The sequence below is a fragment of the Rhodococcus sp. 05-2256-B1 genome, assembly GCF_002258465.1.
Lineage (GTDB): Bacteria > Actinomycetota > Actinomycetes > Mycobacteriales > Mycobacteriaceae > Rhodococcoides > Rhodococcoides fascians.
Genome location: NZ_NOZA01000027.1, coordinates 1 through 115,343, shown reverse-complemented (window position 1 = coordinate 115,343; position 115,343 = coordinate 1). Strand labels below are relative to the sequence as shown.

Annotated in this window: 109 protein-coding genes, 1 tRNA gene and 1 pseudogene; 75 read left to right on the top strand and 36 right to left on the bottom strand. The window is 65.2% G+C overall.

What is annotated here, in order from left to right; all coding sequences use genetic code 11:
- Positions 1-140 precede the first annotated feature (140 nt).
- Positions 141-1,067, top strand: coding sequence for a methylenetetrahydrofolate reductase [NAD(P)H] (metF, locus tag CH285_RS16005; RefSeq protein WP_032368108.1), 927 nt, complete (start codon positions 141-143; stop codon positions 1,065-1,067).
- 13 nt (positions 1,068-1,080) lie between these two features.
- On the opposite strand, the gene CH285_RS16000 is transcribed toward metF, so the two are convergent.
- Genes CH285_RS16000 through CH285_RS15980 form a run of 5 tightly spaced genes read right to left on the bottom strand, consistent with a single transcriptional unit; the run spans position 1,081 to position 6,083 of the window.
- Positions 1,081-2,229 carry a glycosyltransferase gene (locus CH285_RS16000; RefSeq protein WP_094644272.1) on the bottom strand — a complete coding sequence of 383 codons (1,149 nt, stop codon included), beginning with the start codon at positions 2,227-2,229 and terminating at the stop codon, positions 1,081-1,083.
- A gap of 37 nt (positions 2,230-2,266) precedes the next feature.
- Positions 2,267-3,001, bottom strand: coding sequence for an LppM family (lipo)protein (locus CH285_RS15995; protein WP_045841254.1), 735 nt, complete (start codon positions 2,999-3,001; stop codon positions 2,267-2,269).
- 31 nt (positions 3,002-3,032) lie between these two features.
- Positions 3,033-3,857, bottom strand: coding sequence for a carotenoid biosynthesis protein (locus CH285_RS15990; RefSeq protein ID WP_032368106.1), 825 nt, complete (start codon positions 3,855-3,857; stop codon positions 3,033-3,035).
- Entirely contained in the window at positions 3,854-5,461 is a 1,608-nt protein-coding gene (locus CH285_RS15985; protein ID WP_027497356.1) for a phytoene desaturase family protein, read from the bottom strand. The genes CH285_RS15990 and CH285_RS15985 overlap by 4 nt, the downstream gene beginning before the upstream one ends.
- A 4-nt stretch (positions 5,462-5,465) precedes the next feature.
- Positions 5,466-6,083, bottom strand: a complete 618-nt coding sequence (locus tag CH285_RS15980) for a GNAT family N-acetyltransferase (protein ID WP_094644271.1) — start codon at positions 6,081-6,083, stop codon at positions 5,466-5,468.
- 202 nt (positions 6,084-6,285) lie between these two features.
- Here CH285_RS15980 and CH285_RS15975 point away from each other — a divergent pair, with 202 nt between their 5' ends.
- The 25 genes from CH285_RS15975 (at position 6,286) to CH285_RS15860 (ending at position 34,713) form a co-directional block, all read left to right on the top strand.
- Complete coding sequence (locus CH285_RS15975) at positions 6,286-6,735, top strand: SAV_6107 family HEPN domain-containing protein (RefSeq protein WP_230074380.1); 450 nt, start codon at positions 6,286-6,288, stop codon at positions 6,733-6,735.
- Between the two features lie 238 nt (positions 6,736-6,973).
- The gene (locus CH285_RS15970; RefSeq protein ID WP_027497353.1) at positions 6,974-7,408 is read left to right on the top strand and encodes a DUF3040 domain-containing protein; all 435 of its coding nucleotides are present in this window, start codon (positions 6,974-6,976) and stop codon (positions 7,406-7,408) included.
- A gap of 555 nt (positions 7,409-7,963) precedes the next feature.
- On the top strand, positions 7,964-8,395 hold the full coding sequence (gene mraZ, locus CH285_RS15965) for a division/cell wall cluster transcriptional repressor MraZ (RefSeq protein ID WP_027497352.1): 432 nt from the start codon (positions 7,964-7,966) through the stop codon (positions 8,393-8,395).
- Positions 8,396-8,614: 219 nt separating this feature from the next.
- A complete protein-coding gene (rsmH, locus tag CH285_RS15960; RefSeq protein ID WP_027497351.1) occupies positions 8,615-9,655 on the top strand; it encodes a 16S rRNA (cytosine(1402)-N(4))-methyltransferase RsmH in 1,041 nt (346 codons plus the stop codon).
- The gene (locus CH285_RS15955) at positions 9,652-10,434 is read left to right on the top strand and encodes a hypothetical protein (RefSeq protein ID WP_230074472.1); all 783 of its coding nucleotides are present in this window, start codon (positions 9,652-9,654) and stop codon (positions 10,432-10,434) included. The genes rsmH and CH285_RS15955 overlap by 4 nt, the downstream gene beginning before the upstream one ends.
- A complete protein-coding gene (locus CH285_RS15950; protein WP_032368105.1) occupies positions 10,431-12,302 on the top strand; it encodes a peptidoglycan D,D-transpeptidase FtsI family protein in 1,872 nt (623 codons plus the stop codon). The genes CH285_RS15955 and CH285_RS15950 overlap by 4 nt, the downstream gene beginning before the upstream one ends.
- A gap of 157 nt (positions 12,303-12,459) precedes the next feature.
- A complete protein-coding gene (locus tag CH285_RS15945; protein ID WP_032382923.1) occupies positions 12,460-14,061 on the top strand; it encodes a UDP-N-acetylmuramoyl-L-alanyl-D-glutamate--2,6-diaminopimelate ligase in 1,602 nt (533 codons plus the stop codon).
- The gene (locus CH285_RS15940; protein WP_032382815.1) at positions 14,058-15,581 is read left to right on the top strand and encodes a UDP-N-acetylmuramoyl-tripeptide--D-alanyl-D-alanine ligase; all 1,524 of its coding nucleotides are present in this window, start codon (positions 14,058-14,060) and stop codon (positions 15,579-15,581) included. Before CH285_RS15945 ends, CH285_RS15940 begins: the two co-directional genes overlap by 4 nt.
- Positions 15,578-16,663, top strand: coding sequence for a phospho-N-acetylmuramoyl-pentapeptide-transferase (mraY, locus tag CH285_RS15935; protein ID WP_027497347.1), 1,086 nt, complete (start codon positions 15,578-15,580; stop codon positions 16,661-16,663). Before CH285_RS15940 ends, mraY begins: the two co-directional genes overlap by 4 nt.
- A 3-nt stretch (positions 16,664-16,666) precedes the next feature.
- A complete protein-coding gene (gene murD / locus CH285_RS15930; RefSeq protein WP_094644269.1) occupies positions 16,667-18,127 on the top strand; it encodes a UDP-N-acetylmuramoyl-L-alanine--D-glutamate ligase in 1,461 nt (486 codons plus the stop codon).
- Positions 18,124-19,704: a putative lipid II flippase FtsW gene (gene ftsW / locus CH285_RS15925; RefSeq protein ID WP_094644268.1), complete on the top strand. Its 1,581-nt coding sequence runs from the start codon at positions 18,124-18,126 to the stop codon at positions 19,702-19,704. The genes murD and ftsW overlap by 4 nt, the downstream gene beginning before the upstream one ends.
- A complete protein-coding gene (gene murG / locus CH285_RS15920; protein WP_027497344.1) occupies positions 19,701-20,843 on the top strand; it encodes an undecaprenyldiphospho-muramoylpentapeptide beta-N-acetylglucosaminyltransferase in 1,143 nt (380 codons plus the stop codon). Before ftsW ends, murG begins: the two co-directional genes overlap by 4 nt.
- A 65-nt stretch (positions 20,844-20,908) precedes the next feature.
- Positions 20,909-22,411 (top strand): UDP-N-acetylmuramate--L-alanine ligase, encoded by a 1,503-nt coding sequence (gene murC, locus CH285_RS15915; RefSeq protein WP_094644267.1) that lies wholly within the window; start codon positions 20,909-20,911, stop codon positions 22,409-22,411.
- A gap of 122 nt (positions 22,412-22,533) precedes the next feature.
- Positions 22,534-23,202: a cell division protein FtsQ/DivIB gene (locus CH285_RS15910; protein ID WP_230593424.1), complete on the top strand. Its 669-nt coding sequence runs from the start codon at positions 22,534-22,536 to the stop codon at positions 23,200-23,202.
- 175 nt (positions 23,203-23,377) lie between these two features.
- Positions 23,378-24,652, top strand: coding sequence for a cell division protein FtsZ (ftsZ, locus tag CH285_RS15905; RefSeq protein WP_027497341.1), 1,275 nt, complete (start codon positions 23,378-23,380; stop codon positions 24,650-24,652).
- A complete protein-coding gene (pgeF, locus tag CH285_RS15900; protein ID WP_094644266.1) occupies positions 24,649-25,410 on the top strand; it encodes a peptidoglycan editing factor PgeF in 762 nt (253 codons plus the stop codon). Before ftsZ ends, pgeF begins: the two co-directional genes overlap by 4 nt.
- Positions 25,407-26,144, top strand: a complete 738-nt coding sequence (locus tag CH285_RS15895; protein WP_094644265.1) for a YggS family pyridoxal phosphate-dependent enzyme — start codon at positions 25,407-25,409, stop codon at positions 26,142-26,144. The genes pgeF and CH285_RS15895 overlap by 4 nt, the downstream gene beginning before the upstream one ends.
- An 81-nt stretch (positions 26,145-26,225) precedes the next feature.
- Entirely contained in the window at positions 26,226-26,876 is a 651-nt protein-coding gene (locus CH285_RS15890; protein WP_032368101.1) for a cell division protein SepF, read from the top strand.
- 82 nt (positions 26,877-26,958) lie between these two features.
- On the top strand, positions 26,959-27,246 hold the full coding sequence (locus CH285_RS15885; RefSeq protein WP_027497338.1) for a YggT family protein: 288 nt from the start codon (positions 26,959-26,961) through the stop codon (positions 27,244-27,246).
- A gap of 160 nt (positions 27,247-27,406) precedes the next feature.
- Positions 27,407-28,261, top strand: coding sequence for a DivIVA-like cell division protein Wag31 (gene wag31 / locus CH285_RS15880; protein WP_027497337.1), 855 nt, complete (start codon positions 27,407-27,409; stop codon positions 28,259-28,261).
- Positions 28,262-28,338: 77 nt separating this feature from the next.
- The gene (locus CH285_RS27985; protein WP_027497336.1) at positions 28,339-28,515 is read left to right on the top strand and encodes a hypothetical protein; all 177 of its coding nucleotides are present in this window, start codon (positions 28,339-28,341) and stop codon (positions 28,513-28,515) included.
- 310 nt (positions 28,516-28,825) lie between these two features.
- Positions 28,826-31,963, top strand: coding sequence for an isoleucine--tRNA ligase (gene ileS, locus CH285_RS15875; RefSeq protein ID WP_094644385.1), 3,138 nt, complete (start codon positions 28,826-28,828; stop codon positions 31,961-31,963).
- 10 nt (positions 31,964-31,973) lie between these two features.
- The gene (locus CH285_RS15870; RefSeq protein WP_176458480.1) at positions 31,974-32,666 is read left to right on the top strand and encodes a peptide deformylase; all 693 of its coding nucleotides are present in this window, start codon (positions 31,974-31,976) and stop codon (positions 32,664-32,666) included.
- A 2-nt stretch (positions 32,667-32,668) separates the two neighbouring features.
- Positions 32,669-34,030 (top strand): DNA polymerase IV, encoded by a 1,362-nt coding sequence (locus CH285_RS15865; RefSeq protein ID WP_094644264.1) that lies wholly within the window; start codon positions 32,669-32,671, stop codon positions 34,028-34,030.
- 197 nt (positions 34,031-34,227) lie between these two features.
- Entirely contained in the window at positions 34,228-34,713 is a 486-nt protein-coding gene (locus CH285_RS15860; protein ID WP_176456734.1) for a hypothetical protein, read from the top strand.
- Between the two features lie 94 nt (positions 34,714-34,807).
- On the opposite strand, the gene CH285_RS15855 is transcribed toward CH285_RS15860, so the two are convergent.
- Positions 34,808-35,548: a hypothetical protein gene (locus tag CH285_RS15855; RefSeq protein WP_094644263.1), complete on the bottom strand. Its 741-nt coding sequence runs from the start codon at positions 35,546-35,548 to the stop codon at positions 34,808-34,810.
- Entirely contained in the window at positions 35,545-36,507 is a 963-nt protein-coding gene (locus CH285_RS15850) for a hypothetical protein (protein ID WP_230074477.1), read from the bottom strand. Before CH285_RS15850 ends, CH285_RS15855 begins: the two co-directional genes overlap by 4 nt.
- A gap of 92 nt (positions 36,508-36,599) precedes the next feature.
- Here CH285_RS15850 and lspA point away from each other — a divergent pair, with 92 nt between their 5' ends.
- The 4 genes from lspA to dnaE all read left to right on the top strand — a co-directional run bounded on the left by lspA (position 36,600) and on the right by dnaE (position 42,496).
- Positions 36,600-37,232 carry a signal peptidase II gene (gene lspA / locus CH285_RS15845; protein WP_032368097.1) on the top strand — a complete coding sequence of 211 codons (633 nt, stop codon included), beginning with the start codon at positions 36,600-36,602 and terminating at the stop codon, positions 37,230-37,232.
- Positions 37,229-38,155, top strand: a complete 927-nt coding sequence (locus CH285_RS15840) for an RluA family pseudouridine synthase (protein ID WP_027497328.1) — start codon at positions 37,229-37,231, stop codon at positions 38,153-38,155. Before lspA ends, CH285_RS15840 begins: the two co-directional genes overlap by 4 nt.
- Positions 38,155-38,814, top strand: coding sequence for a hypothetical protein (locus tag CH285_RS15835; protein ID WP_032374345.1), 660 nt, complete (start codon positions 38,155-38,157; stop codon positions 38,812-38,814). The genes CH285_RS15840 and CH285_RS15835 overlap by 1 nt, the downstream gene beginning before the upstream one ends.
- 145 nt (positions 38,815-38,959) lie before the next feature.
- The gene (gene dnaE / locus CH285_RS15830; RefSeq protein WP_027497326.1) at positions 38,960-42,496 is read left to right on the top strand and encodes a DNA polymerase III subunit alpha; all 3,537 of its coding nucleotides are present in this window, start codon (positions 38,960-38,962) and stop codon (positions 42,494-42,496) included.
- Here dnaE and CH285_RS15825 read toward each other — a convergent pair.
- Positions 42,467-42,736: a hypothetical protein gene (locus tag CH285_RS15825; RefSeq protein WP_048318680.1), complete on the bottom strand. Its 270-nt coding sequence runs from the start codon at positions 42,734-42,736 to the stop codon at positions 42,467-42,469. The genes dnaE and CH285_RS15825 overlap by 30 nt on opposite strands.
- A gap of 164 nt (positions 42,737-42,900) precedes the next feature.
- Here CH285_RS15825 and CH285_RS15820 point away from each other — a divergent pair, with 164 nt between their 5' ends.
- Both CH285_RS15820 and ilvA read left to right on the top strand, forming a co-directional pair.
- Positions 42,901-43,335, top strand: a complete 435-nt coding sequence (locus CH285_RS15820; protein ID WP_027497325.1) for a nitroreductase family deazaflavin-dependent oxidoreductase — start codon at positions 42,901-42,903, stop codon at positions 43,333-43,335.
- A 69-nt stretch (positions 43,336-43,404) separates the two neighbouring features.
- A complete protein-coding gene (gene ilvA / locus CH285_RS15815; protein ID WP_094644382.1) occupies positions 43,405-44,760 on the top strand; it encodes a threonine ammonia-lyase IlvA in 1,356 nt (451 codons plus the stop codon).
- Position 44,761: 1 nt separating this feature from the next.
- Here the strand turns inward: ilvA and CH285_RS15810 are convergent, their stop codons facing one another.
- On the bottom strand, positions 44,762-45,286 hold the full coding sequence (locus CH285_RS15810; protein ID WP_027497323.1) for a TetR/AcrR family transcriptional regulator: 525 nt from the start codon (positions 45,284-45,286) through the stop codon (positions 44,762-44,764).
- 111 nt (positions 45,287-45,397) lie between these two features.
- Here CH285_RS15810 and CH285_RS15805 point away from each other — a divergent pair, with 111 nt between their 5' ends.
- Positions 45,398-46,957, top strand: a complete 1,560-nt coding sequence (locus tag CH285_RS15805; protein WP_063216920.1) for an MFS transporter — start codon at positions 45,398-45,400, stop codon at positions 46,955-46,957.
- Here CH285_RS15805 and treZ read toward each other — a convergent pair.
- From treZ to CH285_RS15775, 6 genes are all read right to left on the bottom strand, one after another.
- Entirely contained in the window at positions 46,930-48,690 is a 1,761-nt protein-coding gene (gene treZ, locus CH285_RS15800; RefSeq protein ID WP_094644262.1) for a malto-oligosyltrehalose trehalohydrolase, read from the bottom strand. The genes CH285_RS15805 and treZ overlap by 28 nt on opposite strands.
- Positions 48,687-51,062 (bottom strand): malto-oligosyltrehalose synthase, encoded by a 2,376-nt coding sequence (treY, locus tag CH285_RS15795; RefSeq protein WP_094644261.1) that lies wholly within the window; start codon positions 51,060-51,062, stop codon positions 48,687-48,689. Before treY ends, treZ begins: the two co-directional genes overlap by 4 nt.
- Before the next feature lie 3 nt (positions 51,063-51,065).
- A complete protein-coding gene (glgX, locus tag CH285_RS15790) occupies positions 51,066-53,357 on the bottom strand; it encodes a glycogen debranching protein GlgX (protein ID WP_032387826.1) in 2,292 nt (763 codons plus the stop codon).
- A gap of 56 nt (positions 53,358-53,413) precedes the next feature.
- Positions 53,414-55,540, bottom strand: coding sequence for an acyltransferase family protein (locus CH285_RS15785; protein WP_094644260.1), 2,127 nt, complete (start codon positions 55,538-55,540; stop codon positions 53,414-53,416).
- Positions 55,541-55,777: 237 nt separating this feature from the next.
- Positions 55,778-56,377: a hypothetical protein gene (locus CH285_RS15780; protein WP_094644259.1), complete on the bottom strand. Its 600-nt coding sequence runs from the start codon at positions 56,375-56,377 to the stop codon at positions 55,778-55,780.
- Positions 56,374-57,174: a MerR family transcriptional regulator gene (locus tag CH285_RS15775; RefSeq protein WP_094644258.1), complete on the bottom strand. Its 801-nt coding sequence runs from the start codon at positions 57,172-57,174 to the stop codon at positions 56,374-56,376. Before CH285_RS15775 ends, CH285_RS15780 begins: the two co-directional genes overlap by 4 nt.
- Positions 57,175-57,275: 101 nt before the next feature.
- On the opposite strand from CH285_RS15775, the gene CH285_RS15770 reads away from it, so the two are divergent.
- Entirely contained in the window at positions 57,276-58,184 is a 909-nt protein-coding gene (locus CH285_RS15770; RefSeq protein ID WP_094644257.1) for a sensor domain-containing diguanylate cyclase, read from the top strand.
- A 6-nt stretch (positions 58,185-58,190) separates the two neighbouring features.
- On the opposite strand, the gene CH285_RS15765 is transcribed toward CH285_RS15770, so the two are convergent.
- Positions 58,191-58,787 (bottom strand): CHAP domain-containing protein, encoded by a 597-nt coding sequence (locus CH285_RS15765; protein WP_094644256.1) that lies wholly within the window; start codon positions 58,785-58,787, stop codon positions 58,191-58,193.
- 47 nt (positions 58,788-58,834) lie between these two features.
- On the opposite strand from CH285_RS15765, the gene CH285_RS15760 reads away from it, so the two are divergent.
- Positions 58,835-59,623, top strand: a complete 789-nt coding sequence (locus CH285_RS15760) for an SIR2 family NAD-dependent protein deacylase (RefSeq protein ID WP_094644255.1) — start codon at positions 58,835-58,837, stop codon at positions 59,621-59,623.
- Between the two features lie 57 nt (positions 59,624-59,680).
- Positions 59,681-59,965, top strand: coding sequence for a hypothetical protein (locus CH285_RS15755; protein ID WP_032399990.1), 285 nt, complete (start codon positions 59,681-59,683; stop codon positions 59,963-59,965).
- A gap of 16 nt (positions 59,966-59,981) precedes the next feature.
- Here CH285_RS15755 and CH285_RS15750 read toward each other — a convergent pair whose 3' ends face one another.
- Genes CH285_RS15750 through CH285_RS15740 form a run of 3 tightly spaced genes read right to left on the bottom strand, consistent with a single transcriptional unit; the run spans position 59,982 to position 62,304 of the window.
- Positions 59,982-61,049 carry an ABC transporter permease gene (locus tag CH285_RS15750; protein ID WP_094644254.1) on the bottom strand — a complete coding sequence of 356 codons (1,068 nt, stop codon included), beginning with the start codon at positions 61,047-61,049 and terminating at the stop codon, positions 59,982-59,984.
- Complete coding sequence (locus CH285_RS15745) at positions 61,049-61,906, bottom strand: ABC transporter ATP-binding protein (protein WP_094644253.1); 858 nt, start codon at positions 61,904-61,906, stop codon at positions 61,049-61,051. The genes CH285_RS15750 and CH285_RS15745 overlap by 1 nt, the downstream gene beginning before the upstream one ends.
- The gene (locus CH285_RS15740) at positions 61,903-62,304 is read right to left on the bottom strand and encodes a GntR family transcriptional regulator (protein WP_027497311.1); all 402 of its coding nucleotides are present in this window, start codon (positions 62,302-62,304) and stop codon (positions 61,903-61,905) included. Before CH285_RS15740 ends, CH285_RS15745 begins: the two co-directional genes overlap by 4 nt.
- Positions 62,305-62,617: 313 nt before the next feature.
- On the opposite strand from CH285_RS15740, the gene secA2 reads away from it, so the two are divergent.
- The gene (secA2, locus tag CH285_RS15735; protein ID WP_094644252.1) at positions 62,618-64,921 is read left to right on the top strand and encodes an accessory Sec system translocase SecA2; all 2,304 of its coding nucleotides are present in this window, start codon (positions 62,618-62,620) and stop codon (positions 64,919-64,921) included.
- The gene (locus tag CH285_RS15730; protein ID WP_176458478.1) at positions 64,914-65,321 is read left to right on the top strand and encodes an META domain-containing protein; all 408 of its coding nucleotides are present in this window, start codon (positions 64,914-64,916) and stop codon (positions 65,319-65,321) included. The genes secA2 and CH285_RS15730 overlap by 8 nt, the downstream gene beginning before the upstream one ends.
- On the opposite strand, the gene CH285_RS15725 is transcribed toward CH285_RS15730, so the two are convergent.
- Positions 65,308-65,904, bottom strand: coding sequence for a TetR/AcrR family transcriptional regulator C-terminal domain-containing protein (locus CH285_RS15725; RefSeq protein ID WP_027497309.1), 597 nt, complete (start codon positions 65,902-65,904; stop codon positions 65,308-65,310). The genes CH285_RS15730 and CH285_RS15725 overlap by 14 nt on opposite strands.
- A gap of 125 nt (positions 65,905-66,029) precedes the next feature.
- On the opposite strand from CH285_RS15725, the gene bioB reads away from it, so the two are divergent.
- From bioB to CH285_RS15710, 3 genes are read left to right on the top strand one after another with little or no spacing between them, the layout of a single operon-like run.
- Positions 66,030-67,022 carry a biotin synthase BioB gene (gene bioB / locus CH285_RS15720; RefSeq protein ID WP_094644250.1) on the top strand — a complete coding sequence of 331 codons (993 nt, stop codon included), beginning with the start codon at positions 66,030-66,032 and terminating at the stop codon, positions 67,020-67,022.
- A 22-nt stretch (positions 67,023-67,044) separates the two neighbouring features.
- Entirely contained in the window at positions 67,045-67,269 is a 225-nt protein-coding gene (bsaP, locus tag CH285_RS15715; RefSeq protein WP_032382834.1) for a biotin synthase auxiliary protein BsaP, read from the top strand.
- Complete coding sequence (locus CH285_RS15710) at positions 67,270-67,872, top strand: DUF2567 domain-containing protein (protein WP_094644249.1); 603 nt, start codon at positions 67,270-67,272, stop codon at positions 67,870-67,872.
- A 13-nt stretch (positions 67,873-67,885) separates the two neighbouring features.
- Here the strand turns inward: CH285_RS15710 and CH285_RS15705 are convergent, their stop codons facing one another.
- Positions 67,886-68,584, bottom strand: coding sequence for an NUDIX hydrolase (locus tag CH285_RS15705; RefSeq protein ID WP_032406822.1), 699 nt, complete (start codon positions 68,582-68,584; stop codon positions 67,886-67,888).
- 79 nt (positions 68,585-68,663) lie between these two features.
- On the opposite strand from CH285_RS15705, the gene nadA reads away from it, so the two are divergent.
- From nadA to CH285_RS15685, 4 genes are read left to right on the top strand one after another with little or no spacing between them, the layout of a single operon-like run.
- Positions 68,664-69,722, top strand: a complete 1,059-nt coding sequence (gene nadA / locus CH285_RS15700; RefSeq protein WP_048318691.1) for a quinolinate synthase NadA — start codon at positions 68,664-68,666, stop codon at positions 69,720-69,722.
- The gene (locus CH285_RS15695; protein WP_094644248.1) at positions 69,719-71,287 is read left to right on the top strand and encodes an L-aspartate oxidase; all 1,569 of its coding nucleotides are present in this window, start codon (positions 69,719-69,721) and stop codon (positions 71,285-71,287) included. Before nadA ends, CH285_RS15695 begins: the two co-directional genes overlap by 4 nt.
- 1 nt (position 71,288) lies before the next feature.
- Positions 71,289-72,164, top strand: a complete 876-nt coding sequence (nadC, locus tag CH285_RS15690; RefSeq protein WP_032368081.1) for a carboxylating nicotinate-nucleotide diphosphorylase — start codon at positions 71,289-71,291, stop codon at positions 72,162-72,164.
- A 33-nt stretch (positions 72,165-72,197) separates the two neighbouring features.
- Positions 72,198-72,572, top strand: coding sequence for an RNA-binding S4 domain-containing protein (locus tag CH285_RS15685; RefSeq protein WP_032368080.1), 375 nt, complete (start codon positions 72,198-72,200; stop codon positions 72,570-72,572).
- A gap of 57 nt (positions 72,573-72,629) precedes the next feature.
- Here the strand turns inward: CH285_RS15685 and CH285_RS15680 are convergent, their stop codons facing one another.
- On the bottom strand, positions 72,630-73,613 hold the full coding sequence (locus CH285_RS15680; RefSeq protein WP_032370322.1) for a LysR family transcriptional regulator: 984 nt from the start codon (positions 73,611-73,613) through the stop codon (positions 72,630-72,632).
- A gap of 78 nt (positions 73,614-73,691) precedes the next feature.
- Here CH285_RS15680 and CH285_RS15675 point away from each other — a divergent pair, with 78 nt between their 5' ends.
- Complete coding sequence (locus CH285_RS15675) at positions 73,692-74,108, top strand: DUF5997 family protein (RefSeq protein WP_027497299.1); 417 nt, start codon at positions 73,692-73,694, stop codon at positions 74,106-74,108.
- Here the strand turns inward: CH285_RS15675 and CH285_RS15670 are convergent.
- Genes CH285_RS15670 through rhtB form a run of 3 tightly spaced genes read right to left on the bottom strand, consistent with a single transcriptional unit; the run spans position 74,105 to position 75,272 of the window.
- Positions 74,105-74,488 (bottom strand): YchJ family protein, encoded by a 384-nt coding sequence (locus tag CH285_RS15670; protein ID WP_094644247.1) that lies wholly within the window; start codon positions 74,486-74,488, stop codon positions 74,105-74,107. The genes CH285_RS15675 and CH285_RS15670 overlap by 4 nt on opposite strands.
- Positions 74,485-74,649 (bottom strand): hypothetical protein, encoded by a 165-nt coding sequence (locus tag CH285_RS27980; RefSeq protein WP_176458477.1) that lies wholly within the window; start codon positions 74,647-74,649, stop codon positions 74,485-74,487. Before CH285_RS27980 ends, CH285_RS15670 begins: the two co-directional genes overlap by 4 nt.
- Positions 74,646-75,272 carry a homoserine/homoserine lactone efflux protein gene (gene rhtB, locus CH285_RS15665; protein WP_027497297.1) on the bottom strand — a complete coding sequence of 209 codons (627 nt, stop codon included), beginning with the start codon at positions 75,270-75,272 and terminating at the stop codon, positions 74,646-74,648. Before rhtB ends, CH285_RS27980 begins: the two co-directional genes overlap by 4 nt.
- 83 nt (positions 75,273-75,355) lie before the next feature.
- Here rhtB and CH285_RS15660 point away from each other — a divergent pair, with 83 nt between their 5' ends.
- From CH285_RS15660 to hisI, 12 genes are all read left to right on the top strand, one after another.
- Positions 75,356-75,823, top strand: a complete 468-nt coding sequence (locus CH285_RS15660; RefSeq protein WP_027497296.1) for an SRPBCC family protein — start codon at positions 75,356-75,358, stop codon at positions 75,821-75,823.
- Positions 75,824-75,872: 49 nt separating this feature from the next.
- The gene (locus CH285_RS15655) at positions 75,873-76,391 is read left to right on the top strand and encodes a DinB family protein (protein ID WP_094644381.1); all 519 of its coding nucleotides are present in this window, start codon (positions 75,873-75,875) and stop codon (positions 76,389-76,391) included.
- 89 nt (positions 76,392-76,480) lie between these two features.
- Positions 76,481-77,833: a histidinol dehydrogenase gene (gene hisD, locus CH285_RS15650; RefSeq protein ID WP_027497294.1), complete on the top strand. Its 1,353-nt coding sequence runs from the start codon at positions 76,481-76,483 to the stop codon at positions 77,831-77,833.
- A complete protein-coding gene (locus CH285_RS15645) occupies positions 77,830-78,960 on the top strand; it encodes a histidinol-phosphate transaminase (protein ID WP_027497293.1) in 1,131 nt (376 codons plus the stop codon). Before hisD ends, CH285_RS15645 begins: the two co-directional genes overlap by 4 nt.
- On the top strand, positions 78,957-79,580 hold the full coding sequence (gene hisB, locus CH285_RS15640; RefSeq protein ID WP_027497292.1) for an imidazoleglycerol-phosphate dehydratase HisB: 624 nt from the start codon (positions 78,957-78,959) through the stop codon (positions 79,578-79,580). The genes CH285_RS15645 and hisB overlap by 4 nt, the downstream gene beginning before the upstream one ends.
- A gap of 61 nt (positions 79,581-79,641) precedes the next feature.
- Positions 79,642-80,748 (top strand): MFS transporter, encoded by a 1,107-nt coding sequence (locus CH285_RS15635; protein WP_094644246.1) that lies wholly within the window; start codon positions 79,642-79,644, stop codon positions 80,746-80,748.
- Positions 80,749-80,757: 9 nt separating this feature from the next.
- Positions 80,758-81,387 (top strand): imidazole glycerol phosphate synthase subunit HisH, encoded by a 630-nt coding sequence (gene hisH, locus CH285_RS15630; protein WP_032386916.1) that lies wholly within the window; start codon positions 80,758-80,760, stop codon positions 81,385-81,387.
- The gene (locus CH285_RS15625; RefSeq protein WP_027497289.1) at positions 81,384-81,599 is read left to right on the top strand and encodes a hypothetical protein; all 216 of its coding nucleotides are present in this window, start codon (positions 81,384-81,386) and stop codon (positions 81,597-81,599) included. The genes hisH and CH285_RS15625 overlap by 4 nt, the downstream gene beginning before the upstream one ends.
- 83 nt (positions 81,600-81,682) lie before the next feature.
- On the top strand, positions 81,683-82,417 hold the full coding sequence (gene priA, locus CH285_RS15620; protein ID WP_027497288.1) for a bifunctional 1-(5-phosphoribosyl)-5-((5-phosphoribosylamino)methylideneamino)imidazole-4-carboxamide isomerase/phosphoribosylanthranilate isomerase PriA: 735 nt from the start codon (positions 81,683-81,685) through the stop codon (positions 82,415-82,417).
- Positions 82,418-82,423: 6 nt separating this feature from the next.
- Positions 82,424-83,254: an inositol monophosphatase family protein gene (locus CH285_RS15615; protein WP_027497287.1), complete on the top strand. Its 831-nt coding sequence runs from the start codon at positions 82,424-82,426 to the stop codon at positions 83,252-83,254.
- Positions 83,251-84,024 (top strand): imidazole glycerol phosphate synthase subunit HisF, encoded by a 774-nt coding sequence (hisF, locus tag CH285_RS15610; RefSeq protein ID WP_032368072.1) that lies wholly within the window; start codon positions 83,251-83,253, stop codon positions 84,022-84,024. Before CH285_RS15615 ends, hisF begins: the two co-directional genes overlap by 4 nt.
- Positions 84,025-84,038: 14 nt before the next feature.
- Complete coding sequence (gene hisI, locus CH285_RS15605) at positions 84,039-84,392, top strand: phosphoribosyl-AMP cyclohydrolase (protein ID WP_027497285.1); 354 nt, start codon at positions 84,039-84,041, stop codon at positions 84,390-84,392.
- On the opposite strand, the gene CH285_RS15600 is transcribed toward hisI, so the two are convergent.
- Positions 84,383-84,889 carry a MarR family winged helix-turn-helix transcriptional regulator gene (locus CH285_RS15600; protein WP_045841353.1) on the bottom strand — a complete coding sequence of 169 codons (507 nt, stop codon included), beginning with the start codon at positions 84,887-84,889 and terminating at the stop codon, positions 84,383-84,385. The genes hisI and CH285_RS15600 overlap by 10 nt on opposite strands.
- An 88-nt stretch (positions 84,890-84,977) precedes the next feature.
- Positions 84,978-85,439, bottom strand: coding sequence for a peroxiredoxin (locus CH285_RS15595; protein ID WP_027497283.1), 462 nt, complete (start codon positions 85,437-85,439; stop codon positions 84,978-84,980).
- A gap of 104 nt (positions 85,440-85,543) precedes the next feature.
- On the opposite strand from CH285_RS15595, the gene CH285_RS15590 reads away from it, so the two are divergent.
- From CH285_RS15590 to CH285_RS15535, 12 genes and pseudogenes are all read left to right on the top strand, one after another.
- Positions 85,544-87,100: an anthranilate synthase component I gene (locus tag CH285_RS15590; protein ID WP_228139413.1), complete on the top strand. Its 1,557-nt coding sequence runs from the start codon at positions 85,544-85,546 to the stop codon at positions 87,098-87,100.
- Positions 87,097-87,762, top strand: a complete 666-nt coding sequence (locus CH285_RS15585) for a TIGR02234 family membrane protein (protein WP_027497281.1) — start codon at positions 87,097-87,099, stop codon at positions 87,760-87,762. The genes CH285_RS15590 and CH285_RS15585 overlap by 4 nt, the downstream gene beginning before the upstream one ends.
- A 79-nt stretch (positions 87,763-87,841) precedes the next feature.
- The gene (gene trpC, locus CH285_RS15580) at positions 87,842-88,651 is read left to right on the top strand and encodes an indole-3-glycerol phosphate synthase TrpC (RefSeq protein ID WP_027497280.1); all 810 of its coding nucleotides are present in this window, start codon (positions 87,842-87,844) and stop codon (positions 88,649-88,651) included.
- Positions 88,652-88,771: 120 nt separating this feature from the next.
- The gene (gene trpB / locus CH285_RS15575) at positions 88,772-90,043 is read left to right on the top strand and encodes a tryptophan synthase subunit beta (protein WP_052053222.1); all 1,272 of its coding nucleotides are present in this window, start codon (positions 88,772-88,774) and stop codon (positions 90,041-90,043) included.
- A complete protein-coding gene (gene trpA / locus CH285_RS15570) occupies positions 90,040-90,843 on the top strand; it encodes a tryptophan synthase subunit alpha (RefSeq protein WP_027497278.1) in 804 nt (267 codons plus the stop codon). The genes trpB and trpA overlap by 4 nt, the downstream gene beginning before the upstream one ends.
- Positions 90,840-91,826 carry a prolipoprotein diacylglyceryl transferase gene (lgt, locus tag CH285_RS15565; protein WP_032391035.1) on the top strand — a complete coding sequence of 329 codons (987 nt, stop codon included), beginning with the start codon at positions 90,840-90,842 and terminating at the stop codon, positions 91,824-91,826. The genes trpA and lgt overlap by 4 nt, the downstream gene beginning before the upstream one ends.
- Entirely contained in the window at positions 91,819-92,733 is a 915-nt protein-coding gene (locus CH285_RS15560; protein WP_094644245.1) for a TM2 domain-containing protein, read from the top strand. Before lgt ends, CH285_RS15560 begins: the two co-directional genes overlap by 8 nt.
- Before the next feature lie 307 nt (positions 92,734-93,040).
- Positions 93,041-93,403, top strand: a pseudogene (locus tag CH285_RS28810) (NINE protein); the annotation flags it as partial.
- 263 nt (positions 93,404-93,666) lie between these two features.
- A complete protein-coding gene (gltB, locus tag CH285_RS15550) occupies positions 93,667-98,235 on the top strand; it encodes a glutamate synthase large subunit (protein ID WP_373454740.1) in 4,569 nt (1,522 codons plus the stop codon).
- On the top strand, positions 98,228-99,733 hold the full coding sequence (locus CH285_RS15545) for a glutamate synthase subunit beta (protein ID WP_027497275.1): 1,506 nt from the start codon (positions 98,228-98,230) through the stop codon (positions 99,731-99,733). The genes gltB and CH285_RS15545 overlap by 8 nt, the downstream gene beginning before the upstream one ends.
- 122 nt (positions 99,734-99,855) lie before the next feature.
- Entirely contained in the window at positions 99,856-101,274 is a 1,419-nt protein-coding gene (gene pyk / locus CH285_RS15540; protein ID WP_027497274.1) for a pyruvate kinase, read from the top strand.
- Positions 101,275-102,204, top strand: a complete 930-nt coding sequence (locus CH285_RS15535) for an acyl-CoA thioesterase (protein ID WP_032374325.1) — start codon at positions 101,275-101,277, stop codon at positions 102,202-102,204.
- Here CH285_RS15535 and CH285_RS15530 read toward each other — a convergent pair.
- Entirely contained in the window at positions 102,170-102,691 is a 522-nt protein-coding gene (locus CH285_RS15530; protein WP_048318703.1) for a DNA-deoxyinosine glycosylase, read from the bottom strand. The two genes, CH285_RS15535 and CH285_RS15530, sit on opposite strands and share 35 nt — an antisense overlap.
- Before the next feature lie 56 nt (positions 102,692-102,747).
- Between CH285_RS15530 and CH285_RS15525 the strand changes: the two genes are divergently transcribed.
- Positions 102,748-102,951, top strand: a complete 204-nt coding sequence (locus CH285_RS15525) for a hypothetical protein (protein WP_027497271.1) — start codon at positions 102,748-102,750, stop codon at positions 102,949-102,951.
- Here the strand turns inward: CH285_RS15525 and CH285_RS15520 are convergent.
- Entirely contained in the window at positions 102,927-103,418 is a 492-nt protein-coding gene (locus CH285_RS15520) for an anthrone oxygenase family protein (RefSeq protein ID WP_094644244.1), read from the bottom strand. The genes CH285_RS15525 and CH285_RS15520 overlap by 25 nt on opposite strands.
- Before the next feature lie 122 nt (positions 103,419-103,540).
- Here CH285_RS15520 and CH285_RS15515 point away from each other — a divergent pair, with 122 nt between their 5' ends.
- Positions 103,541-104,530 carry an AraC family transcriptional regulator gene (locus CH285_RS15515; protein WP_032406683.1) on the top strand — a complete coding sequence of 330 codons (990 nt, stop codon included), beginning with the start codon at positions 103,541-103,543 and terminating at the stop codon, positions 104,528-104,530.
- Here CH285_RS15515 and CH285_RS15510 read toward each other — a convergent pair.
- The 3 genes from CH285_RS15510 to CH285_RS15505 form a co-directional block, all read right to left on the bottom strand.
- Positions 104,515-105,246, bottom strand: coding sequence for an AAA family ATPase (locus CH285_RS15510; RefSeq protein ID WP_032400010.1), 732 nt, complete (start codon positions 105,244-105,246; stop codon positions 104,515-104,517). The two genes, CH285_RS15515 and CH285_RS15510, sit on opposite strands and share 16 nt — an antisense overlap.
- Positions 105,247-105,249: 3 nt before the next feature.
- Positions 105,250-105,426 (bottom strand): hypothetical protein, encoded by a 177-nt coding sequence (locus CH285_RS27975; RefSeq protein ID WP_165430221.1) that lies wholly within the window; start codon positions 105,424-105,426, stop codon positions 105,250-105,252.
- Between the two features lie 63 nt (positions 105,427-105,489).
- Positions 105,490-105,566: transfer RNA gene (locus CH285_RS15505), tRNA-Leu, on the bottom strand.
- Positions 105,567-105,686: 120 nt separating this feature from the next.
- Here CH285_RS15505 and CH285_RS15500 point away from each other — a divergent pair.
- Both CH285_RS15500 and CH285_RS15495 read left to right on the top strand, forming a co-directional pair.
- Positions 105,687-106,319, top strand: coding sequence for an ANTAR domain-containing response regulator (locus tag CH285_RS15500; RefSeq protein WP_027497267.1), 633 nt, complete (start codon positions 105,687-105,689; stop codon positions 106,317-106,319).
- Positions 106,320-106,493: 174 nt separating this feature from the next.
- Complete coding sequence (locus CH285_RS15495; protein ID WP_027497266.1) at positions 106,494-107,828, top strand: ABC transporter substrate-binding protein; 1,335 nt, start codon at positions 106,494-106,496, stop codon at positions 107,826-107,828.
- Between the two features lie 151 nt (positions 107,829-107,979).
- Here the strand turns inward: CH285_RS15495 and CH285_RS15490 are convergent, their stop codons facing one another.
- The 4 genes from CH285_RS15490 to CH285_RS15475 are packed head-to-tail and all read right to left on the bottom strand — an operon-like array spanning position 107,980 to position 112,207.
- A complete protein-coding gene (locus CH285_RS15490; RefSeq protein ID WP_027497265.1) occupies positions 107,980-108,783 on the bottom strand; it encodes an ABC transporter ATP-binding protein in 804 nt (267 codons plus the stop codon).
- On the bottom strand, positions 108,783-109,877 hold the full coding sequence (locus CH285_RS15485) for an ABC transporter ATP-binding protein (protein ID WP_027497264.1): 1,095 nt from the start codon (positions 109,875-109,877) through the stop codon (positions 108,783-108,785). Before CH285_RS15485 ends, CH285_RS15490 begins: the two co-directional genes overlap by 1 nt.
- Positions 109,870-110,859, bottom strand: a complete 990-nt coding sequence (locus CH285_RS15480) for a branched-chain amino acid ABC transporter permease (protein WP_027497263.1) — start codon at positions 110,857-110,859, stop codon at positions 109,870-109,872. Before CH285_RS15480 ends, CH285_RS15485 begins: the two co-directional genes overlap by 8 nt.
- Before the next feature lie 7 nt (positions 110,860-110,866).
- Positions 110,867-112,207: a branched-chain amino acid ABC transporter permease gene (locus CH285_RS15475; protein WP_051365155.1), complete on the bottom strand. Its 1,341-nt coding sequence runs from the start codon at positions 112,205-112,207 to the stop codon at positions 110,867-110,869.
- Positions 112,208-112,466: 259 nt separating this feature from the next.
- Here CH285_RS15475 and polA point away from each other — a divergent pair, with 259 nt between their 5' ends.
- On the top strand, positions 112,467-115,208 hold the full coding sequence (gene polA / locus CH285_RS15470; RefSeq protein WP_094644243.1) for a DNA polymerase I: 2,742 nt from the start codon (positions 112,467-112,469) through the stop codon (positions 115,206-115,208).
- Positions 115,209-115,343: the final 135 nt, after the last annotated feature.

The window sequence follows — 115,343 nt, the reverse complement described above, 5'->3', positions numbered from 1 at the left end:
CAGTAATAGGCACCCGAACCCGGCACCGACGAGCAGCGAACTACGCCGTCGGGGGATGCCCAGCGGGCCGGCGGCGCAGCGCAACCTATGATCTTCGGGTGAGCGAAGATTCCGTCAGGGGGCGGTCGAGCCGAGGATTCGTGACGAGGACGCCGTCGATCGTCGACCGATTGCGGACCGAACCCGAAGCGAGGATCCCGTTCTCGGTGGAGTTCTCGCCCCCGCGCGACGAGGCCGCCGAGGCCAGGTTGTGGCGAGCAGTGCGAGAGTTCGAGCAACTCCAGCCCGCGTTCGTGTCGATGACGTACGGCGCAGGTGGTTCCACCCGCGATCGAACGGTGCGCGTCACCGGTCAGATCGCGGAGGAGACGACTCTGCTGCCAGTGGCGCACCTCACTGCCGTGTCGCACAGTGTCGCCGAGTTGCGCTCGATGGTCGGGTCTTACGCCGACCGCGGCATCACCAACATCCTCGTTCTTCGCGGTGACCCCCCGGGAGATCCACTCGGCGAGTGGGAGAAGCATCCCGAGGGAGTCGAGTACGCGGAAGAGCTGGTGCGTATGGTCCGCGAACTGGGCGACTTTCACGTCGGAGTGGCGTCGTTCCCGGAAGGCCATCACCGCGCCGACGATCTCGAGCAGGACACCAGGTGCCTCGTCGGGAAGCTGCGTGCGGGAGCGGAGTATTCGATCACGCAGATGTTCTTCGACGTGGACGACTACCTGCGGCTGCGTGATCGCGTCAGCGCATACGACCCCGAGCAGGGTGCCAAGCCGATCATCCCCGAGATCATGCCCATCACCTCGCTGCGTTCGGTGCGCCGGATGCTCGAGCTCTCGGGCACGACATTGCCGTCACATCTGGACGAGAAGTTCACTCGCGCAGCAGGATCCGGAGCCGAGGAAGACAAGGCCGCGGTTCGAGAGGTGGGTATCGAGCTCGCCACGAACATCGGCGAGCGGCTCATCGCGGAAGGTGCGCCCGGGCTGCACTTCATCACGTTGAATTTCGCGCGCGCGACACGTGAGGTCCTGAGCAACCTGGGGCTGGCAGCCGCGCGCGTCTGACTTGCGATCGGCGTTACGACGTCGGCATCGGACGCGACTTCCAACTCAGCGCGCCGCGGCGTCGTCGCATGTGGGATTCCGCAACGAGCCCCACGAAGGCGAGAATCGACAGCGGGTGCACCGCGGCGTCGACGACATCGCGAGCGCCGAATCGGGGTCCCGACTCGCGCCGACGAGATGCCACGCGCGAGATGATCCCGGCGAGGTAACCGACGACACCCAGTCGCCGCGTCGAACCGGAACCGAAGACTGCCGCGACCGGCGGCAACAGGTAGACCGTACTCAGCGCAAGGGCAGCCGTGGCCGAACCGACGGGCCCACCGAACTCGTTCCACAGCCACCGGCTGTAACCCGCCCGAACATCGGCGGCCGAGCGGTACATCCGGCACCGTACGAACCCGGCACCGGAGGCAACCGACGTCGAGAACCCGCGTCGACGCAGGACACGCGCGATGTCCAGATCCTCGGTGGCACTCGACGCGACGCAGCTGTGGCCGCCGACGACGCGATACGCGGCGGCATCGAACGCCATGAACTGCCCACAGGCGACGGCCATCGACGGCAGCAGCGTCGCATTGCCGACCGGCACGGGCAGCGTCGACATCCACGACCACGCGAGCAGCGGTTGAACGAGGCGTTCGGCGAGACCACCCGCCACCTGCTCGGGCCAGGGGCACATCAGAGCGTCGCCGCGGCGGCGCAACCTCCTCGCCGCGGCGGCGAGGGCCTCGGGTTCGAGCCGGACATCCGCGTCGACGAACATGACGATCGTCGTATCCACGTCGACCGAGTCGGCCAGTTCGGCGCACGCGGCGGCTTTACCCGTCCATCCGGGCGGCGGCGACGCGTGGGAGGTCACGACGCGGAATCGCGGATCGCCGTTCGCCGCGGTGACGGCAGCGGCTGCCGTTCCGTCGGTCGAATCGTCGTCGAGGACGACGACCTGCAGGTCGGTGCAGAATCGTTGACGCGTGAGATCGCCGATCAACGCAGGCAGCGTGTCGACTTCGTTGCGCGCGGGGATGCACACTGCGACCCGTTCGGTGACGTCACGGCTCGGTCGACGCAAACCCGGCACGAACAGCGCATTGAACACCGCGACGGCAGCGGAGGTGGAGGCGAGAACGGCAGTCGCCCGAGTCGCCCGGGTCAGGACCGTCATTCGGCGAGATCTGTCGTGCGGGACGAGATGGGGGCGATCACACCGACGTTCGGTCGTTCGACTCGCCCGTCTCGGCAGCGCGCTTACGACGGTTGCCCAACGGTGGGTTCCGCGACACCCAGGCCATGGCACCGACGATAGCGGCCACTCCGACGGTCACGCCGCCCACGATGCCCGCCCAGCCGGCGAAGCTACGAGTGTTGGGGTCCGGGTAGTTGACCTCGGCACGCACCGAGGTGACTTCGCCTGCCGGCAGCTTCCACGAGATCGAGTTGTCGCTCTCGCGAGTGCCGTTGGTGGTCCCGATACGGGCGGGAAATGCAATAGTGAACTGCACGTCGGACCCCTGGACCGGTACCGACGACAGGTCGGCGTTACCGGCGAGCGTCACGGTGTCGCCCGAACGCTGCAGGGTCAGCTGAAACGATCCGGCCGCGTTCTGGAAGATCGAACCGAGTGTCTGAACATCACCGAACGAGAGGTCGTCGAAGATGGCCTGCGACCCGACGTACCCGTCCTGGTTGTACGGCTCGACGCGGACCTTGTCCTCGATCGAGGAGGGCACCACGAGTTCGGGGCCGGTGTCGGTGTCGGAGGTGGGGACCGTCGCCGCGACGATCTGACCCGCCACCCGGTCGTTGGCCGACACACCCATCGTGACCTGGACCCGCAAGCAGCCGGCCAGCATCGGCGCGACCAGCAGCGTCAGGGCGAGCACCGAGAGAACTCGGCGTCGGCGGGTACGAGCGGATGTTCGTGATGTCGACTGCACAGCGACATCGTGCCAGGGCGTCGCGTCGGTGTCAGTCGGCAGGGGTTGCCATCGGTGCGTGTCGGCTACGTAGAGATCCGCGACGACGTGCGATCCACAGCAACGGGATTCCGACACTACCCATGACGACGAATCCGTAGACGGCCGAGAATCGTAGTTCGGGGCCGTCGAGGAACACCGCGTGCGCGAGCGCCGAACCCAGCCACGTCCACAGGAACAGCCCGAGGGGAACGACGTCGTCGGACGCGCGCGGGGCCACCACGCGGTTCACCGCTTCCATGACTGCGGCCATCAATGTCGCCACCAACAGCCAACCCGCGTAGTTGGTCAACGGGATCGACGACACACCCGGCAGTCCGACGGCACCGGACGTCCAGGTCCACTGGCCGTCGGTGACCATCTGAGGATCGAGATACAGGTCCCAGCCCACCATCCCGACGGCGACTGCGGCGATTCGGAATGCAGACGCTCGGAGCCGTGTCGCACCGAGATGGCCGACGATGAACGTGACCGCGCACCAGATCGGATAGAACCCCGCCGTCCAGGCGAGTGGAACCACCACGGGGACCTCGAACAGGCTGGGGCCGAGTCGATTCTGCGCGTAGAAGTACTCGCCGAAGGGAAACCCGGTGGCCGTGCCGACGAGCTCGGACACGAATCCCGTTCCTGCAGTCAGGATCACGAGAGCCGCCGCCCACAGCTTTCCGCGGTACAGCACGGCGTGCGCGATCGACGCCAGCGCGAGTAGCGCGACCACCGCGATGGTCACCGCGTCCCGCGTCGAACCCGATACGAGCGGATAGCAGATCTGGGCGGCGACGGCACCGATCGCGAAGACCGTCGGGGCAATCTTCATGCTCGTCTCCTGCTGAAGAATGCGCGACGACGCCCCGCGCGTGCGTCCGCGAGTGCGATTCTCGCCGCCGAACGGCCGCTGGCCGCTGTGACGCCGCCTCCCGGGTGAGTCGACGCGCCGGTGAGATAGAGACCGTCTGCTCCGGGAACGCGGTGGCCGGCCAGTTGGGGATGAGGACGCCACATCATCATCTGGTCCAGTGACATGTCCAGGTGCATGATGTTGCCTCCGATCAGTCCGAGTTCCTGCTCGATGTCCGGCGGCGACTGTACGTACCGATCGAGGACCGACGCGGCGAATCCAGGGGCGTAGCGATCGAGCTCGGCGACGATTCGATCACCCTCGACCTCGGCCAAAGAACGTTGCCCCGGTACGTTCGAGCGCCACCGGCGGCCATCGGCGAGAGTGTGCGGATGCCACTGCGACCACAGGGAGATCTGATGCTGACCCGGCGGCGCGATCGTCGGATCGAGGGCGCTGAACGACATGCCGAGAACAGCGGGTTTCGGCGGCAGCTCCCCGGCGAGAGCGTGCCCGTGAGCCAACCGCAATTGCGCGCGGTCGCGGACGAGCAGCGCGAGACCGTGGGTACCGTCCTCGATGCAGTCGGCGCTCGGGTACTGCGGCAGCGCGTCGGTGGCCAACCGAACCGCGGTACCGATCCCCGGACCCACCCGAATGGTGGAGCGCCACCGGGCCAGCTGCGCCGCGTCGTGTCCGCCCTCCGCCAGCAGGTCGAGCGTGGTCAGGATGTGACACCCGGCCACGACGATCGTGCTGTCGATCTCCCGTCCCGACGCGGTCCTCGTCGTCCAGCCATGCGCGCGACGCGTCAGCGATACGGCGGCATCGCCGAGCGTCAGCGCTGCCCCGTCCCGGTGCAGCCGGGCGATCATCGCCTCGGTCAGTGCGCCGCTACCGCCGACGGCGCGGCCCGGTGGGAGCGTGTGCATCAGAGCCGCGAACCCGACCATCGGGGCGGTGCCGGGCTCGGACATCGGCGGGCCGGACTGCGCTCCGAACCATGCCAGCGCAGCCTTGAGTCGCTCGCTCGTGAACATTTCGTCCAGCAGGGAATCGCCGGTGGCAAGAAACTCGCGCGAGAGCGCGCTGCCGCCGTCGGGCGCACCGAGTCCCCAGAAGGATCGGAGCAGTTTGGACCCGGTGGGCGGCCCACCGAATGCGCGCATGGTGCGTTCGCTGCGCGGACCCCACACCGAGACGAAGGAACGGTAGGCGCGCGCATCGGCGGGCCCGCAGGCGGCAGCGATGGACTCGCACGTTCGATCGAGGCTGCGATGGAAGACGATGGCGCGTTCGGCGGTGTCGACGTCGCCCGGGGCGAATGCCCACGGATCGCAGTCGATGTAGCGCAGCCCGAACTCCTCGAGTCCGAGCTCTTCGACGATCCCGGTGTGCCTGATCATGATGTGCGCGGACGAGCCGCGGTCGACTCGATGGCCGGGGAAGCGCTCCACCGTCGACACCGCACCGCCCGCGACGGTGTCGCGTTCGACGATCTCCACCGACATTCCGGCATCGGTCAGGTAGCAGGCAGAAGTCAGGGCATTGTGGCCGGAGCCCACCACCACAGCATCGATCACACCTTCAGGCTACGGGCCCGTCGAGCGGCAACCGGCGGCCCAGCACCGCGAAGGGGCGCCGGTCGCCGGCGAACGTGAAGTGCCGCAGTACGTCCTCGAAGCCGAGCCGTCGATACAACCGCCAGGCGCGGTTGTCCTCCTGCGCGACCTCGGGTGTGGACAACATCACAGAGTGCGCTCGAACACCGTCGAGCAGCCTGCGACAGAGACGCCCGCCGAGTCCGTGTCCTTGCGCGCTCGGTAGTACGTGCAATTCGGTCAGTTCGAAGTAGTCGTCGAGGGTGGCGTCGACGTGCTGTGTCGAGTGTCCGGCGCGGCGCAATCCGTCGCGGACCTGCTGATGCCACCACTGATGGTGCGCGCCGTGATACCCGTACGCAACGGCGACCAGCGTGTCCGGCTGCGTCTTGTCGGGATTGGGCACCATGGCTCCCACCGCTCGCCAGCCCGGCCGGTGCAGATGCTCCGTCCACATCGGTGCGCGGCTGTGCTCGGTTCCGCGGGGATATCCCATGGCCTCGACGTAGATCGCCAGAGCTTCGAACAAGCGCCGACGGAATTCCTGGGGCGTCAGATCGACCACGTAGGGGGTTGTCTGCGCATCGGTGACGACGGTTCTCACCCTTTCTTCGGCAACTTGTCGGTGGGCACAGCTATATTGAATGTGTCGAACGGGTGTTCGATGATCGGGGCCGAGCGCGCCGGTGGATCACCTCGACGAACGAGGCGGATTCTCCCGGAGTTCGACTGTAAGGCTTCATCACGGTTCCAGGCGTGTCGGTAGCGCGCCCGGAGATTCGAACTGGAGGTGTTCGAGTATGACGATGACGAAGACATTCGATGTCGGCGTGCGGTCGCCGGTGTCGCGTCAGGCGCAGGTCCTGCTCGGTCGAGCCGATGCGTTGCTGTCCGAATCCATCGGTGAGCGCGATGCGGGGGACCGCTTCCTCGGAAGCTACATCGCCGCACTCAAGGGTGCTGCCGCAGTCCTGGCATCGCTGCCCAATTCGATCGGCTCGCGGCCACGTTCACGCAACGCCTGGGTTCTGATGGCGAAGGCTGCGCCGGATCTGGCGATCTGGTCCGAGTACTTCTCGTCCTTCTCCGCAACCCGCGCGGCAGTCGAGGCGGGTGCCTCGTCCGCTGTCGGAGACGTCGACGCCGACGACTTCTATCGACACGTCAGTCGTTTTCTGAACGCGGTCGAGGACCGGTTGGGCGGTCAGTCGAGGTTCCAGCCCGTCGATCCGATGGCGGCACCGCTGTCCGCATAGCCCGCCGCGTCGATTCCTCGAGTTCGAACGGACGTGAACGGCCACGTCACACGGTGTTCGACAAGTGTTTCCGAGACGTCCGTCTCGAAAACTTGGTCGTTTCTCAGGAACACATAGTGCGAGTAGGTGGTAAGCGGCCGATTCAGCTCGTATCATCGTCAGTAGGTAGCCGCCAAGGTCAGCTTCCCGTCGCTTCTGAACCGAAACGACTCTCATTATCTGTGCAGGGGGAGGTACCGTGCCACTCTCCGAGCACGAGCAGCGCATGCTCGATCAAATCGAGAGCGCTCTCTACGCCGAGGATCCCAAATTCGCGTCCCATGTGAGGGGCGGTCGCGTTCGCGCGGCGTCGAGCAAGAGGCGTTTTCAGGCTGCCGCGTTGTTCGTCGTGGGACTCGTGTTGCTCGTCGCCGGTGTAGCACTGTCGACGAACAGTCTGGGTTTTCTCGTCGTCAGCCTCATCGGCTTTCTCTTCATGTTCGGTGCCGGGGCACTGTTCTTGTTCGGCGGCTCCAAGAAGGGAGCTGCCGCGACCGGCGAAGAAGGTAGCGCAAGCGACCGAGCCGGCACGCAAGGTCGTAGTGCTCAGCCGAAATCGAGTGGTGGCCGCAAGGGCGGCAGCTTCACCTCTCGAATGGAAGACCGTTTTCGTAAGCGGTTCGATCAGGAGTGATATGACTCCGCCGTCCGGATCTCCCTGGGCCTGACGGTCACCCACCACAACTTCACCGATTCGACAGCAGCACCTCACCCTCGGGTGAGGTGCTGCTGTCGTTCCACGGCTCTTCGATACGGCGAGCATTCCGTAGCCCCTGTCGCGCGGCGTACTCGATCAAGTGCGCCCCAGCGACGACGCGGGGCGATCGTTCCCGTGCGGTGGTTCCGGGGTGGTGGTTCCCGGGTGGTGGTTCCGGGGCGAACTCCCCACTTCCCCCCACAGCCGCCATTGTCCCCACTTCACCCCACCCAGTCCCCACTTTCAGGGTCCAGCTGCGCTTGTCAGGCGGGTTGTCGCACAAAGTGCCTGCTCGCGACGCCGCGCGCCCCGGGGGATTGCGTCGGCCAGATCAGGGCCGACGTCGAACGCGGCAACCTGAACGGGCAATCTTCTTGCGTCTGAGCTGCGGATATGTGGTTGTCCACAAAGTTTTCGGGCTGTGAATGGTTCGAAGTGGGGGAGAGTGGGGTAAAGTGGTCCGCAGCGGAGAGTCGAGGCTGGAGGTGGCGAGTGTTTCTCGGTACCTACACGCCGAAGCTCGACGACAAGGGTCGACTCACGTTGCCGGCCAAGTTTCGGGACGCGCTTGCGGGAGGTGTCATGGTGAGCAAGGGGCAGGATTTCAGCCTTGCTGTCTACACCGCGGCAGACTTCGCAGAGCGTTCTCGAAAGTTGACGGCGGCCTCTCGTGCCAACCCCAAAGCCCGTGCCTATGTGCGCCAGTTCTTTTCGGGAACCGACGAACAGCGGCCGGACGGACAGGGCCGTATCACCATCAGTCCCGAGCACCGTCGGTATGCGGGACTCGAACGCAACTGCGTGGTGATCGGATCGATGGACTTCATCGAGATCTGGAACGACGAAGCCTGGGCCCGCTACTCCGCCGAGAACGAGCAGGATTTCTCCGACGCGTTCGACGAATCCCTCGGAGGGATCTTGTAGACCACCGAGGCCGGCTGCGAGTGCAGCGAGGCCTCTGCCCGATCAGAACCCTGACGTTCTTCCCCAACGCCAGGTTTCGCAGATCAGGACCCTGACGTTCTTCCCCAACGCCAGGTTCCCTATCGGACAGGGACCTCGAAGCATTCGCACCGGCCGCAATGGACGACCCGCAGGGCCCGGACCCGGGCGAGAAGTACGTATACGCAACCGGGAGGGACCATGACGGAGGGAGCCGGGCCGGACGAGAACGACGCGTCCGCCGACCGCACTCACCGTCGCTCCGGCGGCCCGATCCACGTCCCCGTTCGACTCGAGCGTGCCGACGAGCTTCTCGGGCCCGCAGTGGAATCGGCGGACGACCCCGACACGACTCGGGTCATGATCGACGCCACGCTCGGACTCGGCGGTCACGCCGAACACTTTCTACGGAAGTATCCCGGTCTGCACCTCATCGGACTCGATCGCGATCCTGACGCGCTCGACAAGGCGGGTGCCAGACTGGCCCCGTTCTCGGATCGAACGACTCTGGTGCACACCACATACGAGGGCATTGCCGCCGCCCTAGACGAGGCCGGACTTCCCGCGACCTATTCCGTTCACGCCATCCTGTTCGACCTCGGAGTGTCGTCGATGCAGCTGGACGAGTCGGACCGCGGCTTCGCGTATTCCGTCGATGCACCGCTGGACATGCGGATGAATCCGACGCAGGGCATCACGGCAGCCGACGTGCTCAATACGTACTCGCACGGCGATATCGCTCGCGTGCTCAGCACCTACGGAGAAGAGCGGTTCGCAGGCAAGATCGCGTCCGCAATTCTGCGGCGACGTGAGCACACGCCGTTCACGACGAGCGGCCCGTTGGTCGAATTGCTGTATGCCGCAATACCGGCCGCGACTCGCCGCACCGGTGGGCATCCGGCAAAGCGAACTTTCCAGGCGCTGCGTATCGAGGTCAACGGGGAGCTCGATTCGCTCAAAGCCGCGGTGCCGGCCGGACTCGACGCCTTGGCCGTCGGCGGCCGCGTCGTCTTCATGTCGTATCAGTCGCTCGAAGATCGAGTTGTCAAGCAGGAGTTGGCCCCTCGGATCAAGTCTCGAAGTCCCGAGGGGTTGCCGGTCGAACTTCCCGGGATGGGTCCGGAATTTCGGCTGTTGACCAGAGGTGCGGAACGCGCCTCGGACGAGGAAATCGAAGTCAACCCACGCTCGGCCCCGGTGAGGTTGCGCGCCGCCGAACGGATTGCAAGGAGAGCGGAATGACGGTTCCAGGCACAACTGTTGGAACACAACGCAATCGGGTTCCGGCTACTCGACCCGAGCGGGCCGGCCGCGGTGGTCGGTCCGGAGCCGCATTGCGCGCCTACGAGCGCAGGCAGCAGCGTGCCTCGATACATACGTCGGATTCTGCTCGCGGTTCAGCGGCCTCACTTCGTCCGACGCTCAACGGCAGTGCCATTGCGGCTCGAATCCCGTTCGTAGCCTTGGTCATCGGTCTGCTTGCCCTCGGGCTCGGCTTGACGTTGTTGTTGACGACGCGCTCGGCGGGCGACTCCTACGACCTCAGTGCCGCCAAGGCCGTCAACGCCGAGCTCGCACAACAGCGTGCCTCCTTGCAGCGTGACGTCGAGCTCGCGGAATCTGCGCCCGAGCTCGCGCGCAAAGCCGCCGCGATCGGAATGGTCCCCGCCAAGAACCCCGCCCGCCTCGTCGTAGCCCCCGAGGGCGGTGTGCAGGTCGTCGGCACGCCCGCTCCCGCCGACGGTGCGCCGGTTGCACCCCTCGATCCGCCTCCCGCCACCGGCTCGGGGGAGGGCTCGGTTCCGAGTGCGTCGACACAGAATCCCGCACGACAGTCGGCGCAGTCGCAGACTCCGAGGAGTGCGTCGCAGCCCACCAGGCCGACGGGCGCAGGTGACACCCGTGCCGCCACGCCGAGTGCGCCCAATGGTGCCGGAACTGCCGCGCTTGCTGAACAATTGGTTCCCATGAGCACCCCCTCGGCTCCCGCCCCCGGCGAATCCTCCGGTGACGAGCAGTGACCAGGCCGTCGCCTGCGTCACGTCCCCGGCCCGCAGATCGAGCGCGGCCGGGACGAAAGCGTTTGGACTCGTCCACATTTCGTTTTCGGCACGGTACGGGCCGCATCTTGATGTACGTGGCTTTGGCGGTCGTCGCGGCACAGTTGCTCTGGATTCAAGGATTCGATGCGCCGACACTGTCGGCCGAGTCCGCCTCGCAGCGCACCACCACCCTCGTCGATCCGGCGATGCGCGGCTCGATCCTCGATCGCAACGGAAACCCGATCGCTTTCACCATGGAAGCGAAAGCGCTGACGTTCCAGCCGGTCCGGGTTCGTAGAGAACTCGACGAGGCACGCGCGAAGGATCCGACGAAGCCGGAAACCGACAAGTACCTCGACGACATCGCCGAGCGGATCCACAGCGATCTCGGTGACGTCGTCAGCAAGAAGGATCTGCTCGCGAAACTGAAGAGCAACGACGAATTCACCTATCTGGCACGGGGTGTGGACGCCACCGTGGCGTCGAACATCAGCAAGGAATTCAAGCAGGTCGGGCTCGAACGTCAGGACATCCGCGAGTACCCGGGTGGCTCGCTCGCCGCGAACATCGTCGGGGCCACCGGGTGGGACGGACACGGCCTGCTCGGGCTCGAGGATTCGCTCGACGCCACGCTCGCCGGTACCGACGGATCGCAGACCTACGATCGCGGTTCCGACGGGGCCGTCATTCCCGGCAGCTGGCGCGACAAGCAGCCCGCGGTCAACGGCTCGAACGTGGAACTGACCATCGACGCGGACCTGCAGTACTACGTACAGCAGCAGGTGCAGCTGGCGAAAGATCTGTCCGGGGCCAAGAATGCGTCTGCCTACGTTCAGGATTCGCACACCGGCGAAGTGCTGGCCATGTCGAACGACAACACCTTCAACCCCGGAATCGGCGTCGGAAACAACGAACGGACCAAGGAGATGGGCAATCTGCCCGTCACGACGCCGTTCGAGCCCGGTTCGGTCAACAAGATCATCACTGCTGCAGCCGCTATCGAGTACGGGCTCACCACACCCGACGAGGTGCTGCAGGTACCGGGCAACATCTTCATGTCCGGTGTCTCGGTCCGGGACGCCTGGGAACACGGAGTTGCGCCGTACACCTCCACCGGAGTGTTCGGTAAGTCCTCCAACGTGGGGACTCTGATGCTGGCTCAACGTGTCGGCGAGGATCGGTATGCCGACATGCTGAACAAGTTCGGCCTGGGCCAGCGCAGCGACGTCGGCCTCCCCAACGAGAGCGCAGGCAGCGTGCCCAGCCGCGATCAGTGGTCGGGCGGTACCTTCGCCAACCTGCCGATCGGGCAGGGTCTGTCGATGACGCTCCTGCAGATGACCGGGATGTACCAGGCGATCGCCAACGACGGTGTGCGCATCCCGCCGCGGATCGTCGCGGCAACGGTGGACGCCAACGGCGAACGAACCGAGACGCCGCGACCCGACGGGGTGTACGTGGTCAGTCCCGATACGGCGAAGACGGTCCGCAACATGTTCCGGTCGGTCACCCAGGACGACACTGGAAATCAGCGCGGTACCGGAGTCGCCGCAGGTGTCGAGGGCTACCAGATCAGTGGTAAGACCGGCACGGCCCAGCAGGTCGATCCCGAGTGCAAGTGCTACTCGAACTCGAAGTACTGGATCACGTTCGCGGGTATCGCTCCGGCAGACGATCCTCGCTACGTGATCGGGATCATGCTGGACGCGCCGTCCCGCAGCGCCGACGGCTCGGGAGGGCAGTCGGCCGCACCGCTGTTCCACAACATCGCCAGCTGGCTGTTGCAGCGCGACAGTGTTCCGATGTCCGCAGACCCGGGCCCCAAGTTGGTTCTTCAGGCCGACTGAGGCCCGAATCTTCCAGTCTGGGAATCGGGGCGGCAGCATGCCGATCACGGTCGCCGGTAATCTGACACATCGGCTCGAGGCGTGTTCGTCGATCAGCCACCGCAGCGTGTTCGAGCTGACGCAGTGTGCGGTGGAAGTACAGAGGAAGGGAGCAGGAGTGACTGTGTCATCGGATTCACAACCCGCTCCGGGGTCTCGGCCGGCGAATCCGCCGCACACCGACGTATCCGACGTGGCGTCCGCTGTCGGTGCAACGATCGAGTGGGGACACCTCGACGGAGTGCAGGTCACCGGAATCGATCTGCGAGCGCAGTCCGTTCGTCCCGGCGATCTCTTCGCCGCGCTACCCGGATCCGCTCGGCACGGAGCCGAGTTCACCGCCGACGCGATCGAGCGGGGTGCAGCGGCGGTCTTCACCGACCCATCCGGTGCCGACATCGTCCGCGGCGTCCTCGCCACCGCCGATCGCCATGTTCCTGTCCTCGTGCACGACCGACCACGCCAGGTGCTCGGAACCGTGTCCGCCCTCGTGTACGGCAATCCGTCGTCGAAGATGACGGTCGTCGGAATCACCGGCACGTCGGGCAAGACGACGACCGCGTACCTCGTGGAGGCCGGCCTGACAACCGCCGGCCGCCGCTGCGGACTGATCGGCACGATCGAGACCCGCGTAGTGGGCCAGCACGTACCGAGCGCTCTCACCACCCCCGAGGCTCCGCAGTTGCATGCGCTCTTCGCCGTCATGGTCGAGGCCGGAGTCGACACCGTGGTGATGGAAGTGTCCTCCCATGCGTTGTCCCTCGGCCGAGTCGACGGCACCGACTTCGCGGTCGGCGCGTTCACCAACCTGTCCCAGGATCATCTCGACTTCCACGACTCGCTCGAGGACTACTTTCTGGCCAAGAGCCGGCTGTTCGGGGTCGATTCGCCGGTACGGGCAGACACAGCGGTCGTGTGCGTCGACGATGCCTGGGGAGTGCGGATGGCCGATATCGCCCGGTCGGCCGGATCCACGGTCGTCACGGTGTCCACCGGTGCCGACTCGCAGTGGACCGTCTCCGAGTGGGCCAAGCACGACGACGGAACGCAGTCGTTCACCGTTGCCGTTCCGAACGGAACGTCGTTGCCGGTGTCGGTGCGTCTGCCGGGTCGCTACAACGTCGCCAACGCCGTGCTCGCGCTCGCGACCTGCGAAGCGGCAGGCGTGGATGCCGCGACGGCGGCGCCCGGAATCGCGACCGTCGACGTGCCCGGTCGAGTGCAACGAATCGATCGTGGCCAGGACTTCCTCGCGGTGGTCGACTACGCCCACAAGCCCGCTGCGGTCGAAGCGGTGCTGGCGACTCTGCGAGAGTCGTCCCGTGGACGTATCGCCGTCGTGTTGGGTGCCGGCGGGGATCGAGACACCGCCAAGCGCCCTCTGATGGGTGCGGCCGGAGCGCGCGGTGCCGATCTGCTCGTGGTGACCGACGACAATCCGCGCAGTGAGGATCCGGCCGCGATACGGCATGCCGTCGAAGACGGTGCACTGTCGGTGCCCGACGACGCTCGTGGCGAAGTACGAAATGTCGAAGGCCGCGCAGCGGCGATAGAACAAGCCGTGGCGTGGGCACGTGAGGGGGACGTTGTGTTGATCGCAGGTAAAGGACACGAGACGGGCCAGGAGGTGGCGGGGGTGAAGTATCCGTTCGACGACCGAGTGGTACTCGCATCGGCCATCGACGCACGACTGGTCACCACGAGCGCAGGCGCACGGTGATACCGCTCTCGATCGCTCGCATCGCCGAGATCGTCGGCGGCGAACTGCACGACGTGGCGGACCCGACGGTGCTGGTCGCCGGGCCGGTGGAGTTCGACTCACGCAAGGTCACACCCGGCAGTGTCTTTCTCGCCCTGCCCGGTGCCAAGGTGGACGGCCACGAGCACGCGGCCGACGCCGTGGCCGCAGGCGCTTCTGTCGTTCTCGCGGCGCGTCCGGTGGGCGTCCCGGCTGTCGTCGTTCGGCCGGCGCCGCACGCGAGCCGTGCGATGGCACTCGAACACGACCCGGAGGGGGCCGGCGCTGCGGTGCTGACCGCGCTCGGTGCATTGGCCCGGGAATCGGTGCTCGAACTGACCGCGCACCACGACCTGACCGTGGTGGGCGTGACGGGGTCGTCGGGCAAGACGTCGACGAAGGATCTCATCTCGGCTGTGCTGCGTCCGCTCGGATCCGTGGTGGCCCCACCCGGATCGTTCAACAACGAACTCGGGCATCCATGGACTGCTCTGCGGGCCGACTCCGATACCGACTTCCTCGCCCTCGAGCTGTCCGCCCGGGGAATCGGCCACATCGCCGAACTCGCCAGGCTCGCGCCGCCCCGGATCGGGGTGGTTCTCAATGTCGGAACCGCGCACCTGGGCGAGTTCGGTTCACGTGCCGCCATCGCGCTGGCCAAGGGCGAACTGGTCGAGGCATTGCCCGCTGCTGCGGACGGCGGCGTGGCGATCCTCAACATCGACGATCGTCTGGTCGCCGAGATGGCGACACGCACGAAGGCGGCCGTCGTCACCGTCGGACTCAACGCGGACGCCGACGTCCGGGCTGTCGACGTCGTGGTCGACACCGATGCGCGGGCGTCGTTCACGCTCGTGTGTGCGGCAGGCTCGGCGCACATCACCCTGGCGGTGCACGGTGAACATCAGGTGGGCAACGCCCTGGCTGCCGCGGCCGTCGCGCTCGAGTGCGGGGCCGGCGTGGCCCAGGTTGCCGAAGCGCTCTCGACCGCGGTACCCACCTCGATCCGCCGGATGGATGTACGCACCCGCGCGGACGGCGTCACCGTCATCAACGACTCGTACAACGCGAATCCCGATTCGATGCGGGCCGCCCTCAAGGCGCTGGTGTCGATGTCGCGGCGTGATGACGGGCCGAAGCGGCGCAGTTGGGCGGTGCTGGGGGAGATGGGCGAGCTCGGCGGCGAATCGGTGGTGGAGCACGATGCGATCGGTCGGCTCGCCGTCCGCCTGGACGTCGATCGGTTGATCATCGTCGATTCGGGTCGGCCCACGCGTGCGCTGCATCAGGGCGCCGTCATGGAAGGGTCCTGGGGCGAGGAATCGATGCTCGTACCCGACCGCGAGACCGCCATCGCCGTGCTCGAGGACGAGGTTCGCGCCGGCGACATCGTTCTGGTCAAGGCCTCGCAGTCGGGCGCGATGTGGACCGTTGCCGACGCCCTGTTGGCCGAACCGTCGGCCGACGCCCTGTTGGCCGAACCGTCGGAGGGCGAGCAGTGAGACAGATCCTGTTCGCCGGAGGGATCGCACTTGCAGTCGCAATTCTGCTGACTCCCGTGCTCATCAAGACCTTCTCGAAACAGGGCTTCGGCCAGGAGATCCGGGTCGAGGGCCCGGCGAGCCATCAGTCCAAGCGCGGTACTCCCACCATGGGCGGCGTGGCGATCCTGGTCGGGATCTGGGCCGGCTACTTGGGCTCGCACCTGATCGGCATCGGATACGACGCCGAGGGGCCGTCGGCCTCGGCTCTACTCGTACTCGGCCTGACCACCGTGCTCGGCCTCGTCGGCTTTCTCGACGACTTCATCAAGATTCGTAAACAGCGCAACCTCGGTCTGAACGCCACCGGCAAATACGTCGGCCAGATCACCGCGGCGGTGCTGTTCGCCATCCTGGTCCTGCAGTTTCGCAGTGACGACGGATTGACTCCGGGCAGCACTCAACTGTCGTATGTGCGCGACATCGCAACGTGGTCGATGTCGGCTGCTGTCTTCGTGTTCTTCGTCTGTCTGCTGGTGATCGCGTGGTCCAACTCGGTCAATCTCACCGACGGCCTCGACGGCCTGGCGGCCGGGTCCATGACATTGGTCCTCGGGGCGTACACCGTCATCACCTTCTGGCAGTACCGGCAGGCGTGTGCAGGACCGGCCGGTCCTGCGCCGGGTTGCTACGACGTACGCGACCCTCTCGACCTGGCCCTGGTGTGCGCGTCGGCGGCCGGTGCCTGCATCGGTTTCCTGTGGTGGAACGCCGCGCCCGCCAAGATCTTCATGGGCGATACCGGATCCCTCGCTCTGGGCGGCCTGATCGCAGGACTGTCCGTGGTCACCAAGACCGAACTGATCATGGTGGTCATCGGCGCGTTGTTCGTCGCCGAAGCAGCGTCGGTCGTCATCCAGGTTGCAGTGTTCCGGTCGAGTCGGCGACGCGTGTTCCGAATGGCCCCGTTCCATCACCACTTCGAGTTGGCCGGTTGGGCCGAGACGACGGTCATCATCAGGTTCTGGTTGCTCGCCGCGATTGCCTCGGCCGTCGGCTTGGCACTGTTCTACAGCGAATACCTCGCGGCTGTGGGCGGTTAGGCGATGACCGAAGCCTCGACCGATCTGTCCTGGTTGCGCGGTAGTTCCGTGCTGGTCACCGGTGCGCGCATCTCCGGGCTGGCCGTCGTACGCCCACTGCTGGACCTCGGCGCACTCGTGACCGTCACCGACTCGAACCGAGCTGCGCTCGACGAGGCGTCGGCGCTCGGTGCTGCCGTAGTGGTTCAGGACGATCTGCTCGCCGATTCGAACGCGATCGCGGCCTTTGCGCTCGTCGTCACCAGTCCCGGGTTCCGGCCGGACTCTCCGGTGCTGGCTGCGGCCGCCGACCACGGCGTCCCGGTGTGGGGCGACGTGGAGTTCTCGTGGCATCTCGACCGCGCCGAGGTGTACGGCCCGCGAGCTCGCTGGCTGGTGGTCACCGGCACGAACGGTAAGACGACCACCACCTCGATGCTCGCGTCGATCCTCGTCGCTGCCGGAATCGACTCCGTCGCCTGCGGAAACATCGGCCTCCCCATCGCCGACGCGTTGCGCGGTACCCCGCATCCGCGCGTACTCGCGGTCGAGCTGTCGTCCTTCCAGTTGTTCTGGGCACCGTCGGTTCGTCCCGCGGCGGGGGTGGTGCTCAACATCGCCGAGGACCATCTGGACTGGCACGGGGGCATGGACGGGTACGTCCAGGCCAAGGCGCGCGCGTTGAGCGGGGACGTCGGGGTCGTCGGACTCGACGACGCGGTGGCGGCCGGTCTGCGGGCGGGGGCACCGGCAGCGACGGTCGTCGGTTTCCGCCTGAACGAACCCGCCGCGGGCGAGCTGGGAGTGCGGGCGGGAATGCTCGTCGACCGTGCGTTCGGGGACAACGTCGAGTTGCTCCGGGCCGACGAGGTGGAACCGAGTGGCCCGTCCGGTGTGCTCGACGCGTTGGCCGCGGCTGCGTTGGCGCGATCGATCGGTGTCGACGCCGAGGCCGTCCGAAACGGATTGCGGACGTACCGGGTGGGACCGCATCGGGCCGCAGTGGTGCGTGAGCTCGGTGGGGTGACGTTCGTCGACGATTCCAAGGCGACGAATCCGCATGCCGCGCGCTCGTCGATCCTCGCGCACGATCGGGTCGTGTGGATCGCGGGCGGGTTGTTGAAGGGTGCGGTGATCGACGATCTGGTCGTCGAGATCGCCGATCGGCTCGTGGCTGCTGTGGTGTTGGGCCGCGATGGGATGCAGATCGCAGAGGCTTTGGCGCGACACGCCCCCGATGTTCCGGTCGTCAGGCTCCCTTCGGGAGACGATGCTGGTGTGACTCATGAGGCTGAAGATGCAGATGCGGTGATGCGAGCGGCCGTCGACCACGCTGCGGGGTTCGCCGCCTCCGGCGATACCGTCCTGCTGGCCCCCGCGGCTGCGTCGTTGGACATGTTCGTCGATTACGGCCACCGCGGCCGAAGCTTCGCCGAGTCCGTCGAGCGCCTCGACATCGCCGCCCTCGGATCGCCGCGATCGTGACCACCGCAGCTCGACCGGCGCGTCCACCTCGTCGCACCACCACGCCGCGCACCCGAATCGGACTGTGGTTCGGTCGGCCGCTGGCGTCGTTCCACCTCATCGTCACGATCGCGGTGCTGCTCACCGTGCTGGGACTGGTCATGGTGCTGTCCGCGTCGTCGGCCGAATCGTTCGCAGCCGACGAGTCCGGCTACGCGCTGTTCACGCAACAGCTGATCGGTGTCGCACTGGGTGTGGTCGCGTTTTATGCGGCGCTTCGGCTGCCGGTGCGATACCTGCGCAAATTGTCGTTCCCGCTCTTCCTGGTCTCGATCACGATGTTGATGCTGGTGTTGATCCCCGGTATCGGTGCCGAGCGTCAGGGCGCACGGCGTTGGTTCGACTTCGGTGTCGTCTCGTTCCAGCCGTCCGAGCTGGCGAAGGTCGCGTTGGTTCTGTGGGGAGCGCACCTGCTGGCCTCCCGTCGCAGCGAGCACGGCAACATCAAGTCGCTGCTGGTGCCGTTGCTGCCTGCGGGCCTGCTCATGTGTCTGCTCGTCGTGCTCCAGCCCAACCTCAGTACCGCGATCGCCCTGGGCATCATTCTCGTCGCACTACTGTGGTTCGCCGGCCTCAACGCCCGGCTGTTCGGAGCAGTCCTGGTGACCGGTTTGGCTCTGGCGACCGTGCTCGCGTTCACCGCCGGCTACCGCTCGAACCGCGTCAAGGCCTGGCTCAACCCGGGGGAGGACACCCAGGGTCTGTCGTATCAGTCCACCCAGGCCAAGTACTCCTTGGCCGACGGCGGACTCTTCGGTCGCGGATTGGGACAGAGTCGCGCGAAATGGAGCTACCTCCCCAACGCGCACAACGACTTCATCTTCGCGATCATCGGCGAGGAGCTCGGCATGATCGGCTGCCTCGCCGTCATCGGATTGTTCGGTCTCTTCGTCTACACCGGCCTACGCATCGCAATGCGGTCGGTCGATCCGTTCCTGCGTCTGTTGACTGCAGGCGCAACGTGCTGGGTGTTCGGTCAGGCCATGATCAACATCGGCTACGTGGTCGGGCTGCTGCCGGTGACCGGTCTGCAGCTTCCGCTGGTGTCCTACGGCGGTACGTCCACGGCCATCACGCTGTTGATGTTCGGGATCATCGCCAGTGCGGCCCGACACGAACCGGAAGCCATCGCCGCACTGCACGCCGGGCAAGAGGGTCGTATCGCCCGAGCTCTGAGATTGCCGCTGCCTGCTGTCTTCTCACCGAAGCGGGCCGCGATGGCACGCTCCAAATCCACCCGTCCCACGTTGGCGGCGCAGGATCGCACACGTCTCGAGTCCCGCAAGAACAAGGACAGCCGCGGGGCACGGTCACCCGAGCCCGGACGTACCCGGGTGTCGAGTTCACGGGTGGACACGGCCGGCCCCAACGGGTCGGCCAGGAACGCACCCCGTGGCCACGCCCGCCGTGCCGAGCCCCAACGCCGAGACACCGGCAGCGGGTACGCCGCCGGACCACGGTCGCCGTATCGGCCGCGTCCGGAACCGCAACCCGGTCGTCCGCCGGTCCGCTCGGGTGAGCGAGGATATCGACGGTGAAGCAGACATCGAGGCCGATATCCGTGGTGGTGGCCGGAGGCGGAACCGCCGGACACATCGAGCCCGCGCTCGCCGTGGCCGACGCCCTGCGCGAGCTCGACCCCACCGTCACCGTCACCGCCCTCGGCAGCAGCCGGGGGCTCGAAACGACACTGGTACCCGCCCGCGGCTACGCGCTGGAACTGATACCGCCCGTGCCGCTGCCTCGCAAGCCCACTCTCGACCTGGTGAAGTTACCGGTTCGGGTCGCACGGTCGGTGCGTCGAACCCGGGAGATCTTCGCTGCGGTCGAGGCCGATGTACTGGTCGGCTTCGGCGGTTACGTCGCGCTTCCTGCGTATCTCGCTGCCCGCGGTCGACTTCTCGGTCGCGGCGGCCGTATTCCGGTGATCATTCACGAGGCCAATGCCCGCGCCGGCATCGCGAACAAGGTCGGTGCACGCAGCGCCGAACGAGTCCTTGCCGCCGTCGCCGGATCTGGTATCTCTGCACCGGGGTCCGAGGATGCAGAAGTGATCGGAATTCCGGTGCGGCCCACCATCACCGGTCTCGATCGCGCAGCGATGCGGTCGCAGGCTCGCGCTCATTTCGGTCTGCCCGAACACGGGCCGGTGCTGCTGGTGTTCGGCGGTTCACAGGGCGCGCGTTCACTCAACGACGCAGTGTCCGGTGCCTCGGCCGCCCTTGCCGCCGCCGGCATCTCGGTTCTGCACGCACACGGTCCCAAGAACACACTGGACGTGGAGCAGAGCAATCCGGATGCTCCGTACGTCGCAGTGCCCTACATCGACCGGATGGACCTGGCCTACGCGGCGGCCGATCTCGCGATCTGCCGGTCCGGTGCCATGACGGTCGCCGAAGTCTCCGCGACCGGGCTTCCTGCCGTGTACGTGCCTCTACCGCACGGCAACGGTGAGCAGGAGCTCAATGCCCGTCCCGTCGTCGACGCCGGAGGTGGCATCCTGGTAGCCGACGCGACGCTGAGCGCGCAGTACGTGACCGACACGGTCGTCGCTTTGGTGGCCGACACCGAGCGCATCGCCGCGATGTCCCGTGCTGCGGCAGGAGCCGGTCACAAGGGTGCTGCGGCTGCCGTTGCGCAGATCGTGCTCGATACCGCGCACGCGGCGCGGCGCTGAACCGGGCGGCGGCGAGAATGCCACAGAACGAGGGAGACGTCCGCGTGACAACTGAGGGTGCGGCGATGTCGGAGTTGTCGGCAGAGCTCGAACGGGTGCACATGGTGGGAATCGGCGGTGCCGGGATGTCCGGGATCGCACGCATTCTGCTGGCGCGCGGTGGTCAGGTGTCCGGATCGGATGCCAAGGAATCGCGCGGGGTGTTGGCGCTGCGAGCCCGCGGTGCGCTGGTGCGAATCGGGCACGATGCAAGCGCGCTGGACATGATCGACGGCGGCCCCACCGTGGTCGTGACGACCCACGCGGCCATACCCAAGACCAACCCCGAACTCGTCGAGGCTCGCGATCGCGGGATTCCGGTGGTGTTGCGGCCCGCCGTCCTCGCGTCGTTGATGGAGGGGTACCGCACCCTGCTGGTGTCGGGCACGCACGGCAAGACGTCGACCACATCGATGTTGGTCGTCGCACTGCAGCACTGTGGGTTCGACCCGTCGTTCGCCGTCGGCGGTGAGCTCAACGAGGCCGGAACCAACGCGCATCACGGCAGTGGCGACGTCTTCGTCGCCGAGGCGGACGAGAGTGACGGTTCGCTGTTGCAGTACTCCGCGAACGTGATCATCGTGACGAACATCGAGGCCGATCATCTCGATTTCTTCGGTACGACCGAGGCCTACGTGAAGGTGTTCGACGATTTCGCCGCGCTGCTGCACCCGGGCGGTGTGCTGGTGGCATGCATGGACGATCCGGGTTCGGCAGCTCTGGCCCGCCGCGTGGTCGAGAAGAATCTCCCCGGAGTGACGGTGCTCGGCTACGGGTCGTCCGACGTCGACGCCGGACCGGTCGAGATGGCCGTTCGCCTGTTGGCCTGGGAGCCCGAGGACATCGGCGGCGTCGCGCAGTTGCAGATCGCCGGTGAGGACTCTGCCCGCACGGTTCGGCTGGGAGTACCGGGACGGCACACCGCCCTCAACGCCCTGGCGGCGTTCGTGGCTGCCCGCCAGGTGGGCGCGGGGGTCGAGGAGTTGCTGGCCGGGCTGACCGGATTCGGGGGAGTGCACCGGCGGTTCCAGTTCACCGGACGCGAGCACGGAGTACGAGTGTTCGACGACTACGCCCATCACCCCACCGAGGTGCGGGCCGTGCTGACCGCTGCGCAGGCGTTGGTCGCGGGTCAAGCACTTCCGGGCGAGCGGGGGCGGGTCGTGGTGGTGTTCCAACCGCATCTGTACTCACGTACTGCGACGTTCGCCGAGGAATTCGGTACCGCACTGTCGTTGGCCGACGAGATCGTGGTGCTCGACGTCTACGGCGCTCGCGAGGAACCCCTGCCCGGTGTGACCGGGGCCTTGGTCGCAGCGTCGGTGACCAAACCGGTGAACTACCAACCGGATCTGTCGTTGGTCGCCAAGCAGGTGGCCAATCTCAGCCGTCCCGGCGACGTGGTGATCACGATGGGTGCGGGCGACGTGACCATGCTCGGCGGTCCCATTCTCGACGCCCTTCGTTCCAAAACCGATTTCGGTGCCACGACCGGCCGCGCGGTACCGAAGGATCGGCCGTCGACGTGACTCGTCGGTCCGATCGAGACCGCGCTTCCAGATCGGAACCCGTTGCCGGGCAGGGTGATTCGACGTCGTCGGTCACAGACAGGCAAGCTCGCGCGCAGGCCAGGGAAGAAGAGCGCGCTCGCGTGAAACGGTCACGCCGTCGCGCGGTGCTTGCCGTCGTGGCGGTTGTCGCAGTGATCGTCGGGTCGGCAGTACTGGTCTACTTCACGCCGCTGCTGTCGGTTCGGACGATCTCGGTCGTGGGAGCCTCGTCGGTGTCCGAACAGGAGATCCTCGACCGACTCGAGGTGCCGACCGGCCTGCCGCTGGTCCGTGTCGACGCCGCGGCCGCGGCCCAGCGTGTTGCGTCGATACCGGAGCTGGCATCGGTTCGGGTGCAACGGAAATACCCGTCCACCGTGCAGGTCACCGTCGAAGAACGTGTCCCGGTGGCGTTCGTCGATTCTCCCGACGGCACTCACTTGCTCGATGCAACCGGCGTGGACTTCGCCGTCGCACCGCCTCCGCCCGGGGTGGTCCGACTGGTGACCGACAATCCTGTCTTCGGCGATCCGGTGACGAAAGATGCACTGGCTGTGCTCGATTCGCTGCCGCCGCTGATTCGAGGTCAGGTCGGCGAAGTGCGCGCGAGCACGCTGTCCGACATCTCGATCCTGCTGTTGGACGGGCGTACCGTCGTGTGGGGGAACAAGGACAACTCCGAGCGCAAGGGGGCGGTGGCCATCGCGCTGCTGTCGCAACCGGGTCAGATTTTCGACGTGTCCAGTCCCGATCTTCCGACCACGAAATAGCAACGGGTCCGAAAGGCTCATATTTTCGGCGCGGCATCGGCGCGCCTAATGGCGATCGTGGCCGTCGGTGAATAGCGTTCCGATCAGTCGAGTACTTGACATAACTCTAAGCCTGTGGTTTAGGTTGAGGGTTTTCCACATTTTTCGAGCAACAATCCACGGAAGGCGAGAGCCCATGACGCCCCCGCACAACTACCTCGCCGTAATCAAGGTCGTCGGCATCGGCGGCGGCGGCGTGAACGCGGTCAACCGGATGATCGAACAGGGACTCAAGGGAGTCGAGTTCATCGCCGTCAACACCGACGCTCAGGCCTTGCTGATGAGTGACGCCGACGTCAAGCTCGACGTCGGCCGTGAGCTGACTCGCGGACTCGGTGCCGGTGCCGACCCCGAGGTGGGTCGCCGCGCAGCGGACGACCACAAGGACGAGATCGAAGAGGTCCTCAAGGGTGCCGACATGGTCTTCGTCACCGCAGGTGAGGGTGGCGGAACCGGTACCGGCGGTGCTCCCGTCGTCGCCAACATCGCGCGCAAGCTCGGCGCGCTGACCGTCGGCGTCGTGACGCGTCCGTTCTCCTTCGAGGGCAAGCGCCGTGGTGGCCAGGCCGACACCGGTATCCAGCAGCTGCGTGAATCCTGCGACACGCTCATCGTCATCCCCAACGATCGTCTGCTTCAGCTCGGCGACGCAGCCGTCAGCCTCATGGATGCGTTCCGCAGTGCCGACGAGGTCCTGCTCAACGGCGTTCAGGGCATCACCGATCTGATCACCACCCCCGGGCTGATCAACGTCGACTTCGCCGACGTCAAGGGCGTCATGTCCGGCGCAGGCAGTGCGCTGATGGGCATCGGTTCCTCCCGCGGTGAAGGCCGCGCGATCAAGGCCGCGGAATCCGCGATCAACTCGCCGCTGCTGGAAGCGTCCATGGAAGGTGCCCGCGGAGTGCTGCTCTCCATCGCGGGTGGCTCGGATCTCGGCCTGTTCGAGATCAACGAGGCCGCCTCGCTGGTCCAGGAAGCTGCGCACATCGACGCCAACATCATCTTCGGAACCGTCATCGACGACTCTCTCGGCGACGAGGTTCGTGTCACCGTCATCGCCGCCGGGTTCGACGGAGGAACGCCCACGCGTCGTCCGGTCGAGGCAGCGGCATCCACCCGCGGCCCGATCGGATCGGCGCGCTCGGGGGAGGTCTCCTCACGCTCGAACGACAGCTCCGAGGGCGCTGTGTTCCGCGACCCGGTCGGCGCACCCAGCGGATCGAGCCTGCCCCCGCTGAACTCGTCCAGTTCGTCGAACCGCGAATCGTCCAGCCGCGAGTCCGCAGCCGGTCACGGCCGGGATTCCGGCGGTCAAGGCCGCGAGTCGGTCGGATCCGGACGCCGCGTTCCCGTCGCCGAGGACGACGGCGAAGACGAGGTCGACGTACCGTCCTTCATGCGGCGGTGAGTGACTCCTTTCGGGTCAGGCGGGTGTCGACGACGCGAGCAGGCGGCGTGTCGGCCCCGCCGTTCGACACCTTCAATCTCGGTGACCACGTAGGCGACGACCCGGCTGCTGTCGAGGCCAACCGTCGACGCCTCGGTGACCGGTTGGGTATGGGCATCGAACGCATGGTGTTCATGGAACAGGTCCACGGCCGCACCGTCACGGTGGTGGACGGGCCGGTGTCCGAGCCCGTTCCCATGACCGATGCGTTGGTGACGACGCAGCGCGATCTCGCGCTCGTGGTGTTGACGGCCGACTGTGTTCCGGTGTTGTTGTCCGACGAAGAGGCGGGCGTGATCGCCGCGGTGCACGCCGGCCGCGTCGGTGCCCGCATCGGCATCATTCCTCGAGTACTCGCGTCGATGGTCGAGCTGGGCGCGGTCCCGGAGAGGATCGGGGCCTTCCTCGGCCCGGCGGCCAGTGGGCGTCAGTACGAGGTACCCGCCCACATGCGCGCCGACGTCGACAAGCATCTTCCCGGAAGCGCGACGACGACGGTTCGGAACACCCCCGGTCTCGATATCCCGGCCGGTGTGCGCGCGCAGCTGGTCGCCGCCGGACTGCACGGAGTGGCTCAGGATCCCCGGTGCACCATCGAGGATCGCACCCTGTTCAGCCATCGCCGGGAGGGTTCGACCGGCCGTATCGCGAGCGTCGTGTGGATGGATTCCGCATCCGCAGACGAGGTTCCCGACTCCGGCCAGGAGAGGATGCCGTGAGCGAGCCCACCGACCGAGCTGCCGAGATCGCCGCCGCGTTGGCGTCGGTACGCGAACGACTGGCGCGAGCATGTGCGGACGCAGGTCGAGAAGACTCGACCGTGACTCTGCTGCCGGTGACGAAGTTCTTCCCCGCGTCCGACGTTCGGATCCTGTACGAGCTGGGCTGCCGTGAGTTCGGCGAGTCCAGAGAGCAGGATGCGTCGCCCAAAGTGGCCGAGACCGCCGAGGACTTCCGCGGTGATCCGCCGCGATGGCACATGATCGGGCATCTCCAGCGAAACAAGGCGAAGTCCATCGCTGCGTGGGCGCACTCCATTCACTCGGTGGACAGTGCTCGATTGGTCACCGCGCTGTCCAAGGCCACCGAGACAGCACTCGACGACGGCGCTCGGACGACGCCGCTCGACGTCCTCGTTCAGGTCAGTCTCGACGGCGATGTCCACCGCGGCGGCGTCGAACGCGGGGACCTGTACGAGTTGGCCGACGCGGTGTCGACCGCACCCGGCTTGCGTCTGGCCGGACTGATGGCCGTACCTCCGTTGGACGCCGACGCGGACGCTGCGTTCGGTGATCTCCAGGTGCTGCATCAGCGACTTCTGCGTGATCATCCCGATGCCCGCGAGTTGTCGGCCGGCATGACGGGGGACCTGGAAGCTGCTGTGCGACACGGATCGACGTGCGTGCGTGTCGGTACCGCAATACTCGGTGCGCGGCCGATAGCCTCCCAATAACAGTCCACGGATCACATCAGTCACAACAGACACTTGCGAACCTGGAGATGGACAGTAGACACGGCCACGGAAGGCAGAACGATGAGCACCCTGCACAAGTTCAAGGCGTACTTCGGCATGGTTCCGCTCGCGGACTACGAGGACGACTACCTCGACGATCCGGACACCCGCCGCAGTCCCCGTGGTGGCCGTGACGGTTACGACGACATCGACGATCGTGACTTCGTCAAGCCGTCGTTCGGTGGCTCGCGGCACGCGCAGGCCGAGGACGACTACGACGATTACGAGGCCCCTCGCCCCGCTGCGACGCTCGCTCCGATCGGTGGACGCGCACGCGGCACAGCAGGACCGTCGACCCGAGGCGCAGCCACCCGTGGCGCGCTGGCGATGGACACCCGCATGGACGTGCGGGCCGAGACGCGACGCAGCCCGATCGTCGACGACGGCGGCCCGCTCTCGAAGATCACCACCCTGCGCCCGCGGGACTACAGCGAGGCGCGCACCATCGGTGAGCGTTTCCGTGACGGCACTCCGGTCATCATGGATCTCGTCGAAATGAGCAACGCCGACGCCAAGCGACTCGTCGACTTCGCTGCCGGATTGGCCTTCGCGCTCCGTGGATCGTTCGACAAGGTGGCCACGAAGGTGTTCCTGCTTTCGCCTGCCGATGTCGATGTATCCCCGCAGGAGCGCAGGCGAATCGCGGAAACCGGCTTCTACAGCCAGCAGTGATCGTTTCTCCCCTTGGGGCGGCAAGTCGGAGCTGTGACCAGCGCACTTTGCTCAGCCCGGCGAAGTCAGGCAGAGTATAGCCGTGATCGTGTTCACGGTGATCAACATCGTATTGTTTCTTTTTTGGCTCCTTCTCATCGGTCGAATCATCGTCGAGTTCATCAGGACTTTCGCGAGAGATTGGCAACCGACCGGGCTGGTCGTCATCCTTCTGGAGGCGATCTTCACGGTCACCGACCCGCCCGTGAAGTTCCTGCGCAGGATAATTCCGCCGCTCAACCTCGGTGGTGTGCGACTGGACCTGTCGATCATGGTCTTGCTGTTCGTCGTGTTCATTCTGTGGAATGTGACCAGCAGCCTCGCGGCCTGAGGCCGAAGATGGAATGTTAGAACTCGGGACCCAGCGCAAGCTGCGTGTCCCGTGTGACAGAATGGACGCCAGTTACAGTTTGATTGTTCTGCACTCGCGCGGAATGGCATATAACTGAATGCTTGCTCTACCGCCCCAAGACGCGTGAAGGGATCCTTCCATGCCGCTGACTCCAGCTGATGTGCACAACGTTGCGTTCAGCAAGCCGCCCATCGGTAAGCGCGGTTACAACGAAGACGAGGTCGACGCATTTCTCGACCTCGTCGAGCAAGAGTTGTCCCGACTGATCGAAGAAAACGCCGACCTGCGCCAGCGCGTCGGTGAGCTCGACCAGGAGCTTGCGGACGCCAAGAACTCTGCGCGCCAGAGCCCACAGTCGGCTCCGGTCGCCGCACCGAAAGCCGAGCCGCAGCGGCCGGTCGATCCCCCCAAGCCGCCACCGGTGGTTCAGCAGCCTGCGCCGGTCGCTCCCGTGGCCGCAGCACCGCAGCAGAGCGGCGACTCCAACATGCAGGCCGCGAAGATTCTCGGTCTCGCGCAGGAAATGGCGGACCGTCTCACCGGCGATGCGAAGACCGAGTCCGAGCAGCTGCTCGGCAATGCGCGCACCAACGCCGAACGTTTGGTGTCGGATGCCCGCGCTCGCTCGGAGTCGATGATGTCCGAAGCGCGGCAGAAGTCCGAGTCGCTGCTCACCGATGCACAGACTCGCTCCGAGACCCAGCTTCGCCAGGCCAAGGAGAAGGCCGACGCATTGCAGGCCGACGCCGAGCGCAAGCACACCGAGATCATGGCGACGATCAACCAGCAGCGGTCCGTGCTGGAAGGTCGCATCGAGCAGCTCAAGACGTTCGAGCGCGAATACCGGGTGCGCCTCAAGTCGTACCTCGAATCGCAGCTCGAAGAGCTCGAGAACCGTTCCTCGGCGCTGCCGGTGGACAACGGCCAGGACAACTTCAACCAGGACAACCAGACGTCCGGCTACAGCCAGTCGTACGCCAAGGGCAACAACTGACGCGATCGTTCTCCGACGCTGCCTCTCGGGGCAGCGTCGGGCTCGGTTGTAGCGTCGAGTGGTGAGCGAGGAATCCTGTGCTGATTCTGACCCTCGGCGCGGCGGCTGTCGGGTTCGGGTTCTTGGTGTTGGCCCTGATGACCGGATCGGTCGTCTGGGCCTGGGCCTGCATCGTGATCTGCATAGTCGGGGCGGTGCTGCTCCTGGTCGGGGCCCTGCTCGGGCGACGGCCACCGCCCGAGATCGACAGGTAGCATCTACGCGGCAGTGCATCAGTTCGACGGTTGTCAGACGAAAGAACAATCAGGCGTCGATCCGGCCATCACCGGGGAGCCTTCGGAAGAACGACAGTGACGATTCGGTCTGCAACGACCGAAATGGGCTGTTCAGTAGAACCGAACGGGTGAGCCCGTCACAGCTCGTGTGGAGAGGCTCGGTCCGACGGGTTCCATCGGTCCGAGCAAGCGGGGTGGTACCGCGGTATTCGGCGTCCCCATCGCCGAATGTCGTCCCCGTGCCAATCGATGTCGCGTCCTGTACGCGTCCGGCACGGAGGAGACAGATATGACAGATTCGAGCGCACGCACCGAGAACGCGTCGTACCCGCTGGTGGATCTGGCCGAAGGTCGATCGGGAAGCGTTCCGTTTCCCGATCTCGAGCGTATCGTGCTGCACGAATGGGCCGAGGACGGCACGTTCCGCGCCAGCATCGACAACCGCGCCGATGCCGAGGAATTCGTTTTCTACGACGGACCTCCGTTCGCCAACGGTTTGCCGCACTACGGCCATCTGCTCACCGGGTACGTCAAGGATCTCGTGCCCCGGTTCCAGACCATGCGCGGCAAGAAGGTCGAGCGTCGTTTCGGGTGGGACTGCCACGGCCTTCCCGCCGAATTGGAAGCGGAGAAGCAACTCGGCATCAAGGACAAGTCCGAGATCGACGAGATGGGTCTGGCGAAGTTCAACGCCTACTGCAAGCAATCGGTGTTGCAGTACACCGACGAGTGGCGGGATTACGTCACTCGGCAGGCGCGGTGGGTCGACTTCGACAACGACTACAAGACCCTCGACGTCGACTTCATGGAGTCCGTCATGTGGGCGTTCAAGACGCTCCACGACAAGGGCCTGATCTACCAGGGCTACCGAGTGCTGCCGTACAGCTGGTACGAGCAGACGCCGCTGTCCAACCAGGAGACCCGGCTCGACGACGCGTACAAGATGCGTCAGGATCCCGCGGTCACCGTCACCATGCCCCTGACGGCACCGGGCACACCCCTGGACGGCGCGAACGCACTGATCTGGACCACCACTCCGTGGACTCTGCCGTCGAACCTCGCGATCGCGGTGCATCCGGAGGTGCACTACGTTCAGGTCCGCGGTGCCGACGGTGAGCGTTACGTGCTCGCCTCTGCCCGACTCGCGCACTATGCGAAGGAACTGGGGGAGGAGCCGGAGGTGCTCTCGGAGCACACCGGCGCGGAGTTGGTCGGCCTCGCCTACGCACCGCCCTACGACTTCTTCCTCGGCCACGAGAATGCGCATCGCGTTCTGGAGGCCGATTACGTCACCACCGACTCCGGCACCGGAATCGTCCATCTCGCACCGGCATTCGGTGAGGAGGACATGGACGTCGCCACCGCGAACGGTATCGAGGTCGTGCAACCGCTCGATGCGGGCGGCAAATTCACGTCGTTGGTGCCGCCCTACGAGGGCCTGATGGTGTTCGACGCCAATCCGGTGATCATCAAGGATCTCAAGGCCTCGGGCCGCTTGCTGCGGCACGAGACCATCGAGCACTCGTACCCGCACAGTTGGCGTAGTGGTCAGCCGCTGATCTACATGGCGGTTCCGTCGTGGTTCGTCGCGGTCACCAAGTTCCGCGATCGGATGGTCGAGCTCAACCAGGAGATCACCTGGGTGCCCGAGCACATCAAGGACGGTCAGTTCGGCAAGTGGCTCGAAGGTGCCCGCGACTGGAACATCAGCCGAAACCGGTACTGGGGCAGCCCGATCCCGGCCTGGACGTCCGACGACCCCGCCTACCCTCGTCTCGACGTGTACGGCAGCCTGGACGAGCTCGAGCGTGACTTCGGGGTGCGTCCGACCGATCTGCATCGGCCGTACATCGACGACCTGACGCGTCCCAACCCGGACGACCCGACCGGCAAGTCGACGATGCGTCGCGTTCCCGAGGTGTTGGACTGCTGGTTCGAATCGGGCTCGATGCCGTATGCGCAGGTGCACTTCCCGTTCGAGAACGAGGAGTGGTTCCAGACGCACAACCCGGGCGACTTCATCGTCGAATACAACGGTCAGACGCGCGGCTGGTTCTACACCCTGCACGTGCTCGCGACTGCTTTGTTCGACCGGCCTGCCTTCAAAACCGTTGCTGCCCATGGCATCGTGCTCGGTGACGACGGTCTGAAGATGAGTAAGTCGAAGGGGAACTACCCGGACGTCAAGGAGGTCTTCGACCGCGACGGCTCGGATGCCATGCGGTGGTTCCTGATGTCGTCGCCGATCCTGCGCGGTGGCAACCTGATCGTCACCGAGCAGGGCATCCGCGAGGGAGTGCGGCAGGCGCTGTTGCCGATCTGGAACGCGTGGAGTTTTCTGCAGCTCTACGCGTCGACGCCGGGGCAGTGGCGGACCGATTCTCCGCATGTGCTCGATCGATACGTGCTGGCCAAACTGTCCGCCACGCGGGATGCGATCACCGAGGCGCTCGAAGGGAACGACATCGCCGGGGCGTGCGACGAACTGCGTACGTTCTGTGACGCACTGACCAATTGGTATGTGCGACGGTCGCGTTCACGCTTCTGGGGCGAGGACGCCGACGCGATCGACACCCTGCACACGGTGCTCGAAGTGCTCACCCGCATCGCCGCTCCGTTGTTGCCGTTGATCAGTGAGGTGGTCTGGCGCGGGTTGACCGGTGGCCGATCGGTGCACCTGACGGATTGGCCGACGGCCGACGAGTTGCCGTCCGACCCGGAGCTGGTCGACAGCATGGACGAGGTTCGTACCGTGTGCTCCACGGTGCTCGGTCTGCGTAAGGCACAGAATCTGCGCGTGCGGCTGCCGCTGCCCGAGGTGACCGTCGCGGCCGCCGACGCCGAGCGTCTGCGTCCGTTCCTCGACATCATCGCCGACGAGGTCAACGTCAAGAAGGTGGATCTGACCGAAGACGTTGCCGTGCACGGCAAGTTCGAGCTCGTCGTGAACGCACGCGCTGCCGGGCCGCGGATCGGCAAGGATGTCCAGAAGGTCATCAAGGCAGTCAAGGCCGGTGACTGGTCCGAGGACGAAGACGGCGTCGTGAGCGCCGCAGGCATCGCGTTGCTGCCCGAGGAGTACACCCGCAGACTCGTTGCCGCGGAGCCGGAATCGACGGCACCGCTGCCCGGGAACGCGGGACTCGTGGTGCTCGATTCGGCGGTCACCGAAGAGCTGGAGGCCGAGGGTTGGGCCAAGGACCGCATCCGTGAGCTGCAGGATGCGCGTCGTAGCCACGGACTCGATGTGTCCGACCGTATCGACATCGTCATCGAGGTACCCGAGCATCGACGGGCGTGGCTGGACGCTCATCGGGATCTGATCGCGCGCGAGGTACTCGCGTTGTCGCTGGTCGACGGCTCGGTCGGCGACGACGGCAGCGATCTCGGTGAAGGAGTTCGGGCAGCGATCACGAAGTCGTCGTGACCGAGGGCATATGAGCGAGGGGCACCGGGTCGTCGTGACCGAGGAGGAGGTGGTCGATGCCGTCCACGAGCGTCTCTCCGAGGCTCGCGGCGGCGTCGTTCCCATCGTCGCCGCCGGCCATCCGGTGCTGCGTGCCCCGGCGCTGCGCTACACCGGTCAGCTCGAGCGTGATGTGTTGACGGAGTTGATCGAGGTGATGCGAGCGACGATGCACGACGCGCCCGGTGTCGGCCTTGCTGCCCCGCAGATCGGAATTCCGTTGCAGATCGCGGTGATCGAGGATCTTTTCGAAGTCGCGAAGGGCGTCGCCCGGGTCCGGGAGCGCACCCCGTTGTCGTTCCGAGCGTTGATCAATCCTCGGTACACCCCGGTAGGACGACGCACTGCCTCGTTCTACGAGGGCTGCCTCAGTGTGCCGGGGTATCAGGCCGTCGTCACTCGCGCCGCGGAAGTCCGGCTTGTGTGCACCGACGAGACCGGCCGAGAGATCGACGAGGTGGTGCGTGGCTGGCCCGCACGGATCGTGGCCCACGAGAGCGATCACCTCGCCGGCACGCTGTACATCGATCGTGCGCACACACGGTCGCTGACCACGACGGAGCAGTACTCCGCACTGTGGTCCGATCCCGGACCGGAGCGGGCTGCACGTGTGCTCGGCTTCGGTGCCGACGCCCCGTTCGAGCCGCCCGACGGCCGTCGTTGACCATGCCCGACAGTGTCGATCGGACTCTGCGGAGCCGGCGTTGGGTGTTGCATCTGGACATGGACGCGTTCTTCGCGTCTGCCGAGCAGCTGACGCGGCCGACGCTGCGGGGTCGGCCGGTGCTGGTCGGCGGTGCAGGCGGCAGAGGCGTGGTGGCCGGGTGCAGCTATCAGGCCCGGGCGTTCGGGGCTCGTTCGGCGATGCCGATGCACCAGGCCCGTCGACTCGTCGGTGCGAGCGCAGTGGTCCTGCCGCCGCGGTTCCCGCTGTACTCGGAGCTGAGCAGACGTGCCTTCGAGGCACTTCGGGTGCGCATGCCCGTGCTGGAACAGCTCTCGATCGACGAGTCCTTCGGCGAGCCGCTCGAGCTGGCGGGCGCGACGGTGGCCGAGGTCGAGCGCTTCTGTGCCGATCTGCGGGCGCTGGTACTGGCAGAGACCGGGCTCGTCGCCTCCATCGGTGCCGGGTCCGGGAAACAGATCGCCAAGATCGCGTCGGGTCTGGCCAAACCCGATGGAATCACGGTGGTAGCGCCCGGCATCCAGGCCGAGTTGATGGCCGATCTGCCGGTGCGCAAGTTGTGGGGGATCGGCCCTGTTGCCGGAGAACGGTTGCACCGGTTGGGGATCGACACCATCGGCAAGTTCGTGGCTACGCCCGAGTCGGAAGTGGCGTCGATTCTCGGTGCGACCATGGGCCCGAGCCTGCATCAGCTGGCGCGCGGCATAGACAACCGGGTGGTGGCCGAGCGGGCCGAGGCCAAGCAGGTCAGTGCCGAGACGACGTTCGCGAACGACCTGACGACTCTCGCTCAACTACGCCCGGCGATCGAGTCCATCGTCGAGTCGACTCATCGCCGGTTGCTGAAGGACGGCCGGGGGGCCCGCACGGTCGTGCTCAAGTTGCGTAAGTCCGACATGAGCATCATCACCAGATCGGCGACATTGCCCTACGCGACGGTGGACAAGCAGACGATCGTGGCCACTGCTCAGCGGTTGGCGGTCGATCCGCTGGATGTCGGACCGATCCGGCTCGTCGGTGTAGGACTCGCCGGTCTGTCCGCGGTTCGGCAAGGATCGTTGTTCCCCGAACTCGAGTACGAACCGGTTGCTCCGGTCCCGGACGAGCCGTTACCCGCGACTGAGGAGGCCGCGAATCTCGCCGTGGTCGAGGACGGTCCGCGGTGGCAACCGGGTATGGACGTTCGGCATGTTCGGTACGGTCACGGGTGGGTGCAGGGCGCGGGACACTCGGTGGTGACGGTCCGTTTCGAGACGCGGACCACCGGCCCGGGAACGGCCCGCACCTTTGCAGAATCGGACACCGACCTGGTCGTGGCCGATGTTCTGGACAGCTTGGCGTGAGTTGTGGCGCGGCTGAGGAAACTCTGTGAGGTTTCACAGGTATGCCCTTCGCGTTGTGACTCGGGCGAGTCGAGCTGACATAGTGGACTCGGTCCGAGACGACCCCCATACAGACGACCGACGAGTCACAGAACGATCGATACGTGACTCAGAGTGAAAAGGACAAGCACTTGAAGCTTCGCAACACCCGACGGGCCATGGTTGCCGGTATCGCCATCGCCGGTGCACTGACCATGTCTGCCTGCAGCTCGGAAGAGGGCGGCACGACGGCCACGACCACGACGGTTGCCACCACCACCGCGAGTGCTGCACCCGCGGGCGGGGACTACCCGCCGGTGCCCACCGTCGAGCAGCTCAACACCGAGCTCAACCGCGGACTCGATCCCAACGTTCCGGTCGAGGAGAAGGCTGCTCTGATCCAGGGTGCGTCCGAGGATCCGGGTCTGATCAACCAGGTTGCCGCCGCTGCTGTGGCCAACAACGCACAGATCGAGATCACCAGCATCGACGATCTGGGCACCGGTGAGCTCAACGCGGGTATCACCATCACCCTCAACGGCCAGGCCAACCCCGGCACGTTCAAGTTCGTCCCCGAGGACGGTGTGTGGAAGCTCTCCAAGGAGAACGCCTGCGGCATCGTTTCTCTCGCGCAGCTGACCAGCCCGGCGTGCCCCGCACCCTGAGTCCTGCCGATCGTCTCTGACCAACCGCGAACTGCCGGTGACACCCTTTTTCGAGAGGGAGTCACCGGCAGTTCGTCTTGTGTCGGGACGGCGGTCAGGCGCTGGGCACGGCCGATCTAATGCGATCCGCTGCAGACCCCGCGACGGCGGTGACGGTCTCCGGTTCCAGTCCGCTCTGGTCGGAGACGACGATCTGCACCACGGTCGAGTCGACCACCGCCACCACGACGTCGGAGACCAGCGTGAAGCCCTCGCTCGTGGTGGTCAGTCGAATCGATGCGGACGCGTCGCCGATGGTCGTCTGGTCACGCCCCGCCACCGAGTAGTCGACGCCGATACCGTCCGCGTCGGTTCCGGTGAACGTCGAGCACTCGGCCCACGCTCGCTGAATGTTCGCGAAAGCCTCGGCGGCTCCCGGCACGGGATAGCTCGCCGCGTCCTCGTCGATCGACGAGAAATTCGGCCCGGAGAAGCGAACCACCGCGCTCGACGCGGCTCCGGCCTGCTGTTGCGATACCGGCGCGAGGACGGCGGCGCACTCGGCCGGGTCGGTGCTCGAGCGATCAGGCGAGTCGTACTCCGGTGCCGGATCCAATCCCAGATCACGAACCGGATCGGGAATCGAGGAGAAGCCGTCCGGCAGGTCTGCGAGTCCCAGCATCGCGGCAGTCAGCGCGGCCGGATCGGTGATGGGCGGACCGCGCAGCGGGTCGGGAGCCGCGACGGTGGTGACGGCAGGCGTGGCCGTTTCGGCAGGCTCGTCCGTGCTGCATCCGGTGGCAGCGATCCCGAGAATCGACAACGTCGCCAGTACTCGGGTGGCAGCGCGCGTCATCGGGCGGTCCAGGTGATCGAATCGCCGACGGTTTGCCGAAGCACCGTGGTGCTGTCGGGGTCGGTGTACATCTGCTCGCCGCCCGCGGTGATCGCACCTCCGACCGGAAGTGGTCGGGAGAGATCGACGTCGAGTGTTCCCGCGCCCGTGAAGGTGTAGGACGCGATGTTGAGCGTGCCCGCATTGTCGGGCAGATTCCACACCGACGATTCGGGCGTCTGGGTGATGGCCACGTCGAGGGTCGCGCGGTCGCCGTCGAGTGCACGCAAGGTGACCGTGGTGCGCTGGTTCAGTGTGATGCCGCTGAGCACTTGCTGATCGACGGTCCAGACCGCGCCGACCCCCACTTCCGCGTCGGGAAAGTCGATGGATCGGTACACGGCCGCGTTCAAGGAGCGTTCGATCGCGGCTCGGGCGGTATCGAGGGCATCGTCGGCCGGCGTGATGTGCAGAGCGGTGATCGCTCCGGAATCGGTCCTGGCCAATCGTGCAGTCGATCCATCGGATGCGGAGAGTGCGTCGGTCAGTCCAGCGTCCGGTGACGTCGCCGCCCCGATGGTCAGCTCGACGGAGGTCGTGGCCCCGCTCGACGCGTCCTCGTCCGGCACGGTGTCGGACGCCGAGGCAGTCAGCGGCACGGTCAGTTCCGGACTGGAGAAGTCTTGCGGCGCAGCAGCATTGATCTGTTGCTGCACGGTCGAGGTGGTGGTGAGGTCGACGCTCTGGTTCTGCGCGTCCGTGTCGGAGCTGTCGAAGGTGAGCGCGCGCCGTGGCTCGCTACCGGGATCGACGACGGTGGTGGTCGTGGGCGTCACCGCGATCGTGACCTCGTTCGAGGACGGGGTCTGCTCGGGTGCAGGATCTGGATCACCGCTCGAGCATCCGGCCAGTAGAGCCACTGCGCAGGATGCGGCCACGAAGCCGGAGCGGACGGTGCGGGTGCGTTCGGTCGACTTCACGGGCACCAGGCTACTGATGACACCGTGTGCGCAGACCGCTACCACGCGGCTCGGATGCGGACCGAAGGTTGTCGATGCGCCATGATGGACGGGTGAGTGACGACCGACCCGACGATCCGACCACCGAGACCAGTGCAACCCCCGAACCCAGCGAGGCTGCAGACGGGCAGGTGTCCGACGCCGGCAGTGCTGTGCTTCGGCCCGCCGCACCTTTGCGGACCCGACTCCTGGTGGCGATCGCTGCAGTGATTCTGCTGTTCGACCTGATCACGAAGATCGTGGTGGTGCACTTCGTGAAGCCTGGAAACCCGATCGAGATCATCGGCGACGTCGTGACACTGCGGCTGGTGCGCAATCCCGGAGCGGCGTTCTCCATGGCCACCGGAATGACGTGGTTGTTGACGCTGGTCGCCGTGGCCGTGGTGATCGGGGTCGTGAAGATCGGTCGAACGCTGCGTTCGCCGTGGTGGGCGCTGGGTCTGGGTCTGGTTCTCGGCGGCGCTCTGGGCAACCTGATCGACCGGTTCTTCCGCGCACCGGGCCCGTTCCAGGGTCACGTGGTCGATTTCGTATCGGTGGGATGGTGGCCGGTGTTCAATGTCGCCGACTCGTCCATCGTGTGCGGGGCCATCCTGCTCGTCGCGCTCAGCCTGTTCGGTTTCGAGCCCAACGGCGAACGGGTGACGAAGTCCACGTCCGATGCCCCGCAGAAGGCCGACTCGTGAGGGAATCGCGTTCCATGCCGGTGCCCGACGGTTTGGACGGCATGCGCGTCGACGCCGGCCTGGCGCGACTTCTCGGGCTCTCGCGCACGGTCGCCGCAGCCTTGGCCGAAGAGGGCTCGGTGCTGGTCGATCACAGTGCCGTCGGGAAGTCCGATCGCCTCTCGGGTGGGTCGTGGCTCGAAGTGACTCTGCCCGAACCTGCACGTGAGCTGACGATCGAGGCCGAGCCGGTCGAAGGTATGGAGATTCTCTACGCCGACGACGACGTCGTGGCCGTGGACAAGCCCGTGGGCGTCGCCGCGCACGCCAGTGTGGGCTGGACCGGGCCGACCGTCATCGGCGGCCTCGCGGCCGCCGGTTTCCGAATCTCCACGTCCGGCGCGCACGAGCGTCAGGGCATCGTGCACCGACTCGATGTGGGAACGTCCGGGGTGATGGTGGTCGCGACGTCCGAACGGGCATACACCGTGCTCAAGCGGGCGTTCAAGGCTCGTACGATCGACAAGCGTTATCACGCCCTGGTGCAGGGACATCCGGATCCGAGCAGTGGAACCATCGATGCTCCGATCGGACGGCACGGCAGCAACGACTGGAAGTTCGCCGTCCGCGCGGACGGCAAGCCCAGCGTCACCCACTACGACACGGTCGAGGCCTTCCAGGCCGCGAGCCTGCTGGACGTCCACCTGGAAACCGGTCGCACACACCAGATCCGCGTGCACTTCTCGGCGCTGCGGCACCCGTGTTGCGGCGACCTGACCTACGGGGCCGACCCGCGGTTGGCCGAACGGTTGGGCCTGGAACGTCAGTGGCTGCACGCGCGTTCGCTCGGCTTCGCGCACCCGTCCGACGGCCGCTGGGTCGAGATCGAGAGCAAGTACCCGGCAGACCTCGAACACGCTCTCGAGGTGCTCCGGAAGGCGTGATGCGCGGAGTCTCGGGTGTGGTCGGTGTCGTCGTCACGATCGCTCTGGTGGTCGGTGGCCTGGCCGTCGTCGGCCATCTGAACCCGCAACGGCAGCTGCGCGTGGGCACCGACCGGCTCGGCCCGGAGAGCGGCGAGCAGGTGACCGACTACCTGGCTCGCGCCGAGGCGAGTCTGCTCGGCAACGATGCCGAACCTCGCTGGGGATCGGTGTCGTTCGATCGCGAACTCACCGCCGAACAGGCCTACGCCGCCGCGAACGGCGTGCGCATCTCGATGGTGCTCTTTCGAGTACCGCTCGATCGCGTGCAAACTCCGATCCTCACAGTCGGTGTTCCCGGCAGTGAACGGTCGATACTGAATGCGACCGCGCGCGCTGCCGGCCAGATCCAGGAATCGTTCGGCGTGGAGGACCGGCAGGCTCAGATAGACGCTGTGTCGCAGCGCCGGTTGCTGAGCGGATGCGCATGCGTGGTGACGGTGGTCGTGCGGGGCACCGCGGCCGAGTTGAGCGAGGTGGCAGGCCGCGACGGGGTGCGGGCGGTGGAGGCACTTCCGCCCGACGCGGTGTCCGGGAAGTTCGCCGTCGAGCCGTTGCTTCCGGAGTACATCGACGTCGTCGGGCCGCTGCCGGACGACGGGCCGGTTCCCGCCGAATGAGGCAACTTCAGTCTCGTTCGTCACACCCGTCACGTCCTCCCAGGACACACCGTCGGCCTGAAAAATCTGTCGGTTCCACCGCCTAGAGTGGGTGCATTCGCGGCTCGTATTTTCGAAAACGCACGACCTTCAGGAGAGAACCTTCGTGGCCGATTCGTTCGTTCATCTGCACAACCACACCGAATATTCGATGCTCGACGGTGCCGCCAAGATCGGGGCCATGTTCGCCGAGGCGGCGCGGTTGGAGATGACGGCGGTCGGCATGACCGACCACGGCAACATGTACGGAGCCAGCGAGTTCTACAACGAGGCCAAGAAGGCCGGCATCAAGCCGATCATCGGTATCGAGGCCTACATCGCTCCCGAATCCCGATTCAACAAGAAGCGCGTGCTGTGGGGCGACCGAAGCCAGAAGTCCGACGACGTCTCCGGTAGCGGTGCGTACACGCACATGACGATGGTGGCGGAGAACGCGACCGGCGTGCGCAATCTGTTCAAGCTGTCCTCGCTGGCGTCCATCGAGGGTCAGCTCGGCAAGTGGGCCCGGATGGACGAGGAGATCATCGCTCAGCACGCCGAGGGCATCATCGCCACCACCGGCTGCCCGTCCGGTGAGGTTCAGACGCGCCTACGTCTGGGCCAGGACCGCGAAGCACTCGAGGCCGCGGCCAAGTGGCAGGAGATCTGGGGACCGGACAACTTCTTCCTCGAGTTGATGGACCACGGTCTGTCCATCGAGCGACGAGTCCGAGAGGGCCTGCTCGACATCGGCAAGAAGCTGTCCATTCCGCCGTTGGCCACCAACGACTGCCACTACGTCACCAAGGACGCCGCCGAGAACCACGAGGCTCTGCTGTGCATCCAGACCGGTAAGACGCTCAGCGATCCCACTCGCTTCAAGTTCGACGGCGACGGCTACTACCTCAAGTCCGCTGCCGAGATGCGTGCTCTCTGGGACGACGAGGTACCCGGTGCCTGCGACAGCACGCTCCTCATCGCCGAGCGAGTCCAGCCCTACGACGAGGTGTGGGCGCACCGCGACCGGATGCCGATCTTCCCGGTTCCCGAGGGATACACGCAGGGAACGTGGCTGCGGCACGAGGTCATGACCGGACTCGAACGTCGGTTCCCCGACGGTCCGGCCGAGGATTACCTCGCGCGAGCGGAGTACGAGATCAAGGTGATCCTGGAGATGGGCTTCCCGGCCTACTTCCTCGTGGTCGGCGACCTCATCAACCACGCGAAAGCGGTCGGCATCCGCGTCGGACCGGGCCGTGGTTCCGCCGCCGGATCCCTGGTTGCCTACGCCATGGGCATCACCAACATCGATCCGCTCCCGCACGGATTGCTCTTCGAGCGATTCCTCAACCCCGAGCGTGTGTCGATGCCCGATATCGATATCGACTTCGACGATCGTCGTCGCGGTGAGATGGTCCGCTACGCCACGGAGAAGTGGGGTAGCGACCGGGTTGCGCAGGTCATCACCTTCGGCACCATCAAGACCAAGGCTGCCATCAAGGACTCCGCACGTGTGCAGTTCGGCCAGCCCGGTTTCGGCATCGCCGATCAGATCACCAAGGCTCTGCCGCCACCCATCATGGCCAAGGACATCTCGGTGGCCGGCATCACCGATCCGTCGCACGAGCGCTACAAGGAGGCCGTCGAGGTCCGAGCGCTCATCGACTCCAACCCCGACGTGGCCACGATCTACAAGACGGCCAAGGGCCTCGAAGGCCTGATCCGCAACGCGGGCGTGCACGCCTGCGCGGTCATCATGTCCTCGGAGCCGCTCACCGACGCCATCCCGGTGTGGAAGCGCGCCCAGGACGGCGCGATCATCACCGGCTGGGACTACCCGTCGTGCGAGGCCATCGGCCTGCTGAAGATGGACTTCCTCGGTCTGCGAAACCTCACGGTCATCGGCGACGCGATCGACAACATCAAGGCCAATCGCGGCATCGACATCGATCTCGACGCGTTGCCGCTCGACGATCCGGCGACCTTCGAATTGCTTTCTCGCGGAGACACTCTCGGTGTTTTCCAGCTCGACGGCAGCGCGATGCGAGACCTGCTGCGCCGCATGCAGCCCACCGGTTTCGAGGACATCGTCGCCGTGCTGGCGCTGTACCGCCCGGGTCCGATGGGCATGAACTCGCACAACGACTACGCCGACCGCAAGAACGGGCGGCAGGAGGTCAAGCCGATTCACCCTGAGCTCGAAGAGCCGCTCAAGGTGATTCTCGGCGAGACGTACGGCCTGGTGGTCTACCAGGAGCAGATCATGCAGCTCGCGCAGAAGGTCGCCGGGTACACCCTGGGCCAGGCCGACCTGCTGCGTCGTGCCATGGGAAAGAAGAAGCTCTCCGAGCTGGAGAAGGCGTACGCCGGATTCCGTCAGGGCATGTTGGACAACGGCTTCTCCGAGGCCGCGATCAAGGCGCTGTGGGACACCGTGCTCCCGTTCGCCGGCTACGCGTTCAACAAGTCGCACTCGGCCGGATACGGCCTGGTCTCGTACTGGACGGCGTACCTCAAGGCCAACTATCCGGCCGAGTACATGGCCGGCCTGCTCACCAGTGTCGGTGACGACAAGGACAAGGCCGCGATCTACCTGGCCGACTGCCGCAAGCTCGGCATCACGGTGCTGCCACCGGACGTCAACGAATCCGAGCTCAACTTCGCATCGGTGGGCAAGGACATCCGGTTCGGTCTCGGCGCGGTGCGCAACGTCGGCACGAACGTGGTCGCATCGATCATCAGAGCGCGGTCGGAGAAGTCCAAATACACGGACTTCTCGGACTACCTGGGCAAGATCGACGCGATCGCGTGCAGCAAGAAGGTCACCGAATCTCTCATCAAGGCAGGCGCTTTCGACTCTCTCGATCATCCGCGCAAGGGTCTGATGTTGATCCATGCCGACGCGATCGATGCGGTGATGGGCACCAAGAAGGCCGAGGCGATCGGACAGTTCGATCTGTTCGGCGGTGAGGACGCCGACGAGTCCATTTCCTCGGTGTTCAACGTCCGCGTGCCGGACGAGGAGTGGGAGTCCAAGCACCGTCTGGCCCTCGAGCGCGAGATGCTCGGTCTCTACGTGTCGGGTCACCCGCTGCTCGGTGTCGAGCACATGTTGGCCGCTAAGTCCGACTGCAACATCCCGACCATTCTCGAAGGGGACATCAAGGACGGTACCCAGGTCACCGTCGGCGGAATTCTGGCCTCGGTGAACCGGCGGATCAACAAGAACGGTCTGACGTGGGCGTCGGCTCAGCTCGAGGACCTTGCCGGCGGCATCGAGGTGCTGTTCTTCCCGCAGGCCTACTCGGTGTTCGGTGCCGACGTCACCGAGGACTCGGTGGTGCTCGTCAAGGGTCGCGTGTCGGTGCGTGACGACCGGGTGTCGTTGATCGCGAACGATCTTGCAGTGCCGGATCTTTCGGCGATCGGTATCGACAAGCCGCTCGCGGTAAGTTTGCCGACGCGACTGTGCACGGCAGACAAGGTCGGCGCGCTCAAGCGGGTGTTGATCAGCCACCCAGGGACCTCGGACGTCCATCTACGTTTGGTCAGTGGCGACAAGATCACCACGATGAAGCTCGACGACAGTCTGCGGGTCACGCCGACGTCGGCGTTGATGGGAGACCTGAAGGCGCTACTGGGGCCCGGCTGCCTGACGGGGTGAGCCGGTCCGGGCGGGGTGGACCTCGGTCAACCGCAGAGTCCACCACGCGGCGACTGCGACTGCTGCGCCGCCCAGAACGGCTGCCTGCAGCGATCCGACCAGCGCGAGCGTGGCGACGAACACGACGAACCCGATCGCCAATGACTCGAGCTTGTACAGAGGCCATTCGACTCCGGCGACATCGACCGTGCGCAGGACGGGGACAGTTCGACGGCTCACCTGGTTGCTCGTGTAGGTCATCGCGTCCTCCTCGGGTACGCCCGTCCGGTTCGATGATTCGGGTGTCCGGCGGGTGAAGTTCAGACTATACCCACGCAAAGATTCGGTCCACCGAACTCACGGTTCCGACCTGCGACGACCGAGATTCGGTGGCGTCCCGGCGACCGTGGGTGTTGACTGAAACCATGCCATTGACAGGAGAATACGAACCGAGTTCATCCGACTGGGCCCGCAAGCAGGCCGAGCTGTACGAGAACTCCGGCGGAACCGAAGGCACGACGATGAACGGGATGCCGGTCGTGCTGCTGACCACCAAGGGAAACAAGAGCGGGAAGCTGCGCAAGTCGCCGTTGATGCGGGTGGAACACGATGGGGAGTACGCCATCGTGGCCTCCCTCGGCGGTGCGCCGAAGCATCCCGTCTGGTACTTCAACGTCAAAGCCGAGCCGCTGGTGGAGTTGCAGGACGGACCCGAAAAGCATGATTACGTCGCTCGGGAGGTAACCGGCGACGAGAAGGCCGTGTGGTGGGAGCGTTCGGTCGCGGTCTACCCCGATTACGCGGATTACCAGAAGAAGACAGACCGGGAGATCCCGGTGTTCGTCCTCGCTCGCGCCTGAGCGCGATCGGCCTGCCCGTGGAACGGTCCCGAGTGGGTGACCGTTCCACGCTGGTGGCAGCATGTGCTGGTGTCTTCATCACCTGAGCTCGCCTCCCAGCACCCCTCGTCGGTAGCCGTCACCGCGGCCGACATCGATGCAGCTGCGATGCGAATTTCCTCGGTGGTCGCCGCGACACCCCTGCAGTTGTGCGAGCGCCTGTCGGCAGAGACCGGAGCGACGGTCTACCTCAAACGGGAAGACCTGCAGATCGTCCGCTCGTACAAGATCCGCGGTGCCTACAACCTGATGGATCAGCTGACCGAGGCCGAGCGCAGCGTCGGCGTGGTCACGGCGAGTGCCGGTAACCACGCGCAGGGGGTGGCATTCGCCTGTCGGTCCATGCAGGTGCGAGGTCGGATCTACGTGCCGGCCAACACCCCCAAGCAGAAGCGTGACCGAATCAGGGTGCACGGAGGCGACTTCGTGGAGCTCATCGTCATCGGCGACACGTTCGACGCGGCAGCTGCGGCGGCGGCCGCGGACGTGGCCCGTACCGGTGCCACCATGGTCCCGCCGTTCGACGATCCACGAACGGTGGCGGGCCAAGGGACGATCGCCAAGGAAATCGTCGATCAGCTCGGTGGCGCACCCGATGTGGTGGTGATGCCCGTCGGCGGGGGCGGCTGCATCGCGGGTATCTCGAGCTACCTGCGTGAGCGCGCTCCGCAGACATCGTTGGTCGGCGTCGAACCATCCGGTGCTGCGTCGATGACCGCTGCGTTGATTGCTGGTGGGCCGGTGACGCTGTCGGATATCGATCCGTTCGTCGACGGGGCGGCGGTCCGGCGCATCGGCGATGTTCCGTACTCGGCGCTGCGGTCGTTGGGCGCGACGGTGGTGTCCCATGCATCGTTGCCCCTGATCACCGCGCCGGTGTTCGAGAGTTCCGGCCCCGGTGCATTCCTGATCACCCAGATAGACGAGGGCGCGGTCTGTACCGCAATGCTGGAGCTGTACCAGAACGAAGGGGTCATCGCCGAGCCCGCAGGCGCGTTGGCGGTCGCCGCGCTCGAGCACCTCGACATCGCACCGGGAAGCACCGTCGTGTGCCTGGTGTCCGGGGGAAACAACGACGTCTCACGGTACGGCGAGATTCTCGAACGATCGCTCGTCCACCTCGGCCTCAAGCACTACTTCCTCGTGGACTTTCCGCAGGAGCCCGGCGCACTGCGTCGGTTTCTCGACGAGGTACTCGGGCCCGAGGACGACATCACCCTGTTCGAGTACGTCAAGCGAAACAACCGGGAGACCGGTGCCGCGCTCGTCGGCATCCAACTCGGTGCGGCGCACGGCCTTTCGGCCCTCCTCGAACGTATGCGGTCCTCGCACCTTCAGGTGGAGCAGCTGGAGCCGGGATCGCCGGTCTACCGCTACTTGACCTGAGTCATCGACCCAGCAGGCGGTCGACAACCCGCTTGTGCAGTTCGGGGTCGACGGCGGGCAGGTCGAGGACGGCTCCGAGGTATATCCCGTCGCCGACGAGTCGGATGATCTCGGCCTGCACCGGATCGTCGATCTCGGTACGTAAGCCCTCGTCCCACTGCTGCATCATGTCCGTGACGGCGTCCTGCACCTCGCCGGAGTTTCCGTCGACGCTGCGCAGTGCCGCCAGCGTGGAGCGGTAGAGCGCGATTTCCTTCTCCGAAATGCAATCGGGTGGTTGCAGATACCACTCCGCCACGGAGGTGCCACCTGCGCCGGCGTCGGCTCGCTGCTGATCGGCCTGAACGGCGAGCCGTCGGACCATGGCAGCGACCAGAGCGTCCTTGGTCTTGAAGTGGTACAGCAAGCCGCCCTTCGATACCCCGGCGGCGGCAGCGACGCTGTCCAGGGTCACTTTGGTCATGCCGTGTTCGAGAAGCAATGTCTCGAGCGAATCCAGAATTCGGTCGCGTGTGTCAGATGACATGAAACTCACTTTACCGGCTGGACGGTTCGAGGTAGTCTTCGGAGCTGTACCGGCTGGACGGTTGGTATCGGGGATGTGCCCGGTCGCGGACCGGGCGGGCGAAATGGAGTCATGGTGAGCGACGTGCGGACCGGTGCGGTGCACGAGATCGACGGCGGATCGGCCTCCAGAGCCACCGCGCGCGACTGGTTCGGGTTGGTGGTGCTCGCGTTTGCCGTACTTCTCATCGCGGTCGACGGGACCGTGCTCGACCTCGCCCTGCCGTTCATCAGCGCCGATCTGGCACCGTCGAGCAATCAGCTGCTGTGGATCATCGACGTGTACTCGTTCGTACTGGCCGGCTTGCTCATCACGATGGGCACGCTCGGTGACCGGATCGGTCGGCGTCGCCTGCTGCTGATCGGAGCCGCGGGCTTCGGAATCGCCTCTCTCGTTGCGGCTGTCTCGACCAGCCCGGAGATGCTCATTGCGGCGCGAGTTCTGCAGGGTATCTCCGGCGCGACCTTGATGCCCGCCACTCTCGGCTTGATTCGCACGATCTTCCTCGATCCGCGCCAACGGGTGACCGCTATCGGCGTCTGGGGCGCAATGGCGGGCGGCGGCGCGGCCGCCGGTCCGCTCGTGGGCGGGTGGTTGCTCGAGCACTTCTGGTGGGGCTCGGTGTTTCTCATCAACATTCCCGTCATGATCGCGCTGATCGCGCTGGGACCGTTGGTGATTCCCGAGTCCAAGGATCCGAACCCGGGCCGTTTCGACCTCCCCAGCTCGGCGTTGTCGATGCTCGCTATCGTTCCGATCGTGTTCGCGGTCAAGGAGATCGCAGCGCACGGCCTTCACCCGGCCTACGTGGTCTCCGCCGTCGTCGGCATGATCGCCGGTGTGGTGTTCGTGCGGCGGCAGCGAATTCTGGACGCCCCGATGATCGACATCCGGCTGTTCGCCAACCGTGCCTTCTCGACGGGTGTGGCGACGAACTTCCTGTCCGTGTTCGCACTCGCCGGCGTGCTGTTCTTCGGTTCGCAGTACCTGCAGCTCGTCCTGGGCAACAGCCCGCTCGAAGCCGGACTGCTGTTGCTGCCGGGCACGGCCGCCAGCATCGTGACCTCATTGCTCGCTGCGGTTCTGGTTCGGTACTTCACCGCAGGCACGGTCCTCGGCGCAGGCATGATCGCTGCCGCTGCGGGCGCGGGCATCCTGGTCGGTCTCGGTACCGACACCAGCCCGGCGTTGTTCATCGCCGGATTCGTCCTGGTGGGTGCAGGCGTCGGCTTCGCGCTCACTCTGACGTCCGACCTGGTGGTCAGTGCCGTCGAACCGGAGCGAGCCGGGGCTGCGTCCGCGGTGTCGGAAACCGCGTACGAGCTGGGCATCGCGCTGGGAGTAGCGATCCTCGGCACGGTCGTCATGGCCATCTTCCGACGCGGGATCGACACCTCGCAGCTCACACCCGAGCTCGGTGCCAGAGCAGCCGAAACGCTCGGCGGCGCAGACGCGGTGGCCCGTGAACTACCGGACTCGGTGGCGACGGTCCTCCTGGACTCCGCGCATGCCGCGTTCGTCTCGGGCATGCACGTTGCGGCCGTCGCCACCGCGGTGGTCCTTGCGGTCACCGCCGTGTTCGTGCTGGTGAACCTACGGGTTCGTCAGGATTCGAGCACCGCGAAGGAGTGACCCGGAACCGTGGTGGCAGACCCGGTGTCGTTCGAGGTCGTCGGCTCCCACTCGAGCAGTGTGGAGCCGCCGACCGGCACCGTCACCGCGGACTCGGACAGATTGCACACCACACTGACGCGGCCGCGGCGAATCGCGATCCACTGGGCGTCCTCGTCGTACTCGACCTTCACGTGATCGAGCCACGGGTCGGTCAGTTCGGTCCGCTCGCGGCGCAGGGCCAGTAGGTCTCGATAGACGGCCAACAGTCGGGCATGGTCGCCGTCGCCCAGTTCCGACCAATTCAATTTCGATCGTGTGAACGTCTCGGGATCCTGTGGGTCGGGGATGTCGCTCTTGTCCCACCCGTGTTCGGCGAACTCGGCTTTGCGTCCTTCCGCCGTGGCCTTGCCGAGCTCGGGTTCGGGGTGCGAGGTGAAGAACTGGAACGGAGTCGACGCTCCCCATTCCTCGCCCATGAACAGCATCGGAGTGTAGGGCGAGGTGAGTACCAGAGCTGCCTTGATCGCAAGCTGTCCGGGGGAGAGGTAGAAGCCGGGGCGATCCCCGATCGCACGGTTACCGACCTGATCATGGGTAGTCGTGTAGGCCACCAGAGAGCTGGCGGGAATGCGGCGGGTGTCCAGTGGTCGCCCGTGGATTCGGCCGCGGAAGCTGGAGTACGTTCCGGCATGAAAGAAGCCCTGCCGCACCGTGTTCGCCAGGCCCTGCAACGACCCGAAGTCGCCGTAGTAGCCCTGCCGTTCGCCGGAGACCGCAGCATGGATCGCGTGGTGAATGTCGTCGTCCCACTGTGCGTCGAGTCCGTAGCCGCCACCCGACCGTGCCGTGATCAGCGATGGATCGTTGAGGTCGCTCTCGGCGATCAGGGTCAGTGGACGGCCGAGATGCGCTGACAGGGTGCGCGTTTCGATCGAGAGCTGCTCGAGGAGATGCACAGCGGTGTGGTCGACGATGGCGTGCACCGCGTCGAGACGCAACGCGTCGATGTGGAACTCGGAGAACCAGCGCAACGCGTTGTCCAGGGCGTAGCGCCGCACCTCGCCCGAGTCTGCATCGGCATAGTTGATCGCCTGGCCCCAGCTGTTGGCCCCTTCGGTCATGTAGGGACCGAAGCGTTCCAGATAGTTGCCGGACGGGCCGAGATGGTTGTAGACGACGTCGAGAACCACACCGATCCCGCGGCCGTGGCATGCATCGACCAAGCGCTGCAACCCTTCCGGGCCACCGTAGGCCTCGTGCACGGTGTACCAGAGGACGCCGTCGTAGCCCCAGTTGTGCACGCCGTTGAATCCGTTGACCGGCATGATCTCGACGAAAGACACGCCGAGGTCGACGAGGTGATCGAGCTTGTCGATCGCCGCGTCGAACGTTCCCTCGCGAGTGAAGGTGCCGATGTGGAGTTCGTAGATCGACGATCCGGGGAGTTGACGACCGGTCCATGCGGAATCGGTCCACAACGACGGATCGACCTCGAACACCTGGGACAATTCGTGCACACCGTCGGGTTGCCGAGGCGAGCGTGGATCCGGCAGCGCCTTCTCGGCGTCGTCGAGGAGGAATCCGTAGCGACTGTCCGCGGCGGCGGCCACCTCTGCTCGCCACCAGCCGTCCGAGGATTGCTCCATGTCGTGGACCGAGTCGTCCAGTTGCAGCCGTACTCGTTCCGGGGTCGGTGCCCATACTGCGAATTCACGGGTCGTGGCCGAAGATGTCGTGGCCGAAGATGTCATCGTGCTGACTCTCCTTCGTTGTCGCGCACCAGAAGTGCAACCGGCAGGGAGGCGAACAGCTCGGCGACCGCAACGGTCCCGCTGTGTTCGACGTCGGTGATGCGGTCGCGCCACCGACCGTCGGGCAGCGTCACGGTCGTCTCGCCCCACCCTGTCTCGGCCACACCGAGGGACAGCCTCGTGGCCAGCGCAACCACATCGGAGTTGCCGGGCAACGGACCTCGGGCAAATCCGACGACATGCGCGGCCGCGGTCCCGTCCGCGACGATCGGCGTGTAACTACCGCCGACGAAGCTCGCAGGCCGTTCGCGTCGTACCGTCAGCGCGGAACGAACCACGGCCAGCTTCGCAGCACCGGTATCGACCGACGGCGCGGATCCGTTCAGTCCGGCCAGAACGGACCGGCGTACCGAGTAGTCGACGGGTCTGCGGTTGTCGGGGTCGACGAGCGAGTCCTCCCACAACTCGGTGCCCTGATACACATCCGGGATTCCGGGACCGACGAGTGTGAGCAACTTCTGCCCGAGTGCATCGGAGTGTCCATGGGGCGAAAGCTTTTCGACGAGCATCGTCATCGAACGTGCCACCGGACCGTCGAGAATTGCGTCGAGCCACGTGTGTACGGCAGTCTCGAACTCCTCGTCCGGATCGGTCCACGTGGTACGGAGAGCGGCCTCGCGAATGGCCTTCTCGGCGTAGGCGTGTAGCCGTTCCCGCAGGGTCGAGGTGATCACCCCGTCGACCGGCCAGACACCGAAGACGTTCTGCCACAAGAACATCCCTGTGGTGCCGTCGGGGCTCGGGGCCAGCTCCTCCCAATCGGCGATCGACCGGGCCCACAGCTCCGGCGTCTGCGAGAGCACGCCGATACGCGCCCGCACGTCCTCACCGCGTTTGGTGTCGTGTGTGGACAGTGTCGTCATCGCGGCGGGCCAGCGCTTCGCGCGGTCGGCGTTCTTCAGATGGAAGTACGCTGGGCTGCAACCGAACCGAGCGGGATCGCCGCCGACCTCCTGCAGCGAGATCAACCGGTTGGCGCGGTAGAACAGGCAGTCCTCGACGCCCTTGGCCGTGACGGCACCGCACACCTGATCGAAACGCACGGGGGATTCGGTACCGGCGATCAGGGCGGTTGTCAGAGCGTCGAGACCGCCGGCCAGTTCCGGCTGCTCTTCACCGATGGCGGCGACGACACCCGGAAGCACACCGGCCAGCGGCGCGTAGTCGGTGCGGTACACCGGAACTGCGGCAACAACGGCGACGATGGCGTCGATCACCGATTCGAGCTCGATGGAGGTACCCGATTCACGAACCACGGCGCGGGCGAGGCGTCGCACCTCGGGGGACAGGTCGCCGCGCGCGACAGCGGTCTTGAGATCGAGTTCTGTCTCGTGCAACGTCTCGTCGTCGTAGGCGATGCCGGAGCGCACCTGGGACAGTGCGGTCAGTGCCGGCGCCCCTTCCGGGTCGACGAATATCCCGCCCACGGCCGCCAACGCGTCGTACCCTGTCGTGCCGTCGACGGGCAGCGACTCGTCCAACGGTTCGCCGTCGGCCAAGATCTTCTCGATCACCAGCCAGCGGTCGGGACCGAGCAGCCCGCGCAGTTCGGTCAGATATCCGGCAGGATCGGCCAAGCCGTCGGGGTGATCGACGCGCAAACCGTCGATCAGCCCGTCCTCGATCCAGCTCGCCACCTGGCGATGCGAGTCGGTGAAGACGTCGAGGTCTTCCTGCCGGACACCGGCCAGGCCGTTCACCGAGAAGAAGCGCCGGTAGCCGATCAGCCCGGCGGACCAACTGACGAGGCGGTAGGCCTGACGGTCGTGCACGGCCTGGGCGTCGTCGCCGTCGGTACCGTCGGCGATGGGGAAGCGGTGCTCGTAGAACGCCAGTAGAGGCTCGTCCTCGGAGCGGTCGACGGTGAGCTCGGCGACATCGCTCGCGCTGCCGAGCACGGGGATGGCGATCTTGCCGTCCACTCCGTTGTCGGCTGCGAAGTCGATGTCGAAGTAGGTGGCGAACTCCGAGTCACGACCGCGCCGCAGAACGTCCCACCACCACGCGTTCTGTCGTGGATCCTCCACCCCGACGTGGTTGGGGACGATGTCGACGATGATCCCCATGCCCACCTCGGCAGCCCGAGAGTGCAAGCGGGTCAATGCATCTCGCCCGCCGAGGGCGGCGGAGACGGTCGAGGTGTCGGTGACGTCGTACCCGTGCGTCGAACCGTCGGTTGCGGTCAGTATCGGCGAGAGATAGAGATGGCTCACTCCGAGGTCGTGCAGGTAGTCGACCACGTCCGAGGCGTCGGCCAGGGTGAAGGCATCGCCCCGCAGTTGTAACCGGTATGTGCTGGTGGGCAGCGGCATGAGTCAGGCAGTCTTTCGTAGAACGAGTAGGGATCGAGCGGTGACCTCCACCGGTGTACCCGCTTCGATCGATTTCTCACCCGCTCCCGTGCGCGCTGCCGTATCGAGGGCGACCGTCCATTCCTTGGCGTAGTTTCCGTCCGGGGTGACGAATTCGATCGTCTCGTGATGTGCGTTGAAGCACAACAGGAACGAGTCGTCGACCACCCGCTCCCCGCGCTGATTCGGCTCGGGAATGCCCTCACCGTTGAGGAACACGGTGAGCGATTTGCCGAAACCGCTGTCCCAGTCCTCGGGAGTCATCTCCTCGCCTGCGGGGGTGAGCCAGGCGATGTCACGTGCCTGTTCGCCCGATCGGATGGGCCTGCCCTCGAAGAATCGGCGACGGCGAAACACCGGGTGCTCGTTGCGCAGCGCAATTGCGTTGCGGGTGAACTCGATCAGGTCGGCGTTGGTCTCGGCCAGGGACCAATCCATCCACGCCAGTTCCGAATCCTGGCAGTAGACGTTGTTGTTGCCCTGCTGAGTTCGGCCGAGTTCGTCGCCGTGCGCGATCATCGGCGTGCCTTGGCTGAGCAGCAGCGTGGCCATGATGTTGCGAATCTGGCGGGCACGCAGATCGAGGATCTCGGGATCGTCGGTCGGACCTTCGACGCCGCAGTTCCACGACCGGTTGTGGCTCTCGCCGTCGTTGTTGTCCTCGCCGTTGGCCTCGTTGTGCTTGTCGTTGTACGAGACCAGGTCGTTGAGGGTGAAGCCGTCGTGTGCGATGACGAAGTTGATGCTGGCACCGGGGCGACGGCCCGTCGCCTCGTAGAGATCCGACGATCCGGTCAGACGCGACGCGAACTCGCCCAGCGTCGCGGGCTCACCGCGCCAGTAGTCGCGAACGGTGTCGCGGTACTTGCCGTTCCACTCGGTCCACAGACCGGGGAAGTTGCCCACCTGGTATCCGCCCTCGCCGACATCCCACGGCTCGGCGATCAGCTTCACCTGGCTGACGACCGGGTCCTGTTGCACCAGATCGAAGAACGCGCTCAACCGATCCACGTCGTGCAGTTCACGGGCCAGGGTGGATGCGAGGTCGAACCTGAATCCGTCGACGTGCATCTCGGTGACCCAGTAGCGCAGCGAGTCCATGATGAGCTGCAGCGTGTGCGGGTGTCGAGCATTGAGACTGTTGCCCGTCCCGGTGTAGTCCATGTAGTGCTCGAGATCGCCGTCGACCAGTCGGTAGTAGGCCGCGTTGTCGATGCCGCGGAAGCTGATGGTGGGGCCCATGTGGTTTCCCTCGGCGGTGTGGTTGTAGACCACGTCGAGGATCACCTCGATGCCGGCGGCGTGGAACGAACGGACCATCGCCTTGAATTCGGTCACCGCGGCACCGGGCGACTGATGCGAGGAATACTCCGCATGAGGCGCGAGGAATCCGAAGGTGTTGTAGCCCCAGTAGTTTCGCAGTCCCTTGTCCAGAAGTACCTGGTCCTGCATGAACTGGTGCACCGGCATCAGCTCGATCGCGGTGACGCCCAGGTGCTGCAGATGCTCGATGATCACCGGATGTGCCAGACCGGCATAGGTGCCGCGCTCGGCCTCGGGGATGTCCGGATGGGTGATCGTCATGCCCTTGACGTGGGCCTCGTAGATCACCGTCTCGTGATACGGCCTCTTCGGCGCGCGGTCGGCCTGCCAGTCGAAGAAGGGGTTGATGACCACGGTGGTCATCGTGTGCCCCAGCGAATCGTGCTGGGGGAAATCGTTGTTCGGCTCGTCGTCGTGGGCGATCGGGGCCTCGTCGACGATTTCGCCGTCCGGATCGGCAAGATCCGCCGCGTCCTCGAACCGGCCGTCGGCGTCGAGTGGATCCGCGGCTGCGGAGTCCGTGGACTCCACGGGCTCGGGTTCGGCGGCCGGGATGTCGATGTTGTAGGAGAAGAGCGATCGGTCTCCGTCGAACGACCCCTCGAATGCTTTTCCGTAAGGATCGACCAGCAACTTGCTGGGATCACAACGATGTCCGGCAGCCGGATCCCACGGCCCGTGGACGCGGTAGCCGTAGCGTTGTCCCGGCACGACCGTGGGCAGGTACGCGTGCCACACGTAGCCGTCGGACTCCTCGAAACGAATACGAGTTTCGGTACCGTCCTCGGCGATCAGGCACAGGTCCACGGCCTCGGCGACCTCGGAGAACAAGGCGAAGTTGGTTCCTGCTCCGTCGTAGGTCGCTCCCAGTGGATAAGGGGATCCCGGCCATACGGCGATGGCGGGCGTGTCGTCGGAGGCGTCGTGCAGCATGGATCAACCCTACTGTGACCGGTGGGACCAGGCTTACCGAGCGCGAGCCGTTCCGCTCACGGTCCGGCCCACCAGCCGGTCGCAGATCCGAGCTGCCGGCCGAGCTCGGTGGTCAGGGTTCGCACGTAGGTGGCGGTCAGATGATGCTCGTCGCGATAGATCAGTACGTTCCCCTGCTCGACGCGACAGACGGTGTCGTCGCACACCGCGTCCGAGAGGTCGAGGGCGGAGAATCCGCTCAGCTGGAACGAGGACGCCAGAGCGGGGTTGACCGAGTCGAGCGCCTCGTCTCGCGGGATGCCGCACGAGGTGGCCGAGCCGCCGTCGGCCAGGCAGTCGATGGCTCGATACGCGAGCCACGGGGTGTCCCTGATACCGAGGACGCCGACACCGTCGGCGATCAACTGCTGCCAGACCGAGACGTACCAGGGCGGGGTGAAGTCGCCGGGGAAGTCGTCGCGGGGCCGGGTGGCCGTGGTGAACACGTATTCCGGTTGCATCGATGCGACGTCGTCGAGCACGGTCCGGGTCCAGTCCAGACAATCCGGGTACTCGTTCTGCCCGAGCATCGGCATCGTGTCCAGGCTGAGCGGGCACCCCATCTTCACGAACGTGACCACCTTGAAGCCGTGCCGCCGCCCCAGAGTGTCGAGAGCGGTCACCCAGTGCTCGGCGTGTGAGCTCCCCGCCAGCACGATCGTTCGGGCCGCATCGACGTCGCCGTAGGTACAGGACAGAGCGTCGCGAGTCTCGAAATCCGCGATGCAGCCCTCGAGGGTGGTGACGGGAAGATCCTCGGGAGCGGAGTACAGGGGAGGCGTCATCTCGGCCGGTTCGACGCGAATGCCGTCGGTCAGTTCCAGCGCCCCCGGGTGCGTGGCTTCGTCGACCGATTCGTCGGCCTGCACGGCCGAGATCGATCGTTCGATGTAGGCGTTCCAGCCGACCGAACCGGCTGTCACCGCCACGGCAGCAACGAGGGCGACGGCCGTGACTGCGATGCGGCCGGGAGTGAATGTGGTGGCCTGCGTGGGACGCTCCACGAAGCGGACGGTGAGCCACGCGAGTGCGACCGATGCACCGACGATGCCGAGTCCGCCGGGTATGTCCGCGTGGGTCCTGCCGGTGGCCGACAGGTAGAAGATCAACAGCGGCCAGTGCCACAGGTACAACGGAAACGCGATCGAGCCGACCCAGGCGAAGAACCGGTTGGACAACGTCGCGGCGACCACGGTGTTCGAGCCTGCGATGATCAGCGCCACAGTGGCCAGTACTGGAATCAGCGCCAGGGGACCGGGGAACGCGGTCACGCCGTCCACCACGAATCCACAGACGACGATGACGAACATCGCACCGGCGGCGAGCGCGCCCCGGGCGGTCGATCCCACCCGACTCACGCGGGCATCGGCCCCGGTGTTTCTGCCGGCGAATGCCGCGAACGTGGCCGCGACCGCCGCACCGAGCATGATCTCCCAGAGTCGCGCACCCGTGTCGTAGTAGTTCCACGCCTGATGGCGTCGAGCACCGTCCGCCGCATACACGAACGACAACACCGCGATGACGGCGAAGATCACGGCGAAGGTCTGTGGTCGCAGACTTCGCGGTCCCTCCGGTCGCATCGTGCGCAGAATCCACGCCAGACCGAACACGACGGCAATCGCGAGCAGATAGAACTGGAATTGCACCGCGACGGACCACAGGTGCTGGACCGGGCTCACCGAGGGGTCGGCCGCCAGGTAGTCGTTGGCCGTCGTCGCCAACTGCCAGTTCACGAAGAAGAAGACACCGGAGACGAGTTGGTCGCCCACGTCGGCCCAGCGGGTCCGCGGTAGCAGGAACACCGACGCGGCCGCTACCGCCAACAGAGTCAGCGCCAGCGGCGGTCCGAGTCTGCGGAGCACGCGAACGATGCGGGTGATCGGGTTCAGGCTCGCGCCGGCCTCGGCCGATCGAAGCAACGACGCAGTGAAGAAGAAACCGGACAGCGTGAGGAAGACATCGACTCCGCCCGACACCCGGCCCATCCAGATGTGGAACACGACCACCAGGGCGATTGCGACACCACGCAGACCGTTCAGATCGTGGCGCTGTGGCGGTCGCGGCACGACGGGAGCCGACACCGAACTCGGGGCCGCGGAATCGGTTGCCGATTCGTGATCGGTTCCGCTCGGGTGTACCTGCATGAAAGGGGAATGGCTCCGGCTGTCGATCGACCACTGGTCGGGCGGTCACGGTCGGTGGTGTTCGTCTCGGAAGCTGCTCGGCAGACGACGAGGTTCGTCGCAAACAAGAAGACGTTCTGAGCAAACAATACGTGTACGCGCGGTGACGCACTCCTCGGAGTCCGTACTGCGGTGCCGGTCCCAGCTCGTCGCCGGTTTCTCGCAGCGTGCTCCCACCGTTCCCGCAGCAGTTCGGGCTCACGTCCCACCGTCGGCCGGAACCGAGGACAACGCGGCGACCAGGGCCACGGGATCGTCCACGTACAAGGCGATGGACGTCGCGGTGCCCTCGACCCGCCACCGACGCAGGGGTGCGGGTACGACGACTGTGGTGCGGGTCGACAACGTGATGTCGACGTTCGTGCCGTCCTGGTTCGGTAACACGGCTCGGTCGTCGCGGACAGTGGGAGCCACCACGCCGAACCGGCGATGGAGTCGGGCCGAGACGATCGTCGATCTCTCCACCGTGGTGACGACCTCGCCGGAGGTGCGCAGGACGAGTGCTTCGGGTGTGAGGACATGGGGGTGCACCCGGCCGACGGCTGTGGCCGACGCCAGCAGAACGATCGATACGACCGAGAGCGCACCGAGCACGATATCGAGCCACAGCCACGGCACCAGGAGATGCACGACGACGATCTCGACGACCGAGGCCACACCGAACATCAACGGCATCGAACCCGTTCCGCGCACCGCGGTGAACTCGGCAGAGTCGGCCGCGATCGGAGCGTGGCGGCCGCGTGCCCACAACAGCAGTGCGTGCCATCTGCCGACCTGGGCACCCCGATCCGGGGTCACTGTGAGGTTCCTGCCGGATGCGCACCGTCGAGCAGACGAGCTGTGGTGCGGAGGACGACGGCGCGTTGGGCCGCGTCGGGAACGATGTCCTCGATGTCGAGCAGCCCGGTCGAGTCGCTCCCGAGCGCAGCGGACTCGGGCGCCTGAGCGAAGGACTCGACATCGAGTACGGACACCAACTCGTCGGCCAACGCGTCGATGTCGTCCTCGGATTCGGCGACGCTTCGGCCCTCGAGGGCACCGAAGCGTCGTAGCAACACCAGGTATCTCCGACGTAGGTCGTGATCGCCGAGCGCGGCGGACATCGTCTCGAAGAATGCCGCCGGGACGCGGCCCGAAATTGCCATCACTTCGAGTAGATCGCGTTCGCGGATCAGCGCGGGCCGGTCCCGTTCGTCCGCTGCATCGAGCAAGGACCCGAACGTTGCGGCAACATCTCGTGGGAGCGCGGTCAGAGGACGCCGTTCGACAGCGTCGTCGAGCAACGCCGACAAGCGACTGTGCTTGTGTGCCAATGCCGTCTGCTCGGTCTCGATGCCGGCCAGCAAGGCTCGCAGGTCCGCGACCACGTCGGGCTCGTCCGTCGCTTTTCCGTCGAGCACTGCCGCTATCGCGCCCAGCGGCATTCCGCACTCGGCCAACCATCGGATTCGCATCAGCCGAACGACGTCGTCGATCGTGTACTCGCGGTAGCCGTTGGACAGCCGCCGAGGCTCGGAGAGCAAGCCGAGTCGGTGGTAGTGGCGCGCCGTCCGCGGGGTCGTTCCGGCGGCATCGGCGAGGGATCCGATTCTCATGCGTCCAGTGTGAACGTTGACGTAGCGTCAAGGTCAAGACCGATCGCTGGATACTGTTCGGGCCCCCACGACGGCGTATCGTCGGTGTGTCGTGTGAATCGATGTGGCTCGCACCGTTCGAGGAAGTGAACCGGACAATCATGGTCGACGCCGATGGCTGGTATCGGGAGATGTTCGAGGCCAGCACGGTGGGAATGGCACTCGCCGACGAACACGGGCTGCTGTTACTCGCGAACGAGGCGTATGCGGCCATCGTGGGGTGCCCCAGGGACCTACTGTGGGGCCGATCCTCCCGTGAATTCACCCACCCCGACGACCTGGGCCAACACGCGGCGATGGAACAGATGATGGACGACGCCGAGGCCCGTGGTGAATCCGTACACGTCGAGAAGCGATACCTGCATCCCGACGGCACAGTGCGGTGGGGTTGGGTGTCGGCCAGTGAGGTCCCCGGCCCGGACGGCCGACGATGGACCATGGCGGTGGTCCACGACGTCACCGACCGGCGGCGGTTGGAGGACGACCTACGGGAGGCTGCGCTGACCGATCCCTTGACCGGGCTGCTCAATCGGCGTGGATGGCGAGATCGGTTGTCTCAGTTGACGACTCCGCGCGGAGTCGAGGTGTCGCTGGCGATGGCGATGATCGATTTCGATCGCTTCAAGTCGTTCAACGACAAGTACGGACACGGCCGCGGCGATCGCCTGTTGGTCCAGTTCTCCACTGCCGCAATGCAATTGCTTGCAGGGCGAGCGTATGTCGCCAGGTGGGGCGGGGAGGAATTCGCCATCGCGATGCCCGATACCGGGTCGACGACGATGGCAACCGTGCTGACCGAACTCGCAGCCGTCGTTCCGGACGAGCAGACATTTTCCGCCGGTTACACGACATTGCGTCCGGGGGAATCGCTCTACGACTGTTTCGACCGAGCAGACCTGTTGCTGTACAGAGCGAAGAGAGACGGAGGGGCGCGATCACTCGGCGACCGTTCCAGCACCCCGTCGCAATGACGGCCCTCAGGATGCCAATCGGCCGAATCCGACTACACCCGAGTCGGATTCGTAATTCAGAGTGTGAATCCTGATATTGCCGGCTTCGTTCCCGCCCACGGTGACGGCCTCGCTGCCGTCGACAGCCACGATGACGTTGGTGTGTTGGCCGACCCAACTGCTGTTGTCGTACAACACCACATCACCCACCGACGGCGTGTAGTTGCCGACGGTCCCGAACCGTCCCTCTTGCTGGTAGTACTCCTGCAGCGTGTAGACGCCGGGAATGCGCCACGAACCCGAGTTGGGATTCGACAACGGCAGGCCCGCTTCCTTCATGATCCAGCTGACGAAGTCGGCGCACCAGGCCTCGTCCACGCCCTCTGCATAGAAGGTTCCCGGACGCTGCTTCTCGTGCTCGACTCGCAGCAGGTCCACCACACGTGCCTGGTCGACGGTCAACTCGGCGCTGTTCACCTCGGGGAACGATTCGGTGTCCCACGGTAGATAGCGACTCGGGGCGAGCCACAGAACACCGACGGCCACCACCACGACCACAGCGGTGACCGCTGCGGTCCACAGGGGCCAGCGTCGCCGCGTGCGGGTATCGGTGTCGATGCTCATGCCCACACGGTAGCGCGTGAGCGAACACCGGTTGGCACAATAGCTGTGTGACCCATTCGCACGAGCAGACGGTCGACGCCGTTCCACAACCCATCGTGGACGCCGCACGAGCGGCGTCGCGCATCGTCGTTCTGACCGGGGCCGGCATGTCGGCCGAATCCGGAATTGCAACGTTTCGCGACGCCCGGACTGGTCTGTGGCAGGACTTCGATCCGAAGGACCTCGCCAGTCCCGAGGGCTGGCTCGCCGACAGCGACCTCGTGTGGGGTTGGTACCGGTGGCGTGCAGCATTGGTTCGTCGTTCCGAACCCAACGCCGGCCACCGCGCCGTCGCGCAATGGCAGCAGCAAGCGCAGGTGGACATCGCCACGCAGAACGTCGACGATCTGCACGAACGAGCCGGATCCACAGTGCTCGCACACGTACACGGAAGCCTCTTCGAGCCGTACTGCAGCGAGTGTGGAGTACGCGCGGAACTCGACGACACCGACATTCTGGACGACGACATTCTGATCGACGCAGATCAGCGTGTTCCGCCGCCGGACTGTCCCCGGTGCGGCGGACTCATCCGTCCCGGGGCCGTGTGGTTCGGCGAATCGCTGCCCGAACAGGCGTGGGAAGCAGCCGAGAATTCTGTGCGCGCTGCAGATCTGGTGCTCGTGGTCGGTACGTCGGGCGTGGTGTACCCGTTCGCCGGACTGCCCGCCGTCGCACGCAGTGCGGGCGCAACCGTGGTCGAGATCAACCCGGTCGAGACCGAGGTATCCGACATGGCCGACCACCGATGGCGCACAACGGCCGCGGTGGGTCTGCCACTGCTGGTCGCACAATTGTGAACGGACGGGCGGCACGCGAACTACCCTGATCACACCATCGACTTCGAGGAGGCCGAGATGGCGGAGTACTGGTTGCTCGTGTGCGCCCTCGCGTGTTCGTCCGTCGGTGCGTGGTGGGCAACCTCGGATCCGACATCCCGACGCGTTCGCCGAATCGAATTTCTCGCCTGGATCCTCGGCATCGTCGGCGCGGTCACCCTGGCCGATCAGCTGGGGGTGTCCAGGCCGTGGTCCACTGCTGCACTCGTAGTCGGAATCATGGTTCTGGTCCTCGGCCTCCCCGCCCTCGTGGCCACTGTGATCAGGAATCGGAAACCGCTCGGAATTCCTGCGCAGAGGTAGCTGCGGCAGACCTGCCCTAGGGACGCAGCCTGCGCAGCAGCAGGAGTGACACGCCCCCGAGAAGCCCGGCAACCACCAACGACAACGCCGACTCGATCGCCTGGAACCGCCAGAACGATCTGTCCTCGTGATAGCGCGTCTCGTAGGCCTCGGCACCCTGATCCCGAATGCACTGGATCTCGATGTTGCGACGTTCCACGCTCTTGCGGTCGGAGTACTCCTCGTACTCGGCGACCGTTTCGAATTCGCTCAGATCCCTGTAGTTCTGGGTCCAATTGCAGTCCATCAAGTCGACGGGCACCGGACTGCCGTTGCTGTCGACGTAGTCGGCAGAGACTTCCCATCGTGGGAACAAACTGATCGAGTCGCCTGGTCTGTAGTAGTCCGGAGTGCCGCCGTACATGTCGTCGACCTTCTGCTCCACCGATACTCGGTCTGTCTGGGGAGTCGCATAGTGCTCGCGTAACTGCGTCGGCAGCAGTGCAAGGAATGCAGTCGACACGATGACGGTGGTGATCATCGCAGCGATCGTGTTCCGCATCGCAAGTGCGCATGCCGAACCGACCATCAATCCGACGGCCGTGTACGCGCCTGCGACGAATGCCGTGGCCCCGAAGATGGGAAAGTCCAACCGCGATGCGCTCGACCCCGCGAAGGACATCGCGAAGGAATCGGGTGCAGTGTTGTACTTGGCTGCGAACAGCACGCATCCGAGCACCGTCATCGCCCCGACGATCGGTGTGAACACGACCAGAATGCGCACGGTGTACCAGCGGCGTCGGCTCACGGATTGAGTCAAACCGAGTACGTGGGTGCGACGTTCGAGATCGCGGGAGAAGACGGTCACCCCGACGAATGCCCCCAGGACGACGGGCAAGACGATCGTCGTGAGTATCGCTATCGTCTGCACGGTCCCGACGGTGCAGTCGGACGAACCGAAGGATCGACAACCCTGCAGATACGGAGACGGAATCACACCGCCGCCGATCACCGTGACGGCAATCGTGATCGCAGCCAACAGCAGTGGCGTCAACGCCCCGAACAGGATGGTCGTGCGAAATTGTCTCCAAGTCACCCAGATCATCAGGTGGTCTCCGTTCCGAGGTGGGCGAGTACGACGTCGTCGAGGGTGGCGTTCTCGACTGTCCACCCCGGTGGTGTCGTTGTCGGTTGTTTGCCCTGTACGACGAATGTTGTTGCGCCGGAACCGAACACCTCGGACACGATGGTGCCGTCCTGGACCGTCGGGTCGGCGTCGGAGCTGCCGACGAGAAGGTAGTGGTCGGCGGTGATGGCGTCGAGGTCCCCGTCGAGTCGCATTCGCCCACCGCGTAGTAGCAACAGCCGGTCGGCGACGTCGACGAGCTCGGACAGCACGTGTGAGGACAGCACGATCGTCGTACCGTTCTCGGCTGCATCGCGCATCAGGGTGCGTGCCACCGCCCTGCGAGCGACCGGATCGAGATCGGCAAGCGGCTCGTCGAGCAGCAGTACTTCGGGTCGACGCCCGAGTGCCAGCGCGAGGGCAATCCGCGTGCGGTGGCCGGGGGAGAGGGACTTGACCCGAGCGGAGGTGGCGATTCCGGCGGCGTCGACGATTTCCTTCGCGTACGCATCGTCCCAGTGCGAGTTCGTGTTTCGGCCGAACCGCAGCAGTTCGGCGACGGTGAAGTGTGGGTAGAGGGGCTTGTGTTGCGCCAGATAGGACAGGCCGGGCGAGATTCCGCGTTGGGTCACGCTTTCGCCCAGAACCCGAATGGTTCCGCCGTCCGGTGTCAGCAGGCCGACGGCCAGCGACAACAGCGTCGACTTTCCGGCACCGTTGGAGCCGACCAGAGCTGTGACGCTTCCTCTTTCGACTGCGAACGAGCATCCGTCGAGGACGGTCTTCCTGCGAAACGATTTGGCCACCTCGTCCATGGTGAGCACCGCGTCGGTCATGTTTCGTCTCTTTCGGTTCGGTCGAATTGCTTGTCGAGTGCGGCGGTGACGATGGCTTCGAGGTCAGGTCTGTCCAGTCCTGCGGCCGTGCAGTGTCGGATCCAGCGGTCGAGTTCCGTTTCGAGCGCCGATCGTTCGGCCATGCCGGGTTTTGCCAGCGAGGCGACGACGAACGTCCCGGAACCGGTCCGAGGTTGAACCAGCCCGTCGCGTTCGAGTTCTCGGTACGCCTTGAGGACGGTGTTCGGATTGATGGCCAGCGCCGTGACCACCTCTTTTGCTGTCGGCAGTCGGTCACCGACGGCGAGTGTTCCCAGTCGTAGGGCCTGTTTGGTCTGCAGTATCAGTTGGACATAGGTGGGAATGCCGGACTGACGATCGATACGGTAGGCGATCACCAGAAGCCTTTCACTAGTTGATTAGTGAAAGACGTTAATGCGTACCCCTCGGTTTGTCCATGCTCTGTTCGGGTCTCGATAGTCGGAGGGCGATCACTGCGTTCGTGACGGCTGGGGGATGCGCCGCCATCTCCGACCCGCAGCAGGCCCGAGACTTCTTCGCCCAGGGCCAGCCCTACTACCGCTCGCAGAATCGCAGTGGCTGTGCCGCTCGACATCGCAGTGACAACGCCGCTCGACGCGGGGTAGTGGGCAATCGGCACTCGGTACTGTGGGAAAGAAGATCACGTACTTTCTCGAGTAGGGATGACAGATGGCTGTGGGCTCCGACCGATTCTGGCGTGTACTCGGCCGCTCTGCGCAGAAGGCGCAGAGCGCGTCGCGTCGGCGCGTCGAGCAGGCCGGAGACCATGCGAGCTGGGCTTCGGGCTTGTCGGACGCCGAATTGACCACCGAGGCCGCTGCGTTGCGGGCCCCGAGCGCGTCGAAACTCGACGTTCCGCGGTACCTGGCGTTGACGCGTGAGGCGAGCGACCGCACGCTCGGCATGCGACCGTTCGACGTACAACTTCTGGGAGCCGAGCGACTTCTCGCCGGTGACGTGGTGGAAATGGCGACCGGCGAAGGAAAGACGTTGTCCGGGGCCGTGGCTGCGGTGGGATATGTCCTGTCCGGTCGCAGGGTTCACGTCATCTCGGTCAACGACTTTCTCGCACAACGCGATGCGCGGTGGATGGCTCCGCTGTTCGAGGCTCTGGGTATCACCGTCGGTTCCATCGCCGAGTCGTCCTCGGCGCAGGAACGTCGTGATTCCTACGCGTGCGATATCACGTACGCGTCGGTCAACGAGGTCGGATTCGATGTTCTCCGTGACCATTTGGTCGACGATCGTGCCGATCTGGTGTCGCCCGTCCCGGATGTCGCACTGATCGACGAGGCCGACTCGGTGTTGGTCGACGAAGCGTTGGTGCCGTTGGTGTTGGCCGGCTCGGTCTCGGGTGACGTGTCGACCTCGACGGTGATGGACGCAGTCCGCCTGTTGGACAAGGGGATCGACTTCGACACCGATGCCGAAGGACGCAATGTGTTCCTCACGGACGAGGGCGCGCTTCGGCTCGAGAAAGAACTCGGCGGAATCGATCTCTACTCCGAACAGCACGTCGGATCGACTCTCGTTGCGGTCAATGTCGCGCTGCACGCTCAGGTGCTGGTGCAACGCGATGTCGACTACATCGTGCGTGAGGGGCGTGTTCAGCTGATCAACGCTTCCCGTGGCCGAGTGGCGGACCTGCAGCGTTGGCCGGACGGGTTACAGGCGGCCGTGGAGATCAAGGAGGGGCTCGAGCCCACCGAGACCGGTGAAATTCTCGACACGATCACGGTTCAGGCGCTGATCAACCGGTATGCCACCGTATGTGGAATGACCGGCACGGCAATGGCGGCGGGGGAGCAGCTGCGTACGTTCTACGGTCTCGGCGTCTCGGTCATCGAGCCGAACGTACCGACGGTGCGGGTCGACGAGGTCGACCGGGTGTACGACACGGTCGAGCACAAGAATGCCGCAATTGCGCAGCAGGTCAAGGAAATTCACGAGACCGGGCAACCGATACTCGTCGGCACGCACGATGTCGCGGAGTCGGAGACGCTGGCGGCGATCCTCGCGGAATCCGGTGTGGACGCCGTCTTACTCAACGCCAAGAACGACGCCGAGGAGGCCGCGGTCATCGCTGCCGCCGGAGTGCACGGCGCGGTCACCGTCTCGACGCAGATCGCCGGGCGCGGAACCGACATCAAGCTCGGGGGACCGGAGGGGACCGACCGCGACCGCATCGCCGAGTTGGGTGGGCTGTTCGTCGTCGGCACCGGCCGCCACACCACCGAGCGGCTCGACAATCAATTGCGAGGACGTGCGGGCAGGCAGGGCGACCCGGGCCGTTCGGTGTTCTTCGGCAGTTGGGAGGACGACGTCGTCAAGAACAACATCGGTGACAAGGACGCACCGAAAGGCATCGACGACAGCGGCCTGTTCACCTCTGCCGCCGCAGCCGATCGAGTCGATCATGCCCAGCGCATCGCCGAAGGACAGATGCTCGAAATACACTCGCGTACCTGGCGCTACAACCAACTGACGGCGCAGCATCGGGAGATTCTGGACCGTCGTAGGGCAGCGTTGCTGGACACCGGAGAGGCGTTGGCTCTGCTCGAGGAGCAGTCGCCGACGCGATCGAAGGAACTTCGCGAGAACGTGTCGGAGGAGACCCTCGTGGTGGTCGCCCGCCGAATCGTTCTTCACCACCTCGACCGCGCGTGGTCGGACTACCTAGCGCACCTGGCCGACGTGCGCGAGAGCATCCACCTCCGTGCGCTGGGTCGCGAGAATCCACTCGACGAGTACCACCGAATTGCGGTCGAGGCCTTCAAGACTGTCTCCGCCAAGGCCATGGATCTGTCCCACGCGACATTCGAGTCGGCCGAGATCACCTCCGACGGAATCGATCTCGACAATGCCGGTATGCGCCGACCGACGTCGACGTGGACGTACATGGTGCACGACAACCCGTTTGCCTCCCGCGGAAATGCCGGTGCGGCCGGTCTGGGGCCGATCTTCGGTGGCTGACGCGCGCCGGGCACTGCTCGCTCTCGCCTGTGGCATGAGCGTGTTGACCTCGGGCTGCACCGATTCGTACGGGGAATTCCCGGCAGACAAAAATTACACCTCCGTCGATGCCGACGGTTCCTACACCCCGGTCTCGGGTACGACGATCCGGCTCGAGTTCGCCGACGACCGCATCTCGGCCGAAGCCGGATGCAACAGGTTGTTCGGCACCGTCGACACTTCGCTGGGGACGCTCACCGTCGATTCCCTGGGTGCCACGCGGATGGGGTGCCCGGCCGAGCTCATGGAGCAGGATCGGTGGCTGTCGGAGTTTCTGTCCTCGAAGCCGAAATGGTCCAGAGAAGACGACACGATGACTCTGGACAACGGACGCGACCGAATCGTGTTCACCGAATCCTGACGGAGCGTGGTTCGGACGCGGCGTGGCGCACGCCGTCCAGAAAGAGCCGGAGACCGAAGTCGAATTTGCTGGTGGGATCGGGGCGCTCGAACATCGGGGACGCGTCGGCGGTCAGCGCCCCGGCCGAGTCCATCTGGAGCCGAGCCTGTTCGTCCACGGTATGGCCGAGCACGTAGTACAGCAACGTATCGGCGGTCAGTTCGGCGTCGACTCTGGGCAACCCGGCACGAATGCAGACCGCGGCGATGCGTTCACGGATGCGGTTGGTGGTGAGCCGCGAGGCGTAGGTCGAGGCGACCAGTTCGGCTCCGTCGCGCCGGGAGAGCAGCGCGTCGCGAAGTCGATGTGCGATCTGCGAGATCTGCGCGTCCCACAGTTCTTCCGTCGACGGTGCGTCGGCACCGGACAGTATGTGATCTGCGATCGCCCCCAGCAGCGTCTGCTTGTTGGGGAAGTGCCAGTACAGCGCTCCGGGTTGGACGTGCAGTGAGGTCGCCAGGCGGCGCATGGTCAGATCCGCGAGGCCGTACTCGTCGAGAATGGCTATTGCACCGTCCAGGACGTCCTGCCTGCGTAGCTGCACTTCCTACCCCTGCCGTTCGACGCGGTGTTTCGCTTTGACAGTAGCCGAGTGCGGTGCCTAACGTGAACGCCGTTCAACTTGAACGGTGTTCAATTCCGAGACCGTTCGACGACGAGGGGACCGGTATGGACATATTGCGTACGGCGCGCCTGCAGGTGCTCGACAACGGCATTGCGCTCGATCGATCCCAGGTGCTCGAGGTACTCGAGCTCGGAGAGCATCGTCTCGAAGAGACGATGCAACTGGCGCACGAGGTTCGGATGCGATGGTGCGGACCGGAAGTGGAGGTCGAGGGGATCGTCAGCCTCAAGACCGGAGGCTGCCCCGAGGACTGCCACTTCTGCTCGCAGTCGGGCCTGTTCGCCTCTCCGGTGCGGGCGGCCTGGCTCGATATTCCGTCGTTGGTCGAGGCGGCGAAACAGACCGCGAAGACCGGAGCCACGGAGTTCTGCATCGTGGCCGCAGTGCGGGGTCCGGACGCTCGACTGCTCGCGCAGGTCGCCGCGGGAATCGAGGCCATTCGCGGCGAGGTCGACATCGACATCGCTTGTTCGCTGGGCATGCTCGACCAGGATCAGGTCGACCAACTCGCCGCAATGGGTGTGCACCGCTACAACCACAACCTCGAGACCTCGCGGTCCTACTTTCCGAACGTGGTCACCACCCATACCTGGGAGGAACGCTGGAACACACTGCGGATGGTCCGCGAGGCCGGCATGGAGGTCTGTTGCGGAGGCATCCTCGGTATGGGCGAGACGCTGGAGCAGCGAGCCGAGTTCGCAGCCGATCTCGGCGCTCTCGAACCCGACGAGGTTCCCCTGAATTTCTTGAACCCACGTCCCGGAACGCCGTTCGGGGATCTGGACGTGCTGCCTGCATCGGATGCGTTGCGAGCCGTTGCCGCCTTCCGGCTGGCCCTGCCGCGGACGATTCTTCGATTCGCGGGCGGCCGCGAGATCACTCTCGGTGATCTCGGAGCTCAGCAGGGAATTCTGGGCGGCATCAACGCGATCATCGTCGGAAACTACTTGACGACGCTCGGTCGTCCCGCCGAGGAGGATCTCGATCTTCTCGGGGAACTGCAGATGCCGATCAAAGCGTTGAACTCGACGATCTGATGCGCGTATTAAGGTGGGTCGAATGACGAGCGAGAGCCGGTACGACCCGCACACCGGTCGGCCTGTCGAGGTCGGTACGGATGCGGGGGCACCGTCGTTCTCGGTTGCCGTCGGTCTCGGGCTGGAGCCGCCGAGGTACTGCGACCGGTGCGGTCGCAGGATGGTGGTGCAGATCGTGCCCGACGGATGGACGTCGGTGTGCTCGCGGCACGGCCTGATCGATTCCGCCGCGACGGGTAGGCGTTAGGTGACGACCTCGTCTGCCGTCGAGACTCCGGAGCGGCGTCGAACGCTTCGCTTTGTGGCTCTGGTCGGCGGTGTGACGATCGCGCTGTCCGCCGTCGGCGGTCTGCTGTGGGGATTCCTGGCACCGAGCCAGCAGTTGCTCGTCGTCGCGCAGGACAGAGGAGCAACACTGACCGGGGAGAGTCTGCATCGATTCGACGCTCTCGCCCTGTTCGTCCTCGTCTCGTTCGCTCTCGGCATTCTCGTGCCGATCGGGTGGTGGCTGTGGATTTCCCAGCGGGGTCCACGGCTGTTCGTGGCCGTGTTCGTCGGGTCGTTCGTCGGCTCGATCGCAGCAGTGCTGGTGGGCAACGGCGTTGCGGCGCTGCGATTCCCGAGGGCGGACGAGCCGGCCGTCGGATTGATCGTCCGGGTTGCACCGAGTATCGACACGCCAACGGCACTGATCGTGCAGGCGCTGACGGCGTCGTTGGTGATACTGCTGCTCGCGGCGATGAATCCCAACGACGATCTGCAGCACCCCGATTCCGATCCCGAGCTCGACGAGATCGAATTCGACGTCGCTCCGCCGCCGCCGTCGTTCGACTCGCGGGTACCCGACTGACGGCGGATCTCGTTCATGCCTGTGGTGGCCGCAATGCCGCGAACTCGTCGGTGACGCGAATGCTGTTGTCGGCGAACCGGAACAATGCTGGAGGCCGTCCACCCGCTCGACCCGACGGTGCACGCCGTCCGGTGGGTTCGATGACGCCGCGGCGGCTCAGTACCCGTTGCAGATTGGTGGCGTCGACCTGATAGCCGAGGGCTGCGCCGTAGATTTCGCGAAGCGTCGAAATCGCGAATTCTGCAGGAGCGAGGGCGAATCCGATGTTGGTGTACGACAGTTTGGCGACCAGTCGATGCCGTGCGTGCTCGACGACCGTTCCGTGATCGAACGACATGGCGGGCAGCTCCGACACCGGGTACCAGGTCGTATCCGCGGGCAGGGTCGGCTCGGCCGCGATCGGTACGAGGCCCAGGAACGTCGACGCGATTCGGCGATCTCCCGGCACTCTGTCGGGCTCGCTGAAGATGGACAGCTGCTCGAGGTGTGCCACCTTGCGTACGTCGACCTTCTCGGCGAGCTGTCTCCGCGCGGACGTGGCCAGGTTCTCGTCGTCGCGCAGGGTGCCCCCGGGGAGTGACCAGGTGCCCGCCTCGGGGTCGAGTGCACGCTGCCACAACAGGACCGCCAGTTCAGGGGTGTCGGGGTCGGAAAAGACCCGAACTTGGAACACCGCAATGAGTACTTCGTGGACGGTGCTACGATGAATCATGTTTTCGATCATAAGTCGAAAACTCCCTCGGAGGAAATTCGGTCACCGACGACCGGATGATCGGTGAAGGAGAACCGTCATGACCAGCAGCGCTACCCAGGTGAACTTCCTGGACTCGGCTTTCGCCGGAGTCCGCGACATCGTCGATGGAGCCGGTGGTTACGGGGGAGTCGACGCGTCGGCTGAATGGGCCGCGGAAGTGCGACGGCTCGCCGATCTGCGAGGCGCGACCCTGCTGGCGCACAACTACCAGCTGCCTGCGATTCAGGACGTTGCCGATCACGTGGGTGATTCGCTCGCGCTCTCGCGCATGGCCGCCGAAGTATCCGAGGACACCATCGTGTTCTGCGGCGTGCACTTCATGGCCGAGACTGCCAAGATCCTGAGCCCGCAGAAGACGATCCTGATCCCGGACCAGCGTGCGGGTTGCTCGCTCGCCGACTCGATCACTGCCGAGCAGTTGCGCGAGTGGAAAGCAGACTTCCCGGATGCCGTCGTCGTCTCCTACGTCAACACGACCGCTGAGATCAAGGCGCTCACCGATATCTGCTGCACCTCGTCCAACGCGGTCGAGGTCGTGCAATCGATCGATCCGAGTCGCGACATCCTCTTCCTGCCCGACCAGTTCCTCGGGGCTCATGTCAAGCGCGTGACCGGGCGCGAGAATCTGCACATCTGGGCCGGTGAATGCCACGTCCACGCAGGCATCAACGGCGACGAGCTCGCCGAGAAGTCTCGAACCCACCCCGATGCAGAGCTATACGTGCATCCCGAATGCGGTTGCGCCACCTCGGCTCTCTACCTCGCCGGCGAAGGATTCGTGCCCGCCGACAAGGTCAAGATCCTTTCCACCGGCGGCATGCTCGACGCGGCCCGCGCCACCGAATCCAAGCAGGTTCTGGTCGCCACCGAGATCGGGATGCTGCATCAACTCCGCAGGGCTGCACCCGATGTCGACTTCTTGGCCGTCAACGACCGCGCGTCGTGCGGATACATGAAGATGATCACGCCCGCCGCGCTGTTGCGCTGCCTCGTCGAAGGGCGCGACGAGGTCCACGTCGACCTCGAAACGGCGAACATCGCCAGCAAGTCGGTGCAACGCATGATCGAGATCGGCACACCCGGCGGCGGCGAGTGAACCCGTCGGTCGCCTGGGAAACCGCGGCCGACCTCGTCGTCGTCGGCGGCGGAATCGCCGGACTGACCGCGGCTCGCACGGCCGTCGCTCGCGGTCTGCGCGTGCTGACGGTCAGCAAGGGCAGTTCGGTCGACACCGCGACCAAGTATGCGCAGGGCGGAATCGCAGTCGTCGGCACCGATCTCGGCGACTCGATCGATGCGCACGTGTCGGATACCTGCGCAGCAGGCGCGGGCCTGTGCGACGAGGATGCGGTGCGTTCCATCGTGTCCGGCGGCCGTGCGGCGATCGCGTCGCTCGAAGTCGCCGGCGCACATTTCGATCGTGCGCCCGACGGTTCGGTTTCCCGCACCCGAGAGGGTGGCCACAGTGTGCGCCGAATCATCCATTCCGGCGGCGATGCCACCGGAGCGGAGGTACAACGCACACTGGACTCCGCAGTGCCATCGGTGGAATTCGACACCACGGCGCTGCGTGTACTGACCACCGACGGCGCGGTGGCGGGACTCCTCGTGCGCGGGCCTCGCGGTGTCGGCGTCGTTCGCACTCCGACGGTGTTGCTCGCGACAGGCGGCCTGGGACAACTGTTCTCGTGCAGTACCAACCCGGCCGGTGCCACGGCCGACGGCATTGCACTGGCCCTCGATGCGGGCGCACGGATCGCGGATCTGGAGTTCGTTCAGTTCCACCCGACCGTGCTGTTCGCCGCAGGGTCGACGGGCCGTCGCCCGTTGATCAGCGAAGCGGTGCGCGGAGAGGGTGCCCGCTTGGTCGATGCCACCGGCCGCGCATTCATGGACGGTGCTCACCCCATGGGCGACCTCGCACCACGCGACGTGGTCTCGCGTGCCATCGCCGAGTTGCTGTACCGCAGCGGCGACGACCACGTGTTGCTGGACGCCCGTCGCGTGGAGCACGTGCGTGAGCGTTTCCCGACCGTGACGGCATCGTGCCTGGACGCCGGCATCGATCCCGCAACGGATCTCATCCCCGTGGCACCCGCCGCGCACTACTCGTGCGGGGGAGTCGTGACCGACACGTTCGGACGGACGTCCGTCTCGGGATTGCTCGCTGCGGGTGAGGTGGCGCGCACCGGGCTGCACGGTGCCAACCGGCTGGCGTCGAACAGTCTGCTCGAGGGTCTGGTGGTCGGCGAACGCGCTGCGCTCGTCGCCGCGGAGCGGGTCGGAACCACGGTCGCGGTGTCCGATACCGCACTGCCTGTGTACCGGCGGATCGATCGCGCGGTACTGCAGCGAACCATGACCACGCACGTCGGTGTCGTCCGCGATGCGTCCGGTCTTGCGGACGCACAGAACGTGCTGGCACACGGCGTGGTGTCGGAACCGCCGGTCGACGGCGTCGCGGTCGAGGATGCCGCCCTGACGGCAGCGGCAGACGTGATCGTGCTGGCTGCGGCCCACCGCCGAGAGAGCCGAGGGTGTCACACCCGACGGGATTTCCCGGACAGCATGCCCGAGTACCGACGGAGCCTGTATGTCGAACGCGACGAGAACGGACGACTGACGATCGTGAACGATGACGTGATGACGGGAGCAAGCTGACATGACCGGTACTGCCGACGAAGTGAACCCGGGAGTCGACCGCGACGAGGTTCTCGCACTCATCCGCACCGCGCTCGACGAGGATCTCCGGTACGGGCCGGATATCACCACCATGGCAACGGTTCCCGAGGACGCCGTGGCCACGGCGTCGGTGGTGTCTCGACAGTTCGGCACCCTCGCGGGCCTCGATGTCGGACTGCTGGTTCTCGACGAGGTGATCGGTTCGGGCGCGTACTCGATCCGCCACAGGACCGCCGACGGATCGAATGTCGAACCCGGACAGGCTGTTCTGACGGTCGAAGCTCCCACCCGTGGATTGCTCACCGCCGAGCGCACCATGCTCAATATCGTCTGTCACCTGTCGGGTATCGCAACCGCCACGGCCGGCTGGGTCGCCGAGGTCGCAGAGACCGAGTGTCGCATTCGAGACAGTCGAAAGACGTTGCCCGGACTGCGATCGCTACAGAAGTACGCGGTACGGGCGGGCGGCGGGGTCAACCATCGGATGGGTCTCGGTGACGCCGCGCTGATCAAGGACAACCACGTCGCGGCGGCCGGCTCCGTCGTCGCGGCCCTGCGAGCCGTGCGTGCCGCTGCGCCGAACATCGCCTGCGAGGTAGAGGTCGACAGTCTCGAACAACTCGACGAGGTGCTCGCCGAGAACGTCGAACTCGTTCTGCTGGACAACTTCGCGCTGTGGCAGACGCAGATGGCGGTGCAGCGCCGCGACAAGTTCGCGCCGGACACCAAGTTGGAATCCTCGGGTGGACTGACCGTCGACGTGGCTCGGGATTACGCGCGTACGGGGGTCGACTTCCTGGCGGTGGGCGGTCTGACACACTCGGTGACAGTGCTCGACCTCGGCCTGGACATGTAGCCGAGCCTCACGATTCGAGGAAGACGTTCGAAGATGGAATTGCAGAGTGCCCGTCTGGACAGCTGGATCTGGGCGGTGCGACTGTTCAAGACGCGGTCTGCCGCTGCCGCAGCCTGTCGCGGTGGGCATGTCCGCGTCAACGGCACCCCCGCAAAGCCCGGCCAACGGGTCGGGCCGGACGACGAGATCCGGCTGCGCGTGGAGGGCGTGGAGAAGATCGTCGTCGTCGTACGTGCCATCACCAAACGCGTCGGCGCGTCAGTGGTAGCCGAGTGCATGATCGATCGCAGTCCGCCGCCGCCACCGAAAGAGGTTCTGGCGTCGGTTCCCCGGCGTGACCGCGGAACGGGCCGTCCGACCAAGCGTGATCGACGTGACATCGATCGGCTGCGGCTGCGCCCCTCGTAGTCGTGAGCGTTGTGCGTACCTCCGGGGGCACACAACGCGCACGAGGGCGAAGCCCGTCTAGCGTCTTTTCCCGCTGCGGCGTGCGTTCGTTTTGGTCTTGACGACCGGTCGAGCCGGTTTGGAGGGCTGCGCCTTCTTCTTCTTGACGGGCGCGTCGTCCGAAGATCCGCGTGAACTTCGCGTCGACCGGCCCCGCACGATGCCGATGAATTCTTCGATGCGGTCGTCTTCCCGCTCCGCCACCCAGGCCAGTGCGATCTGTGTCTGCTCGACGTCGGTGACCGGGCGGTACACGAGATCTTTGCGAGCGTTGAATCTCGCAACCGAGTGCGGGACGATCGCCACGCCCAGCCCGGCGGCCACGTACTCGAAAGTCTCCGCTGTGCTGGTCATCGGTGGCAGTGCGGGACGATCGCCGGTGCTCAGTTCTGTTGCAACAGCAGCCCATTCGGGCACCGTGGTCGGATCGGCGAGCAAGTGTTCGTCGGCGAGGTCGAGAGCTGTGACCGAGTCGAATGCTGCGACCGCATGGTCTTTGGGCACCACCACGACCTGGACTTCCTGGTACAGCCCGATGGCGTTCAGACCTTCACGATCGATCGGCGGCCTGACGAAGCCGACGTCGACCGTTCCATCACGCAGATGAGACACCTGCGTGTCCGGAGTCGTGGCCACGACGGACAAGGCGACATCGGGAAACCGATCGGCCCAGATTCGCGTCCACTTGGTCAGTGTTACGCCCTCGGCGTATCCGATGGTGAAACTGCGCGGCTCGCCGGCAGCAACCTGTGCAACCTCCGAACGCCGATCGTCCTCGGCGATCTCGACCAACGCGCGTTCGAGCAAATCGCGTCCGTCGGCGGTGAGTTCGGTGGGGGAGGCACCCGGCACGAACAGGTCGACGCCGAGCAACTCTTCGAGTTCCACCACGGTCTTGCTGAGGCGGATTCGGGAGATTCCGAGCGACTGAGCAGCGCGGGCGAAATGCAGTTGTTGCGCCACTGCCGCATACCAGCGCAGTGTCTGCACATCGATGTTCACGGAGTCGAGCCTATGGGACGGTGCACGAAGCGCGGGACGGTGGCGTCGGGACCGCCGATTGCCGGATAAGCTGGTCCGGTGAGCCCGGAGAACAAACAGCAGACCATGAAGCCATTGACCGCGGCGAACAAGCTCGGCATCTATCTACCCGCAGCGCCGGAAGAGTTCCAGAACTCGATGATCAGCAGATCCGACCTGGACGCCCTGCGCAGCGATCCGCCGCAGTGGCTGACCGACTTGCAGACCGACGGACCCTTCCCCCGCGACGTGATCGCGAAGAAGCTCGACGTGTCCATCGCCGGATTGGCACGCGGCGGAGTCACCGAAGCGTTGACCAGTGTGGAGATCGAGGAACTGATCGCCAGCCCACCGCAGTGGCTGGTACGCGAGCGTCGGACTCAGATCCAGGTTCGCAAGGATGCCGAGCGCATCAAGGAGAAGCAGGAAGCGCGTCGCACCGCGGGCAATCGGCCCACGAAACTACGCAACCTCTAGGGAGCGACGACTCCGTCGAGGTAGCGCCACCGGCCGTCGACCCGGACGAAACGGCTGATCTCCGACATCGTGCCGGCACCGTCGGGATGCTTGTACCGTGCCTCGAACTGCACGGTGCCGGTCTCGTCGAAAAGTCCGCCCGCGTCGGCAGCGAGGACGTCGAGCCGATACCACCGTTGGTCGGGGTCCAACTCCAGCTCGGCCGGAGCGGTGTCGGGATGCCAGGACGTCCGCAGGTAGGCGACGTCGCCGACGGCAAACGCGGTGAAGCGCGAGCGCATCAGCTTCTCCGCCGTCGGTGCATCGACGGGGCCCGTCAGGTACGGCTCGCAACACGCATCGAACGTGTCGCCGCTCGAACACGGACACCGTCCACTCACTCGACGACCTCCACTTCGACCGAGTACGTGCCGAGTTCGTGCTCGTCCCACTTACCCACGTCCTGAATCCAGGTGTTGGCTTCGAGCAGAGTGTCGAACAGCCCCAACGGAATCGGATCTCCGCCGAGCGAATTCTTCATGATCACGCGGTATTTCCTCATGGGGTCACCCTTCGTACCGTGGCCAGAAATGTTGCGGCGGCAAAGAACAGGCCGGCGAACGTGCGGTTCATGGTCTTCTGCTGACGGTGGGACCGCATCATGCGGAGGACTCGCGATGCCAGAGAGGTGTAACCGGTCATCACCAGCATGTCGACGACGACCATGGTCGCCGCGATGGCGAGATACTGGGTGATCAGCGGCCGCGCTGGGTCGAGAAACTGGGGCAGCACAGCGACCATGAACACGACGGCTTTCGGGTTGCTCGCGTTGACGAGAAATCCTCGCGCGAGCATCGTCGTGCCTCGATCCGCCACCGCGGGGGCGTCCGCTACTTCGGACGGAGCCGACCGCCACTGGCGAATGCCGAGGTAGACCAGATAGGCGACACCGAACCACTTGATCGCGGTGAAGGCCAGGGCCGAATTGGCCAGGACAGCACCGAGTCCGACTGCGACGATGCCGATCTGGACCAGCAGGCCGATCTGCAGCCCGAAGATGTTCCAGTAGCCGCGGCGCAGGCCGTAGCGCAGACCTGTGGACATCGACGCGATGGCTCCGGCTCCGGGAGACAGACTGATGACGATGCTCGCGCCGAGGAAGGCGAGCCACACTGACCAGGACATGTGTTCATTGAACTACGCCCGTCAATTCGCATTCTGCGCGGTGGCCGGGTGTCGATACGGTCATTGCGGGGTAGACGCTGCAGATGGCAGACATCAGAACCATCGACAGCGGTCCCCAGCAGGTCACGAGACAGACCGAGGTTCGGGCACCGGCAGCCGAACTGTTCGACATCGTGGCCGATCCCACCCGGCACGGCGAGCTGGACGGATCCGGCACAGTCAAGGACACCGTCCGTGGACCCGAGAGGCTGAGCAGCGGCGCGAAATTCTCCGTCGGCATGAAGCAGTACGGCGTGCCGTACAAGATCACCAGCACCGTGACCGAATTCGTGGATGCGGATCGACACAAGATCATCGAGTGGCAGCACCCGATGGGCCACAGCTGGCGCTGGGAATTCGAGGAGAAGCAGCCGGGCCTGACCACTGTCACCGAGAGCTTCGTCTACGGCACCGCCAAGGTTCCGAAAATGCTCGAGTTGTTCAAGATGCCGCAGAAGAATGCGCAGGGCATCACGAGCACACTGCACAATCTGGCTGCTCGTTACGCCTGACCTCTCGGACAGCCCGTGGCGGTACGGGCCCTGCTCTACAGTGACCCGCATGCCGATCGAACCCGATACCAAGAACTGGACGTGGGTCCTCGACAGTGCCTGCCCCGACTGCGGGTTCGACTCGAGCTCCGTCGAATACGACGCCGTACCCGCGTTGATCCGCGCTGACGTGGATCGGTGGATCGCAGTGCTCCGTCGCGAGGACGCGGCAGTGCGTCCCGACGATTCGACATGGTCGGCGCTCGAATACAGCGCACATGTTCGGGATGCACACCGCATATTCCGCACTCGGTTGGCGCTGGTGCTGACCGAGGACGATCCCGAGTTCGACAACTGGGACCAGGACGCCACGGCCGTGGCCGAGAACTACAACGCGCAGAATCCGGCGACGGTGGCGTCGGAACTCGGGGAAGCGGCATATGCGTTGGCCGACGCCTTCTCGGCTGTGCCGCCGGAAGACCGTGATCGCAGAGGGCGACGCAGCGACGGTTCCCACTTCACCGTCGAAACTCTGGCGGCCTACTACATTCACGATCCCATCCACCATCTGTGGGACGTGCGGGGCTGAGCCGAATTCGGTGGAACTATCCTGGTGGTTCGGACAACACTGATTCGACCGAACCCCGGCACCGAACCGACTCCACGAAGGGGCCCACTATGCCTGCCCGCATCGAGCTCGCCCGCGTCGATCTACGCGGACGAACTCCATCCACTGCCGAACTACGCGGCGCTCTTCCCCGAGGCGGAGTGGATGTCGATTCGGTGCTGCACCAGGTTCGGCCCGTCGTCGACGCCGTCAAGGAACGTGGGGCCGACGCGGCCCTCGAGTTCAGCGAGAAGTTCGACGGAGTCCGACCGGACCGCGTTCGGGTTCCGCAGCAGGAATTGGTTCGAGCTCTCGACGAGCTGGACCCGGCCGTCCGGGCCGCCCTCGAGGTCGCGATCGAGCGAACCCGACTGGTGCACTCGGATCAACGCCGCACCGACCACACCACCCAGGTGGTGCCCGGCGGCACGGTGACCGAGCGCTGGATTCCGGTCGATCGCGTGGGTCTCTACGTGCCCGGTGGCAACGCTGTGTACCCGTCGTCGGTCGTGATGAACGTGGTGCCTGCGCAGATCGCTGGCGTCGGTTCGCTGGTGGTGGCGTCGCCGCCGCAGAAGAACTTCGGTGGATTACCCCACCCGACGATCCTGGCGGCCGCGCAGCTCCTCGGAGTCGACGAGGTCTGGGCCGTCGGCGGCGGTCAGGGCATCGCTCTGCTCACGTACGGCGGTGTCGACACCGACGGCGAAGAACTGGCACCGGTCGATCTGATTACCGGCCCGGGCAACATCTACGTCACGGCGGCCAAGCGACTGTGTCGTTCGCTCATCGGAATCGACTCCGAGGCAGGCCCTACCGAGATCGCGATTCTCGCCGACGCCACCGCAGACCCGATCCACGTGGCAGCAGACCTGATCAGTCAAGCCGAGCACGACGTGATGGCCGCCAGTGTGCTGGTGACCGACAGCCTCGAACTCGCCGATGCCGTCGACGAGGCTGTCAATGCGCAGATGGCGTCCACCCGGCACGCGGAACGCGTCACCACGGCGCTGAGCGGTAGCCAGTCCGGAATCGTTTTGGTCGACGACGTCACACAGGGCCTGGCCGTGGTCAACGCCTATGCGGCCGAACACCTGGAGATTCAGACGAAGGACGCGTCCGACGTCGCCGCTCGCGTGCGCAGCGCCGGCGCTGTATTCGTGGGGGCGTGGTCACCGGTCAGCTTGGGTGATTACTGCGCCGGGTCGAATCACGTACTGCCGACGGCCGGGTGCGCTCGGCATTCGTCCGGCCTGAGTGTGCAAACGTTCCTGCGGGGGATCCACGTGGTGGACTACAGTGAGGCCGCGCTGAAAGACGTTGCTGCGCACGTCATCGCGCTGGCCAACGCAGAAGATCTCCCGGCTCACGGTGAGGCCGTTCGGCTGCGTTTCGAGGGGTTGCGTACCGGTGGTGAATCATGAGTGATGCTCTGGGGCAAGCGATTTCGCTCGACGACCTGCCGTTGCGCGAGGCGCTGATCGGCAAGTCGCCGTACGGCGCGCCGCAGCTCACCGTGCCGGTTCAGTTGAACACCAACGAGAATCCACACCCGCCGACGCAGGCACTGATCGACGACGTCGCCGAATCGGTGCGTATCGCCGCGGCGCAGTTGCACCGGTATCCGGATCGCGACGCGGACGACTTGCGAGCTGACCTGGCGCGGTATCTCACCGGGCAGACCGGCTTTGCGGTCGACACTGCCAACGTGTGGGCGGCCAACGGCTCCAACGAGATTCTGCAGCAACTCCTGCAGGCCTTCGGTGGGCCGGACCGTACCGCGCTGGGTTTCGTGCCGTCGTACTCGATGCACCCGATCATTTCGTCGGGGACTCAGACCGAGTGGATTCCGGCGCAGCGTCGGGCGGATTTCTCTCTCGACGTCGACTACGCAGTGCAGGCGATCGAGGAGCGTAAGCCGGACGTCGTGTTCGTGACCAGCCCCAACAATCCGACCGGGCACAGCATCGACGAGGCAGATCTACGTCGAATCCTCGACGCCGCACCGGGAATCGTCGTGGTCGACGAGGCGTACGCCGAATTCTCCTCGGCGGCAAGCGCAATCGGATTGATCGAGAGCTACCCCAGCAAGATCGTCGTCAGTCGGACCATGAGCAAGGCGTTCGCGTTCGCCGGCGGACGGCTGGGATACCTCGTTGCGGCCCCGGCCGTGATCGACGCAATGCTGTTGGTGCGCTTGCCCTATCACCTCTCGGTGGTCACGCAAGCTGCCGCTCGGGCCGCGTTGCGGCACGCCGACGACACCCTGGCGAGCGTGGCCGCATTGTCGGCCGAACGCGATCGCGTTGCCGAAACGCTCGTCGCACAGGGGTACGACGTGGTGCCGTCCGACGCCAACTTCCTGCTCTTCGGCCGGTTCTCCGATGCGGCCGCCACCTGGCAGCGGTACCTGGACGACGGCGTGCTCATCCGGGACGTCGGAATTCCCGGGTATCTGCGTGTCACCATCGGACTCGCTCACGAGAACGACCGATTCCTTACCGTCAGCTCGGAACTCGCATCGACCGAAAGAGCAGAGGCACTGCAGTGACCACACCCGCTCCCCGCATCGCCAAGATCGAGCGCACTACCAAGGAATCCGACATCTCCGTCGAGCTGAACCTCGACGGCACCGGCATCGTCGACATCTCCACCGGCGTGCCGTTCTACGACCACATGCTCACTGCCCTCGGCACCCATGCCCGCTTCGATCTCACCGTGCGGGCCAAGGGCGACATCGAGATCGAGGCGCATCACACGGTCGAGGACACTGCGATCGTGCTCGGGCAAGCGCTGGGACAAGCCCTCGGCGACAAGTCCGGCATCACCCGCTTCGGCGACTCGTTCATTCCGATGGACGAGACACTCGTGCATGCGGCGGTCGACGTGTCCGGCCGTCCCTACTGCGTGCACACCGGCGAGCCGGACTACATGGTGCACTCGGTGATCGGCGGCTACCCGGGTGTTCCGTACTCCACCGTGATCAACAAGCATGTGTTCGAGACCTTGGCGTCCAACGCTCGGATCGCGTTGCATGTCCGCGTCATCTACGGCCGCGACCAGCACCACATCACCGAGGCGGAGTTCAAGGCCGTCGCTCGGGCGCTGCGTCAGGCCACCGAATACGACCCTCGGGTCACCGGAATTCTCTCCACCAAGGGCAGTCTGTGATCGGTCGAGCGGTGCTCGTGCGTTGAGTGGTCTGAGTTCGATTCGTGGCCTCCCGGCCGCGATGGCCATGGGTGCGGCCGCGTTCGGCGGCTGGGGCCTGCTGCTCCCGGTGGTTCCGCTGGCGGTGTCGCAATCGGGTTCGTCCGACGCGGTGGCGGCAGCCAGCACCGCGATCTTCATGGCCACCACGGTCATCACCCAACTGTTCGTTCCCTCGATGCTGGTTCGCGTCGGCCATCGGCCCGTGCTCGCGGCCGGTTGCCTGCTTCTGGGTGTTCCCGCGTTGCTGTTCATCGTGTCGGTGCAGGCCGTACCGGCACTCGCCGTGTCGGCGCTACGGGGTACGGGTTTCGGAATGTTGACGGTCGCCGGGGCCGCCATCGTCGCCGAGTTGGCACCGACCCACTTGCTCGGCCGCGCGACGGGAGCACAGGGAATCGCGGTCGCGTTGTCGCAGATGGTGACGTTGCCGCTGGGCCTGGTGATCTTCGCGGCCAGTCCGACGGCGGTGTTCGTCCTGGGGGCTCTGGTTCCCGCTGCGGGCTTGATCGGGGTGGCTCTGTTGCCGCCGACCCGGCCTGCACCGCAACCGGCTCGGGTCGACCGGGTCCGCCTCGACGCCAGGCGATTCCTGGTGCCGTGCCTCGTCGTTGCGTCGGTGTCGGCGTCGTACGGCGGCATCACCAGTCTGATGCCGATCGCCGAATCCGAGCGAGCCACGATGATCGGTGTGGCCCTCGCCGTGGTCAGTGCCGCGATGTTGGTCGGTCGATATGCCGCCGGCTCGGTTGCCGATCGCATCGGAATCGGCCGGTCGGTGGTGCCTGCGCTCATCTCCGCGGCCCTGGGCGTCGGCCTGTTCGCCGTTGCCGCCGCGGGTGCCATGCCTGCCGCACTGTTCTTCGTTGCCGCGGTGTTGTTCGGAATCGGTTACGGCGCATGCCAGAACGACAGTCTGGTGATGGCCTTCGATGCGGCGGGGCCCGCTCGCTACAGCAGCGCCAGCGCCGTGTGGAACATCAGCTTCGATGCCGGTACCGGCGCAGGGGCGCTCGCCCTCGGTGTGGTCGCGACGAGTGTGGGCTACACCGCCGGGTTCACTGCAGGTGCAACCACCGTTGCCGTTGTCGCGGCGGTGGCACTGATCGCGCGTCCACGTCCCCGATAGACTCGTTCCATGACTTCTGTGGTGTTGCTCGACTACGGCTCGGGCAATCTGCACTCGGCGAAAAGGGCGTTGGCCCGCGTCGGTGCCGACGTGACGGTGACCTCCGACTTCGACGAAGCCCTGAATGCAGAAGCGCTGGTGGTTCCCGGGGTCGGTGCATTTGCCGCCTGTATGGAGGGTCTGACGGCCGTTCGAGGTGAGCGCATCATCGGGCGTCGTCTCGCGGGTGGCCGCCCGGTACTGGGAATCTGCGTCGGCATGCAGATCCTCTTCGATCGCGGTGTCGAGTTCGGCGTCGAGGCGGACGGGTGCGGCGAATGGCCGGGCACTGTCGAACGCCTGCAGGCGGACGTGCTCCCGCACATGGGTTGGAACACCGTCGAGGCTCCGGAGAACAGCGTGTTGTTCGACGGCATCGACCGCGAGACACGGTTCTATTTCGTCCATTCCTACGCCGCGCAGCAGTGGGAGCTCGAACCGAGCGAGACCATCGCCGCGCCGTTGCTCACGTGGGCCGATCACGGTGGCCGCTTCCTCGCTGCCGTGGAGAACGGCGCGCTCTCGGCCACACAGTTCCACCCGGAGAAGTCCGGCGACGCCGGTGCCGCGTTGCTCGAGAACTGGGTTCGATCGGTGTGAGCGAACGCGAGTTCTCGCTCGGCCGGTTGGCGTTTCGAGCGCTCGGGGCGGCAGTTGCGGTACTCGCCCTCGCGACCGTGTCGATCGCTGTGTGGCAGCCCACCGCCGGCGTTGCTCTGCTCATCGCGTTGGCCGGAGTTGTCGGGGCGATCACGGCCATGGGGGTCGTGTCCACGCGCATGACGCGCAAGGAACTCGGTCCCGACAGCTGACGGGCCGTCCCGGCGGCCTGCGGATCCAGGCAGTGCTGACCCGTTTTGAATTCGACGCGAGTCGGCCCGTAGCATAACCGCACGTGAGCCTGGTCTTATTGCCTGCTGTCGATGTCGCAGGCGGCGAAGCTGTCCGTCTCGTTCAAGGGGAAGCCGGTAGCGAAACGAAGTACGGTTCGCCCCGTGATGCCGCCCTGGCGTGGCAGAACGACGGTGCCGAGTGGGTCCATCTGGTGGATCTCGATGCCGCGTTCGGGCGCGGGTCCAACCGTGAACTGTTGGCCTCGGTGGTCGGTGAGCTCGATGTGAAGGTCGAGCTCTCGGGCGGAATTCGCGACGACGATTCCCTGCGCGCCGCCCTCGCAACCGGATGCGCACGCGTCAACCTGGGTACGGCGGCTCTGGAAGACCCCGAGTGGTGCGCTCGTGCGATCGGCGAATTCGGCGATCGTGTCGCGGTCGGCCTCGACGTGCTGATGGTGGACGGCGCGCCACGTCTGCGTGGCCGCGGTTGGGTCAGCGACGGCGGTGGCCTGTGGGAGGTACTCGAGCGGCTCGAACGCGACGGCTGCTCGCGGTACGTCGTCACCGACGTCACGAAGGACGGCACCCTGACCGGCCCGAACCTCGAACTTCTCGCAGACGTGTGCGACAGGACCGACAAGCCGGTCATCGCGTCCGGCGGCGTGTCGACGATCGCCGACCTCGAAGCGATCGCCGGACTGGTCGACCGTGGCGTGGAGGGATCCATCGTCGGAAAAGCCTTGTACGCCGGGCGTTTCACACTGCCCGATGCCCTCGCGGCAGTGTCTCGGTAACGACGAATGACCCTTCCCGAGGAACCGAGTCGTCTGCTCGAGATCGCCGGTGGTTTGCTCGACGGCATCCATGATCGGTTCCTCGCGGGCGTCGGCGCACCGAGTGCCGTGCAGAAGGGCCCCGACGACTTCGCCACCGCGGTGGATCTCGAACTCGAGCGTCGTCTGGGCGCGGAACTGTACGACGCCACCGGAATCGCCGTTCACGGTGAAGAGTTCGGCGGTCCCGATCTGAACTCCGGTCTCGTATGGGTACTCGACCCGATCGACGGCACATTCAACTACTCGTCCGGATTGCCTTCTGCCGGAACGTTGTTGGCGTTGCTCGACGACGGCGTGCCGGTCCTCGGGCTCACGTGGCTACCGCTGGTGAATCAGCGATTCTCTGCCGTGGCAGACGGCCCGTTGCTTCTGAACGGGGCACCGCTACCCGCACTGCAACCGAAGTCGTTGCGGGAGTCGATGATCGGGTTCGGTGCGTTCAACGTTGCCAGCCGTGGATCCATCCCCGGCCGCTTCCGGTTTCGCATTCTCGAAGAGTTGTCGATGCACTCCTCGCGGCTGCGCATGCACGGTGCCACCGGAGTCGATCTGGCGTACACCGCCAGCGGCGTACTGGGCGGTGCGGTGGTCTTCGGATACCGCGCCTGGGACAACGCTGCCGGGGCCCTGCTGGTTCGTGCTGCGGGCGGAATCGTCACCGATCTCGATGGCCGACCGTGGACCATCGATTCGAAGTCGGTGCTCGCGGCCGGCCCCGGAGTACACGGCGAACTGCTGAAGGTGATCACCGAACTCGGTGCACCCGGCGACTATCTGGAAGGACCGGTGCGATGAGCGTTGCGGTCAGAGTGATCCCGTGCCTCGATGTCGACGCCGGACGTGTCGTCAAGGGCGTCAACTTCGAAAACCTCCGCGACGCAGGCGATCCCGTCGAGCTCGCGGCAGCGTACGACGCACAGGGAGCCGACGAACTGACGTTCCTGGACGTCACGGCGTCCACATCCGATCGAGGAACCATGCTCGACGTCGTCAGCCGCACCGCCGAGCAGGTGTTCATTCCCCTGACCGTCGGTGGGGGAGTGCGCACTGTTGCCGACGTCGACCTACTGCTGCGGGCCGGTGCCGACAAGGTCAGCGTCAACACCGCGGCCATCGCTCGGCCGGAGTTGCTGCGCGAGCTCAGTGAGCGATTCGGGTCTCAGTGCATCGTCCTGTCGGTCGATGCACGGACCGTTCCGCAGGGACAGCAGGACACCCCGTCGGGCTGGGAAGTCACCACCCACGGCGGCAAGCGTGGAACCGGTATCGACGCCGTCGAATGGGCAGTACGCGGTGCCGAACTGGGAGTCGGTGAGATCCTTCTCAATTCGATGGATGCCGACGGCACGAAGGCCGGATTCGACCTGCCGATGATCGCGGCGGTCCGGTCCGCCGTGCACGTTCCCGTCATCGCCAGCGGAGGAGCAGGGCGCGTCGAACATTTCGCGCCGGCCGTCCACGCCGGAGCCGACGCCGTCCTCGCCGCAAGCGTGTTCCACTTCGGGGACCTCACCATCGGCCAGGTCAAAGAATCGATGCGTGCCGCGCGCATCGTCGTCCGCTAGCGAAGAGGTTTTCGATGACTCTCGACCCGACGCTGTCCGCCCGGCTCAAGCGAAACGAGGCCGGGCTGTTCAGTGCTGTGGTGCAGGAGCGCTCGACCGGCCAGGTACTGATGGTTGCCTGGATGGACGACGAAGCGTTGTCGCGCACGCTCGCGACGCGCAAGGGCACCTACTACTCCAGGTCCAGGCAGCAGTACTGGGTCAAGGGCGAGACCTCGGGGCACACGCAGTACGTGCACGAGGTGCGGCTCGACTGTGACGGGGACACTGTGCTGTTGGTCGTCGACCAGATCGGCGCGGCATGCCACACCGGCACCCACACCTGCTTCGACTCCGACGTGCTGTTGGGGCCCGCGGCTCAGGCGTGACCGGTTCCTGCGGCAATTCCCTTGTCCAGCTGAGTGAGTAGCGTCGTGCTCAGAGTCGACAGTCGACCCACCTCCGCGTCGGACAATCCGTCGAATATCAGAGCCTGCACTGTCTCGACGTGTCCTGGCGCCGATGCCACGACCTTTTCCATGCCGGCGTCGGTCAGCACCGCATAGGAACCGCGGCTCCCCGGAATACTCTCGCGGCGAACCCATCCCGCTTTCTCGAGCTTGGTGACCACGTGCGACAGACGTGACAGTGACGCGTTGGCGTACTCCGCGAGATCGCGCAGTTGAATTCGTCGCTGTGGATTCTCGCTGACGACCGCGAGGACGAAGTAATCGAAGTGGGTCAACTGCGAATCGCGTTGCAGCTGGGCGTCCAATGCTGCGGGCAGTCGGGTGACCAGGGCGACGAGCGCGCGCCACGCCTCTTGCTGGCTCTCGGTGAGCCAGCGGGGATCCACCGCATCATTCGGTGTCGCCGACGTGTCCATCGCGGGTACCTCTCGATCGAGACAGTTGTGTTCTGCACATGATGCCTCGAGCATCCCCGGGCCCGAGGCATCGCGTCGAACAATCGGCCTAGCTGCGGTGCGCGCGCAGGTATTCCAGCGCCTTGTCCGCGTGGGCCTCGAATCGCAGCTCACTGGAGAAACTCTCGAGGACCTTGCGGTCGGTACCGATGACGAACGTCGCGCGCTTGACCGGGGAGAGCTTGGCGAGCAGGCCGCGCTTGACCCCGAATGCGGTCGCGACGGCACCGTCCTCGTCGGAGAGCAACGGATAGTCGAACGATTTGGCGGCGGCGAACTCGGCCTGCTTGGCGACCGCGTCGGCGCTGATGCCGACCCGGGTGGCACCCACCTCGGCGAATTCGCCTGCGAGATCGCGGAAATGGCAGGCTTCGGCGGTGCATCCGGGGGTGAATGCAGCCGGGTAGAAGAACAGCACTATCGGACCGTCGGTCAGCAATTCGGTCAGCGTTCGCAGCTTTCCGGTCTGGTCCGGCAGGGAAAAATCGGGAACGAGCTCGCCTGGTTTCATGGTCGGCAGGTTACCGCGCGCGAGGGTGTCGCCGCCGAACCTGGGAGGATGGGGTCATGCACGGCGAGACGACTCCCCATACGAGCCCCACCGAGACCGCATCCATGGACGCCGCACCCATCGACGCCCAACCCACCGATGCCGCGGACTCGACCACGTCCCGGGAGGTGTTCCGCCAGCTCGCCGCCGAGCATCGAGTGGTGCCGGTGACGCGAAAGGTGCTCGCCGACTCCGAAACTCCGTTGTCGGCGTACCGCAAGCTTGCCGCCGACCGACCCGGAACGTTCTTGCTCGAATCCGCGGAGAACGGGCGGTCGTGGTCGAGATGGTCGTTCATCGGTGCGGGTGCGCCTGCGGCGCTGACGGTGGTCGACGGCGAGGCGGCGTGGCGCGGCAACGTGCCCGCAGGTGTCCCGAGCGGCGGTGACCCCCTCGACGTGTTGGCTCGAACCTTGGAGCTACTCCATTCCGAGCGCGTGCCGGGCCTGCCGCCGTTGACCGGCGGAATGGTCGGATATCTCGGATACGACTCGGTGCGGCGCATCGAGAAGTTGCCCGAACATGCGCAGGACGACCTCGGCATCCCCGAGATGGTCATGTTGCTGGCCACCGATCTGGCGGCCGTGGACCATCACGAAGGATCGATCACCCTGATCGCGAACGCGGTCAACTGGAACGGCACCGACGAGCACGTCGACCGGGCCTACGACGACGCGGTGAGTCGCCTGGACCGGATGTGCGCGGATCTGTCCGAGCCTGCTGCGTCGACGGTGTCGGTCTTCTCCAAGTCCGCGCCCCGTTTCCGCAGGCAGCGGACATCGGAGGGATTCGGTGCCGATGTCGAGCGGCTGGTCGAGGAGATCGAGGCCGGTGAAGCGTTTCAGGTGGTGCTCTCGCAGCGCTTCGAGATGGACACCGAGGCGTCTCCTCTCGACGTCTATCGCATGCTGCGGGCCTCGAATCCCAGCCCGTACATGTATCTGATGCACGTGCCGGGGGAGAACGACGAGACGGCGTTCTCGATCGTCGGGTCCAGCCCCGAAGCTCTCGTGACGGTGAAGGACGGTCTGGCGACCACGCACCCGATCGCCGGGACGCGCTGGCGCGGTGCCTCCGAGGAGGACGACGTGCTGCTCGAGAAGGATCTGCTGGCCGACGAGAAGGAGAACGCGGAGCATCTGATGCTCGTCGATCTCGGTCGCAACGATCTCGGCCGAGTGTGTGCTCCCGGGACGGTGCGCGTGGGCGACTACCGCCATATCGAGCGCTACAGCCACGTCATGCACCTGGTGTCGACAGTGACGGGACGGCTCGCCGAGGGAAAGCGGGCTCTGGACGCAGTAAAGGCGTGCTTCCCCGCGGGCACGCTGTCGGGTGCACCGAAGGTGCGGGCGATGGAACTGATCGACGAGCTCGAGCCGACGCGGCGTGGCATCTACGGCGGCATCGTCGGCTATCTCGACTTCGCCGGGGACGCCGATACCGCAATCTCGATTCGCACCGCGCTCATCAAGGACGGCACGGCGTACGTGCAGGCCGGTGCCGGAGTCGTGGCCGACTCGGTAGCGGAATACGAGGACGACGAAGCGAGGAACAAGGCCATGGCCGTGCTGAGTGCCGTCGCAGCAGCCGAAACGCTGCGTGAGGTCGGTGGCCGATGACCGAACGCTCCGGCGGCCGCGGATCGGCCGTTCTGCCTGTCGTGCTGCTCGTGGTTGCGGCCGCATGCCTGTGGGGTGCGTCCAGAATGACGTGGGTGAGCGTGACGTCCTCCGACGGTCTCGGCGAGAGCCGGACCGACGATCTCGTCGGCAGTACCTGGGCCGCCGCGACGACTCCTCTCGCCTTGGTGCTTGTCGCTGCTGTGGCGGCCTCGTTCGCGGTGCGCGGGTGGGCATCTCGGGTTCTGGCGTTGCTCATCGCGGTGGTTGCGATTGCTGCGGCGATTCCGGCCGTTCGGCTACTCGCCGCGGGGGCTTCGGACTCGGAGGCGGCTGCGCTCGCCGAGCTCCCGGCTCGTGCCGAGGTGACGATGACGACGGCATCGACACTACCCGCGCTGATCACGCTCGCAGGGGCCCTGTGTGCGTTCGCGGCGGCTGCCCTGTCGATTCGGAAATCTTTTGGCCCACAGGTACTCTCGTCCAAGTACGCAGCTCCGGCTGTGCGGCGCGACGAAGTGGCTCGCCGGGCCGCTGGAACCACGTCCGCCGTGGGTGCACAGGACGAGGGTGAAGACCTGACCGAGCGCATGATGTGGGACGCGCTCGATGCCGGTGAAGACCCTACCGACGAGTCCGGTACCCGGCGTTCGTCGGATTGATTCGGCCCTCTACGCTAGGTTCCGACCTCGATGAGATTCCTCACATCGAATGTCGACGCTCAGAAAGGACTGGGGCACCATGACTGTTCTCGACTCGATTCTCGACGGTGTACGAGCCGACGTCGCCGCGCGCGAATCGGTGATCGATTTCGCTGCGGTGAAGGCAGCAGCGAAGCTGGCCCCGGCACCTCTCGACGCGGCGGCTGCCCTCCGCGAGGACGGCATCGGCGTCATTGCCGAGGTCAAGCGTGCGAGCCCGTCCAAGGGCGCGTTGGCCGACATCGGTGATCCTGCGGTGCTCGCGCGTGCCTACGAGCAGGGTGGCGCTCGCGTCATCAGCGTGTTGACCGAAGAGCGTCGATTCCGGGGATCGCTCGCCGATCTCGACGCGGTGCGAGCCGCAGTCTCGATTCCTGTGCTGCGCAAGGATTTCATCGTCGGTCCGTACCAGATCCACGAGGCCCGAGCCCACGGCGCGGACGTTATCCTGCTGATCGTCGCAGCCCTGGAGCAGGACGCACTCACGTCTCTTCTCGATCGCACGGAGTCACTCGGCATGACGGCACTCGTCGAGGTCCACACCGAGGCCGAGGCCGATCGCGCACTCGAGGCGGGTGCCAGCGTCATCGGTATCAACGCCCGCAACCTCAAGACCCTCGAGATCGATCGCGACAGTTTCGGCCGTATCGCGCCCGGTCTGCCCAGTGAGATCATTCGCGTTGCCGAGTCGGGAGTGCGGGGCACCGCCGACCTTCTCGCGTACGCCGGAGCCGGCGCCGACGCAGTGTTGGTCGGAGAAGGTCTGGTCACCGCGGGCGATCCGCGCACTGCGGTCTCGGACCTGGTGACGGCGGGCACGCACCCGTCGTGCCCGAAACCCGCACGCTGAACCGGCACCCCACCCGAACGCGGCGACGGTCCGCCGTTGGGGCACACTGGAGCGGTGAGCACCAGCCAAACTTCTTCCGCCGCGGACGCCCCTCAGGTAGTCCGCTTCAAGGGCGCTGATCTGCCGCAGAGCAGCATCGGCCTCACCGATCGCAGCGCGCACGAGCCCGATGTGGGCGGTCACTTCGGCGTGTACGGGGGCAGGTTCGTGCCCGAGGCGTTGATGGGTGTGATCGAGGAAGTCACCGCCGAGTACGAGAAAGTGCGCAGCGACAACGAGTTCCTCGGTGAGCTGGATCGGCTGCAGCGCGATTACACCGGTCGCCCATCTCCGGTGTTCGAGGCGACCCGGTTGTCCGAGCACGCCGGTGGCGCTCGGATCCTGCTCAAGCGAGAAGACCTGAATCACACCGGTTCTCACAAGATCAACAACGTGCTCGGGCAAGTTCTGCTCGCGAAGCGAATGGGCAAGACTCGCGTCATCGCAGAGACCGGTGCCGGTCAGCACGGCGTCGCGACCGCCACGGCCTGTGCCCTCATGGGTCTCGACTGCGTCGTCTACATGGGTGAGGTCGACACCGAGCGCCAGGCCCTCAATGTCGCCCGGATGCGTTTGCTCGGGTCGGAAGTCGTCGCAGTGAAGTCCGGTTCGCGCACTCTCAAGGATGCGATCAACGAGGCACTGCGAGACTGGGTCACCCACGCCGACAACACTTATTACTGCTTCGGAACCGTCGCGGGGCCGCATCCGTTCCCGGTGATGGTCCGCGATTTCCAGCGCATCATCGGCCTCGAAGCGCGGCAGCAGGTCCTCGCATCCATCGGCCGCCTGCCCGATGCCATCGCGGCCTGCGTCGGCGGCGGGTCCAACGCCATCGGAATCTTCCACGCGTTCATCGACGACGCCGATGTCCGTCTCGTCGGGTTCGAGGCTGCCGGCGACGGAGTCGAGACCGGTCGCCACGCGGCGACCATCAGCGGCGGTACTCCCGGAGCCCTGCACGGTGCCTACTCGTACCTGCTGCAGAACGAGGACGGCCAGACCGTCGAATCCCATTCCATCTCAGCAGGATTGGACTATCCCGGGGTCGGACCCGAGCATTCGTACCTGCACGACATCGGGCGCGCCGAGTACCGCGGCGTGACGGACACCGAGGCGATGAACGCCTTCAAGCTGCTGTGCCGCACCGAGGGCATCATCCCGGCCATCGAATCGTCGCACGCCATCGCCGGCGCACTCACCCTCGGCAAGGAACTGGGTGAAGGTGCCATCATCCTGGTCAACCTGTCCGGTCGCGGCGACAAGGACGTCGACACCGCAGCCGAGTGGTTCGGTCTGATCGACGGAGACGGCGAAGCGAACGTGGACGACGAAGCAGGTATCAAGCCATGAGCAACAACGACTCTCGCCTCTCCGGGACGTTCGCCCAGTGCCGTGCCGAAGGGCGCGCTGCACTCGTCGGATACCTGCCCGCCGGCTTTCCGACCGTCCCCCGGTCGATCGAGGTCTTCAAGACCATGGTCGATGCCGGGTGCGACATCGTCGAGGTCGGCATCCCGTACTCCGATCCGGTGATGGACGGCCCCACGATCCAAGCTGCTGCAGACGTGGCGCTGCGAGCCGGAGCCCGGGTCAAGGACGTCTTCGCCGTCACCGAGCAGGTCGCAGCCGCGGGTGGCAAAGCGGTCGTCATGACCTACTGGAATCTGGTGCTCAAATACGGCATCGAGAATTTCGCCCGGAGCCTCGCCGATGCGGGTGGACTCGGAATCATCACTCCCGACCTGATCCCCGACGAGGCTCAGGAATGGATCGAGGTCTCGGATCGGTACGGACTCGACCGAATCTTCCTCGTCGCACCGTCGACGACGGAGGAGCGACTCGTCAGCACCGTCGAAGCCAGCAGCGGCTTCGTCTACGCCGCCTCGACGATGGGCGTGACCGGTGCCCGCGACGCGGTGTCCTCGATGGCACCGGCGTTGGCGGCGCGTATCCGCGAGCATTCCGACATTCCGATCGGCGTCGGTCTCGGCGTTCGGTCGGGCGCACAGGCTGCCGAGATCGCGAAGTATGCCGACGCGGTCATCGTCGGCTCGGCTTTGGTGACCGCTGTCGACAACGGTCTCGACGCGGTTCGTGACCTGACGACCGAACTCGCCGAGGGTGTCCGCTCCGCTAACGTAGCGTCGTGACTTCGACCGCCTTCCTGGCCTACATTCCCAGTCCCGCGCAGGGGGTGTGGCACGTCGGACCGCTCGCGCTCCGTGCCTACGCCCTGTTCATCATCATCGGCATCGTGGTGGCCGTGGTGTGGGGAGATCGCCGGTGGGTCGCTCGCGGCGGAACCAAGGGCACGGTCCTCGACGTCGCCGTGTGGGCCGTACCTTTCGGGCTTCTCGGTGGCCGGCTGTACCACGTGGCCACCGACTGGAAGACGTACTTCGGTGCCGGCGGTCGGCCGATCGAGGCGCTCTACGTGTGGAACGGCGGCCTCGGAATCTGGGGCGCGGTGTTCCTCGGCGGAGTCGGCGCGTGGATCGCGTGTCGTCGACGCGGCATCCCACTCCCGGCATTCGGTGACGCGGTAGGCCCGCCGATCCTGCTGGCCCAGGCAATCGGCCGCATCGGCAACTACTTCAACCAGGAGCTCTACGGTCGCGAAACCACGCAACCGTGGGGTCTCGAGATCTACGAGCGACTCGATGCGAACGGCCGGCTCGATCCTCTGAACGGCGTCTCCACCGGAATGGTCGAGAAGGTCGTCCACCCGACGTTCCTCTACGAACTGTTGTGGAGCGTCCTCGTCGTCGTCCTCCTGGTACTCGTCGATCGGAAGTACACGATCGGCCACGGTCGATTGTTCGCGCTCTACGTGGCCGGATACTGCGTCGGTCGGTTCTGGGTGGAACTCATGCGAGACGACTTCGCGACGAAGATCGCCGGCATTCGCGTGAACACTTTCACTTCGGCAATCATCTTCGTGCTCGCGGTCGCCTATTTCGTTCTCGCCACCAAGGGTCGCGAAGACCCGGCGGCATTGAAGTCGAACGACGACGACGGTCGTGACAGCGAAGACAAGACGGGTGGCGAGTCCGCCGACGGCGATCCGCAGGAAGGCACGGGCGAGACATCGTCCGAGAAGAAAGCCGAGGAAGAAGGCAGTACCCGTGGTTGATTTCGAGAAGAGGGCACACCCCGACCCTGCTGATTCGGGCGGCGGCACCGACAAGTCGGCCGGCTCTTTCGATACACCGTTCGACTACGACGCAACGGCCGAGGCGTCGCTCTCCGAGCCGCCCGCGACATCCGAGTCCGCACCCTCGCACGGTCCCGCCGGTTCTACCGGACCGGGCTGGGACACCTATTCGGGTATCGGCAACGGGCCCGGCTGGTCCAGTACTCCCAGCTATCCGGCCCCCAGCCCGGACGGAAGTATCGACAATTCGATCGGTGGCCTTCCGCCGTCCGCCGGTTACCCGACACCGGGATCCGAGTACCAGGGATACGGTCAGCCGGGATACGGCCAACAGTCGCCCTACGGTCCACCACAGGGGTACGGCCAGACCGGGGGATACGGCCAACAGGGGTATGGCCAGCAGGGGTACGGCCAGCACTCGGGCTACGGCCAGCACTCGGGCTACGGCCAGCAGTCGGGCTACGGCCAGCAGTCGGGCTACGGCCAGCAAGGGTACGGCCAGCAGGGTTACGGCCAGCAGGGGTATGGCCAGCAGACCTATGGCCAAGCACAGGGCTTTTCGGCCGGGCCCGGTTTCGGTGTCGGACCCGACGCGCCGTACGGGCGGGATCCGGTCACCGGTGAACCGTTGTCGGACAAATCGAAGATCGTCGGTGGACTACTTCAGCTGTTCCTGGGCTGGCTCGGCGTGGGTCGTTTCTACATCGGTAGCACCGGAATCGGCGTCGCGCAGTTGCTGCTGTTCTTCTTCGGCGTGCTGCTGACCGTGGTGTTCGGTCTCGGCTTGATTCTGTTGTTCGGACTGTTCGTGTGGCATGTCGTGGACGCCGTGCTGATTCTCGTCGGCAATGTTCCCGACAGTCGCGGGCTCAAGCTGCGAGACTGATCGACCTACCCGTAGCGCGTCGTCGAGGGAGTTCGTTGTGAGTGACTCAGGTACATCGTCATCGGACGGATCGACACCGGGCGGATCGGCGGGAGACGGCTCGGGGTCGGAGCCCACCATCTCGTTCGAGAAGAACGCGGCACCGGGTCCGGTGTACGGCGCACCCGACCCCAGCTACGGTCCGCCGAATTGGGGCAGTGATCCGTACGGCGCGTCCGGAGGTGACGACCGTAGCTCCGGTGCACCGGACGGTCCACCGCCCGGTGCGGGTTACCCGCCGCCCCCGTTTCCGGGCGGCGGTCCCCAATACGGAGGTCCCCAGTACGGAGGTCCCCAGTACGGAGGACCCCAGTACGGAGGACCCCAGTACGGAGGCCCCCAGTACGCCGGTGCTCCCGGTTGGGTGGATCCGAGCGCTCCTTACGGACGGCATCCCGTCACCGGGGAACCGTTCTCGGACAAGCAGAAGCTCACTGCCGGGCTGCTGAACATCCTGCTGGGTGTTTTCGGCGCAGGACGCTTCTATTTGAATCAGCCGGGAATCGCGGTGGCGCAGATCGCGGTCACGTGGCTCACGTGCGGCATCGGCGGTATCTGGCCGCTGATCGACGGGATCATGATGCTCACGGGCAGCGTGCGTGATGAACACGGGCGCCCCCTGCGCGACTGAGCCCAGTGCCGTTCGCGATTGCATCGTTGCGATCGGCAACTGATACGATTCCGCCATCCGAGAGCGATCTCGGATTCTTTCGCGGGCCAGAGCTGTCCCGGTGAATTCCCGATAGGCATCGAATTCGGTCGATCCGGCACTCTATGTCGGTTCGGGCGACCAGCCGGCGGGGTAGCCGAGGCTCACAGTGCAGCGTGTCGACACTGCGCCATCCGAAGCACCCACCGGTCTACGTGGAGGTGATCGTGGTGTTGTTTTCTCGGATGCCTGCCGAGCAAGGACTGTACGACCCGAGCGCGGAGAAGGACTCCTGCGGCGTCGCGATGATCGCGGACATCGCCGGACGCCGTTCGCACTCGATCGTGTCCGACGGTGTTCTGGCACTGGAGAATCTGGAACATCGTGGTGCTGCCGGTGCCGAGCCCAACAGTGGTGACGGCGCGGGCATTCTGATCCAGCTGCCCGTCGAACTTCTCGATTCGTTGTCGTCGTTCGAGTTACCGTCGGCCAACGGCGACGGCGAGAACACCTTCGCGGCGGGTGTCTGCTTTCTGCCGCAGGGCATCCGTGAGCGCGGGTCGGCCGTGCAGCGTGTCGAATCCATTGCAGCCGAAGAGGGTCTCGAGGTGCTGGGTTGGGTTCCGGTCGAGGTCGATCCGGATCGCGCCGACGTCGGACTGACGGCGCTCGGATGCATGCCGTACATGAGCTATCTCTTCGTCGCGGCCCCCGAGGTCGACGGTTCACGTCCGGCCGGTCTCGAACTCGACCGATTGGTGTACGGGCTGCGTAAGCGGTCGGAGCGCGTCACCCCGGAGATCGAGGCAGAGGGCTCGGGCCTGTTCTTCCCTTCGCTGTCCTCACGCACCATCGTCTACAAGGGCATGCTCACCACCATGCAGCTGCCCCTGTTCTTCCCGGAGCTGCGTAACCCGTTGTGTACGAGTGCAATTGCCATCGTGCACAGTCGCTTTTCCACCAATACCTTCCCGTCGTGGCCGTTGGCGCACCCGCACCGCTACGTCGCGCACAACGGAGAGATCAACACGGTCAAGGGCAACAGGAACCGGATGCGCGCTCGGGAAGCAATGCTGTCCAGCGATCTCATCCCCGGTGATCTGGAGCGGCTCTTCCCCATCTGCAATCCCGACGCCTCCGATTCGGTGTCGCTCGACGAGGTGCTCGAACTGCTGCATCTGGGCGGCCGGAGCGTTCCCCACGTCGTGATGATGATGGTGCCGGAGCCGTGGGAGAACCATCGCACGATGGATCCGCGGGTACGGGCGTTCTATCAATTCCACTCGTCGATGATGGAAGCGTGGGACGGTCCGGCCTGCGTCACGTTCACCGACGGTAGCTACGTCGGGGCCGTTCTCGATCGCAACGGTCTGCGCCCCGGTCGGTGGTGGCAGACGGCCGACGGTCGGGTGATCCTCGCCAGCGAGGCAGGTGTCCTGGACGTGCCGCAATCTCAGGTCGTCGCCAAGGGTCGCCTCGAGCCGGGCAAGATGTTTCTGGTCGACACCGTCGCCGGGCGTCTCGTTCCCGACGAGGAGATCAAACTGCAACTGGCGCAGGAACATCCGTACCAGGAATGGCTGCACGCCGGATTGCTGGAAATCAAGAGCCTGCCCGAGCGCGCCCACATTCAGTACAACCACGAGTCCGTGATTCGCAGACAGATCGCCTTCGGCTACACCGAGGAAGATCTCCGCGTCGTGCTCACCCCGATGGCCGCCTCCGGGGGCGAGCCACTGGGATCGATGGGGACCGACACCCCGTCCGCGGTGATGTCCCAGCGATCTCGTCAGCTGTACGACTACTTCATCGAACTGTTCGCGCAGGTCACGAACCCGCCACTCGACTCCATCCGAGAAGAGATCGTGACGTCGTTGTCGCGAGTGATGGGACCGGAGCAGAATCTGCTCGAGCCCACCGCCGCGTCGTGCAGGCAGATCGTGTTGCCGTGGCCGGTGCTCGACAACGACGAACTCAACAAGATCATCCACATCGACGACGACGGTGATCATCCCGGTCTGTCGGCGATCGTGCTGCGCGCACTGTACGAGGTCGAGCGTGGTGGGGAAGGTCTGGCCGAGGCCATCGAAGAACTGCGCATGCGGGCATCGGAAGCCATCGCTGCCGGCTACCGCACGCTGATCATCTCCGATCGCGATTCGGACCACACTCGGGCACCGATTCCGTCCCTGCTGGCCACCTCTGCTGTGCACCACCACTTGGTGCGCACCAAGGAACGCACCAAGGTCGCTCTCGTCGTCGAGTCCGGCGATGCACGAGAAGTGCACCACCTGGCCTTGCTGATCGGATTCGGTGCGGCGGCGGTCAACCCGTACCTGGCCATGGAGTCGATCGAGGACCTGGTCGGCGAAGGTGAGCTCACCGGGGTCGAACCCACTGTCGCGGTGCGCAACTACCTGTACGGGCTCGGCAAGGGCGTGCTCAAGGTCATGTCCAAGATGGGAATCTCGACCGTCGGGTCCTACACCGGCGCACAGGTTTTCGAGGCGGTCGGTCTCGATCGCGAGGTCGTGCGCGAGTACTTCAAGGGCACCGTCAGCAAGCTCGGCGGAGTCGGTCTCGACGTCCTCGCCGAAGAGGTCAAACTCCGTCACCGGAAGGCATACCCGGAGAATCCTACCGACCGTGTTCACCGCCGCCTCGAGATCGGCGGCGAGTACCAGTTCCGGCGTGAGGGCGAACTCCACCTGTTCACTCCCGAGACGGTGTTCCTGTTGCAGCACGCAACACGCACCGGTCGCTACGACGTGTTCCAGAAATACAGCGACGAAGTGAACCGGCTCGCCCGTGAGGGGGGCGCACTCCGGGGCCTGTTCGAGTTCAAAGACCATGTGCGCACGCCTGTTCCGCTCGACGAGGTGGAGCCGGTCGAGTCCATCGTCACTCGGTTCAACACCGGCGCGATGAGCTACGGATCCATCTCTGCCGAGGCGCACGAGACCATGGCCGTTGCGATGAACAATCTGGGTGGGCGCTCCAACTCCGGTGAGGGCGGAGAGGACGTCGATCGCCTCTACGATCCGAGCCGGCGCAGTGCCGTCAAGCAGGTCGCGAGTGGACGGTTCGGGGTGACCAGCGATTATCTGGTCAACGCCACCGACATTCAGATCAAGATGGCGCAGGGTGCCAAACCCGGTGAGGGCGGGCAGCTGCCCGGTTACAAGGTGTACCCGTGGGTGGCCAAGACTCGGCACTCGACGCCCGGGGTCGGCCTGATCTCCCCGCCTCCGCACCACGACATCTATTCCATCGAGGATCTCGCGCAGTTGATCCACGATCTCAAGAACGCCAACGAGAACGCGCGCGTCCACGTCAAACTCGTCAGCTCGGTAGGAGTGGGCACGGTGGCCACGGGAGTGAGCAAGGCGCACGCCGACGTCGTACTGATCTCGGGATACGACGGTGGCACGGGCGCGGCTCCGTTGACGTCTCTCAAGCATGCCGGTGCGCCCTGGGAAATCGGGCTGGCCGACGCCCAACAGACGTTGGTGCTCAACGGACTTCGCGATCGCATCACCGTCCAGTGCGACGGCGGAATGCGCACCGGCCGTGATGTGATCATCGCGGCGCTGCTCGGTGCCGAGGAATTCGGGTTCTCGACGGCACCTCTGATCGTCGCGGGATGCATCATGATGCGGGTCTGCCATCTCGACACCTGCCCAGTGGGTGTCGCGACTCAGAACCCCGAACTGCGCAAGCGGTTCACCGGCAAGCCCGAGTTCCTCGAGGACTTCTTCAGGTTCGTCGCCGAGGATGTGCGAAAGTACCTCGCGCAGCTCGGGTTCCGCAGCATCGACGAGGCCGTCGGCCACGCAGACGTGCTCGAGACCGCGGCCGGCGTCGCACATTGGAAGAGCAAGGGACTCGACCTCACACCCATCTTCGCGATGCCGGTGGATCGACACGGCGCGCCCATGACGCAGCGTCGACGCCTACGCGATCAGGACCACGGCCTCGATTTCGCGCTGGATCGCACGCTGATCCAGCTGGCCGAGGGGGCATTGGAGGACGCACATCCGGTCACGCTGGAGCTGCCCGTGCGGAACGTCAACCGCACGGTCGGAACACTTCTGGGGTCCGAGGTCACGCGACGCTACGGCGCGGCCGGGCTACCCGACGACACGATTCGCGTGTCGTTCACCGGCTCTGCCGGGCAATCGCTCGGTGCATTCCTGCCGCCCGGAATCACGATCGATCTCGTCGGCGACGCGAACGACTACGTGGGCAAGGGCCTGTCGGGAGGACGCATCGTCGTCCGACCGGCCGAGGACGCACCCTTCGTTGCCGAGGACAACGTCATTGCCGGAAACACGATTCTCTACGGAGCCACGTCGGGGGAGGTGTACCTGCGCGGTAAGGCGGGGGAGCGGTTCGCCGTGCGCAACTCCGGAGCCGTTGCGGTCAACGAGGGCGTGGGAGATCACGCCTTCGAGTACATGACGGGCGGACGGGTTGTCGTGCTCGGGCCGACCGGACGCAACATGGCGGCCGGCATGTCGGGCGGTATCGCCTTCGTTCTGGGTCTTGACCCCGCGGACGTGAACACGGCAATGGTCGAGTTGCAGGTTCCCGATCCGGACGATCTGGTGTGGCTGCGCGAGACGGTCGAGAACCACGAGCGCTGGACCGGCTCCACCGTCGCGGCATCGCTGCTCGCCGACTGGCCCCGCCGATCCGCTCTGTTCACCAAAGTCATGCCCGTCGACTATCAGCGAGTGCTGGAGGCGACACGAATGGCGCGCGCCGAGGGGCGCGACGTCGACGCTGCGATCATGGAGGCTGCACGTGGCTGATCCACAGGGATTTCTGAAGGTCGTCAAGCGTGAGGCCGCCAAGCGTCCTATCGACGAACGGGTCAGGGACTGGAACGAGGTGTACTCGGATCAGCCCAGCAGCGAACGCGCAGCTGAGGTCTCGGAACAAGCGCGCCGCTGCATGGATTGCGGAATTCCGTTCTGCCACTCCGGAACTGCCGGATGCCCGCTGGGCAACCTGATTCCGGAATGGAACGATCTCGTGCGCCGCGATCGGTGGGACGCGGCCAGTGATCGGTTGCACGCCACCAACAACTTTCCGGAGTTCACCGGACGAGTGTGTCCGGCTCCGTGTGAATCTGCCTGTGTCCTGTCCATTTCCGAGGCCGCCACCGGCGGAAGTGTGACGATCAAGCGGGTCGAGCAGACCATCGCGGACCTGGCCTGGGAACAGGGCAGCGTCGTTCCCCAGCCTCCGACGATCACCACCGGTAAGCGAGTGGCCGTCGTGGGTTCGGGTCCGGCGGGGCTGGCTGCGGCGCAACAGCTCACCAGGGCCGGGCACGATGTCACCGTGTACGAGCGCGACGATCGGCTCGGTGGATTGCTTCGATACGGAATCCCCGAATTCAAGTTGGAGAAGTCGGTGCTCGATCAGCGGCTGATGCAGATGCGGGCCGAGGGCACGCATTTCGTCACCGAGTGCGAGGTCGGCATCGACTTCACCGTCGAGCAACTGCGCGCGAGCTTCGATGCGGTCGTGCTCGCCGTCGGCGCTCTGCGGGCTCGCGACAATACCGAGGTGATCGGCCGCGAACTCGACGGCATTCACCTCGCGATGGAGCATCTGGTGCCGTCGAACAAGGAATGCGAGGGCGACGGGCCGACGTCGATATCCGCTGCCGGCAAGCATGTGGTGATCATCGGCGGCGGAGACACCGGGGCCGATTGTCTCGGCACGGCTCACCGTCAGGGTGCCGCGTCGGTCACTCAGCTCGACTACAACCCTGCTCTTCCCGGTGCCCGTGACGACGGCCTTTCGCCATGGCCGTCGTGGCCGTTGGTGCTTCGGACGTCGCCTGCTCATGCGGAGGGTGGCGTCGTGCGTCATCAGGTCGCGGTGCAGCGATTTCTCGGCGACGAGCGCGGACATGTGCGCGCCATGGTGCTCGCCGAGGTCGAGGTGCAGCGCGACGCGGACGGGCGACGCATCGTGACGCCCATCGGTGAAGAGGTCGAATTGCCCTGTGATCTGGCATTGTTCGCCATCGGATTCGAGGGTGTCGAACACGGACCGCTGCTCGACGACTACGGCCTGGCGCTGACCAAGCGCGGCGCGTTGTCGTGTGGTCCCGATTGGCAGACGACGGCCCCGGGTGTGTTCGTCTGTGGGGATGCCCACCGCGGTGCGTCGTTGGTCGTGTGGGCGATCGCCGAGGGGCGTTCGGCTGCCAACGGGGTCGACGCTTACCTCACCGGACACTCGGAATTGCCGTCCCCGGTACACCCCACGGCACTGCCTCTGGCGGTGGTGTGACACTCGTCTCTGTACCGGTACAGGTGCTTTCAGCAGCGGCCCGGCGAGGCTACCCGTCGGTAGTATCCGGCCGGGTTCCTCTGCGATAGAGAACAAGGCGTCCAGCGGCTACGCTCGCAACCGTGAGCCGACGTACGAAGATTGTCTGCACCCTTGGACCCGCAACCGCAACCACAGAGCGCATCCGCGAACTCGTCGAGAGTGGAATGGATGTCGCACGACTGAACTTCAGCCATGGCGATCACCCCGATCACCAGGCCAACTACGAGAGAGTTCGCGCCGCATCGGACGCCACCGGCAAAGCCGTGGGCATCCTGGCCGACCTGCAGGGACCGAAGATCCGACTCGGCCGATTCGCCGAGGGCTCCACCACCTGGGCCGCCGGTGAACTCATCCGCATCACCGTCGAGGAGTGCGAGGGCACCCACGATCGCGTGTCGACCACGTACAAGGAGCTGGCTCAGGACGCCAAGGAAGGCGACCGCCTGCTCGTCGACGACGGCAAGGTCGGCCTCGTCGTCACCGGCGTCGAAGGCAACGACGTGCTGTGTCGGGTCACCGAGGGTGGTCCGGTCAGTAACAACAAGGGCGTCTCCCTCCCGGGCATGGACGTCTCCGTTCCTGCCATGAGCGAGAAGGACATTGCGGACCTCGAGTTCGCCCTCGCGCTCGGATGCGATTTCATCGCGCTCTCTTTCGTGCGCTCTCCCGCCGATGTCGAACTCGTCCACGCAGTCATGGACCGCGTCGGCCGCCGAGTTCCGGTCATTGCCAAGCTCGAGAAGCCCGAGGCCGTCGACAACCTCGAAGCCATCGTGCTCGCGTTCGATGCGATCATGGTCGCCCGCGGTGACCTCGGCGTCGAGTTGCCACTCGAGCAGGTGCCCCTGGTGCAGAAGCGCGCGATCCAGATCGCCCGCGCCAACGCCAAGCCCGTCATCGTTGCGACCCAGATGCTCGAATCGATGATCGAGAACTCCCGTCCCACCCGCGCCGAGGCATCCGACGTTGCCAACGCAGTGCTCGACGGTACCGACGCGGTCATGCTGTCCGGCGAGACCTCGGTCGGCAAGTACGTCATGGAGACGGTGCGGACGATGGCTCGGATCGTCGAGACCGTGGAAACCGAGGGCGACAGCGTTCCTCCTCTGACCCACGTTCCTCGTACCAAGCGCGGTGTCATTTCCTACGCCGCGCGCGACATCGGCGAGCGTCTGGACGCGAAGGCACTCGTGGCCTTCACCCAGTCGGGCGACACCGTGCGACGGTTGGCTCGTCTGCACACCAAGCTCCCGTTGCTCGCATTCACCTCGATCTCCGAGGTCCGCAGTCAGTTGTCCCTGAGCTGGGGCACCGAGACGTTCCTGGTTCCCGATGTGGGCTCGACGGATGCGATGGTCAAAGAGGTCGACAAGGCGTTGCTCGAACTCGGTCGTTACAACCGAGGCGATCAGGTCGTGATCGTCGCCGGTGCCCCTCCCGGCACAGTAGGCTCGACCAACTTGATCCATGTGCACCGAATCGGAGAAGAGGACCGGTAAGTGGTCGAAGCGGGGGGAACCGGCGTCAGCGAGAGCGCGCCGAGCAGTACTGCAGTACGCGGAACCGATCTCGAAACCCTTCTCGGTCTCCTCGCCCTCGAGGAGACTGAGGAGGATGTGTTCGTCGGACAGCATCCGGAGCAGGTGGGGAGCCGGACTTTCGGTGGGCAGCTCGTCGCTCAGGCGCTCATCGCCGCCGGCCGGACCGTATCCGGAACGTCCCGGGACGTTCATGCGATCAATGCGCACTTCATTCGCGGTGGTGACGTCAAGAAGCCCATCGAATACCGCGTGAGTCGTCAGCGCGACGGCCGGGCGTTCGCCAACCGGCAGGTCACTGCGCTGCAGGACGGTAACGAGCTGTTCGTCATGCTCGCTGCCTTCCAGGATTTCGGTAAGGGCCTCGAGCACAGCGTCGAGGTGCCCGAGGTTCCGTATCCCGATGCTCTGCCGCCTCTCGGCGACCACTTCGTGGGGTTCGAGGACCGACTGCAGATGTTCGTCGATGCACTCAAACCGATCGACATGCGGTACGCGAACGATCCGGCGTGGATCATGCACGGCACCGGCGAGAAGCTCAACCACAATCGAGTGTGGATGAAAGCGGACGGCGATCTGCCGGACGAGTCGATCTTTCACGCCGCGACCATGGGCTATGCGTCGGACACCACGGTGCTCGATTCGATCATCACCACCCATGGACTGTCCTGGGGACTCGACCGCATCGTGGCGGCGACGGTCAACCACTCCATCTGGTTTCACCGACCGTTCCGATTCGACGAGTGGGCTCTGTATGCGACCGAATCGCCGGTCGCGGCCGGATCGCGGGGACTCGCCACCGGCCGATTCTTCTCGATGGACGGTCAGTTGCTCGCAACCGTCGTGCAGGAGGGCCTCATTCGCCACTTCCCGAAACGCGTTCGCGCCTGAGCGCTGCCGACCACAGTCGAGTCTTGGCTTCGAGGGTGAGTGAGGCGTGCGCTGGACTGGTGGACGGCAAACGGATGCACTCGATGTCCTGCTGCACCGCGTTCGCGACGTATCTGCGATAGCTGTCGGCAGCTTTTGCTCCGTTGAACAGCACGGTGTCGATGCCGGGATGACCTGCGATGAGGTTCGCGACATCGTTTGCCACGATGGATGATTCGACTATGGCCGAGTCCAGGCTTCCGGTCCTGGTACACAGCTTCAGTACGTCCCACACAGCAATCCCGCTGCGCGCCAGTCGCTCTGTTCGCGCCTCGTACGGAAGTTCGGGACCGGCACCGAACAGCGCGCCCATGATCGGCCAGAACGCATTTCGGGGATGAGCGTAATACTGCTGAGCAGCAAGCGATGCGACACCGGGCATCGAACCGAGTATCAGCGTGTGAGCGTGCTCGTCGACTATCGGTTCGAAGCTGTGCACGACGTTCATGTCGCGATTACAGCAAACAGCGCGCGCAGGCACTCGGGTGGGACCACAATGTAGAGATGTTGGATCCACGCGTACTCGACAACAACGAACTCGAAGCCGAACTCGCCGCCTTGCGCAGAGGACGCGACGCCGCGATGGACGAAGGCGCGCGAGATGTGTCCACTGCCGATACCGATCATCTCATCGCCCGCTTCGAGGACGAGATTCGCAGGCGTCACCAGGACGGTGAGTCCGATCAGCCCAGCGCGGATCTGCCCTGACCGAGGATCAGCACGGCGCACGCCGCCGTCGACGAGATGATCCGGACGGTGTTCCACCGCGTCCAGTTCGACGTGAACGACTGCCACATGTCGGTTCCCGACGGACTCGCCGGATCCACCGCTGCCAATGCATCGTTGAGTGGGACGTTGAACGCCACCGTGACCACGAAGCAGCCCACCACGTAGAGCGCTGCTCCCGCGCCGACCCAGGTCGATCGCCCACCCTCCGTGGTGATCGCGAGAACGGTTGCGAGAGAACAGGTCAACGCCGTACCGACGAACAGCGTCAGAAACAGTGGGTTGAGGATCGCGGCGTTCGATCTCTGCATCGCGGCGATCGCGTCGGGCACCGGTAACGACGCCAGGCCAGGAAGAACACTGACCGAGAACGCGAGCATGACGCCCGCGACGAGGCCGCATCCGACTGCTGCGACCAGGGTGGCGATCGAGGAGATCTTGTCGATCATCGGTTTTCCTTCCCGGGGATTCGTCGTGCGCTTCCGACCTTTCCGCGTCACGGGTGGATGGACAATGCGCGCAGGGCTCGAATTCATGTCCGATCGTCCCGGCCGTGGGGGACAATTGTCCGGTGCGTGGAGCCGACCCCTGGAAGTCACCCGATCCGCTCGGTGAGGCTTTGCATTTCCTCCGAATGACCGGGTCCTTCTACGTGCGTTCCGAGATGAGTGGCTCGTGGGGGCTGGCCCTGCCCGCGATGGACGACGCTGTGTGGTTCCACACCGTGGTCGACGGGTCGTGTGTGCTGTCGGTCCCCGGGGAGTCGACGCGTGAGCTCGTTCCCGGCGACTTCGCGTTGGTTCCCCACGGGCGTGGGCACGTATTGGCGGCCGACATCGAGTCTGTCGGCGACGCGACCAGCGTGTACGAGGTGCCACACGATTACGTCAGCGACCGGTACGCGGTGATCGACCAGTGCGATGCGAGCGGACCCGACACCGTGTTGGTCTGCGGGGCCGTCCGGATGGATCATCCTGCGGCGCAGCAGCTTCTTCGGCTGCTACCGGCGGTGATCGTGATCGACGCAGACAGCGAACCACGGCGCGCACGTATGCAGAACATCCTCGCCATGGTGGCCGACGAGGCACGATCGCTCGAGCCCGGGGGAGAGGCAGTGATCACCAGGCTTTCCGACGTTCTGGTGATTCAGGCGTTGAGGTCATGGATTGTGGACACTCCGAGCGCGCAGTCCGGTTGGTTGGGAGCGTTGCAGGACGAGCGGATCGGAGGCGCGCTGGCTCGCATTCATCGAAATCCCGACGAGCGGTGGACCGTTGCGGCACTGGCGTCGAGTGCACACATGTCACGTTCGGCGTTCTCGGCTCGATTCACCGCATTGGTCGGCGATTCGGTGATGAGTTACCTGGCGACGTGGCGGATGCAGGTCGCGTACGACACATTGCGGTCCGAGGACGTGGTGCTGGCCGAATTGGCCAGGCGCAGTGGCTATTTGTCGGAGGCAGCATTCGGCAAAGCATTCAAACGGGCGATGGGAGTCTCTCCGGGGAGTGTGCGTCGTCGTCGGGACGTGGCGTTGGTGCCGGTTCAGTCGAGTAGATGACGGAGATACACGTTCGGATCGTCGAGATATCGCCGCCAGTGCTGGACCAATTCGAGTTCGTCCCAGGTGCTTCGGCGCAGACCGTGTTCACCCACTTCGACGATGTCCGCACCGGGTGTCGAAGCCAGGATCGGTGAATGCGTGGCACAGACGAGCTGCGCCCCCTCCTCGCCCAAGTGGGACATCAGCGCGACCAGGTTCAGGCACGCGGTGAACGACAGGGCCGACTCCGGTTCGTCCAGCACATAGAAGCCCGGTTCGGCCAACATCGCACCGAACATGGTGAGAAAGCCCTCACCGTGGCTCATTTCGGCGGTGTTCTCGTCCCAGAAGCCCGGCATGCCGCCGAGGTTTTCGGCCATCTCGAATGCAGTCTCGGCGCGCAGGAAGAATCCCCGCTTCTGCTCGCGCGGACCCCGCAGCATGCGCGCGCCTCGTGGCGTGGTCTCGAGTTCGAGCACCTCGCCGAGGACGCTCGTCACCTCGTCCAGTCGACGAGACTTCTGCGCTGCCCGACCCCCGCGGGCGTCGATGCCGAAACGCTCTGCGATTGCCTCTACGAGAGTAGACTTACCGGAACCGTTGTCGCCCACCAGAATTGTGACCGGTGCGAGAAACTCGAGTCCCTCTCGCGCGAGGTCGGCGACAGCGGGAACGGTGAAGGGCCACTCCGATCCCACATCGTCGGCGTGGACAAAGGCGCGCTCTACGAACATGATTCAGGCGGTGACCAGGCGGTCGACGTAACCGGTTTCGTGGGCGGAGTCGGCGCTGCAGGTGTAGTAGACCCACTGAGCGGACTGGTCCGCGGAATCTCCGAAACGGTGGTCGACCTTCTGCGCGCACAATTTGCCCGCGCTGGTGTCATGGCAACGAAGACTGCTGGGTATGTACATCACCCCACTGTAGGCGTGATCGGGAGTGGACCCGACCGCTGTCGCGGCCGGTCGATCGTGCTGTGGTGCCCTCGGTGAGACTCGAACTCACACTGGACGGGTTTTGAATCCGTTTCCTCTGCCAATTGGGATACGAGGGCTGGCGTCTTTCAAGCAACGAATGACGAGTGTAGAAGATGCGCTTTCGGCCCCGTGCACCGGTACCCTTCAGTTGCTCGATGCCCCTGAGGGGCGACGACTGTCGAAGGAGACCGGTACAGATGAATGCTCCTGATACGCACGGTACTGGCAAGCCTGCGCTGCGGGTGGTGGTCGCGGAAGACGAATCCCTGATTCGTCTCGACCTGGTGGAGATGCTCCGCGAAGAGGGGTACGACGTGGTCGGTGAGGCCGCGGACGGTCAGCAGGCCGTGGAACTGGCTGTCGAACTTCGACCGGATCTGGTGATCATGGACGTGAAGATGCCGCGTCGTGACGGCATCGACGCCGCCTCCGAGATCGCGGAGAAGCGGATCGCGCCGGTGGTGATTCTCACAGCGTTCAGTCAGCGAGAGCTCGTGGAGAAGGCGCGCGATGCGGGTGCGATGGCTTATCTGGTCAAACCGTTCACCAAGGCCGATCTGATGCCTGCAGTCGAGTTGGCCGCGAGCCGGTTCGGCGAGATCTCTGCGCTCGAATCGGAGATCGCCGATCTTCAGGATCGACTCGAGACCCGCAAGTTGATCGAGAAGGCCAAGGGCGTCCTGATGGAGTCGCAATCGCTGACGGAACCGCAGGCGTTCAAGTGGATTCAGCGTGCCGCGATGGACCGACGCACGACGATGAAGGCGGTAGCCGAGGTCGTGATCGAAACACTCGGTACTCCGGCGAACAACCCTGTGGCAGAGAGCTGATCGGCCCGCGGAAAGCTACGGCCACGTAAAACTTCGACCTCTTAGGTCACAGTCAGGTCACGAGCGTCGTTCTAGGCCTTGCGAACCGGTTTCGAGCATTAGCGTCTGGTTCACACGTGAGCCACATGTAACTCAGGTGAGCTTCAACGACGAGCAATTTCAAGGAGAACCTAGATGGCAATTCGGACCTATGTCCGCACGGCTGCAGTGCTGAGCGTCACCTCGCTCGCACTGTTCGGCTGTTCGTCGAGCGACGACTCGGGCTCGACCGACTCCACCAGTGCCAGCGGCGGCACGTCGGCCGCGGAAACGACCGTCTCCACCGACTGCACTCCTGAGCAGGCCACCGCCGGATCCACTCCCGACACGTCGCCGCTGGTGGTAGGAACCCTCCTTCCCGAGACCGGCACCCTGGCCTTCCTCGGACCACCCGAGGTCGCCGGTGTCCAGCTGGCCGTCAACGATGTCAACGGTGCGGGCGGCGTCCTCGACCAGCCCGTCACGCTCATCCCCGGTGACTCGGGCGACACCACCACCGACACCGCCAACACCACGGTCGACCGTCTGCTCGCCGGCGGCTCGAACGTCATCGTCGGTGCGGCGTCCTCCTCGGTGTCACTTAAGGTCATCGACAAGATCGCCAGCGCGGGTGTCGTGCAGTTCTCGCCTGCCAACACCTCCGACCAGTTCGTCTGCTACCCGGACAAGGGCCAGTACTTCCGTACCGCGCCCACCGATGTGCTGCAGGCACAGGCACTTTCGCAGCTGATCGCCGAGGACGGCGCGCAGCGCGTCGCCATCCTGGCTCTCAACGACCCCTATGGAACGGGCCTGGCCAAGAACACCGCCGACAACCTCGAAGAGGCCGGCATCGCGGCAGACCAGATCCAGACCACGATCTACGACCCGAACGCACAGTCGTTCAACGCCGAGGTCGACGGCGTGAAGAACTTCAACCCGGATGCCGTCGCCATCATCGGCTTCGAGGAGTCCGCGAAGATCATCACCCGTATGCACGAGATCGGCATCGGACCGTCCGACGGCACGTTGGTCTACGGCGTCGACGGCAACATGGGCAACGCACTCGGTGAGTCGGTCGCTGCAGGCCTGCTCGACACGATGCGCGGCACCACCCCGCTGACCGACGTCGGCACCGCGTTCCAGGACCGACTCAAGGGCGTGGATCCGGCATTGGTCGACTTCAACTACGCCGGTGAGTCCTACGACGCGGTCGTCATCTCGGCGCTGGCAGCCGAGCAGGCGAAGTCGACGGCAGGCACCGACATCGCTGCCAACATCAACAGCATCACCAAGGACGGCACGAAGTGCACGAGCTACACCGAGTGCCTCCCGCTCGTCAAGGCCGGCACCGATATCGACTACGACGGAGTCACCGGCGCGCTGAACTTCAGTGACGCAGGCGAGCCCGCCACCGGTTCCTACGGCAACCTGGTCTTCGGACCGGACAACAAGCTGACGACGGACGGATACATCGTCGTCGGTGAGTGATCTGTAGCTGCTGCACAGCCTCCGGGCCCGAGTCCTGACATCAGGACTCGGGCCCGGAGTCGTTCGAATACACCGCGTTGGGTACCTATGGCGCAGGTACGAGAAAGCCCCGACTCGAACTATGTCGAGTCGGGGCTTCCTGCCGAGAAGGTCAGGCCTTCTTTTCTTTGCTTCCCGCGAGAGTGCCGAGGTAAAGCTCGATCACCTTGGGATCGTTCATCAACGCCGGCCCGGTATCGGTGTAGGCGTTGCGACCTTGATCGAGAACATAGCCGCGGTCGCAGATCTGCAGGCAGCGGCGGGCATTCTGCTCGACCATGATGATCGAGACGCCCGCCGCGTTGATCTTCTTGCAGCGGATGAAGACCTCGTCCTGGAACATCGGCGACAAGCCTGCCGACGGTTCGTCGAGCAGCAGCACCGACGGTTCCATCATCAGGGCCCGCCCCATCGCCACCATCTGGCGCTCACCGCCGGACAATGCACCTGCCTTGACCTTCTTGCGTTCGCCGAGCAGTGGGAACAACTCGCTGACGAAGTCGAACCGCTCACCGAACTTCTTGGGCCGCAGATAGATTCCCATCTCGAGGTTTTCCTCGATCGTGAGCGATGGGAACACGTTCTGCGTCTGGGGCACGTATCCGACGCCCTTGGTCACCAGGACGTGCGCCTCGGCGGAGGTGATGTTGTCACCGCGCAGCTTCACACTGCCCTCGCGGACCGCCACGAGGCCGAACAACGTCTTGAGCAGAGTCGACTTGCCGGCACCGTTGGGTCCGATGATGCCGACGATCTCGCCGTCGTTCAGAAAGAAGTTGCACTCACTGAGGATGTTCACACCGGGGATGTACCCGGCAACCAGACCGTCGGCGCGCAGCAACGCTCCTTCGGCCAGACGCGCATGCTCGCCCGGCGTAGCCGCAAACTCGGCCGGCGTCAGAGTTTGTTCGCTCATCAGTTGTCCTCCTTGGCTCGGTGCGAGCCGCCCGCAGCAGTGTCGGTGGCTGCGGGGCTGACGAACTCCGGTTCCGAAAGATCGCCTCCTGCTTGCAGTTCCTCCACCTCGGCTTGCTTCAATGCCTCGGCCAGTTCGGCGGTGGCTCCGACGGGATTGCCGTCGGCGTCGAATTCGAGTGCTTGATCGTGATGGCTGCCGAGATAGGCATCGACGACGGCACCGTTGTTGGAGAGCTCTTCCGGGGTGGACTCGGCGATGATGCTGCCCTGAGCCATCACCACCACCCAGTCGCTGATGTCGCGGATGACATCCATGTCGTGTTCGACGAACACGACTGTCATGCCGTCGTCGCGCAGCGACTTGATGTGGCCCAGAAGCGATTGCGTCAGAGCGGGATTGACCCCGGCCATCGGCTCGTCGAGCATGACAACCGACGGATCGGTCATCAACGCTCGCGCCATCTCCAAGAGTTTGCGCTGACCACCGGACAACGAGCCGGCCAGATCGTCGGCTTTGGCGTCGAGTTTGAATCGCCCCAGCAGTTCGTAGGCGCGTTCGGTGATCTGACGCTCCTGTGCCTTCCACGTCCACGGCATGAACGTGTTGATCATGCGCTCGCCGCGTTGGCCCGTCGCGCCCAGTCGAACGTTGTCCAGCACAGTCAGTTTCGACAGTGCTTTCGTCAACTGGAAGGTGCGGACGACGCCTTTGCGTGCCACCTGATGAGGGTGCATCCGGCCGAGTTCCTGACCGTCCATCGACCACGTTCCGGTGTCGGGTCGGTCGAATCCGGTGAGCAGGTTGAACAGTGTGGTCTTACCCGCACCGTTCGGTCCGATCAGACCGGTGATGCATCCGCGCTGGATCTCGAGGTGCGCCACGTCGACGGCCTTGAGGCCGCCGAAGGTACGCGAGACCCCGTCGACCACCAATGTCGCGTCGGGCTTGGCTGCCCCGGGCTCGTTGGCGACGCCGGCGAACAGACTGGCACGCTGATCGCTCGACAGTGCTTTGGCCGCACGTGCTTCGAGTGTGCTGGCTTTCTTGCTCGGTGTCGCATCTGCGGCGGCACCGGTGCTCGGGTCAGGCATTGAGTTGAACCTCTCGCTTGTTGCCGAGAATGCCCTGGGGTCTGAACACCATCAGCACGGCGATCAGAATTCCCAGGAGTACGAATCGTGTGGCACCGACCTGGGCACCGGTGAGGTTGAGCACCGGATCGTCGCCCGAGATCAGTTGCCGCAGAATCGCGTCGGGAATGGACAGCAGGAACCAGAACAGCATTGCGCCGATCACGGGGCCGAACACCGTTGCGGCACCACCGAGAATGAGAGCGCCGAACGCGAAGAACGTCTGCGCGGTCGAATAGAAGTCTGGGTTGATCGACTGCGTCTGCAGTGCGTTGAACACCCCGCCCATACCGCCGATCACGCCGCCGAGAACGAGTGCCTGCATCTTGTAGACGAACACGTTCTTACCCAGCGACCGGGCAGCGTCCTCGTCTTCACGAACCGCCTTGAGAACACGACCCCACGGGCTGTGTGTCAGCAGGTATACGACCCCGCACAGCAGCAGTACCAACGTCCAGCCGACGAGCATGGCCCACAGGTCGTTACCCAGGAACCGAACGCCGATGAAGCTGTACGTCTTTCCACCCTCGAACGGGCTGAGGTTGGTGAACGGAGCTGCGAATCCGGTGATGCCGTTGGTGGACTTGGTCACCGAATCGGTTGCCGTGGAGCGGAATACCAGTCGCAGGATTTCCGATGCGGCGATCGTCACGATGGCGAGATAATCCGCTCGCAATCGCAGGGTCGGAATGCCGAGCACCAGAGCCAGCAGGCCGGCCGCAGCGAGACCGACCAGAATGCCGAGCCACAGTGGCTGCTCGTAGGTGATCGTGGTGATGCCGACGCCGTAGCCGCCGAGCAGGGCGAAGCCGATCTGGCCGAAGTTGAGCAGACCGGCGTAGCCGAAGTGCAGGTTCAGGCCGATGGCGAGCAGTGCGTAGAAGATGGCCGACGGGCCGACCAGCTGAGCAAGAGAGATCTGAAGTGCGCCGATGATATCCATGTGCAGGTCACCCGATCCTTTGTCGCGAGCCGAGGATGCCCTGAGGACGGACGACGAGGATGAGAATCAAGACGAGCAACCCTCCGATGTATTTGAGGTCGGGATTGATGACCAACGTCGACCACTGCACGAGCAGACCCACGATGACGCAACCGAGGAATGCGCCGTAGGCCGTGCCGAGTCCTCCGAGCGTGATTCCGGCGAACATGAGCAGTAGGAGTTTGAAGCCCATCTCCCATTGCACGCGGCCGCCGAGTTCGGAGAGCCCGAACAGCACGCCGCCGAGGGCGGCCAGGCCGCCACCGAGGCACCAGACGAACGTCACGACGCGCTCGACGTTGATACCCGACGAGGCAGCCAGATCACGGTTGTCGGCCACCGCACGCATGGCTTTACCGATCTTGGTGCGCTGCAGCATCAGTGCGACGCCGATGAGGACGACGACGCTGATGACGATGCAGGCGAGGTTGACGTTGGTGATCGACAGTGGGCCCCAGTCGTTCTCGGTCTGAGCCTGGTAGTCGTCGAATGGCTCCGAGCGGTCGGAGAAGAAGATCAGGATGAGGTAGCGCAGCGCAATGGCGAGTCCGATCGTCACCACCAGCTGAGCGATCAGGCCGGTTCGACGTTTACGCAACGGCCGCCAGATCAGGGCGTTGTTGAGCCAGCCGATCGCGACTCCGACAATGATGGCCAGCACGGTGGCCGGGATCAGTTGTATCCCGAGGCTCACATTGAAGAACCACGCCGCGACGGCTCCGAGCGTCACGAGTTCGCCGTGTGCGAAGTTGGTCAAACCCGTCGTTCCGAAGATCAAGCTCAGACCGACCGCCGCGAGCGCGATGACCAGACCGAAGCGGAAGCCGTCGACCGTGGTGCGCACGAACTTCTCGTAGAACGGGGTGCTGGTCGCGGTCCTGGCCTCACCGAAGGAGAAGATGACGGTGTTCGAGCGACCGGCCTGCACGTCGCGCTCGACCTCGCCCTGCACGCTCACCCCGTCGGGGAGCGTTTCCTGGACCACCTGGAATGTGTATGTGCCAGGCGACAATTCGAGAGTCCAGCGTCCGCCGGTCTCGCTGGTGGTGCGGGCCACTTCGCTGCCCGACGCGTCGAGCGCCGCAACATCGACCCCTTCGAGGCGTTCTCCACCGTTGTTGAGCGATCCCGCGACGCTGACGGCGTCTGCGGGCGGTGCCTGTTCGGCACTGGTTCCCGGCGCCGCCGGGGGAGTGGGGGTAGGTTCCTGCGCCAACGCAGGCGCACTGAACAGCAGCGCCGCAATGGAACTCAGGATGGCGAGTAGGAGTGTTCGCTGGAATACGCGAACTGCAGATCTTGCGCGCAACCTCGGTGGTTGCACCTTTCTGGTCCATCGAACATTTGGAGCCACGCACGTCCTCCGGACGGTTGTCGTTGAGTCACGGGATGGGGATTTACTGCAATTGTCGGACTCTATCCGTTGAAACGACGCAAAATCGGCAACTGAGATTTCCGGAAAGTATCGGTTGTGTTTCGCGCTGCGGGAGATCGGTGCCGCGGCGATTGCGGCGCGGTGCCCGCATCCGGCTACGTGATGTCGGACCCGCTACCTAGACTGGTCAACCGTGAGCCCAGTAACCGACAAAAGTGCAGCACCCGCAGCCCGGACCGATGCGAAGTCAGCCGAAGAGCGTCCGACGCTGCTCCTCATCGACGGTCACTCGATGGCCTTCCGTGCCTTCTTCGCGTTGCCGGCGGAAAATTTCAAGACCACGAGCGGTCAGTCCACCAATGCCGTGTACGGGTTCACCTCGATGCTGATCAACCTGTTGCGGGACGAGAAGCCGACGCACATCGCCGCCGCCTTCGACGTGTCACGGCAAACGTTCCGGGCCGAGCGCTTCCCCGAATACAAGGCGAACCGCAGCAAGACGCCGGACGAGTTCGCGGGCCAGGTGGACATCACCAAGGATGTGCTCGGTGCCATGGGCATTCCCGTGATGGCCGAGGCAGGGTTCGAAGCCGACGACATCATCGCCACTCTGGTCACGCAAGCCGAGGCGCTGGGCTATCGCGTCCTCGTGGTCACCGGCGATCGTGACGCACTGCAGCTGGTCACCGACAACGTCACGGTGCTCTATCCCCGCAAGGGTGTCTCGGACCTGACGCGATTCACCCCGGACGAGGTCGCCACCAAATACGGTCTGACGCCGTCGCAGTACCCGGACTTCGCAGCTCTGCGCGGAGATCCGAGCGACAACCTTCCCGGCATTCCCGGCGTCGGGGAGAAGACGGCGACCAAGTGGATCATCGAATACGGGTCGCTCACCGCCCTCGTCGACAATGTCGACAAGGTGAAGGGCAAGGTGGGCGACGCATTGCGGGCCAACCTGTCGAGTGTGGTGCTCAACCGCGAGCTCACCGAGATGGTGCGCGACGTGCCGTTGCCCTTCACGCCCGATCAACTCGAGCTGGCCCCGTGGGATCGCGAGAAGATCCACGCCCTGTTCGACGATCTGGAGTTTCGCATCCTGCGGGATCGACTGTTCGAGACACTCGCCTCGGTCGAGCCCGAGGCAGAAGAAGGGTTCGACGTTCGGGGCGGCATCGTCGCGCCCGGGGAGTTGGCGGCGTGGCTGGACGAGCATGCGTCCGACGGTCGGCGTAGCGGGGTATCCATCCTCGGACCACGCAGGCCGTACGACAGCGACGCGACCTCGGTGGCCATCGCGGCAGCAGACGGCGAGGGCGCCTTCGTCACCACGACGGCTCTCGACGAATCCGACGAACGCGCATTGGCCGCGTGGTTCGCCGATGCGGATCGACCCAAAGCTCTACACGAGGCGAAGTGGGCACTGCACGCGGTTCGTGGTCGGGGATGGACGCTCGGTGGGTTGACGACCGATACCGCGCTCGCGGCGTATCTCGTCCGGCCCGGTCAGCGGTCGTTCAACCTCGACGACTTGTCGCTGCGCTACCTCAAGCGCGAACTACGCGTCGAAGACGCGGGCGAGGGGCAGATGTCACTTCTCGACGCCGAGGACACCGCTGACGCGGCATTCGCCGAGGGCGAAATTCTCAAGGCGCGGGCGGTCATCGATCTCGCCGACGCTCTCGACGCGGAACTCGCAGCAATCGAGTCGACCACTCTGCTCTCGGAGATGGAACTGCCGCTGCTGACAGTGCTTGCCGATATCGAAGCCACGGGCATCGCAGTGGACGGCGATCACCTGCGCTCGCTGCAATCGGGTTTTGCTGCGCAGGTCGACGAGGCCGCGAATTCCGCGTACGGCGTGATCGACAAGCAGATAAATCTCGGATCGCCCAAACAGCTGCAGGTGGTGCTGTTCGAGGAACTCGACATGCCCAAGACCAAGAAAACCAAGACCGGGTACACCACCGACGCCGACGCACTTCAGGGGCTGTTCGAGAAGACCGAGCATCCGTTCCTCAAATTCCTGCTCGACCACCGTGATGCCACACGAATGAAGGTGACGGTGGACGGCCTGCTCAAGTCCGTCGCCGACGACGGCCGCATTCACACCACGTTCAATCAGACCGTCGCGGCCACCGGACGACTGTCGTCGACGGAACCGAACCTGCAGAACATCCCGGTGCGGAACGAGGCGGGTCGCCACATCCGCGACGGCTTTGTGGTCGGTGCCGGCTACGACACTCTGCTCACCGCCGATTACAGCCAGATCGAGATGCGCATCATGGCGCACGTATCCGGTGACGAGGGGCTGATCGAAGCGTTCAACACCGGTGAGGACCTGCACAGCTTCGTCGGTTCGCGCGCGTTCGGCGTACCGATCGACGAGGTCACCCCGGAACTACGCCGTCGAGTCAAGGCCATGTCGTACGGCCTCGCCTACGGACTCAGCGCGTTCGGCCTCGCCGCGCAGTTGAAGATCTCCACCGACGAAGCCAAGCAGCAGATGGAGGCGTACTTTGCTCGCTTCGGCGGCGTGCGCGACTACCTGCGCAACGCGGTCGAGGAAGCCCGAAAGGTGGGCTACACCTCGACGCTGTACGGCCGTCGTCGTTACCTGCCAGATCTCAACAGCGACAATCGTCAGCGTCGCGAGGTCGCCGAGCGCGCGGCACTCAACGCTCCGATCCAGGGCACTGCCGCAGACATCATCAAGGTAGCGATGATCGACGTGCACAAGTCTCTGGCGGAGTCGACCTTGAAGTCGCGCATGCTGTTGCAGGTGCACGACGAACTGGTACTCGAGGTCGTCGACTCCGAGCGCGAGGAAGTCGAGGCGTTGGTGCGTGACAAGATGTCGTCGGCCATCGAATTGTCGGTGCCCCTCGAGGTCTCGGTCGGCACCGGTCGCAGTTGGGATGCCGCAGCTCACTGAATCGGGCCATGGCACAGCGAAGGGCCGCTCACCGGATGGCGGATTCTAGGGGTCCTCGCAACACCTGATGGTCAGATGCCTGTCAGTAGATCACGTAAACGCTCGGCTGGAGTTTTCCAGCCGAGCGTTTTGCGT

What these genes read in the sequence shown, in the direction of transcription:
- hisF (WP_032368072.1), top strand. Translation starts at nt 83,251, where the DNA reads ATGAGCGTTGCGGTCAGAGTGATCCCGTGCCTCGATGTCGACGCCGGA.
- CH285_RS15635 (WP_094644246.1), top strand. Translation starts at nt 79,642, where the DNA reads ATGGCCATGGGTGCGGCCGCGTTCGGCGGCTGGGGCCTGCTGCTCCCG.
- CH285_RS15975 (WP_230074380.1), top strand. Translation starts at nt 6,286, where the DNA reads ATGACGAAGACATTCGATGTCGGCGTGCGGTCGCCGGTGTCGCGTCAG.
- CH285_RS15990 (WP_032368106.1), bottom strand. Translation starts at nt 3,857, where the DNA reads ATGAAGATTGCCCCGACGGTCTTCGCGATCGGTGCCGTCGCCGCCCAG.
- rhtB (WP_027497297.1), bottom strand. Translation starts at nt 75,272, where the DNA reads ATGTCCTGGTCAGTGTGGCTCGCCTTCCTCGGCGCGAGCATCGTCATC.
- CH285_RS15585 (WP_027497281.1), top strand. Translation starts at nt 87,097, where the DNA reads ATGACCGAACGCTCCGGCGGCCGCGGATCGGCCGTTCTGCCTGTCGTG.
- CH285_RS15890 (WP_032368101.1), top strand. Translation starts at nt 26,226, where the DNA reads ATGAGCACCCTGCACAAGTTCAAGGCGTACTTCGGCATGGTTCCGCTC.
- CH285_RS15870 (WP_176458480.1), top strand. Translation starts at nt 31,974, where the DNA reads ATGAGCGAGGGGCACCGGGTCGTCGTGACCGAGGAGGAGGTGGTCGAT.
- CH285_RS15805 (WP_063216920.1), top strand. Translation starts at nt 45,398, where the DNA reads ATGGTGAGCGACGTGCGGACCGGTGCGGTGCACGAGATCGACGGCGGA.
- glgX (WP_032387826.1), bottom strand. Translation starts at nt 53,357, where the DNA reads ATGCTGCACGACGCCTCCGACGACACGCCCGCCATCGCCGTATGGCCG.
- murC (WP_094644267.1), top strand. Translation starts at nt 20,909, where the DNA reads ATGTCGGAGTTGTCGGCAGAGCTCGAACGGGTGCACATGGTGGGAATC.
- CH285_RS27980 (WP_176458477.1), bottom strand. Translation starts at nt 74,649, where the DNA reads ATGAGGAAATACCGCGTGATCATGAAGAATTCGCTCGGCGGAGATCCG.
- CH285_RS15745 (WP_094644253.1), bottom strand. Translation starts at nt 61,906, where the DNA reads ATGACCGACGCGGTGCTCACCATGGACGAGGTGGCCAAATCGTTTCGC.
- CH285_RS15655 (WP_094644381.1), top strand. Translation starts at nt 75,873, where the DNA reads ATGCCGATCGAACCCGATACCAAGAACTGGACGTGGGTCCTCGACAGT.
- CH285_RS15645 (WP_027497293.1), top strand. Translation starts at nt 77,830, where the DNA reads ATGAGTGATGCTCTGGGGCAAGCGATTTCGCTCGACGACCTGCCGTTG.
- nadA (WP_048318691.1), top strand. Translation starts at nt 68,664, where the DNA reads ATGACCAGCAGCGCTACCCAGGTGAACTTCCTGGACTCGGCTTTCGCC.
- CH285_RS15705 (WP_032406822.1), bottom strand. Translation starts at nt 68,584, where the DNA reads ATGATTCATCGTAGCACCGTCCACGAAGTACTCATTGCGGTGTTCCAA.
- CH285_RS27975 (WP_165430221.1), bottom strand. Translation starts at nt 105,426, where the DNA reads ATGTACATACCCAGCAGTCTTCGTTGCCATGACACCAGCGCGGGCAAA.
- CH285_RS15865 (WP_094644264.1), top strand. Translation starts at nt 32,669, where the DNA reads ATGCCCGACAGTGTCGATCGGACTCTGCGGAGCCGGCGTTGGGTGTTG.
- CH285_RS15525 (WP_027497271.1), top strand. Translation starts at nt 102,748, where the DNA reads ATGTTGGATCCACGCGTACTCGACAACAACGAACTCGAAGCCGAACTC.
- CH285_RS15855 (WP_094644263.1), bottom strand. Translation starts at nt 35,548, where the DNA reads ATGACGCGCGCTGCCACCCGAGTACTGGCGACGTTGTCGATTCTCGGG.
- bioB (WP_094644250.1), top strand. Translation starts at nt 66,030, where the DNA reads ATGGACATATTGCGTACGGCGCGCCTGCAGGTGCTCGACAACGGCATT.
- trpC (WP_027497280.1), top strand. Translation starts at nt 87,842, where the DNA reads ATGACTGTTCTCGACTCGATTCTCGACGGTGTACGAGCCGACGTCGCC.
- CH285_RS15755 (WP_032399990.1), top strand. Translation starts at nt 59,681, where the DNA reads ATGGCGGAGTACTGGTTGCTCGTGTGCGCCCTCGCGTGTTCGTCCGTC.
- CH285_RS15775 (WP_094644258.1), bottom strand. Translation starts at nt 57,174, where the DNA reads ATGAGAATCGGATCCCTCGCCGATGCCGCCGGAACGACCCCGCGGACG.
- trpA (WP_027497278.1), top strand. Translation starts at nt 90,040, where the DNA reads ATGAGCAACAACGACTCTCGCCTCTCCGGGACGTTCGCCCAGTGCCGT.
- CH285_RS15660 (WP_027497296.1), top strand. Translation starts at nt 75,356, where the DNA reads ATGGCAGACATCAGAACCATCGACAGCGGTCCCCAGCAGGTCACGAGA.
- CH285_RS15485 (WP_027497264.1), bottom strand. Translation starts at nt 109,877, where the DNA reads ATGCCTGACCCGAGCACCGGTGCCGCCGCAGATGCGACACCGAGCAAG.
- hisH (WP_032386916.1), top strand. Translation starts at nt 80,758, where the DNA reads ATGACTTCTGTGGTGTTGCTCGACTACGGCTCGGGCAATCTGCACTCG.
- secA2 (WP_094644252.1), top strand. Translation starts at nt 62,618, where the DNA reads ATGGCTGTGGGCTCCGACCGATTCTGGCGTGTACTCGGCCGCTCTGCG.
- ileS (WP_094644385.1), top strand. Translation starts at nt 28,826, where the DNA reads ATGACAGATTCGAGCGCACGCACCGAGAACGCGTCGTACCCGCTGGTG.
- CH285_RS15590 (WP_228139413.1), top strand. Translation starts at nt 85,544, where the DNA reads ATGGACGCCGCACCCATCGACGCCCAACCCACCGATGCCGCGGACTCG.
- CH285_RS15820 (WP_027497325.1), top strand. Translation starts at nt 42,901, where the DNA reads ATGCCATTGACAGGAGAATACGAACCGAGTTCATCCGACTGGGCCCGC.
- CH285_RS15490 (WP_027497265.1), bottom strand. Translation starts at nt 108,783, where the DNA reads ATGAGCGAACAAACTCTGACGCCGGCCGAGTTTGCGGCTACGCCGGGC.
- CH285_RS16000 (WP_094644272.1), bottom strand. Translation starts at nt 2,229, where the DNA reads ATGACGGTCCTGACCCGGGCGACTCGGGCGACTGCCGTTCTCGCCTCC.
- CH285_RS15500 (WP_027497267.1), top strand. Translation starts at nt 105,687, where the DNA reads ATGAATGCTCCTGATACGCACGGTACTGGCAAGCCTGCGCTGCGGGTG.
- gltB (WP_373454740.1), top strand. Translation starts at nt 93,667, where the DNA reads ATGCCTGCCGAGCAAGGACTGTACGACCCGAGCGCGGAGAAGGACTCC.
- CH285_RS15600 (WP_045841353.1), bottom strand. Translation starts at nt 84,889, where the DNA reads ATGGACACGTCGGCGACACCGAATGATGCGGTGGATCCCCGCTGGCTC.
- rsmH (WP_027497351.1), top strand. Translation starts at nt 8,615, where the DNA reads ATGACGGAGGGAGCCGGGCCGGACGAGAACGACGCGTCCGCCGACCGC.
- murD (WP_094644269.1), top strand. Translation starts at nt 16,667, where the DNA reads ATGACCGAAGCCTCGACCGATCTGTCCTGGTTGCGCGGTAGTTCCGTG.
- bsaP (WP_032382834.1), top strand. Translation starts at nt 67,045, where the DNA reads ATGACGAGCGAGAGCCGGTACGACCCGCACACCGGTCGGCCTGTCGAG.
- CH285_RS15955 (WP_230074472.1), top strand. Translation starts at nt 9,652, where the DNA reads ATGACGGTTCCAGGCACAACTGTTGGAACACAACGCAATCGGGTTCCG.
- CH285_RS15520 (WP_094644244.1), bottom strand. Translation starts at nt 103,418, where the DNA reads ATGATCGACAAGATCTCCTCGATCGCCACCCTGGTCGCAGCAGTCGGA.
- CH285_RS15510 (WP_032400010.1), bottom strand. Translation starts at nt 105,246, where the DNA reads ATGTTCGTAGAGCGCGCCTTTGTCCACGCCGACGATGTGGGATCGGAG.
- CH285_RS15770 (WP_094644257.1), top strand. Translation starts at nt 57,276, where the DNA reads ATGTGGCTCGCACCGTTCGAGGAAGTGAACCGGACAATCATGGTCGAC.
- hisD (WP_027497294.1), top strand. Translation starts at nt 76,481, where the DNA reads ATGCCTGCCCGCATCGAGCTCGCCCGCGTCGATCTACGCGGACGAACT.
- hisI (WP_027497285.1), top strand. Translation starts at nt 84,039, where the DNA reads ATGACTCTCGACCCGACGCTGTCCGCCCGGCTCAAGCGAAACGAGGCC.
- CH285_RS15750 (WP_094644254.1), bottom strand. Translation starts at nt 61,049, where the DNA reads ATGATCTGGGTGACTTGGAGACAATTTCGCACGACCATCCTGTTCGGG.
- CH285_RS15615 (WP_027497287.1), top strand. Translation starts at nt 82,424, where the DNA reads ATGACCCTTCCCGAGGAACCGAGTCGTCTGCTCGAGATCGCCGGTGGT.
- ftsZ (WP_027497341.1), top strand. Translation starts at nt 23,378, where the DNA reads ATGACGCCCCCGCACAACTACCTCGCCGTAATCAAGGTCGTCGGCATC.
- CH285_RS15860 (WP_176456734.1), top strand. Translation starts at nt 34,228, where the DNA reads ATGGTTGCCGGTATCGCCATCGCCGGTGCACTGACCATGTCTGCCTGC.
- CH285_RS15685 (WP_032368080.1), top strand. Translation starts at nt 72,198, where the DNA reads ATGGAATTGCAGAGTGCCCGTCTGGACAGCTGGATCTGGGCGGTGCGA.
- CH285_RS15495 (WP_027497266.1), top strand. Translation starts at nt 106,494, where the DNA reads ATGGCAATTCGGACCTATGTCCGCACGGCTGCAGTGCTGAGCGTCACC.
- CH285_RS15825 (WP_048318680.1), bottom strand. Translation starts at nt 42,736, where the DNA reads ATGACCTACACGAGCAACCAGGTGAGCCGTCGAACTGTCCCCGTCCTG.
- CH285_RS15480 (WP_027497263.1), bottom strand. Translation starts at nt 110,859, where the DNA reads ATGGATATCATCGGCGCACTTCAGATCTCTCTTGCTCAGCTGGTCGGC.
- nadC (WP_032368081.1), top strand. Translation starts at nt 71,289, where the DNA reads ATGACCGGTACTGCCGACGAAGTGAACCCGGGAGTCGACCGCGACGAG.
- treY (WP_094644261.1), bottom strand. Translation starts at nt 51,062, where the DNA reads ATGCCGCTGCCCACCAGCACATACCGGTTACAACTGCGGGGCGATGCC.
- CH285_RS15835 (WP_032374345.1), top strand. Translation starts at nt 38,155, where the DNA reads ATGCGCGGAGTCTCGGGTGTGGTCGGTGTCGTCGTCACGATCGCTCTG.
- wag31 (WP_027497337.1), top strand. Translation starts at nt 27,407, where the DNA reads ATGCCGCTGACTCCAGCTGATGTGCACAACGTTGCGTTCAGCAAGCCG.
- CH285_RS15765 (WP_094644256.1), bottom strand. Translation starts at nt 58,787, where the DNA reads ATGAGCATCGACACCGATACCCGCACGCGGCGACGCTGGCCCCTGTGG.
- CH285_RS15785 (WP_094644260.1), bottom strand. Translation starts at nt 55,540, where the DNA reads ATGCAGGTACACCCGAGCGGAACCGATCACGAATCGGCAACCGATTCC.
- CH285_RS15810 (WP_027497323.1), bottom strand. Translation starts at nt 45,286, where the DNA reads ATGTCATCTGACACACGCGACCGAATTCTGGATTCGCTCGAGACATTG.
- CH285_RS15530 (WP_048318703.1), bottom strand. Translation starts at nt 102,691, where the DNA reads ATGAACGTCGTGCACAGCTTCGAACCGATAGTCGACGAGCACGCTCAC.
- CH285_RS15595 (WP_027497283.1), bottom strand. Translation starts at nt 85,439, where the DNA reads ATGAAACCAGGCGAGCTCGTTCCCGATTTTTCCCTGCCGGACCAGACC.
- treZ (WP_094644262.1), bottom strand. Translation starts at nt 48,690, where the DNA reads ATGACATCTTCGGCCACGACATCTTCGGCCACGACCCGTGAATTCGCA.